Genomic DNA, 115,343 nt, shown 5'->3' on the forward strand with positions numbered 1-115,343 from the left:
ACCATCGAACCGGTCACGGTGAAGTCGTTCCGGTCGGAATCCGTCACCGAAGGCAAGATCGCCGTTGATGAAGATCGTTCGACGCCGATCTTCTCGCCTTATGCAGGCCGCGTGACAAAATTGCTCGCCAAGCCGGGCGACCATGTGGTGCAGGGGCAGCCGCTGTTCGTCGTCGAAGCCGCCGACACGGTCGGTGCGCAGAATGATTTCGTCGCCGCTGTCACTGCCGCCAACAAGGCGAAGTCGCAGCTCGATCTCGCCACCATCCAGGACAAGCGCGCCAAGGACCTGTTCGAGGGCAAGGCCGTGCCGCTGAAGGACTATCAGCAGGCCCAGGCCACGCTGCTGCAGGCGCAGAACGATCTGCGCACCGCCGAGACCGCGCTCGAAGCCGCGCGCAACCGCCTGCGCATTCTCGGCCTCACGGAAGAGGCGATCACGGCCTTCCAGGAGAAGGGACGCATCAATCCGGAAACCACCGTGTTCTCGCCGCTCGCCGGCACCGTGGTCCAGCGCAAGGTCGGTCCCGGCCAGTTCATCAGCGCCGGCGCCAGCGATCCGGTGTTTGTGATTGGCGATCTCTCCACGGTCTGGCTCACCGCGTTCGTGCGCGAGACCGAAGCGGCCTCGGTTCAGGTCGGTCAGGAAATGACCTTCACCGCGCTCGCGCTGCCGGGCCGGGTGATGACCGGCCGCATCGATTATGTGGCCACTGCCCTCGATCCCAATACGCGCCGCCTGATGGTGCGCGCGACGCTGAACAACAGCAACGGCCTGCTTAAGCCGGAAATGTTCACCACCGTGACGATCTATGCGCCGGGCGAACAGCCGACTGTGGGTGTGCCGAAGACCGCGCTGATCTATGAAGGCGATCAGGTCCGCGTCTGGGTCGCCAACGACGACAAGAGCATCGAGCTGCGCACCATCAAGACCGGCATGACCAATGCGGGCCTCGTGGAGGTGTTCGGCAATCTGCGGCCGGGTGAGAAGATCGTGACCCGCGGCAGCCTGTTCATCGATCGCGTGGCGTCTGCCAGCTAAGCTCCAGTTCGGCTCGTCTGAAAGGTCCGATCTGGATGGATCGTCTCGTCTCTATCGCCGTCGACCGTCGCTTCCTGATGGTTGGCATGTTCCTCGCCGTCTTCATCGGCGGCATGTTCGCTTTCCAGCAGCTGAACATCGAGGCCTATCCCGATCCGACGCCACCGATGGTGGATATCGTGACGCAGAGCCCCGGTCTCTCGGCTGAGGAAATCGAGCGTTACATCACCATCCCGATCGAGACACAGGTCGCCGGTATCAAGAACGTCAAGACGATCCGCACGATCTCGCTTTACGGTCTGTCCGACGTCAAGCTTCAGTTCTCGTTCGACTACACCTATGAGGAGGCGCTTCAGCAGGTGCTGAACCGCCTCGCGCAGCTCGGCCCGCTGCCGAACAATGCGCAGCCGACCATCTCGCCGCTGTCGCCGGTCGGCGAAATCTTCCGTTATCGTCTCGTCGGCCCGCCCAATTACAGCGTGCTCGACCTCAAGACCTTGCAGGATTGGGTGCTGCAGCGCCGTTTCCGCGCGGTGCCCGGCGTGATCGATGTGATCGGTTGGGGCGGCAAGACCAAGACCTATGAAATCCAGGTCGATTTCAACAAGCTGGTCGCTTATGGCCTGACCTTGCCGCAGATGCTGACGGCCGTGGGCAATGCCAACATCAATGTCGGCGGCAACACCGTGAATATCGGGCCGCAATCGGCGGTCGTGCGCGGCGTCGGTCTGATCCGCTCGATCGACGATCTGTCGAATACGATGATCTCGCAGACATCGGGCAATCCGGTTCTGATCCGCGACGTCGCCACGGTCACGGTCGGCGAACGACCGCGCCTCGGCATCGCCGGTATCAATCAGGACGACGACATCGTCCAGGGCATCGTGATGATGCGGCGTGGCGAGAAGAGTTCGCCGACCATCGCCAATGTGGAAAAGGCGGTACGCGCGATCAACAGCGGCAATGTGCTGCCGCCCGGTGTGCGCATCGAGCGCATCTACGACCGCAAGGATCTGATCGATCTCACCACGCACACGGTGCTGCACAATATGGTGGTCGGCATTCTGCTGATCGTGCTGCTGCAGTGGATCTTCCTCGGCAATATGCGCAGCGCGTTGATCGTCGGCGCCACGATTCCGTTTGCGCTGTTCTTTGCCGTCATCATTCTCGTCTTGCGCGGGGAATCCGCGAATCTGCTGTCGGTCGGCGCCATCGACTTCGGCCTGATCGTGGACGGCACCGTCATCATGGTGGAGGCGATCTTCCGGCGATTGACCCAGACGACGTCGCTGTCGGATGCCGAGAAGAGCCACATATCTCCCGAAACCATCATGGGGATGAAGAAACATGGCATCCTCAGTGCCTCGGCGGATGTCTCGCGCTCGATCTTCTTCGCCGCGGCGATCATCATCGCGGCCTTCCTGCCGCTGTTCACGCTGTCGGGCGTCGAGGGCAACATCTTCGGGCCGATGGCGCGCACCTATGCCTATGCGCTGGCCGGCGGTCTGATCGCCACCTTCACCATCACGCCGGCGCTGAGCGCGCTCATCCTTCCGGCGCACGTGCAGGAGACCGAGACCTGGATCGTCCGCAAGCTGCATCACCTCTACGTGCCGGTGCTGAACTGGGCGGTGAAGACACGCACCGTGGTGGTCGGCATCGCTGTCGCGCTGCTGGTGGTCACGGCCGTCATGATCCGTCTGCTCGGCCTCGAATTCCTGCCAAAGCTGGAAGAGGGCAATCTCTGGATTCGCGCCACGCTGCCGCCGACCATCTCGCTGCAGGAGGGCAACACTTACGTCAACGAGATGCGCCGCTTCATTCGCGAGCAGCCCGAGGTCGAGTCGGTGGTGTCGCAGCATGGACGTCCCGATGACGGCACCGACGCTGCCGGCCTGTTCAATGCCGAATTCTTCGCGCCGCTGAAGCCGTCGTCGCAATGGCCGGCGCCGCAGGACAAGGACGTGCTCACCGCGCGCCTGCTCAAGGACCTGCAAACCAAGTTCCCGGGCGTCGAGTTCAACTTCTCGCAATATCTGCAGGACAACGTTTCCGAAGCTGTATCCGGCGTGAAGGGCGAGAACTCGATCAAGCTTTATGGCAACGATCTGCAGATGCTGACCAAGACGGCGAACGAGATCAAGGAGGTGCTGTCCACCGTGCAGGGCGTCACCGATCTTGCGGTGTTCACCTCGCTCGGACAGCCGACCATCCAGATCGACATCGATCGCGCCAAGGCGGCGCGCTATGGCCTGTCGCCGGGCGATATCAACGCCACCATCAAGGTGGCGATCGGCGGCGACAGCGCGGGCGATCTCTATGAGTCCGGCAGCGACCGCCACTTCCCGATCGTGGTTCGCCTGGCGCCGGAATTCCGCCGCAGCGCCGAGGCAATCCAGAATCTGCGTATCGGCACGCCCGGTCCGAATGGCAGCATCACGCAGATTCCGCTCAGCGAAGTCGCGTCGATCAATCTGATCTCCGGCGCCGCCTATATCTATCGCGAGAACCAGGAACGCTATCTACCGATCAAGTTCTCCGTGCGTGAGCGCGATCTCGGCAGCGCGATCCAGGAAGCGCAGGAGAAGGTCAATGCGCTGGTGAAGCTGCCGCCGGGGTCGCGCACGGAATGGGTCGGCGAATTCGGTAATCTGCAGGACGCCATCGCGCGTCTGTCCGTCGTCGTGCCCATCAGCCTGCTGCTGATCGCCGTGCTGCTCTGGTTCAATTTCGGTTCCATGGCCGACACGCTGCTGGCCATGAGCGTGATTCCGATGGCGATCTTCGGCGGCGTGCTCGGCCTGTTCCTCACCGGGATTCCGTTCAGCGTTTCGGCCGCCATCGGCTTCATCGCGCTGTTCGGCATCGCCGTCATGGACGGCATCCTGATCATCTCGCAATACAATCAGCTCATCGATGAGGGCATGGAGCGTATCAAGGCGGTGATCAGGACCGGTGAGCTGCAGCTTCGACCGGTGCTCATGACCTGTATCGTTGCAGGCATCGGCCTGTTGCCGGCAGCGTTATCCGAAGGAATCGGCTCACAGGTGCAGAAGCCGCTGGCAGTGGTGGTCGTCACGGGTATGATGCTGGCGCCCCTTGTCATCCTCATCACGCTACCGGTGCTGATGACCTTCTTCGCCAGACGTTCGAAACAGACCTGAGGGCGCCTAAAAAGCTGGCATGAGGCTGGATCGAAATGCCAGTTCATCCGTTATCTCTGTCATGCATGAGCGAACCCTGGGACCATCTTCCCGATGGTGTCGGGGTTTGAGCGTTTGTCGGTCGAAGTCCTGGGACGTGGTATGCTCCGATCCATGGCTTGCGGGATACGGCTTGCGCGATACGCCGTTTCAGAGAGTTTTGATGCCCACCACGTCCGCTCCCGTCGATCTCACCAATTGCGACCGCGAGCCGATTCATATTCCCGGCAGCATCCAGCCCTATGGCTGCCTGCTGGCCTGCGATGGCTCGGTGGGTATGGTGCGGCGGCACTCGGCGAATGCGGGCGCCATGCTTGGTATCACCGGCGAGATCAACGATTGTCGCCTTGATGATCTCATCGGCGAAAAGCCGGCGCATGACATTCGCAATGCCATCGCCAAGTGGGGCAGCCAGCAGCGCGCCGGCCTGCTCGCCAATTTCAAGGTCGCTCATACGGAGACGTCCTTCAACGTCGCGGTCCACCGGCATCACGGCGTCAACATCGTCGAGTTCGAACCGGTCGATCCTGTCGAGGCTACGCCTCCGCTGGAGTTGTCACGCCTTCTGATCGGGCGCATCGGCCAGTGCAACGATCTCGATGTGCTATTCGACAATGCCGCGCGGCTCCTGCGCGGTGCGCTTGGTTACGACCGGGTGATGGTCTATCAATTCGCCCATGACGGCTCCGGCCGTGTCATCAGCGAGGCCAGGCGCGGCGATCTCGAGAGCTTTCTCGGCCAGCACTTTCCTGCCGGCGATATCCCGCAGCAGGCGCGCATTCTCTATATGCAGAACACAGTGCGTGTGGTTTCGGATTCGTCGGGCGCTCGCGTGGCGATCCTGCCGGAGCGCGACGCATCGGGTGAGCCGCTCGACCTGTCCTTTGCGCATTTGCGCAGCGTATCGCCGGTCCATTGCGAATATCTGCGCAACATGGGGGTCGGCGCCTCGATGTCGATCTCGATCGTTCTCGATGGCGCGTTGTGGGGCCTGATCGCCTGCCATCATTATGCACCCCGCGCGCTGTCGATGGACAAGCGCGTCGCCGCCGAAATGTTCGGCGAGTTCTTTTCCATGCAGCTCGCGTCGCTGATTCAAAAGCGCAAGCTCGCGGCGAGCGAGCGTGTGCGCCGCTATCTCGATGAGCTCCTCCGCAAAGTCTCGCATCATGACAATGTCGAGGATCTGCTCAAGAGCAATATCCGCGACTTCCGCGAATTGATCCCGTGCGACGGGGTTGGTCTCTATTTTAACAATGTCTGGACGGGGTTCGGCAAAGTACCGCCGCCCAATGCCGTTCCCCCGCTCATGGCGCTGGTGAATTCGGCCGCCGAGGGGCGCGTCTGGGCCAACAGCGCGTTGTCGGACCTGCTGCCCGAGGCAGAGGGCTATAGCGACATGGTGGCTGGTGTGCTGGCCGTTCCGCTGTCGCAATTGCCGCGCGACTATCTGCTGTTCTTCCGCAGCGAGGTCGCGCAGACGGTGAACTGGGCCGGTGATCCCAGCAAGACCTACGAGACCGGGCCGCTCGGCGATCGTCTGACCCCGCGCAAGAGTTTCCAGATCTGGAAGGAAACCGTCCGGCTGCAATCGGAGCCGTGGCTGCAGAACGAGCGCGATACGGCAGAAGCCACGCGTGCGGCGCTGGTGGAAGTCGTGCTGCGCCACAACGAGCTGTTGGCCGAGGAGCGTCACAAGGCCGATCTGCGCCAGAGGATGCTCAACGAAGAGCTCAGCCACCGCGTCAAGAACATCCTCGCGCTGATCAAGTCACTGGTCTCGCATCCGGTGGAAGAGGGGCACAGCATCGAGGATTATGCGGCCTCGCTGAAGGGCCGCATCCAGGCGCTGTCGCTGGCTCATGATCAGGTGATCCGCGGTGCGGGCGGCGGCGGGCTGAAAAGCCTGATCGACGCGGAGCTGTCGCCTTATCGCGAGGCGGTGACGGAAGTCGAGGTCGAAGGTCCCGAGGCGATGCTGGACGCCCGTGCCTATTCGGTGCTGGCGCTGGTGCTGCATGAGCTTGCTACCAATGCCGCGAAATACGGCGCGCTGTCCGTCGGCCCCGGCCGCCTGTCGCTGACCTGGCGGCGTGTCGATGGCGGTGACTGCGAAATCCGCTGGCAGGAGCGCGATGGCCCGATCGTGAAGCCGCCGTTGAAACGGGGCTTCGGCTCCATGCTGATCGGTCGCAGCGTTCCTTACGATCTCGGCGGCGAAAGCGATGTCGACTACGACCCCGCCGGCACGCGTGTGCGCCTCTTGATCCCCGCGCGCTTCGTCACCTGGCCGGCTCCGATCGCGGCGCGGATGCGTCGTAGCAAGCGGAGCGACGACAGGCCGGTGGTCGCGTTGCGCGGCCTCGATGTGCTGATGGTCGAGGATCAGTTGCTGATCGCGATGGATGTGGAGACCATGCTGGCGGGGGAGGGAGTCGCACGCGTCGAGATTGCCGCCACTGCGAAGGAAGCGCTGACTTTGCTCGCGAGCTTTCGGCCGGACGTGGCGATCCTCGACGTCAATCTCGGTAGCGGCAGTTCGATGCCGGTGGCGCATATGCTGGCTGAACTCGGTGTGCCTTTTGTGTTTGCCACCGGCTATGGCGAGACCGACCGCATTCCAGCGCCGCTCGATGCTGTACCGGTGATCCGCAAGCCGTATGATCTCGTCTCACTCGTCACCGCGCTCGGCGCTGCGATGGCGCGCAAATCGTAGGGCGATGAGTAGGGCGGATTAGGCGAAGCCGTAATCCGCCGGCCGAGTTCATGGCAGAGACTCCGCGGCGGATTACGCCTTCGGCTCATCCGCCCTACGGTTCGGTGTTTACTTCCCGTCCGGCGTGCGCAGCCCGTGCCAGGCGTCGCGCACCTGGTGATAATGCACCTCCGGCAGATAGTCCGGCGTCTTCAGGCCGAGAGTCCTGACGTCGAGACGGCCGACGGCACTGAGCAGCGCATAGGACGCGATCACGCGGTCGCGCTGCGCGCCGATCAGACGGGCCTTGGCCTGGATCAGATCCTGTTGCGCGTTCAGCACTTCCACGGTGGTGCGCTGACCACCTGCGGCTTCGCGCTGTACGCCCTGCAAAGCGACGGCCGCGCCGCGCACTTCAGCCTCGGCGGCGGTGACGGCCGTCTTGGCGCCCTCGTTCGAAACCCATGCGCCGATGGCCGCGGTGCGCGCTTGGTTGCGCACCATTTCCAGCACCAGCCGGCTCTGGGTCGAGAGTTCCTTGGCCTGACGCGTCTGCGCCGCGCCGAGACCGCCGTCATAGATCGGCGCGTTCAATTGGCCGATAATGGAAGCCTGGTCGGTGCCGTAGGTGCCGAGCGTCGAGTCCGACTGGCTCGATTTGCTGGCGCTGCCCTGCAAGGTGAGCGTCGGCAACAGGCTGCTCTCGGCGACCTTGATGCTGGTGGTCGCCACATCGACGTCGAAGCCGGCGGCGAGCACGGCGGGATGGCCCTTGAAGGCCTGCGCAATCGCATCTTCGCGTCCGCGCGGCAGCAGCCGGTCGACCGGCTCGGCCGGGCTCAGGCGGTTCGGCAATGAGCCGACGATCTGCGCATAGGTGGCCTGGCTGATCGACAGCGCGACTTCTGCGGCATTGAGATCGGCCTGGCCGCGGGCCAGGCGGGCTTCCGCCTGGGCCGTGTCGGTCGGCGTCACGTCGCCGGCATTGAGGCGCTTCCTGGCGATGTCGAGCGTCTCGCGCAGCGCGGTGACGTTGGAACGCTGCGCTTCTACCAGCGACTGGTTGGCGAGCACGTTCATGTAGACGGTCACGGCGTCGAGCAGCACGCCCTGGCCGACATTGCGCAGCGCCTCGCGGCCGGACTGCACCTGGAACTCGGCGATGCGAACGCTGTTGGCTGTCTTGTTGCCGTTATAAAGCGTCTGCGTGACGGTGACGCCGATGGTCCACGGCTTCAGCGTCGCGCCCTGAATCGTGTTGTCGACCTGCAGGTTCCGCACCGCCTGAAGTCCGGCGCTGAGCGTTGCCACCACCTGCGGCCGATAGCCGGCCATCGCCTGCGGCACGTTTTCGTCGGTGGCGCGCTGGCGCGCGCGCTCGCTGTTGAGCTGCGGATTGGTTTGGTAGGCCTTGACGAGAGCATCGGAGACGGTTTCAGCGCGTGTATCGGTCGCTGCAAGAAGGCTGCAGGCGATCACCCCCAAGGCCGTTCCCGCCCGGAGCACGTTCCGTGCGGCGCGGCCCATTCTCACGCAATGACTGGTCATTTTGTCCCAAAGCGATCTTCGGATATCCGCCCCCGCTGACATCCACAGGTATGTTTAGAGGGCGTTGCCGGGAGTGGCAAACCTTCCGACGAAGAACCTCCGAGCTTTCGCGCGTTCCCCACAGGGCATTTCGAGGCCCTGATCTTCTCGATTGATCAATACCCTAGCGGCGCCGGTCAGGTGATGGAATGCGACAACGAGCCCGCTCAATTTGCGCACGCCTGTTGCATCATGGGCACATTCACGCTTACTCGCGAAGCGGTAGCCATGTCCGGTCCACGCTGTTCAATCGGAAACGTCATGCCGAAGATATTCTCCGATCCCGATGCCATCGCCGAGGACATCGTCCGCGATGTCGGCACCACGCTGGTGGTCGGACTGCCGCTGGGTCTCGGCAAGGCCAATCACATCGTCAATGCGCTCTATCGGCGTGCGGTTGCCGATCGCAGCATCCATTTGACGTTCTTCACGGCGCTGACGCTGGAAAAGCCGCGGCCGTCGAACGAACTGGAAAAGCGTTTCATCGGCCCGGTGATCGATCGCCTGTTCGGCGGCTATCCCGATCTCGATTATGCGACGGCGCTGCGCAAGCGCGAGCTGCCTCCGAATATCCAGGTCAACGAGTTCTTCTTTCTCGCCGGCAAATGGCTTGGTGTCGCCGACGCGCAGCAGCACTACATTTCCGCGAACTACACTCACGCCGCGTCCTATCTGCTGGCACGCGGGCTCAATGTGATCACGCAGCTCGTCGCCAAGCGCGTCGTCGACGGCGCCGCGCGCTACAGCCTGAGCTGCAACACCGACACGACGCTCGACATGATGCGCGCCCGCGCGGAAGGCCGCGCGTCGTTCAGACTGATCGGTCAAGTGAATTCGGACCTGCCATACATGCCGGGGCAGGGCGATCTTCCCGGCGACGAATTCCATGCGGTGCTGGAGAGTCCGGACACCGAATTTCCGCTGTTCGCGCCGCCGTCCGAGCCGGTCAGCGACACCAAATACGCGATCGGCCTGCATGCCGCCGGCCTGATCCGCGACGGCGGAACCTTGCAGATCGGCATCGGCCAGATCGGCGATGCGCTGGCGCAGGGCTTGATTGTTCGGCATCGCGACAGTGCGGCGTTCAAGGACGTCATGCAGCGCCTGTCGCCTGCGGCGCATGTGCAGACCGCGCCGTTCGCGCAGGGCCTCTACGGCGTCAGCGAGATGCTGTTCGAAGCGTTTCTCGGTCTGATCGAGGCGGGCATCCTGAAGCGTGATGTCGATGGCGTAATTTTGCACGCGGCATTTTTCCTCGGGCCGCAGGCCTTCTACGCAAAATTGCACGACATGCCGCCGGAGCAACTGGCGAAAATCCGGATGATGCCGGTGTCTTTCACGAACGAACTCTATGGCGATGAAGGGGCCAAGCGGCGCGCGCGCGTGAATGCGCATTTCGTCAATAACACCATGATGGCGACCCTGACGGGGGCTGCGATTTCCGATGGTCTTGACGACGGACAGGTGATCAGCGGCGTTGGCGGCCAGTATAATTTCGTCGCACAGGCCTTTGCGCTCGAAGGCGCGCGCTCGATCCTGACCCTCGAAGCGACGCGCGCGGGAAAAACTCCGTCATCGAATATCCGCTGGTCCTATGGTCATCAAACCATCCCGCGCCATCTGCGCGATATCTTCGTGACCGAATATGGCGTCGCCGATCTGCGCGGCAAATCCGATGCGGACACCATTGCGGCGATGCTGTCCGTCGCGGACTCGCGCTTTCAGCAAGAGCTGATGCGGCAGGCGAAGGATGCCGGAAAGCTGCCGAAGACTTTCCAGATCGCAGCGGCGCATCGCGACAACATGCCGGATCGGATCGCTACCGCCTTGAAGCCGGCGCGCGATGCGGGTCTGCTGCCGATGTTTCCGTTCGGCAGCGATTTCACGGATGTCGAGCAACGTCTGATCCCGGCGCTGCAGATACTGAGTGCGGCGGTGAAGGTGCCTTCGAAACTGGCGACTTTGTTATGGGAGGGGCTTATGTCCTCGCCGAACGCGATTGAAGAGGCTTGCCTTGCACGCCTGAAGCTCGACAAACCCGCGACGATCCAAGAGCGAGCCTATCGCTGGCTGGTGTCCGGCGCGCTGAAGAGCAGTCGTTCTTAAATATTTTGTCCCGGGCGCGATGCGGCGCTCTTCGCGCTGCTTCGCAGAACCGGGACCGTCACGAACTCCGGCATCTGGAACGGTCCCGGCTCTGCGAAGCAGCACTGCGTGCTGCATCGTGTCCGGGACACGCTACGTTACCTGTTCTTGTTGACCGGCTTCCGCTTCTCGATGAAGGCGGCCATGCCTTCGCTACGGTCTTCTAGCGCAAACGTCGCGTGAAAGAGGTCGCGCTCGACCTTGAGGCCTTCGGCGAGCGAGGTTTCCAGCGAACGGTTGACGGCGCTCTTCGCCATCGCGGCAACAGGGCGCGACATGCCGGCGATCTTCTCGGCCATCGCGATCGCCTCTTCCATCAGCTTGTCGGCGGCGACGACACGGCTGACGAGGCCGGAGCGCTCGGCTTCCGCCGCATCCATCATGCGGCCGGTGAGGCAGAGATCCATCGCCTTCGACTTGCCGATGGCGCGGGTGAGGCGCTGTGTTCCGCCGATGCCGGGAATGGTGCCGAGGGTGATTTCGGGCTGGCCGAATTTTGCGGTGTCCGAGCAGATCATGATGTCGCACATCATCGCCAGTTCGCAGCCGCCGCCGAGCGCATAGCCGGACACAGCGGCGATGGTCGGTTTGGTGCAGGTGGCAACGCGGTCGCCGCCGATCTGGGTGAAGTCCTTGGAGAACATGTCGATGAAGCCCTTCGGCTGCATCTCCTTGATGTCGGCGCCGGCGGCAAAGGCCTTTTCGCTGCCGGTGATGACGATGCAGCCGATGGCATCGTCCGCTTCGAGATCATCGATGGCGCGTTTGATCTCGCTGAAGACGCCGAACGACAGTGCATTGAGCATCTTCGGGCGGTTCAGGGTCACGATGCCGACGGCGCCTTTGCGCTCGACGAGAATGTGTTCGAAGCTGCTCATGTTTCATCCCGCGGTCTGTTGCTTGCGGCCGCCGGAGCCGGCGACCGCGCGCAATCTGCCCGCTCACAGGATGAGGTTCAAGCCATAAACATCCGCGCCGCGGAGGCCATGGTCAGCAGTCCGCCGAGTGCGATGAAAATCTTGCCGATCATCGAGGTTTGCTCCCACGGCCCGTTGTTCTCGGCCGTTGCAGCGGCGGGCGGCGTGTCGATGGTGGCGCTGGCGAGAGTCAGGGGCGGCTTTTCTTCGGCGGCGCGGTCGAGATCGTTCAGTTGATCGGCGGCCACCACGTCTTCGGTGCTCGCGCTGGCTGTGGCGGCAGCGCCCGTGCCCGGCGCTGGCTGCGCGTCCATCTGGCTCAGCACATTTCCGGCCTGGGCAGACATGTTGTAGGTGTCGGTCGGTTTCGCATCGGTGGGCCATTGCGCGTTGGCATTGGCGACGGCGGGGGTGATGTTGCCGTCCTGTTCGGGCTTCGCTGCGTCTGCCTTGGCGGCCTGGTCCTCGGCGGCTTTCTTCGCCTTGGTCTGGCGCTCGGCCTTGTGGGACCTGCTGGCGGTCTTCTTCGCATGGCTGCGGGCTGGCTTGACCGCCTCTGTCGAGGTATCGGCGGCCGTGCCGACGGATGTCGGCTGTTCAGGCGTCTGGGCGGCTGTCTGCGCCGTGGCCTCGGCGGCAGGGAACAGGGCTGCGGCACATATCCACAATCCCGCCGCGACGATCCATGCGGCATGCCCGGTGGTGTTCAATTTCATCTGAGTCTCCCCAAGATACCCGCCCCACCGGCGCCACAGGAAACTGCGCGCGTGACCACACCGCGGCAAAAAAGGGGAATCTTCGCGCCTTGATGGGCATTCGCTGGCACAGCCGGGATGCCCGCCGCGCCGCAATGGTGCTATGAGCGGTATTGCAGGGCTGGGATCGCTGCGTGAGGTCACGCTTCCGTGATTTTTCGGGAGCGGATGTAACGTTCGGGCCCGGCCGCCGAAATGCCTTCAGGAGCGCGCGTGCGCGGACGTGACGACGAATGGACTGGTCTGATGCGGTCGGCCAATGCCGGTGACAGCGCAGCCTATCACCGCCTGCTCAAGTCGGTTGCGCCGGTGTTGCGTGCGGGGGCGCGGCAAGGCTTGTCACGCGCCGGTCAGCCGCCGGATCAGGCCGAGGATATCGTGCAGGACATTCTACTCGCGGTGCATCTGAAGCGGCACACCTGGGACGCCGATGCGCCTTTTGCGCCGTGGCTGTTCGCCATCGCCCGCAACAAGCTGATCGATGCGCTGCGCAAGCGCGGCCGCCGGGTCTTCGTCGATATCGACGATTTCGCGGAAACGCTGCCGAGTGAGCCACCGGCGGAGCCGTTGCCGTCGGTGGATATCGCCGCTCATCTCGGCGATCTGCCGCAGCGCCAGCGCGACGTGCTGCAGTCCATCGCGGTGGAGCAGGCATCGATCCGGCAGACCGCCGAGAAACTGTCGATGACCGAAGGCAATGTGCGCGTCGCCTTGCATCGCGGGCTTGCGAGCCTTGCGGCGAAATTGCGGGAGGATTGAGCGTGGATACCGATCGATTGATGCTGGCGCTCGCCGCCGACAACGATCACAGGCCGCAGCCGGTGCGTATGCAACTTGCCATGGCTCTGCTTGTTACCCTGCCGGCGGCTACAGCGATGATGCTCGTCACCATCGGGATGCGGCCGGATTTCATGGCGGCGATGCGTAACCCGTTTTTCGATCTGAAATTCGTGATCGCGCTCGCGCTCGCCATCCCGGCCATCGTCATCAGCGTGCATCTGTCGCGGCCCGAGGCGTCGCTTGGCCGCTGGGTGTGGATGCTGCTGCTGTCGCCCTTCATCCTGATCGCCGCCATCATCGCCGAAATGATGGTGCCGCAACGCACGCCGATGATGATGCGCATCATGGGCAAAAACGCGGGCGTGTGCACGATGTTGATCTCGCTGCTGTCGCTGCCGATCCTCGGCGCCGCCTTGCTGGCGCTGCGGCATGGTGCGCCGTCGCGTCCCGCATGTGCCGGCGCATTGGCCGGGCTGATGTCGTCAGGGCTCGCGGCTGCGATCTATGCCGCGCATTGCGTGGATGACTCGCCGTTATTCGTTGCGGTCTGGTACACGATCGCAACCGCCGCGGTCACCGCGCTCGGTGCTGTCGTGGGCGCACGCGTGTTGCGTTATTGAGGTCGCTGCATTCTGCGGCGCGCTGAGGCTTCACGCCGCAGGCGTCTGTACTTTCGACGCGCTGCCAAGATGGCGCTGATAGCTCATGATGATCTCGTCGAATGTCTTGTCGGCGACCACGCCGACCGACGGCGCACGAGTCGAAATGAACCCCTTCGGCCAGCCATCGACGATCTTTTTCAGTTCGGGGTCGGGCTCGAAGGTCACGCGCGGCACGACGTCCGTCACGATGTTGAGCGCGGCGACGACATCTTCCATGCTGACGGTCAGCGCCGGCTGGTTGAGCACGCGTTTGCCGCGCAACGCCGTGGTGTCGGCATCGTGCAGCGTGATCAGGTTGCGCACCACCGTATCCACCGAAATCACAGGCACCCTGGTATCCGGCCGCAGCGGACAGACCGTTGGCCTGCCGGCAACGCTGTCGCGCACCATGCCAGCGATGCGGTCCGACACCGAAAAGGTCGGCGGTCCCGGATGCACCAGCACGATCGGCAGCCGCAGCGCACGCGCATCGACCACGCCATGGCGTGTTGCGTCCGCCAGCATCAGTTCGGCGATGGCCTTGTGCGTGCCATAGGACGTCTGTGGTTTCTGCAGGTGATCGTCGTCGACATTGTCAGGCAGCAATCCACCGAATACGGCGATGGAGCTTGGAAAGATCAGACGCGGCGGCGCCGTCTTGTTGCCGACGGCGTCGATGAGCCCAGCGAGCGACGAGACGTTGACGACGAGCGCAGCCGCAGGATCGTCCTCGGCGGCCGTGGTGAGTACGGCAGCGAGATGGAAGACGCTATGCGGTTTCCACGCGGCGATCGCCGCACGCGTCTCACGATCGGACATATCGGCCTGCATGCGTGTGATGCGCGGATCGGATGTGGGCGGCAGATACGTGTCGAGCAGCAACACGCCGTCAATCGTTTCGCTCTCGCCCTTCGCGTTTTTCAGAACACCGCCTTGCAGCAGCGCTGCGGTGAGCGTCGTGCCGATGAAGCCACCGGCGCCTGTAATCAAGACACGCATGGATTTTGCCCTGTCTTCGCCCCGCTCACGGCGTCGATCGCCGCGACGTCGCATCACTATCAACGCCTGCGCAGACAAGTCGATGCGTGCTGGGCGAATGGCAGGTCAGCGCAATTGGCGTTGCAGCGGCAGCGTCCGGTGGCACACACTGCCGCACAGGTGTCGATCAGGCGGCGAGCGATCAGGCGACGGACGTGTCCGCCGTCGCCTGCTGCATGCGATGGAAGCGCAGCACCTGCTGTGCGGTCGAAGGACGCAGCCGTTCATAAGTGCCGCGATCGGACGTGTTCTCGGATAGCGGCTGGTTCGCCAGCTTCTGTCGCATATCGATGATCGCCTTGACGGTCGGCCACGAAAAACCGGCGACTTTCGATATGATGAGAACGCCTTCGTTGCTCGCTTCGATCATCATTGCCTCGACCACCGACACCGGTACATGTGCGAGGCATGCGACGGCGGCATTGGTCTCGTCGAATTTCTCATTGATGGCGAACTTCATCACCTCGTTCTCGTCGAGGCGGCCGTCCTTGTGGAGCAGGCGCACCAGCTCGTGCGAGATCACCGCTTCGTCGCTCATGGTGGCAGGTGCCGAGCGGGCCTGGCGCGTGGCCTTCTGGACCGCGGAAGCGATTTCCTCGGCGAGTTTCGGGTTGGCTGACGCCATCCGTCCACGCACCGATGCCGAGGCCTGGCTGATCAGTTTCAGGAGGTGATGGCGTGGCACCGACGGGCGGACGGCGACACACGCGGCGATGCCGCCGCTGGTCCCGGCACGCTGCACCAGCCGGTCGTAACCGCGCTCGGAGAACGAAGCGCCCTGGTTGTTGACGGTGCTCATCACCACGGAGTCATCGCCGCGCTCGACCAGGACCTCGGTGACGGCGCCGCTCAATGTCTTGCGCGTCGAGATGGCGAGCAGGTGGCCCTGACTTTTGGTGCGCGCATTCTCGATCAGCGTGGGGTCGTCGAGTTGGCTGGATTGCGACAGAATAGGCGCCGCGATCTCGATGCGGTCGTCGAAGGCGAGATTGCGCAAGACGCGCGGCGGCGCGCTGCTGGCAGCGCCGAGACGTTCGGCGAGCAGGGCCTTCGTATGGGCTTCGAGATGTTCGATCAGGCATTCGAACACATCGTCGAACACGGCGATCTGCGCGGCGGAATAATCGGGCGCATGATCGATGAACAGATCGGTGACCTTGCGCAGCATATCAACGCGGCGCGCGACATTGCCATGCGCAAGCGCGGCCTGGAGGTCGTCGAGAATATTGGCCGACAGCGGCGATTTGAAAACCATGACTCTATCCTGGAGTATTCAAAAAACAGGCTTCCGTTCTCGGTCGCCCTGGGTGGTCAAAAATAATCAGGCGGTGGCAATACGATTTCGCCCGCGTTCCTTTGCTGCGTATAGGGCAAGATCGGCGCGGGCAAGCAGGGATTCGGATGTTTCGTTCTCGCGCAGGGTTGTGACGCCGACCGAGATCGTGACAGTGAGGCCTTCCGAAAAGGCGCTCCAGTCGAGCGTTGCAATGATGGCACGCAGCCGGTCCAGCATGCGCGCGGCGCTGTCATGGGGCGTGTCCGGCAGCACCAGCAGAAATTCCTCGCCGCCGAACCTGCCGAACCTGTCGGCGTCGCGGATATTGGCGAAAATGCTGATGGCGAAGGTGCGCAGGACCTCGTCGCCGGTGAGGTGGCCGAATTTGTCGTTGATCTGCTTGAACAGGTCGAGGTCGATCAGGGCCACGCTGCAGGCGACGCCGTTCTGCCGGCAGCGGGAGACCTCGTGATCGAGCTGCTGCATGATGCTGCGGCGATTGAGCGCGCCGGTGAGTTCATCGACTTCGGCCAGCTCCTCGATGCGCTTATAGGCGGTTTCGAGCGCGGCGCTGCGGCGATACAGGTTGTCGCGCAGCCGGCTCGCGAAGATGTTGATGAACATGATGCGCGCCAGCGTCGCCGCGAAGGTCAGCAGCGTTGCGATGCGTTCGAGCGGTGTGCTCGCCGGCAGCACGATCGGCAGATCCGTTATCAGATAGAGTGCGGCGACGCTGCCGGCCATGATCGTGCAGGCAATGGCGCCGCGCTGTGGCCCGGCGCGGAAGGCGATCACATTGACGATAATGAAGAACGTGCAGAGAAAGACGACGGCGACCGTGGGGGCGGCGTAGATGAACGCCAGCATCAGCGCGCAGGTCGCCGCGGTATAGGGACCGGTCAGGAAGTGATCCTTCCAGCGGTCGCTCAGGCCACTCTCGGAAATTGCCGCGAATATCGCGACCTTGCAGGTTGCGCAGATGGCAAAGGCGGCGATCAAGGTGCCGGAGATGGTTCCGGCTGCGGCGAACAGGGCGAGCAGGCCGATATTGATGACATGGCTGGCGGCAGCCAAAACCATGGTCTGGCGCCGCCGCCTCAGCCGCCGCGCGAGCGCAATCGGCAACGGCTCGCCATCGACGGCTTCGAAGTCGCCGTTGACGGGATCGTAAAAGGAACCGGCGGCTGCTGTCATCGATCCAGGATGTCGGATTTCAATAACCGAACAGTAGGTTCCAAGCCTTTAAGTTTGGTATCTATGGGCGTGCGGGGATGCCCCGTTTTTAACTATGTCACTCAACCGTCAGGATAATTTCCGTATTCCGGTAGGGTGGTCCCGGTCTGTCGCAGCGATTTCCCGGTTTTGCCGGCCGGCCTGGATCGCTCGCTGTCGACTTCGCAGGCCTGTTGGGAGAATGATGCAGACAAACTCGGAAACGAACGAGCATTATGCTACCCATCCCCCTGCGGTTCCCGGCCGCAATATCCCGCCGGCGCCCTGCCGGCAGCCTGTGGTCTATTCTGCTCGATTTTGAGAAGATTTCGCCTTGCCAGTCGAACCTCTTGTGATTTCAACCCGACCAACCCTGCGAGACGGACAGTGAGCGCGAGCCAGGCGACATCAGATGAAGCCCTGATCGGCCGTATCGCGCAGGGCGACCGTCTCGCGATGCAGGTGCTTTACGGGCGCCATCACGTCCGGGTGTTTCGCTTCGGCCTGCGGCTGGTGCGCAACGAACAGATTGCGGAGGACCTTATCAGCGAGGTGTTCCTGGATGTATGGCGCCAGGCCGGCAAGTTCGAGGGGCGTTCGGCCGTCTCGACCTGGCTGCTGGCCATTACGCGTTTCAAGGCGCTCTCCGCATTACGGAAGCGCAAGGATGCCGAGCTGGACGACGAGACGGCCAATGCGATCGAGGATACGTCCGACGATCCGGAGGTCACGGTTCAGAAGAAGGATAAGGGTGACGCCCTGCGACGTTGTCTGTCGTCGCTTTCGGCGGAGCACCGCGAAATTGTCGATCTCGTCTACTACCACGAAAAATCCGTGGAGGAGGTGGCCGAGCTGGTTGGAATTCCAGAGAACACCGTGAAAACGCGTCTGTTCTATGCGCGCAAGAAATTGGCCGAACTGCTGAAGGCAGCCGGCATTGAACGAGGCTGGCCATGATGGCGATGAGCAACAAGATGCCGGAGCAGGAGCCGGGCGAGATCGAGGCATTGCTGCCTTGGCATGCCGCCGGCACGCTCGGTGCGCGCGATGCGCGCCGCGTCGAGGACGCGCTCGCCCGCGATCCCGATCTGGCTCGCCAATACGAGGTGATCCGCGAGGAATATGCCGAGACCATCGCGCTCAACGAGAGCCTGGGTGCGCCGACCGTGCGCGCCATGCAAAAGCTGTTCGCGGCGATCGATGCCGAGCCGCTTCGCAAGGATACGTCCAGGTCGGTGAGCTTCGGCGCGCGCCTCACCCGTTTCTTCGGCGGCCTGTCGCCGCGCACGCTGATGGCCGGCACTGCCGTCGGCTGTCTCGCGATCATGCTGCAGGCCGGCGTGATCGGCAGCATCGTCATGCAACGCGAGCAGGGCGGCTTCCCAGCGCCCGCGCGGGAAGCTGCGCCGCAGGCTGCGCCGGCTCCATCGGCCCCGGCGCCCCGGAGCGCCGCTCCGGCCGTCACCACGCGCTCGATGACTTCGTCGCCGACCTCGCAACCTGCTGCGGCGGCCGACGGCCCGACCCGGCTGTTCGTCCGTTTCGCGCCGACAGCACGGGTGTCGGACATCACCGCGCTGCTCGAGGCCTATCAGGGCACGATTGTCGGCAACGACAAGGACGGTCTGTTCCGCCTGCAGTTTGGCAGTCAGGTCATGACCAGGGATCAGGTCGCCGGCCTGATCCGCCGTCTCGAGAACGAGAAGATCGTCAGCATGGCGGTCCCGGCGCAATAATCGCGGTGCCGGGGCTGGCATCGTCCAGCCGTGGAAATCATCCGATTTCGTTGAACGTTTTCCGGCCTGCGCGGACTCATGAATGCGGGAGCGGCTTGCCCTCCCCAGCGAGACCGTTCCCCGGCGCAAGCGCCCAACCTGCGCCAAGAGGTATCGCTCGACCCGTCCGGTTGTCCCCCCGGGCGGGTCTTTTTATGGGCGCATGAACCGGCGACGGGGCCGGGGAAAACGGAGCCGGATGGCGAAGAGTGCCCTAACGCGCTCTGTAATATTTGTTCCAATCTTCTGTGACATACAGCCATTCATCGACTCGGCTTGACAGAAGAAGTGCAGATTCCACGGAGCTTTCCCGAAGCTTGCGTCTGGAAACTGTCAAATTGCAGACACATTTCGCTAGACTGCGGGCGTTTTTCCACAGATTGTAGCTAAGTACCAGTCAGTGATTCTGTTGCGTTGATTCCGTTCTTCTCTTTTGCGGACATGCACATGTCACTGCATCCCTTGTTTGCTCGATCTGCCGCACCGCATTTCAGCGATCCCAAGACCCGCAAGATCGTGGAGCGTTGGGCTGCATTGGCCGAGCAGCGTCTCGATTATCTCACCGAACTGTTCGACAGCGGCCGCTGGCGCCGCTTTCACGGCGAGGCCGAATTCCTCGACAACATCGCGGAAGCGAAGGACGCCGTGGCGCGCTGGCAGGCGATGGCGAATGGCGAGTTCGTTGCCCCGGTGATCCGCGCTGCGCCGCCGCTGCAGCCGGTCCTTGCTGCGATCGAAGCCGCCATTGTCGCCCCGGTCGAGCAGCAGCAGGCCGAGGTGCTGTCCTTCGAGGACCATGCCGCCCAGCGCGACACTGCACGCAGGCCGCATTTCGTTGCGATGAGCGACGTGATCGTGAACCACGCCGAAGCGGAAGGCGTGGTTGAGACGGATGAGGCGGAGTCGCCGGTGCACGCCGTCTCGCCGCTCGATCTGTTCGATCACGACGCCATCGTCGCCCGCTATCCGATGCTGCGCGCGGCGATGTAAGCTACTGATCTTGTCCCGGCTCTGCGAAGCGGCACTTCGCGCCGCATCGCGTCCAGGACACGACGTCAGCAGGTCGCAATTCCATCTAGCGCACCGTATTTCCCGACAGCGCGATCTGCGCAAAACTCTGCGCACCCTTCGCCGTCAGGTCGGGCGTCGTCGGTTTGGCGTGGTCGAGGCCGACCACGGCACCGCGCGCCGCTCCTGAAATCATGTTGTTGCTGACCAGCGCCGTGCCCGCTCCGGGCATCACCGACACGCCGATGCCGACGAAGGCATTGCGCACCACATTGCCGGATATGGCGACATCGCGCAGATAACGGCCCCAGCCTGCGATGATGCCGAAAGCCGGCGCATTCTCCACCACATTGCCGCTCACCGTGGCATCCGCTTCCACATAGATGCCGACGCCGGCATCGTCATCCGGTGCCGTGCCGATCGGCCGTTTCGGAATCAGGTTACGAATGATGTTGCCCTGCACGACGGCGATGCGGCCGCCTTCGTTGAAATTGCACACAGAGACGCCGAACGCCGCGCCGTCCACCGTGTTGTTGGCGATGACTGCGCCCTCGAAGGCGAATTCCGAATACAGCGCGACCTCGCGCACCTGCGAGACGCTGTTGCCGGTGATGTGGATGTTGGAGGCCGAATTGCCGCGCACCGCCGAGTAGTCGCAATTTCTGATGCGATTGCCGGATACAATGACATTGCCGGCACGAAATGCGTTGATGGCATTGCCATACTGGCCGGAGCCGCCGGGGCCGGCCTTGATGTCCTCGATGCGGTTGTCGATCACCTGCGTGCCGTCGTCACCAAGGGCGCTGCGCAGGATTTCGATGCCGTTGCTGCGGGTGTTGCCGATTGTGTTCTGGGTGACGAGCAGGCCATTGCCATCGAACGAGACGATGGCGGTGGTGGCGATATCGCTGAAAGCGTTGCCGCGCAGCGCGCCGGCGCAACGTTCGAGCCAGATGCCGGCATTGCCGCTTTTGAGGATCGTGCAATCGTCGATGCGGATGTCATTACTCGTGGTGACCTGCACGAGGCCGGTGCGCGGCGGCAACGCCGCGTAATTGCCGTCCAGGGTCAATCCGTTCAGACTCACGTAATCGGCGCCATCGCCCGCCAGCAACGGTCCGCCGCCGAGGGAGGTGAGGGTGGTGGCGCCGCGAATGCCGACCAGCTGCGTGCCGCGTGCGAGCTTCAGCGTCGAGGTGCGATAGTTGCCAGGCGGCAGCACCAGCGGCGCCTGCAGCCGCGTGGCGTCGTCGATGGCGCGTTGCAATGCTCGGGTCTGATCGTCCTGGGTATTGGAGCGCACGCCATATTGCGTGGCATCGCGCCCGAGTGCCGAGGGCAGCGGCGCCGCTTCGGCGCGCGAGGCGACGAGCACGCCGGCCGCGCCGAGCGCGGAGACATTCAACAAGTGGCGGCGGTCGGTGATCATGGCGCGCATCCCGTGGCGGAAGATGTCGCTCACCATACGCCATTGGCGCAAAGCGGCAGGTTAATGTCGCGCCCGTAGGGCGGATGCGCCGAAGGCGTCATCCGCCGGCGGAATACATGGCTGAAACGCCGCGGCGGATGACGCTCCGCTCATCGGCCCTGCCGCTCGTGTAAAATATTCCTATTTTGTTCTTGACTGAATTCCGTAAAGGACTATGTTCCGCGTTGTCCGGCCCCGGTGAGAGGGGCGAGCGCGATCGTCACGTTCGCGGGGCTGGATGCGGTGGACGCCAAGGCTTGGGCGTCGCGCGGTGCCTTGAAGACGTTCGCCTGCGGGCGGGACGGACCCGTGCCAGACCTGCCACTGGCGTGGAGATGTCTCACCTTCGGATGGACCGATTTGGGGTCACGCACGACGGACGACCCTCGCGGCGGCGTCCGGCCAAAGCGCTCTGTCCCGGCCCATCGCCTTGGGCGGAACGGGTCAAGACGGGTCGACGACCCCGGCGACACGAGCAAGCCGAACACCGCGTGCGGAACGTCGAGCTTGCTCGATCATTCCGAAAGTCCTGATGCATACCCTTGCGGAGTACCGCATCGGCATCAGGCACCAAGGGTGCATCGGGCACCCGGCGTTCCGCACGCCCTCTTTCGAGGGGGGAGGTGGGAATGAAAGACGACGGCGCCCCCGCGCCGCAAACAACAGGGGCGACGACGCATGTCTGAGGTGCGGTCACAGGCCGAAGCAGGGCTGACGCCGCTCCCGACTTTCAGCTAGACTCATTCCAAACAAGAGGCCCAACAAAAGCGCGCGCAAGGAAATCCCCATGGCTCTGTCTACGGCTCTGTCTACGGCTCCGTCTCCCGTCATCCGTCTGCATCCCGACGACGCCGTGCTGATCGCGCGCACCATGCTGCTGCCGGGTGTCGAAGTCGCCAAAGGCGTCACCACCAGCGAGCGTATTCCCGCCGGCCACAAGGTGGCGATCCGGCCGATCGCCGTGAACGAGCCGATCTATCGCTACGGCCAGATCATCGGCTTCGCCACTCAGCCGATTGCGCCGGGCCAGCATGTCCACACCCAGAATTGCGGCATGGGCGATTTCGACCGCGACTATGCTTACGGCGTCGACGTGAAGCCGACGCCGAATGTCGAGTTGCCCGCGACCTTCATGGGCATCAGGCGCAGCGACGGCCGCGTCGCCACGCGCAACTATATCGGCCTGCTGACATCGGTGAATTGCAGCGCCCATGTCGCCAGCCTCGTTGCCGATGTGTTCAAGCGCAATCCCTTCAGCGGCCACGATCCGCTTGCCGATTATCCGAATGTGGACGGTGTCGTCGCGCTGACGCACAAGACCGGTTGCGGCATGACGCAGGACGAGCCGCTGACGCTGCTCCGCCGCACCCTCGGCGGTTATGCGCGGCATGTGAATTTCTCGCATGTGGTCGTGCTCGGCCTCGGCTGTGAGATCAACCAGATCGGCGGCCTGATGCAGGAGCAGAAGCTCGCCGGCCGCTTGCGAGAGATGCAGATCCAGGAGATCGGCGGCACACGCAAGACGACGGAAGCCGGCATTGCCTTCGTCAAGGAAGCGCTCGCCGATTCCAACAAGGTGACGCGCGAAGAAGTCTCGGCGAGCGAACTCACCGTCGCGCTCCAATGCGGCGGCTCCGACGGCTATTCGGGCATCTCGGCCAATCCCGCGCTCGGCGCGGCCAGCGATCTGCTCGTGCGTCATGGCGGCACGGTGGTGCTGTCCGAAACGCCCGAGACCTATGGCGCCGAACATCTTTTGACGCGCCGCGCCGTCTCGCGCGAAGTCGGGGAAAAGCTGGTCGGCCTGATGCGCTGGTGGGAGCAATATTGCGAACGGGAAGGCGCCGAGATGAACGCCAATCCCTCGCCGGGCAACAAGGCCGGCGGCCTCACGACCATCCTCGAAAAATCGCTTGGCGCCATGGCCAAGGCGGGCTCGACCAATCTCGTCGATGTCCTCAACTATGCCGAGGCCATTACCCGGAAGGGTTTCGTCTTCATGGACACGCCCGGTTACGATCCGGTCGCCGCGACGGGGCAGGTGGCCGGCGGCGCCAATATGGTTTGCTTCACCACCGGCCGCGGCAGCGTGTTCGGCTGCAAGCCCGCGCCGTCCATCAAGCTCGCCACCAACACGCCGATGTTCAAGCGTATGGAAGACGACATGGACATCAATTGCGGCACGGTGCTCGATGGCGACGAGACCGTGCAGGAATGCGGCCAGCGCATTTTCGACCTGATGCTGAAGACCGCGTCAGGTCAGCGCACCAAGAGCGAAAGCTTCGATTTCGGCGGCGCCGAATTCGCGCCGTGGGTGCTTGGCGCGACCATGTAGCGCATTCGCCGGTGGACAGGGCGGTGGGCACGACCAAGAATAGCGGCATGACCTATCGCCACACCATCGATAGCACGACCTATACCTTTGCCGGGCTGCGCGATCTGCTCGCCAAGGCCACACCCCCGCGCTCCGGCGATCGGCTTGCGGGGATTGCGGCGGAGACCGCCGAGCAGATGATCGCCGCGCGGATGGCGCTGGCGGATCTGCCGCTCGTGCAATTCCTGAACGAAACCGTCATCCCTTATGAGAGCGACGAGGTAACCCGCCTCATCGTCGATACGCACGCCGCCGCGGCCTTCGCGCCGATCGCATCGCTCACCGTTGGCGGGTTTCGCGACTGGCTGCTGTCGGATGCTGCAACGCCTGAAGCGATGACACGGCTGGCGCCCGGCGTGACTCCGGAAATGGCGGCTGCTGTCTCCAAGCTGATGCGCAATCAGGATCTGATCCTGGCGGCCAAGAAGTGCGAGGTCGTCACCCGTTTCCGCAACACCATCGGCCTGCGCGGCCGCATGAGCGTGCGTCTGCAGCCCAATCATCCGTTCGACGACATCAGGGGCATAGCCGCCTCGACGCTGGATGGCCTGTTGCTCGGCGCCGGCGACGCCTGTATCGGCATCAATCCGGCCAGCGACGATCCGGCGGTGCTCGGCCGGCTGGTGCGGATGCTCGACGACGTGATCGTCCGGCTCGGTATTCCCACGCAGAGCTGCGTGCTGACCCATGTGACCACCTCCATCGATCTGATCGCGCAGGGCGCTCCGGTCGATCTGGTGTTTCAGTCCATCGCCGGCACCGAAGCGGCGAACAGGAGCTTCGGCATCGACCTCGCCCTGTTGAAGGAAGCGCGCGAGGCCGGCCTGTCGTTGAAGCGCGGCACAATCGGCGACAATGTGATGTATTTCGAAACCGGGCAGGGCTCCGCCTTGTCCGCCAATGCCCATCACGGTGTCGATCAGCAGACCCTGGAAGCCCGCGCCTATGCGGTGGCGCGGGCCTTCTCGCCGCTGCTGGTGAACAGCGTGGTCGGCTTCATCGGTCCCGAATATCTCTATGACGGCAAGGAGATCATCCGCGCCGGGCTGGAGGATCATTTCTGCGGAAAATTGCTTGGCCTGCCGCTCGGCGTGGACGTCTGTTACACCAACCATGCCGAGGCCGATCAGGACGATATGGACAACCTCATGACGCTGCTGGCCGCTGCCGGCGTCAATTTCATCATGGGCGTGCCGGGCGCCGATGACGTCATGCTGAACTATCAGTCGACATCCTTTCACGATGCGCTCTACTTGCGCGATCTGTTCGGTCTGAAGCGGGCTCCGGAATTCGATGCCTGGCTGTTGCAGGCGGGAATTGTCGATGGCGATCTGCGCATTCGCGACCAGGGCGGCGTGTTGCCGGATTTCGCGGCGCGGCTCATCGCCTGACGTGGAGCTGACCACGTCGCGTCGGCCGCGCGGTCCCGTCACAATGTTGAAGGAATTCTGGCCCAGATTCGCCGCTTGTAACTGGATTTGGCTGGAGCGTTCGAACGGAGTGGAACGGTTTCATCTCAGCGGCGTTGTTATGGGTTTAGCGAGGGGCCGCTGATGCATCCGCAGAGGTTTTTGAATGAGAGCTGAGGGCAGGCAGACGGCGCGGCGCATCCTGTGCGTCTTTCCGCGATATACTTCTTCATTCGGCACGTTCGAGTATTCATATCCCCTGACCGATGGCGTTCAGGCCTTCATGCCTCCCCAGGGGCTTCTCCTGATCGCGGCCTATATGCCGGAGAACTGGGAGGTTCGTTTCGTCGACGAAAACATCCAGACCGCCACGCCCAACGATTTTCTCTGGGCCGAGGCGGTGCTGGTCAGCGGCATGCACATCCAGCGCGCGCAGATGAACGACATCTGCCATCGCGCACATGCCTATGATCTCCCCGTCGCCATCGGCGGCCCGTCGGTGTCGTCCTGCCCCGATTACTACCCGGCCTTCGATTATCTTCATCTCGGCGAACTCGGCGATGCGACCGACCGGCTGATCGATATCCTGGAGAAAGATACAAAGCGTCCGCCGCGTCAGATCGTGCTGAAGACCGCCGACCGGCTCGACATGCATGACTTCCCGATTCCGGCCTATGAGCTGGCAGATATCCCGCGCTATTTTCTCGGCAGCATCCAGTACTCGTCCGGCTGTCCGTATCAGTGCGAATTCTGCGACATTCCCGGCCTCTATGGCCGTAATCCGCGCATCAAGACGCCGCAGCAGATCACCGCCGAGCTCGACAAGCTGCTGGCCTGCGGCATCAATGGCTCCGTCTATTTCGTCGATGACAATTTCATCGGCAATCGCAAGGCTGCTCTCGATCTCCTGCCGCATCTCGTCGAGTGGCAGAAGAAGACAGGCTATGTACTGCGGTTGTCCTGCGAGGCGACGCTCAACATCGCCAAGCGGCCGGAGATCCTCGCGCTGATGCGCGATGCCTGGTTCGGCACGATCTTCTGCGGCATCGAGACCCCGGATCCAGCGGCGCTGAAGGCGATGAAGAAGGATCACAACATGATGGTCCCCATCATGGAGGCGATCCACACGCTGAACAGCTTTGGCATGGAGGTGGTGTCCGGCATCATTCTCGGCCTCGACACCGACAAGCCGGAGACCGGCGAACATCTGCTCGAATTCGTCGAGACCTCGCAAATCCCGCTGCTGACCATCAATCTGCTGCAGGCGTTGCCGCAGACCCCGCTCTGGGACCGCCTGAAGAAGGAAGGTCGCCTGATCGAGGACGAAGGCCGCGATTCCAACGTGGATTTCCTGCTGCCCTATGACGACGTGGTGCGCAGCTGGCGCCGCGCCATGGGATCGGCCTATGTGCCCGAGAAGCTGCTGCAGCGCTTCGAGTACCAGATCACGAACACCTATCCGCACCGCATCAAGCCGCCGGCTGGCGCCATGCTGACGGCGAAGAACATCCGCCTGGGTCTTGTGATGCTGCGAAATATTTTCTGGAAGGTCGGCGTACTCGGCGACTACAAGCGCGCGTTCTGGAAATTCGCCGTCCGGCGTCTGGCCCGCGGCGAGATCGAATATCTGATCTCGTCCATCATGGTCGCGCATCACCTCATCAACTTCGCCCGCGACGCCTCCGGCGGCGTGACCAACGCATCCTATTACTCGATGAAACTGCAGGATGCAGCGGCCGCGCCTGCGGTGCCGGCGGAGTAGTGCTCCTCCTTCATTCTGAGAGCCTGACCGGAAATGTGGCCCGTAATTGGCGCTGCTGGCCGCCCAGGCGGAACGCAACAGCTCTGTCTCTCATGGTGAGGAGGCGCGCAGCGCCGTCTCGAACCATGAGATGGCTTGGCTCGGAACCTTTTCGGCCATCCTTCGAGACGCCGCTGCGCGGCTCCTCAGGATGAGGGGTGGAGAATCTAGATTCTGAGCTGAACGGGCATTGTTCCGAGCAAAAGCAGTCGAAAACCACCTCGACCGCTTTTTGAGTCAGACACGGAGGAACCGCGCCGCGGCGTCTCGTATGATAGCCGCAGACGCAGGAGGCCAAGCCATCTCACGGTTCGAGACGGCGCGTTGCGCCTCCTCACCATGAGGGTGGAGTTTCTTGGCGGGGTTGGGCAAAGTGCCTTCATGATCGAACGCGACACGCCAATAGCGGGCCCTTCAACTCCGTCGCTTGCCGATTTGCGACGGCTGACGCCAGCGCGTGTCGGCCTTGGCCGCGCGGGCGCAAGCCTCACGACGCCGGCGCTGCTTGATTTTACTCTCGACCATGCACGTGCCCGCGATGCCGTGCATGCGCCGTTCGCGGCTGCCGTCATGGCTACAGCTCTCGCCGACCGAGGTTGGCGGGCGCTGACCGTATCGAGCCTTGTGGCCGACCGCGCGGATTACCTGAAGCGTCCCGATCTCGGCCGCAAGCTCGCCCCCGAATCGCGCGCCTTGCTCGACGAGCGAAATGGTGACGGCTGCGACGTTGCGCTTGTGATTGCGGACGGGCTTTCGCCGGCGGCGGTCAATGCGCACGGGATCGGCCTGGTCACGGTGTTGCTGCCGAAGCTCGAGGGTCTGTCCCTCGGGCCGATGGTCGTTGCCAGTGGTGCGCGCGTGGCCCTCGGCGACGAGATTGGCGCGCTGCTTAATGCGCGCATGACCGTCATGCTGATCGGCGAGCGGCCTGGGCTATCCGCGCCACAGAGTCTCGGTGCCTATATCACTGTCGCGCCCCGGCCGGGCCGGAGCGATGCCGAACGCAATTGTGTCTCCAATATCCAGTCCGCAGGACTGAGCTTCGACGAGGCTGCGATCAAGATTGCGTGGCTGGCTCGCGAGGGCCTGCGACGTGGCGTCACCGGTATCGCTTTGAAGGAAGAAAGCGGAATGCATCTGGCCGCACCGGCAGGTTGACGCACTCCACACCGTAATTTGTTGTCCCGGTGATTGCCCTGCACCAGCGTCGCCTTGCGAAAAGTCACACAGAACTGCTACACCCGGCCGGCGAATTTACCACGTAATTTCAAAGGCTAGAGCACGATCCTGAAAAGTGGTCACCGGTTTTCGGGGAAGATCGTGCTTAATCGAGATAAACGTTTACAGGACACGGCATGGACCAGATGAGCTCCCACGACGCCGACATCAAGAAACTGGGGCGTGGTCCATCCAGCATCGCCTTCGGCCTTGAGCGCATGGGCCTAATCGCCGTTCGTGCCCCTGTGCTCTCCTGCATCATTCTGCTGGCGCTGGTGATCGGCGCCGTGTTCGGCATCCAGCGCATCAAGATCGACGATTCGCTGAGCCAGCTGTTCCGCTCCGACAGCAAGGAATACAAACAGTATGAGGAAGTGACGAAGCGTTTCCCCTCGACCGAATTCGATGTGCTCGTGGTGCTCGAAGGCAAGACGCTGCTCGCCCGCGACAATCTGGAAAAGATGCGCGACCTCGTTACCGATCTGCAACTGGTCGATGGCGTACGCGGCCTGATCTCGATCTTCTCGGCACGGCAGACGCCAGCGCCGGGTAAATTGCCGGCGGCGCTGTTTCCCAGCGAATTGCCGGAAGGCGCGGCCTATGACCAGTTCATCGAGACGGTGAAGCAGAACGAGTTGATCCGCGGCAAGCTGCTGTCGGAAGACGGCACTCTCGCGCTCGTGGTGCTGTCGCTCGATCCAGAAGTCGTGAGCAACAACAAGCTGTCCGGCGTCATCGCAAATATCCGCAAGACCATGAATGAAGATCTGGCGGATAGCGGCCTGACCAAGGAATTGTCCGGCGTGCCGGTGATGCAGCTCGAAATCCGCAATGCGGTCGAGCGCGACGGCCTGATGTATAATGTCATCGGCATTCTCGCCGGCTGCATCATCGCCATCATCTTCTTCCGCAAGATCTCTTTCATGATCGTGGCGGCGTTTCCGCCGCTGCTGGCGATCCTGCTGGCGCTGGGTGCGCTCGGTTGGGCCGGCTTCAGCCTCAACATGTTCCTCAATGTGATGACGCCGCTGATCATGGTGATCAGTTTTGCCGACTCCATGCAACTGACCTTCGCCGCGCGTGACCGCCTGATCGCCGGTGAGGACAAATACTCGGCCTTCACCAACGCGGTGCGCGTTGTCGGTCCGGCCTGCGTGTTGACCCATGGCACCGCAGGCATTTCGTTCCTCGCTCTGCAGTTCTCGGACTCCGATCTGATCCGCGCTTTCGGTGAGGCGGGTCTGACCGCCACCATCATCGCGCTGGTCGCGGTGCTGTCGCTGGTGCCGGTGTTCGGCGTGCTGCTGGTGCGCAACGAAAAGATCTTCGCGCAGAAGTTCCAGGCAGCCGATGCGGGCGTGCAGGCGCTGCGCGCTTTCTGTTACTGGATTGCGGTGCGCATGGTCGGGCGTCCCGGCCTGTTCAGCCTGATTTCACTGCTGGTCGTGGTCGGCCTCGGCACCGTCTATGCCAGTCTCGAGCCACGCTATCGTCTGGCTGATCAGGTGCCGGACAAGGAACAGGCGGTGGCGGCCAGCGGCCGTCTCGACGCCAAGCTTACCGGCGCCAATCCCATCGACGTGCTGATCGAATTCCCGAAGGGACAGGACTTGTATTCGCCTGAAACGCTCAAGACCATCGCCGATGTCCATGCGATGGTCGAGAAGACATCCGGTGTCGGCAATGTCTGGTCGCTGGAAACGCTGCGCCGCTGGCTGGCGGAGAAGGCGGGCTCGACCGATGTCGCAACGCTGAAGGAATATGTCGACGTTATTCCCGAGCATCTCGTGCGCCGCTTCATCTCGGCCGACAAGACCGCGGTCGTGGTGTCAGGCCGCGTGCCCGACAGTGACGCCAGTCAGATCCTGCCGGTGGTGGACAAACTCGATACGGCGCTGAACACCGTCCGCAGCGCGCATCCCGGCTATGAGATTGCGGTGACGGGCCTCTCTGCGATCGCGGCGCGCAACAGCGCCAGCATGATCGAAAAGCTCAATCACGGCTTGACCATCGAGTTCGGTCTGGTCGCGGTCTTCATCGGTCTGGCCTTCCGCTCCTGGGTGGTGATGCTGGCCTGCATCCTGCCGGGCATCTTTCCGGTGGTGTTGTCGGGATTCGTGTTGTGGCTGCTCGGGGAGGGGCTGCAATTCGCCAGCGTCGTCGCGCTCACGGTCTCCTTCGGTCTCGGCTTGTCCGCGACCATCCACTTTCTCAACCGTCTGCGGCTTGAAGATACGCCAGGCACCGATCCGGCCGTCGCTGTCGAGCGCGCGACCGTGCTGGTCGGCCCGGCGCTCATTCTCACGACGGTGGTGCTGGCCTGCGGCCTCGTGGTGACGGTGTTTTCGGATTTGCCATCGCTACGGCTGTTCGGCTGGCTTAGCGCCTTCTCGATGGTGGCTGCGCTGGTCGCCGACCTCTTCATCCTGCGTCCGACATCGATGTGGCTGATCCAGATGCAGCAGAAGCTGACGGGCAAATCGACGTTGGCGAAGGGGATGGAATGAGCGTGCGCTGACGCCACCTATCGTCGCCCGGCTTGACCGGGCGGTCCAGCAGACATCGGCCTTTGAGAACGTGTCCGGAGTCGGTGTGTGCTGTCATCACCCGCTTTCGCGGGTGATGACAGCAAGCGTGAGTTTAACCCCTGGTCATGCTGATGCTGACGCCGCGAATCTCGCCCTTCGACGAGATCGAGACGTTCTGCTTGTTGCCTCTGGTCGTCAGCGTGATGTTCGCCGCGAAACCCGCGGCTTCGACGAAGACCTCGATCTGGCCGCCGCCGGCTTTTCCATTCAGATTGCCATAGACGTTGCGGCTGGCTTCGCTCCAGCTGCCGGACACGTTGTTGCCCGAGCTGATGACATTGCTCGAAAGATCGAATTTATAGCTGTCGCTGGCGCAGCGCAGGCTCTGTTCGAGCGCCGTGCCGCTGCTGCCCACCTTGTAGGTCGCACGGCAACGAATCTTCTCGGACGAGCCGTCCGAAAGGGTGACGGTGCCGTTGCCGCTCCAGCTGCCGTCGAAGCCTGCAAAGGGAGCGGACTGGGCGTAGCTCGCCGAGACCGACAGTATCAGAAGCGCGCCGGCGCCGGCGGCCTTGAGGGCATGGCCGAGCAGGCCGGCAGAATGAATCGTCATGTTGGTATCCCCGAAAAGATTGGCACCGCGCCGGCAATATGGTGCCGCGACGCTTCGGACGTGAGTGTTGCAGCGGTTGGGACAGGTTCAATCGGCCATGAGGAGCGATCACGAAACCGTATGGACATCCGTCTCGGTTCCGCGTGGGGCCCCCGAAGCATTGTCGATTGAGCATTGGCAGGTTCCAGTCTTGGTCGCGATGGCTGGCGCCGGGCTGATCGGTCGGGCTGGAGCAGGTCCCCGTCGGTGAGCGCGGGACCGGCAGGCACCCTGCGGTCGCATTTTGCGGGTTAGTGCGTTTGCGGCCTGTGTCTCCCATGCATCCCTCGCGATGAATGTGCGCGGAGGGCCGCTGTTCGGGATCGGTCGACAGGTGCGATTGTTACGGTTTGTGCTATGGAGCCCTTCGGGCTGACTCTCGCTTGCTGAATTGAAGGACGACAATGCGTAAAATTCTCCTGGCCTTGACCGTGATCGCCGCATCTGCCTCGACCGGCGCATTGGCCCAGCAGACCCAAGGCCGCAGCGGCACCGAAGCTGAGCAAAAGGCCTGCACCCGCGACGTGCAGAAGCTTTGCCGCAACGTCATGGATCAGGGCGATCTGGTGATTCTGTCCTGCCTCAAGGAAAATCGTCCCAAGATCAGCAAGGCCTGCAACGACGTGCTGGTCAGCCACGGCCAGTAAGGGTTCCATCTCCCGATTATCCGGGCTCACGGCGCCTGCCGCGAGCCCGCCGGCAGCTGTTCCGGCCTGGCATGCGCTGCGGCCGAGGGTGGCATATTGGCATTGGTTTCGCTGGCCGATTTGGCCTATATGAGGGCGCAGACGGCTCGTCGGCCGGTATTTTTGAACCGCGACAGCGTCCACTTCACCCCAGTTTTCATTGAACGAAGCCGAGATTGATGACCCCTGCGAGCGAGCTGCGATCCGGCAAGACCGATCGTGACGAGAACTTCCCGGTCGCGTCGAGGATCATCCATTCGCGCCACCGGGCGCTGATTCTGGCGTTCTATAATTTCGTCCGGACCGCCGACGATATTGCCGATCATGCGCTGCTCGATGCCTCGACCAAGCTCGCGATGCTGGACGAGCTGGAGACGGGGCTGCTCGGCAAGCACGATGAGCAGGCCGAAGCGAATACGCTACGCGCTGCCTTCGCCGAGCGCGGCATGCCGCCGCGCCATGCGCTCGATCTACTCACCGCCTTCCGGATGGACGTGACCAAGCTGCGCTATGCCGATTGGGACGAACTGATCCATTACTGCTCGTTCTCGGCGATGCCGGTCGGTCGTTTCATGCTCGAGGTGCATGGCGAGGACAAGGCCACCTGGCCGGCTTCGGATGCCATCTGTGCGGCGCTGCAGATCAACAACCATCTGCAGGATTGTGCCAAGGATTATCGCGATCTCGATCGCGTCTACCTGCCGCAGGATATCATGCAGCGCCATGACGTCGGCGTCGAAGCGCTCGACAAGCCAAAGTCGTCGCTGGCGCTGCTCGCATGCCTGCGCGAGATCGTGTCTCGCAACGAGGCCTTGCTGCGCGAGGGCGACAGTCTGACGGTGCACATGGCGGACACGCGGTTTGCCTGCAACATCGCCGTCATCGAGAAATTCGCTTGGGAAATCTCGAAGCTGCTGCGGGTGCGCGATCCGCTGAGCGAGAAGGTGCATCTCTCCAAGGGCAGCATGGCCGGTCATGCGCTCGCGGCCATCGCGGGGTGCCTGTGGCGCCGCGCGACCACATCCGTTCCGCTCTCGCGTCCGGCGGCGGGCAAATGAACCAGATGAATACCCAGACCGAGACCAGCGAAGCCCAGGGCGTCGCCGCGGGCAGCTCATTCTACGCGGCGATGCGTATCCTGCCGCGCGAGCAGCGCGACGCCATGTTTCAGATCTACAGCTTTTGCCGTCAGGTCGACGACATCGCGGACTCGCATGAGCCGCGCGAGCTGCGGCTCAGCCAGATGCAGCAGTGGCGCGAGGACATCGAAGCGCTTTATGCCGGCAACCCGCCGCCGCGCGTGCGCGACTATGTCGAGCCGATCAAGCGTTTCGGCATGCTCAAGGAAGACTATCTCGCCGTCATCGACGGGATGGAGATGGATATCCCCGCCGACATCCGTGCGCCGGATGAGGCAACCTTCGATCTCTATTGTGATCGCGTGGCGAGCGCGGTGGGCCGGCTGTCGGTGAAGGTGTTCGGCATGCCCGATGAGGACGGCGTGCTGCTCGCCCATCATCTCGGCCGCGCGCTGCAGATCACCAATATCCTGCGCGATATCGATGAAGATGCCGCGCTCGGTCGTCTCTATCTGCCGCGCGAACTGCTCTATCATGCCGGCATCACCTCCAGCGACCCGCAGGTGGTGATCAAGGAGAAGGCGCTTCCGAAGGTGGCTGCACCTCTCGTGCGCCGGGCTCAGGAGCATTTCAAGAAGTCTGACGAGATCATGGCCCGTAACAGGCGCCGCGCCGTGCGTGCGCCGCGGATCATGTCGAAATACTATCACGCCATCCTGGAATTGCTGGTGAAACGCGGCTTCGCTCTGCCGCGCGATCCCGTTCGTCTCGGCAAGGCCTCCAAGATAGCGATCCTGCTGCGATACGCGATCATCTGATGTCCAAAACCGCCCATATCATTGGCGCCGGCGTGTCCGGCCTTGCCGCTGCTGTCAGTCTCAGCAATGCCGGTTACCAGGTCCACGTGCATGAGGCGACCCAGCAGGCCGGTGGCCGCTGCCGCTCCTATTTCGATGCGCAGACCGGACTCACCATCGACAACGGCAATCACCTCGTCCTGTCGGGCAACAGCCATGTCCTCAACTATGCGAAGTCGATCGGCACCGAAGCTGGCCTCGTCGGCCCGGCGCGCGCCCTATTCGCCTTCGCCGATCTTACATCCGGCAAGCGCTGGCAGCTCGATCTCGGTGACGGCCGCATTCCGACCTGGCTGTTCGATGCATCGCGTCGCGTGCCCGATACGTCGGTCGGCGATTATTTCGCGCTGACGCCGCTGCTCTGGGCCGGCAATGACAAGCTCGTTGGCGACACCATCAAATGTGAAGGCGTGCTCTACGACCGCCTCGTGCAACCGCTGCTGCTCGCGGCACTGAATGTCGATCCGCCAGAAGGCTCTGCCGGTCTTGCCGGCGCCATCGTGCGCGAGACCTTGCTGGCGGGCGGGCAGGCGTGTCGCCCGTTGATTGCGCGCTCCGGCCTCAGCGACGTGCTGGTCGAACCCGCCGTCGAGATGCTGCGCAAGAAGGGTGCCGGCGTTCACTTCGGCCACGAGTTGCGCGGCTACACCATGGCCGGGGAGCGTGTCAGCGAATTGAAGTTCGGCGAGGGCGATGTGATCGCGCTCGGTGCCGAAGATGTGGTGATCATGGCCGTGCCGGCATGGTCGGCGAAGAACCTGCTTCCAGGCGTCAAGACGCCGACGGAAATGCGCGCTATCGTCAATGCGCATTTTGCCTACGTGCCGCCCCCGGGCCAGGCGCCGCTGGTCGGTGTCGTCGGCGGCATCGTCGAATGGCTGTTCGCCTTCGACAATCGTTTCTCGATCACCATCAGCAATGGCGATCGTTTCGTGAATCTGCCGCGCGAACAGTTCGCGCAGCAGATCTGGGACGAGATCTGTCAGGTCTCGAACATCAAGGCGCCGTTGCCAAAATGGCAGATCGTGCGTGAGCGCCGCGCGACCTTTGCGGCGACGCCGGCGCAGAACGCCTTGCGCGCCGGAACCCGCACCGAATTCAAGAACCTGTTCCTTGCCGGTGATTGGACCGATACCGGCCTGCCGGCGACCATTGAAGGCTCGATCCGCTCCGGCGATCGTGCCGCCGATATGGCACTGGGGAAGATCTGAACGGAAACACACTCAGTCGCCCAACGTTACGACGCGTACGGAGATCAATCGAACATCATGGCCTCGACCACTTCTGAACTCACCATCGACAGGGCGAAGCTGGAAGGCAGCATCGCATCGGCCAAGAAGAGCCTGCTGGATTTCCAGCAGAGCGATGGTCACTGGGTGTTCGAGCTCGAAGCCGATGCCACCATTCCGGCGGAATATGTGCTGATGCGGCACTTCCTTGCGGAGCCGGTCGATGCGGAACTGGAAGCCAAGATCGCGAACTATCTGCGCCGCATCCAGGGCGCGCATGGCGGCTGGCCGCTGGTGCATGACGGTCCGTTCGATATGAGCGCGACCGTGAAGGCCTATTTCGCGCTGAAGATGATCGGTGACGACATCGACGCGCCGCATATGAAGCGGGCACGCGAGGCGGCGCTGGAGCGGGGAGGCGCCATCAACGCTAATGTCTTCACGCGTTTCCTGCTGTCGATGTTCGGCGTAACTACCTGGCGCAGCGTTCCCGTGCTGCCGGTCGAGATCATGCATCTGCCGGCGTGGTTTCCGTTCCACCTCAACAAGATGTCCTATTGGGCGCGCACCACCGTCGTCACTTTGATCGTGCTGGCGGCCAAGAAGGCGCGGGCCAAGAATCCGAAGGGCGTCGGCATCGACGAACTGTTCCTGCAGGATCCGCGCACGATCGGCACGCTGGCCCGCGCGCCGCATCAGAATCGCGGCTGGTTCGCGTTCTTCACTGCTATCGACAAGCTGCTGCGTGCTGCCGAACCTTATTTTCCGAAGAAGTTTCGCCAGAGCGCCATCGATAAGGCTGTCGCCTTCTTCGAGGAGCGGCTGAACGGCGAGGATGGCATCGGCGCCATTTTCCCGCCGATGGCCAATGCCGTCATGGTCTATGACGTTCTCGGCTATCCCGAGGATTATCCGCCGCGCGCCGTCCAGCGCCGCGGTATCGACAAGCTGCTCGTCATCCACGAGCATGAAGCCTATTGCCAGCCCTGCGTTTCGCCGGTGTGGGATACCGCGCTGACGGCCCATGCGATGCTGGAGACTGGCGGCGAGGATACGTTCGCGCAGGCCAAGCGCGGCCTCGACTGGCTGGTGCCGCGGCAGGAACTCGAAGTGAAGGGGGACTGGGCGGACAAGCGTCCGGACCTCCGTCCGGGAGGCTGGGCGTTCCAGTACAACAACGCTCATTATCCCGATCTCGACGACACGGCCGTGGTCATGATGGCGATGGATCGTGCGCGCCGGCAGACCGGCACGAAGGATTACGATCAGGCGATCGATCGCGGCAAGGAGTGGATCCTTGGCATGCAGAGCAGCGACGGCGGCTTCGCGGCTTTCGACGTCGATAACCACTATCACTACCTGAACAATATTCCGTTCTCCGATCACGGCGCTCTGCTCGATCCGCCGACCGAGGATGTGACCGCGCGCTGTGTCTCCATGCTGGCGCAGCTCGGGGATACGGTCGAGAGCTCGAAGCCGCTGGCGGATGCGGTTGCCTATCTCCGCCGCACCCAGCTTGCGGAGGGCTCGTGGTACGGCCGCTGGGGGCTCAATTACATCTACGGCACCTGGTCGGTGCTGTGCGCGCTCAACATGGCCGGCGTGAACCATCAGGACCCGGCGATGCGCAAGGCTGTCGCCTGGCTCTATTCGATCCAGAACGAGGACGGCGGCTGGGGCGAGGATGCGGTCAGCTACCGTCTCGACTACAAGGGCTTCGAGGGGGCCCCGTCCACAGCCTCGCAATCGGCATGGGCTTTGCTTGCATTGATGGCGGCTGGAGAAGCCGACAATCCGGCGGTGGAACGCGGAATGCGATACTTAATGGCCACACAGAACGAAAAAGGGTTGTGGGACGAGGCCCGATACACCGCCACCGGCTTCCCGCGCGTATTTTATCTGCGATATCATGGCTACTCAAAATTCTTTCCGCTCTGGGCGTTGGCGCGGTTCCGGAATTTGCAGAGCACCAACAGCAGGACGGTCGGAGTCGGAATGTGATCTTGGGTGATGGGGGCATTTCCGCTGCGGCGACGTCGTCCGCGATGATGTCGGCCGATCCGCGGCCGGTATTGATCGTGACGGGGCTGGTCCAGGAAGCGAAGATCGCGGCCGGGCCCGGGATGACGGTCATCTGCTCGTCCAGCGATCCGGTTCAGCTCCGTAGCCTGCTCGCCGATATCGATCCCCTCAGCGTTCGAGGCGTCATCTCCTTCGGTGTCGCCGGTGGCCTCGATCCCGCCCTCACGACGGGCACCGTCGTTCTGGCCACTGAGGTGGTCGCCGCCGGTCAGGTCTGGCCGGCGTCCGAACAGCTCAGCGCCGAGCTTCTGGCAGGTTCCGGCGTTGGCAATCAGAAGGTTGTGCGCGGCGGTCTGGTCGGCGTCGAGAAGGTCGTCACCGGGCAGGCCGGCAAGGCCGCCTTGCGGTCGGAATTCGGCGCCTCGGCCGTCGATATGGAAAGCCATATCGCCGCTGAATTCGCGGCGCTGGCCGGTTTGCCCTTTGCCGCTCTGCGTGTGGTCAGCGACCCCGCGACCCGCGCGCTCCCGGAGATTGCCACCACCGCCATCAAGCCGAATGGCGATGTCGATCTGCGCAAGGTTCTGCGCGGCATCGCTCGTAATCCGCTGGTGATCCGCGCGCTGGTCTCGACCGGCCGCGACTTCAACCGTGCGCTGCGCAGCCTGAAGGATTGCCGTAGCTATTTGCTGAGCAGGATTGGTCTGGCGGCGGAAGCGTAATCTCAGTCCCTCATGGTGAGGAGGCGCACAGCGCCGTCTCGAACCATGAGATGGCTTGGCTCGGAGTTCTGCGGCCATCCTTCGAGACGCCGCTACGCGGCTCCTCAGGATGAGGGTGGAGCAGGGGCAACCCCAACAAAAAGGGCGAGATCTGAATCGCGCCCTTTTGCTGTCCGTATATGAAAAGCGCCTTATGCGGCGGTCGAAGCCGAGGCAGCTTCCGCCTTCGCGGCAGCCTTTGCAGCGGCGGCTTCGGCTTCTTCCTTGCGGATATCCGACAGGCGCTTCTGCACTTCCGACGAAAATACGTACTGCGCCGGGCGCTGCTTGCTGAGATCGATTTCCGGCGCCATCGGGCCTTCGGTCTTCACGCCGCGCAGCGCAACCCACATGGCCTTCAGCGGATTGGTGAGGGCTGCATCGGCCGCGGTCGGCTCGTAGCCGCAATGAGCCATACAGTCGGCGCACTTCTCGTACTTGCCGGTACCGTAGGTGTCCCAATCGGTGGTGTCCATCAGCTCCTTGAAGGTCTTGGTATAGCCTTCACCGAGCAGGTAGCAGGGCTTCTGCCAGCCGAAGATGTTGCGCGCGGGCATGCCCCACGGCTTGCATTCGTATTCCTGATTGCCGGCGAGGAAGTCCAGGAACAGGCCGGAATGCATGAAGTTCCACTTCTTGCCCTTGCCGAGCGCGAAGACGTCGCGGAACAGCTTCTTGGTCTTCTTGCGGTTCAGGAAGTGCTCCTGATCCGGTGCACGCTCATAGGCATAGCCGGGCGACATCGAGACGCCGACGCCGAGCTCCACGGTGAAGTCCAGGAATTTTGCGATCTCTTCGGCTGAATGGCCGTCGAAGATGGTCGCGTTGACATTGACGGTGAAGCCACGGGCCTTGGCGGCCTTGATTGCGGAGACGGCCTTGTCGAACACGCCTTCCTGCGACACGGCCTTGTCGTGGTGGTCCTTGAGACCATCGAGATGCACCGAGAAGAACAGGTAGGGCGAGGGCTCGAACAGGTCGAGCTTCTTCTCCAGCAGCAGCGCGTTGGTGCAGAGCGAGACGAACTTCTTGCGCTCGACCAGGCCGCGCACGATCTCGCCGATCTCCTTGTGGATCAGCGGCTCGCCGCCCGGGATCGCAACCATCGGTGCGCCGCATTCCTCGGCGGCTTCCCAACATTCCTGGGCCGACATGCGGCGATTCAGGATCGCATTTGGATAGTCGATCTTGCCGCAGCCGACGCAGGCCAGGTTGCAGCGGAACAGGGGTTCCAGCATCAGCACGAGCGGATAGCGCTTCCGGCCCAGCAGCTTCTGCTTCATCAGATAGCCGCCAATCTTGATTTCTTTGAAGAACGGAATTGCCATTACAGTTTTCTTTCTGGGCATCTTCACTAAAGAAGGTTGATCAAACCGCGGTCAGTTCAGCGGGTAGTCGAAATTCAATCGTCTCTTCGCGTCCTGGCAGAACCGATACCGAAACCGGCCCGATGCGCCGCAGGGTTTCAATCACGTCGTCTACAAGCACTTCTGGCGCCGAAGCGCCAGCCGTTATGCCGACAGTCCGCGCGCCCCTTAACCATTCGGGGTTCAGCTCGCTGCCATCGGCGATGAGGTAGCTCGCGACACCGACTTCCGTTCCAATCTCTCGGAGTCGGTTGGAATTGGAACTGTTGGCCGCCCCCACGACCAGGATCACGTCCACGAGCCGGCTGAGGTCTCTTACCGCAGATTGGCGGTTTTGTGTCGCATAGCAGATATCGCGGGTGTCCGGGCCCTGAATATCGCTGAATTTCGCCTGTAACGCGGAAATGATGTCCCGTGTGTCATCTACGCTCAACGTCGTTTGCGTGATGTAGGCGACCGGTTCGTCCACGGGAATCGTCAGCGCGGCCACATCGGCGATGCTCTGGACGATATGAATAGGGCCGGGAACCTGTCCTATAGTACCGTCGACTTCCGGATGCCCCGCATGGCCGATGAGAATGACCGTTCGGCCCTTGGCGACGTAGCGCTTTCCTTGGTTATGGACCTTGGCGACGAGCGGGCAGGTGGCGTCCAGAACCGGCAAGCCGCGGGCCTCGGCTTCTTCCTCGACGGTGCGGGCGACGCCGTGGGCGCTGAAGACCGTCATGGCGTGGTCAGGTACCTCTGAGAGTTCCTCGACGAAAATAGCGCCCTTCGATTTCAACGTTTCGACGACATGCCTATTGTGCACGATCTCGTGTCGCACATACACCGGCGCGCCATAGCGCTCGAGCGCTCGCTCCACGATCTCGATGGCTCGCACGACGCCTGCACAGAATCCGCGCGGCTGGGCCAAATAGATCTCCAAGGGGCGGGGGCGATCAAGCACGAGAGACAGAGTCCATCACGAATTCCGACAAACAATAATTGTGTACCATAATCAGGGACATATCCAGCCCGGCCAAGTATTTGAGCCGTTCTGTGTGACAAAAATCACTCAGTATGCAACACCCGGCGGGAACAGGGTTCCTGAACGCGGGTTAAGGCTTAAACCTTTACGATATCTCGGATTTAGGCCAAAGAATGCTGCGAAATTTCAACAGTTCGTCACTTTACCCCGCGCGTTGACCCCGATAACAGGACGTCGCAGCTCTCAATCAATTCCACCTCACGTTTTGTGCCATCGCGTCACGTTGCTGATAGCGCATCCGTTCGGCTACGAAGCCATCCTTTGCGGAACCCACCGAAGCGCGCCGCATTCATTGCGAGCCCCGTCCAGATAGAAAGATAAAGCGTGCTGACAAAAGTCGTCGTCTCGATCGTGAATTTCTGCACCCGATTCGCGCTTCCGGTGGTGATTGTCGGTGTGCTGCTCTCGATCGCGTCCGCCTGGTATTCGGCCAAGAATTTCTCGATCAACACCGACATCAATAAGCTGATCTCGCCGAATCTGGACTGGCGTCAGCGCGACATGGCCTTCGACAAGGCATTCGATCAGGAGCGCCTGATCATTGCCGTTGTCGAGGCGCCGACGCCGGAATTCGCCAATGCAGCGGCGAATGCTCTTGAGAAAAAGCTCGCTCCCAACAAGAAGAACTTCGATTCCGTTCGCCGTCTCGACGGCGGCGAGTTCTTCGAGAAGAACGGCCTGTTGTTCCTGCCCACCAAGGAAGTGCAGGGGCTGACCGGTCAGTTCGAACAGGCTGCGCCGCTGCTCGAAATCATGGCCGGCGATCCCAGCATCCGGGGCCTCACCGGCGCACTCGAAACCGGTCTCATGGGCATTCGCCGCGGCCAGCTCCAACTCGACAGCGCAGCCGGCACATTCGACACGGTCGCCGCGACGATCGAAGACGTCCTGAAGAACGGTAAGGGCACGTTCTCCTGGCGTGGCCTCGTCAGCGACAAGCCGCTGACTGATTCTGACAAGCGCGCCTTCATCGAGGCGAAGCCGGTGCTCGATTTCGCGGCGCTGGAGCCCGGCAAGGATGCAACCGACGCCATCCGTCAGGCTGCCGTCGATCTGAACATCGCGGGAGAATACGGCGCGCGGGTGCGTCTTACCGGTCCGGTTCCGATCGCCAATGAGGAATTCTCCACCGTACAGGACGGCGCGGTGCTCAATGGCGTCGTTACCGTCCTGCTGGTGCTTGGTATCCTCTGGCTGGCGCTGCATTCGGCAAAGATCATCGGTGCGGTGTTCGTCAACCTGTTCGTCGGTCTCGCCATCACCACAGCCCTTGGCCTGATGATGGTGGGCTCGCTGAACCTTTTATCGATTGCGTTCGCCGTTCTATTCGTCGGTCTCGGCGTTGATTTCGGCATTCAGTTCAGTGTCCGCTACCGCTCCGAGCGCTACAAGAAGGATGATCTCCGCGGAGCTCTAGCCAGCGCGGCCAATTATTGTGCCGTGCCGTTGTCGCTGGCCGCCTTCGCCACCGCCGCAGGCTTCCTTTCCTTTTTGCCGACCGACTACAAAGGTGTATCCGAACTCGGCAAGATCGCCGGTCTCGGCATGATGATCGCATTCATCACCAGCATCACCATGCTCCCGGCGCTGCTCGATCTTCTGAATCCCGCCGGCGAGAAAGAGCCTGTCGGTTACGCCTTCCTCGCGCCAGTCGATCGTTTCCTCGAGGAGAAGCGCTACTGGATCATTGGCGGCACGCTAGCCGTGACCCTTGCGGGCCTGCCCCTGCTGGCCCACCTGCGTTTCGATTTCAATCCAATCAATCTGCGCAATCCGCATGTCGAATCGATCGCCACGTTCCTCGATCTGCGCCGCGACCCCAACACCGGCGCGAACGCCGTGAATGTGATGGCGCCCAACGAAGCTGGTGCGAAACAGGTTGAAGAGCGTCTGTCCAAGCTGCCGGAAGTCGCGCGTACGATTTCACTCGACAGTTTCGTACCGCAAGATCAGCCGGCCAAGCTTGCCGCCATTCAGGCTGGCGCAAAGGTGCTGGAGCCTGCGCTCAATCCGGAGTCTGTCGATCAGGCGCCGACCGATGCTGAGAATGTGACCGCGCTCAAGGATTCGGCTGCAAGCCTGCGCAAGCTCGCAGGCAATCAGACCGGCCCTGGCGCGGTCGCTGCCAGACGGCTCGCGGATGCGCTTGCCAAGACCGCCGATGCCAGCGAGGCCGTGCGCAATCAGGTGCAGGCGACCTTTGTCGTGCCCCTGAAGATCGCTCTCGCGCAGCTTCGCAATCTCATGCAGGCAGCGCCGGTCACTCTCGACAATCTGCCGCCCCAACTCGTGAACTCCTGGAAGACCAAGGATGGCCAGATTCGCGTCGAGGCGCAGCCGAGCGGTGATCCCAACGACAATGATACGCTCCGCAAATTCGCCGATGCGGTGCTGAAGTCTGAGCCGCTCGCTGTCGGCGGTCCGGTCTCTATCCTCAAGTCGGGCGATACGATCGTGACCGCCTTCATTCACGCCGGTTTCTGGGCATTGATCACAATTTCGCTGCTGCTATGGCTGGCGCTGCGTCGCTTCGTCGATGTACTCCTCACCATCGTTCCGCTGTTGGTCGCGGGCGCCGTGACGCTGGAAATATGCGTGCTGATCGGGCTGCCGCTCAACTTTGCCAACATTATCGCGCTGCCGTTGCTGCTGGGTGTCGGTGTGGCGTTCAAGATCTACTATGTCGTCGCCTGGCGCGCGGGCCATAAAAACCTGCTGCAGTCGTCGCTGACGCGCGCTATCTTCTTCAGCGCGCTGGCAACGGCCACGGCCTTCGGCAGTCTCTGGCTGTCGAATCATCCGGGGACGGCGAGCATGGGCAAGCTGCTGGCGATGTCCTTCGTGGTGACGTTAGCGGCGGTGCTGCTGTTCCAGCCGGCCCTGATGGGCAAGCCGCGCGAAATCGACCGGTGACAATGAACCGGTGACAATGAAAAAAGGCGACCCGGATCGGGTCGCCTTTTTGCCTGCAACAGGCTTTGTTGACTAATGCGTCGCCTTGTTGATTTCAGGCAGCAGGCAGATGTCGCCGATATCTGCACCCGGCTGCGGCGCACCGGCCACGGGCGCTAGTGCCGGCTTCTGGCCAGCCGGTGCCTTGGCGCCGGTGGTCGGAGCGGGCGTGGTCTTGGCCATCGTATTGCTGCCCGGCGCAGGTGCCGGGGCCATCTTGCCGCCGGGAGCAGGCGCACCCTTGGCGCCGGCTGCAACGGCATTCTTCGCGGTGGCGTTCGAGGGGCTTGAGGGGATCGGCGGACCGACGCGGGTCCAGGTCTGGCCGCCGCACAGGAAGCCGAGCACACAGCCTTCGACCTCAAGCTCGTTCGTGGTGTCGCCGAGCTTGATGCTGGACTTGTAGAATTTTCCGTCCTTGGCATTGTAGATCTGGCCCGACCACTTGTCTTTCGCCGCGTTCGGCTTCATGTCGAGAATCATTGCGTGAGCAAGCGTCGGACGGGATTTCTTGGTTGCATCCGGATTATTCTTGTCCGTCATCCCCGGGGTCTTTTCCCAAGAGATGGCGCCCCACATGCTGCCGCCGCACTCAGCGATGCGCACATGCGCCACGCCGTCCTCGACCTGCCAGTCGCCGGTCGGATCGGCGGCAAATGCAGGAGCCAGCCCTGCCGAAAACAGGCCTGCTGAAAAAAGGATTCCGCAATATGTAAGGGGGCGCGTAGAAATGCGTGGGCGCTGCAACATGTTCAGACCTATGCTTAAGTAGCGTTTCTCGGCGATCTGCGGTGTCTGAGAAGTCAAATCGCCGCATTTACGGTTTTCAGTTGACGAAGCGACCATCAACCGACGTATGTAACTCATGGTATATCCGAATCTAGATGTTTCCGAGATGTTTGTCGAAAGGGAGGCGCAGCGTAGCTCCATGCATACGCGCCACCTCAACGAGCAACTCGTCCGAGTCCTCAAGACGATCGGATATGACGTCGGCTTCCAGCGAGGCTCGGGCCAATATCTATTCGACCGGGAGGGGGCCCGCTACCTCGATCTACTCAGCGGATTTGGCGTTTTTGCGATTGGCCGCAACCATCCGGTGATGCGGAATGCGCTCAAGTCGGTGCTCGATGCGGATTTGCCCAATTTGGTGCAGATGGACGTCTCGACACTCGCTGGTATTCTGTCCGAGAAGTTACTCGAAAACGTCCCCTATATGGACAAGGTGTTTTTCGCGAATTCGGGCGCGGAGACTGTCGAAGCGGCGATCAAATTTGCTCGTAACGCCACCGGCCGGAACGAAATCGTCTATTGCGATCATGCCTATCACGGCCTGACCTATGGCGCACTATCGCTGACCGATGACAGCAATTTTCGTTCCGGTTTCGGCCCTCTGCTGCAGGGCTGCTCGGTGGTGCCGTTCAACGATCTCGAAGCGCTCGAAAAGGCGCTGTCGTCGAAACAGGTTGCAGGCTTCATCGTCGAGCCGATCCAGGGCAAGGGTGTCAATCTGCCCTCGGACGAATTCCTGTCCGGCGCCCTCGCACTCTGCCGCAAATACGGCACGCTGTTCATCGCCGACGAAATCCAGACCGGCCTCGGCCGCACCGGCAAGTTTCTGGCCATCGAGCACTGGAACATCGAGCCGGACATGATCCTGCTCGCCAAGGCGCTGTCCGGCGGCCATGTTCCGGTCGGCGCGCTGCTGACGCGCAAGCCGATTTTCGACAAGATCTTCAACCGCATGGATCGCTCGTTGGTCCACGGCTCGACCTTCGGCAAGAACGACCTGGCGATGGCTGCCGGCATCGCGACGCTGGAAATCATGAAGCACGAGAAGCTGGTCGAGAACGCCGCCAAACGCGGTGCCGAACTTCGCCTGGCCCTGCAGAACATGATCCCGGAATTCGAGCTCCTCAAAGAAGTGCGCGGCAAGGGTCTCATGATCGGCGTCGAATTCGGGCCGCCGAAATCGCTGCGCCTGAAGGCGTCGTGGAATATCCTGGAATCGGCCAGCAAGGGACTGTTCTGCCAGCTGATTACGGTGCCGCTGTTCAAGGATCAGAAAATCCTGACGCAAGTGTCCGGCCACGGCAGCCACACGATTAAGCTGTTGCCGCCGTTGGTGGTGACCGAGGACGACACCAGATGGATCACGGATTCGTTCCGTACGGTGATTGCCGACAGCCATAAGGTTCCCGGCGCGATCTGGTCGCTCGGTAAGACGCTGGTCGATAATGCCGTACGGAAGTCGGCCTAAGCGTCAGCTCGTATTCACCGCATGTTCGAACTTGCTGCCGAAGTCGGCAAGTTCTTCGCTGTTCAGGTCGCTCGCTGCCCAGTAACTCAGGCCGCGCTGGCTCCAATGGCGAATATTGAAGCCTTGGACGGTTTCGAGTTTCGCCGGATATGTGTCTGTATTCGACGTCTGGGCGACGAACAGATTGATGACATGGATACGCCGCCGGTAGACAATGACACCGACAGTCCTGCCGTCGATATAGTCAAGCCGCCCGCCAATCAGCGTGAAGCCCTGCGCAGCCAGATCGATGACCGGCGGCGCGACATCCAGCCGGCCATTGAACCAGGGCTTCACTGTATGCTTGTCGGTCGAGAGAACGTCGGTCAGATGCCCTGCCTGCAGCGAGCGCAGGTGCGCCGAGACGACATCCGATAGAATGCGTTGCTCGTCTTCTTGGTGACGCACAAGTACGACGAGGCCTGTGGCGGCCAGCGCCGACAATGCCGATCCCAGCGCAAATCCTTTCAGGACCCCACGTCGGTTGGGGGCGCGTGCCGGTGGCAAGGATGTTTCGACGCGCTGACGCAGCAGTGGCGGCGTGGCAAACCGGAGATTGCTGTGAGCCATCTGGTCGCGTATCTGGCCATAGGCTTGCAGCAGCGCGGCGCAGTGCGCGCAGGCGGCCATGTGCAGTTCGACCTCCCGCGCATGACCCGCGTCGAGCTCGCCATCGAGCAGCGCGTGCAGCAGGATTTCGGCCTCGTCACAGGTCATTTGTCTCGCTCCTCTTCGGCAAGCCATGCTGCGCGCAGCATGGCGCGCGCGCGCGCAAGCCGGGACATGACGGTCCCGACCGGGACGTCCGTGATCGCAGCGATGTCGCGATAGGACAGATCTTGTATTTCACGCAGCACGATCGTTTCCCGAAATGGTTCGGGCAGCGCGCTCACGAGTCGTTGGATGGACGCTGCGTCCCGCAGCTGTAGCAGTTCGGTCTCTGGAGAAACCTGGGTTGCATGCCATAGCGGCTCGGCCGTTTGCGGGCCGTTTGCTTCCACGTCGGTCGGGGAGGCGGCGTTTGCCCGGCGGACGAATTCGGCGAAGCAGATGTTACGCAGGATGGAGAACAGCCATGGCTTCATCGCCGGGCCGCGATAGCTGTCGAAATGCTTCAGCGCCCGCAGGTAACATTCCTGGACGGCGTCCTCGGCATCGGTGGCATCGCGCAGGAGATAGCGTGCCAGCGTGTAGACGTCATTGAGATAGGGCAACGCGGCGTCGCGGAAACGCCGTGTCCTGTCCGGGTCGTTACCAGAGACGTGAGCTGGCATTGACTTGTCCGTTGCAGCGACTTGTCTATTACAGCCAATGTCCGGCCGTGGGTGGCCGGACGTTATTGTGATGCCCCGGTTTCCGTCGTTACTCAACCTTGATCATCCCTGTCATATGAGGGTGCAGGGAACAAAAATACTTGTAGTCGCCGGCTGACGAGAAGGTGAAGGAGTAGCTGTCACCCGTATCCAGGGCCTTTGACTTGAATTTTCCGGCGGATACTACGGTGTGCGGGATGTCGTCTTGGTTTTTCCAGGTCACGGTCGTGCCGACCTTCACGGTGAGTTCGCCGGGCGAGAAGGTGAAGTTGTCGATGGTCACCATCACCTCTTCGCAACGTGCCCCAGAGATCTGTAAAGCCATGGCTGCCGCGAGAGTGATGCCAAAGCCGCCTCCGCGTAAAAACAGCGATGTCATGACTGTACGCCCTCTAGCTTTGCAATGGCGTGTCGATGATCGCGAGTTTTTCGGCGCCCGGCTTGAAGACAATGCTCGCCGTACCGAGCAGGCTGCGTAGCTTGTCGTCGGTGACCTTCATCGGGCCCGGAGATGGCGCCGTCCCCGGTGCGGGCTGCGGAAACGCCGTCGAGCGGGCGGTGTGGAAGGTGACGTTCCCCTCGACCTTCTGCATCGCCTGATGGATGTGGCCGTTCAGCACGGTGACCGATCCGAAGTCCTTGAGCAGGCTCAGCGCACGCGCACCGTCCTCGGTACCCCAGCCCCATGTCGGATAGACAGACCACAATGGAATATGTGCAAACACCACGATGGGCGTCGATGTCGATCGACCCCGCAGATCGTCTTCCAGCCAGGCAAGCTGTTCCGCGCCGAGATTGCCGAGACCGCCGGCCTTCAGGTCGACGACATTGACGAGACCGATGAAATGCACGCCGCTGGCATCGAATGAATACCAGCCGGATCCCTTGGTCCCGCGCCCATAGCGTTCGCGATAGAGCTTGACCTCCTCATCGATGAAATCATGTTCGCCGGGCACGTAGTGCACATCGAGCCGTGCCTGCGAGATGATCCGGTCGGCATCGTCGAACTCAGACGCTTTGGACAGGTGGCTGATATCGCCGGTGTGGATCAAGAAGGATGGCACGGCCGGCATCGCCTTGATCCGGCCGATGGCTTCTTCGAGGGTCCCGATCGCGTTCGGATTGGCTGGCTTGTCGAAACCGATATGGCTGTCGCTGATCTGCAGGAATGTCAGCCCCGCGGGCTCTGAGGCCTGCGCCGCCCCGACGAGGCCGAGTGCGCGCGGCACGCCGCCGGCAATGGTCCAGAGCACGCCGGTTCCGGCCCATGTCATACATTCCAGCACCTTGCGGCGACTCAGGCGGGGATCGTCATCATGATGGTCGTGGTCGAATGCGTTCATGGCCAGTCTCCCTGTACCCTTGATCGGGTAACGAGGACTGGATCGGGAGAGCGCGAGGTTTATTCCCGGAATTCGGCGTTATCGCGAATCCGTGATGATCATCCCTGCGCCTTTTTCGGCGATCATCGCCGTTGGGGTGTTGGTGTTGCCCGATGTGATGGTCGGCATCACCGAGGCATCCACTACACGCAATCCGTCGATCCCGTGGAAGCGCAGACGTTCGTCGACGACGGCATTCGGATCTGATGCCGTGCCCATCTTCGCGGTGCCGACCGGATGGAAGATCGTGGTGCCGATATCGCCGGCAGCTTTCGCCAAAGCTTCCGCATCGTCCCCCACAGATGGTCCCGGCAAATACTCTTCCGGTCGATAGGCGCTCAGCGCCTTCTGCTTCATCAGTTTTCGCGTTACGCGGATCGCGTCCGCTGCGACCTGACGGTCTTCATCCGTCGAGAGATAGTGCGGAGCGATGGCCGGTGCTTCATCAGGTTTGCCCGAACGCAGTTTAATCGTGCCGCGCGAGGTCGGACGCAGATTGCAGGCACTGACGGTGATGGCGGGGAAGCGGTGAAGCGGATCGCCGAATTTGTCGAGCGACAGCGGCTGCACGTGAAACTGGATATTCGCCCTCTCGCGATGAGCGTCTGAACGCGTGAATATGCCGAGCTGCGACGGCGCCATGGTGAGCGGCCCGCGACGGCGCAGCGCATAGTCGACGCCCATCCAGCCGCGGCGGAACAGATTGTAGTAGGTCTCGTTCAGTGTGCGCACGCCGGAGACTTTGTAGATCGCGCGTTGCTGCAGATGGTCCTGCAGATTGCGGCCGACGCCGGGCTTGTCGAGCACGACATTAACTCCTGCTTCGGCAAGCCATTCGGCAGGTCCGATGCCCGAGCGCTGCAACAGATGCGGTGACCCGACGGCGCCTGCGCAGAGCACGACTTCGCCCTTCGCGCGCACTTCGATTTCCTGTCCGTTCTGCTTGAAGCGGACGCCGACGGCGCGGCCATTCTCGACGATCAGCCGATCGACCATCACATCGGTTTCGAGGCGCAGATTGGGCCGGTTCAGTACCGGCTTGAGAAAACCGCGTGCCGACGACCAGCGCCGTCCGCGTTTTTGATTGACATGAAAATAGCCGATGCCTTCATTGTCGCCGGTGTTGAAATCGTCGGTGCGGCGAATGCCCATCTCCGCGGCGGCATCCGCCACGGCATCGAGCACCGCCCATGACAGCCGCGGCGCCTCGATGCGCCAGCCGCCGCCAACGCCATGATGCTCGCTCTTGCCGAGAAAGTGATCTTCCAGCTTGAGGAAGGACGGCAGCACTTCGTCATAGCCCCAGCCGGTGAGGCCGAGCTGGCGCCAGTGATCGTAGTCGGCGGCTTGCCCGCGCATGGAGATCATCGCATTGATGGCGGACGAGCCGCCGATCACCTTGCCGCGGGGATAGGCCAGCGAGCGGCCATTGAGGCCGGGCTCGGGCTCGGTGCGAAACATCCAATCGGAGCGGGGATTGCCAATCGCGAAGAGATAGCCGACCGGGATGTGAAACCAGATCCAGTTGTCCTTTCCGCCGGCTTCCAGCAACAGCACGCGTTTGCGGGGATCGGCAGAGAGACGATTGGCGACGATGCAACCTGCGGTGCCTGCGCCAACCACGATATAGTCGAAATCACCCTCGAGCCACGTCATCGTTCCCTGCCATCATTCACGGTTCATTGCCGGATTATGACGCCTTAGCGGCCGCGCGCTGCGATGTACAGACAACCATTGCATAACCGGGGACAGCGGGCCGGCTTGGGCAGTTGGCACGTCACATGCTAGGCTGAGACGGACAGATTTCATTGCAGCGAGTTGACCTATGTCGATCATTGACCGCATCGTCGAATTGCAGCCCGAGATCACGGCCTGGCGCCGCGATCTGCATCAGCACCCGGAGCTGCTCTACGACGTGCATCGCACCGCAGCCTTCGTGGCGGAAAAGCTGAAGGCCTTCGGTTGCGACGAGGTGGTCGAGGGCATAGGGCGGACCGGTGTGGTCGGCGTCATCAAGGGCAAGAAGGGAGCGGGCGGTGTGATCGGCCTGCGTGCCGACATGGATGCCTTGCCGATCGAGGAACAGACCAACCTGTCTTACGCCTCGAAGACGCCCGGCAAGATGCATGCCTGCGGCCATGACGGCCACACCTCGATGCTGCTCGGCGCTGCGCAATATCTCGCTGAGACCCGCAATTTTGCCGGCGATGCCGTGGTGATCTTCCAGCCGGCCGAAGAGGGCGGGGCGGGCGCCGATGCGATGATCAAGGATGGCCTGATGGATCGTTTCGGCATCCAGAAGGTCTATGGGATGCACAACAATCCCGGCATGCCGATCGGCTCGTTCTCCATGCGCACCGGCCCGATCATGGCGGCAATGGATCGCATCGGCATCACCATTGAAGGCGTCGGCGGCCACGCGGCCTATCCGCACAAGACCATCGACCCGGTGATGGCAGGCTCGCAACTCATCATGGCGTTCCAGTCGATCGTCTCGCGCACGGTTAGTCCGCTGGATTCCGCCGTCATCTCGATCTGTGAATTCCACGCGGGCCATGCGAGCAATGTCATTCCGGCATCAGCCGAGCTGCGCGGCACGGTGCGCACGCTCCGCAAAGAGGTTCGCGATCTCGTCGAGAAGCGCATGAACGAGGTTTGCGCTGGCGTCGCGTTGCAGACCGGTGCGCGCATCACGCTGAACTACGACCGCGGTTATCCCGTCGTGGTCAATCATCCCGAGGAAACCAGGCTGGCCGCGAAGATCGCCGGCGAAGTCGGTGGTGCGGCAAATGTCGCCACGGATATGGAGCCGGTGATGGGGGCGGAGGACTTTGCCTATATGCTCGAAGCGCGGCCGGGCGCCTTCATTTTCATGGGCAACGGCGACAGCGCCGGTCTGCATCACCCCGCTTATAACTTCAACGATGATGCGATCGTGTACGGCTCGTCCTATTGGGTGAAGCTGGTGGAGACGTCGCTGGCGGCGTGAGCGCTGCCAAGCGGAGGGCGATGAGCGAAGCATAATCCGCCGTTCTTCGCCGCATGATGTCGGCCGGCGGATTATGCCTTCGGCTCATCCGCCCTACGAACTGCTACGGCAGCGGAGTCTTACTCCGCTGCCTGCGCATAATCTTCCATCGGCGGACACGAGCACACGAGGTTGCGGTCACCGTAGACATTGTCTACGCGGCCGACCGGGCACCAGTATTTGTCGGTGCGCGACGTGCCTGCCGGGAAGCAGCCTTCCGCACGCGTATAGGCGCGCGTCCAGTTGTCGTCCGCGATGTCATGCACCGTATGCGGCGCATGACGCAGCGGCGAGGCGTCGATCTTGAACCGACCGCCCTCGACCTCTGCGATTTCCTTGCGGATCGCGATCATCGCGTCGCAGAAGCGGTCCAGCTCGGCCTTCGATTCCGACTCCGTCGGCTCGATCATCAGCGTGCCCGCGACGGGGAAGCTCATGGTCGGCGCATGAAAACCGTAGTCGATCAGGCGCTTCGCAATATCGTCGACGGTGACGCCAGACGTCGCCTTCAGGGGGCGCGGATCGATAATGCATTCATGTGCCACGCGGCCGTTGTGGTTGCGATAGAGCACCGGGAAATGCGGATCGAGCCGCGCAGCGATGTAGTTCGCATTGAGAATCGCCACTTCAGTCGCCGTGGTGAGGCCTGTGCCGCCCATCATCAGAATGTAGATGTAGGAGATCGTCAGGATCGAGGCCGAGCCGTAGGGCGCGGCGGAGACCGGGCCGACCGGCGCATCGCCATTGGTCGCGGGATGGCCAGGCAGGTAAGGCGCCAAATGCGCTTTCACGCCGATCGGGCCCATGCCCGGGCCGCCGCCGCCATGCGGGATGCAGAAGGTCTTGTGCAGGTTGAGATGGCTGACATCGGCGCCGTATTCGCCGGGCCGGGACAGGCCGACCTGCGCATTCATGTTGGCGCCGTCGAGATATACCTGACCGCCATGGGTATGGACGATCTCGCAGATCTCGCGGATCTGTTCCTCGAACACGCCGTGGGTGGAGGGATAGGTAATCATGATCGCGGCGAGATTGGCGGTGTGCTTTTCCGCTTTGGCGCGCAGATCCTCGACGTCGACATTGCCGTCCGTGTCGCAGGCGACGACGACGACGCTCATGCCGACCATGGCGGCGGATGCCGGATTTGTGCCGTGCGCCGAGGACGGGATCAGGCAGATCGTGCGTTGATGATCGCCGCGCGCAGCATGATAGCCGCGGATCGCAAGCAGCCCAGCATATTCGCCCTGCGCGCCCGAATTCGGCTGCAGCGACACCGCATCATAGCCGGTGATGTCGCACAGCCACTTCTCCAGAGTGGTGAAAAGCTGCTGATAGCCTTTGGCCTGATCGGCCGGGACGAACGGATGCAGCGAGCCCCAGGCCGGCCAGGTCAGCGGCATCATTTCGGTGGTGGCGTTGAGCTTCATGGTGCAGGAGCCGAGCGGGATCATCGCGCGATCAAGCGCGAGATCGCGATCCGAAAGTTTGCGCATGTAGCGCAGCAGTTCGGTTTCCGAGCGATGGCTATGGAAGACCGCGTGCGTCAGGAACGGCGAGGAACGCTTCAGCGAAGCGGGCAGGCCGTCGCTGATGCCATGCTCCATATCGGCATAGCCAAGCTTGCCGCCGAAGGCGCGCCAGATGGCTTCCACGGTCTCCGGCGTCGTGGTCTCATCGAGCGCGATGCCGATGGTGCCGTTACCAATATGAAGGTTGATCTTCTCGGCCTGCGCCGCGGCGATGATACCGGCCTGCTTGTCGCCGACCTTGATCGTGATGGTGTCGAAGAACACCTCGCTCACGGGGGCGAAGCCGATCTGCTTGAGGCCCGCCGCCAGCGTCAGTGCGCGGCGATGGGTGGTGCGCGCGATATGCTTGAGGCCTTCGGGGCCGTGATAGACCGCATACATCGAGGCGATGACGGCGAGCAGCACCTGCGCGGTGCAGATGTTCGAGGTCGCCTTTTCGCGGCGGATATGTTGTTCGCGGGTTTGCAGCGCCAGCCGATAGGCGGGCTCGCCGCGCGAATCGATGGACAGGCCGACGAGGCGGCCGGGGATCGAACGCTTGATGGCGTCGCGCACCGACATGTAGCCGGCATGCGGACCGCCATAGCCCATCGGCACGCCGAAGCGCTGTGCCGAGCCGACGGCGATGTCTGCGCCGAGATCGCCGGGCGAGGCCAGCAGCGTCAGCGCCAGCAGATCGGCAGCGACGACGGCGAGGCCGCCCCTGGCTTTAAGCGCGGCAATCGCCGGTTTGAGATCGCGAACCGCGCCGCTTGTGCCCGGATATTGCAGCAGCGCGCCGAACACATCGGCCTTGTCGAGATCGGTGAGGGGATTGCCGACCTGCAGCGACCAGCCGAGCGGCTCGGCACGGGTGCGTAGCACCGCCAGCGTCTGCGGATGTACTTCTTGATCGACGAAGAAGGTCTTGGTCGGAACCTGCGATGCGCGCTCCGCCAGCGCCATCGCTTCGGCGGCTGCGGTGCCTTCATCGAGCAGCGACGCGTTCGCCACATCGAGGCCGGTGAGATCGCAGATCATGGTCTGGAAGTTGAACAAAGCTTCCAGACGGCCCTGGCTGATCTCCGGCTGATACGGCGTATAGGCCGTGTACCAGGCCGGATTCTCAAGGATATTACGCTGGATGACCGTGGGCAGCACAGTGCCGTAGTAACCTTGGCCGATCAGTGAGGTGAAGACCTGATTGCCTTTCGCCAGTTCCGTCATATGCGCCAGCGCTTCGGTTTCGCTGAGCGCGAGTCCGGTATCGAGCGGCGCCTTCTGCCGGATCGAGCCCGGCAGCGTCTCGCTCATCAGGCCCGAAAGGCTCTTGGCGCTCACCGTCTCCAGCATCGCCTGGATGTCGGAAGGAGAGGGGCCGAGATGGCGGCGAACGAAATCGGTGGCAACGTCGGCAGAGGTCTTCACGGTCATGATACGTCCTCAGGCGCTGTGCGCTTTATAGGCCTCGGCATCCATCAGGCCGTCGAGTTCGCCCTTGTCGGCGAGCTTCAGCTTGAAGAACCAGGCCTTGCTTTCGGCATCGGAGTTCACCAGCGCCGGCTCGGCGGCGAGGCCGTCATTGATTTCGACCACCTCGCCGGAGACCGGCGCGTAGACGTCGGAGGCGGCTTTCACCGATTCCACCACGGCGGCGGCTTCGGCCTTCTTCAGGGCGCGGCCGATCTTCGGCAGTTCGACGAAGACGACGTCGCCAAGCTGTGACTGCGCGAAATCGGTAATCCCGACGGTGACGATGTCGCCGTCGACCTGCAGCCATTCGTGGTCTTCGGTGTAGAGGGTGGTCATAGGTCAGTTCCTCAACGCTTGTAGTTGTTCGGGACGAAAGGCATGGGGGAGACGGTTATCGGCAAACGTTGTCCGCGCAATTCGGCGAATACGGTCATTCCGTCCTTGGCGTGTGACGTGGGCACATAGCCCATGGCGATCGGCGCCGAGATGCTGGGGCCGAAGCTGCCCGAAGTGACCTTGCCGATCGAATTGGTGGAGGTCGCATCCGCAAACAGCAGGACGCCCTCACGCACTGGTGCACGGCCTTCGGGCTTGAGTCCGACGCGCTGGCGCGATGCTCCGCCACCGAGCTGCGCGAGAATCGTATCGCTGCCGAAAAAGCCGCCGGCGCGGGCTCCGCCGCTGCGGCGGCTCTTCTGGATCGACCAGACCAGATTGCCTTCGACGGGCGTCGTCGTCGTGTCGATGTCATGGCCATAAAGGCACATGCCGGCTTCCAGCCGCAGGCTGTCGCGGGCTCCCAGGCCGATCGGCAGCACATCGGGATGATCGAGCAGGGCCGAGGTCAGCGCTTCGGCCTGATCGTTCGGGATCGAGATCTCGTACCCGTCTTCGCCGGTATAACCCGAACGCGACACGAAGCAGGCGATGCCGTTCACCCGATGCGGTCCGGCATCCATGAACTTCATGGCCGGCGCTTCCGGGCAGAATTTGGCGAGCACATCGGCGGCCTTCGGTCCCTGCAACGCGATCAGCGCACGGTCGGCCAAAGGCTCGATGATGCAGGTATCGGACAGGTGTTTGCGCAGATGCGCTTCATCCTCGGCCTTGCAGGCGGCGTTGACGACCAGGAAAAGGTGGTCGCCGAAATTCGCCACCATCAGGTCGTCGAGAATGCCGCCGGATTCATTGGTGAACTGCGCGTAGCGCTGCCGCCCGGGGGCGAGCGCCAGGATGTCCATCGGCACCAGTCTCTCCAGCGCCAGTGCGGCGTCCTCGACCTTGCCCGATTTCGCCCGCAGCACGATCTGCCCCATATGGGACACATCGAAGAGACCGGCGGCAGCACGGGTGTGGAGGTGTTCCTGCAGCACGCCAGTGGCATATTGCACCGGCATATCATAGCCGGCGAACGGCACCATCTTGCCGCCGCGCGCGACATGCAGCGCATGAAGCGGCGTTTGTTTCAAAATTGAGGTTTTGTCGCTTGAAAGCATCAATGGGAGCCCTCGCGGTTCCCCGGGCCGATTCCCGGAGATGTCGCCGAAAGCCCCATCTGTCGCTGTGCCTGAGAGTATTATCCCGTCGGCGGACGCTCACGGCCAGATCAGCCCGCAGCGCCTCTTTCCAGATGCTTAGTCCGTCACACGGTCCTTTTGCCTGAGAGTTTCCGGGGCGGTTGCTCCTTCGGCGCCGATCCCTCACAGGACCGGTCTCTCCCGACGTGACGTCGTTCAACGCCCGCAAACAACCACACGTTCCTCGCGCCTGTCAACGCAGATGCAGCATCTATCAACGGCTTGTGCTGATGCGGCAACCCCATGATTAAACTGCACAGTTTCTGGACAGGCGCGGGGGCCCCGGTCTAAAAGCTACCGGTTGTGGTTTGAGGCCGCGGGATGGACCGTGGCCGCTTTCAGGCGTGATTGGACGGGTATGAGCGGCGTTAACGAGATCAGGTCGGCATTTCTGAATTACTTCGCCAAGAACGGCCACGACATCGTGCCGTCTTCGCCGTTGGTACCGCGCAACGACCCCACGCTGATGTTCACGAACGCTGGCATGGTGCAGTTCAAGAACGTTTTTACCGGTATCGAGAAGCGATCCTATCAACGCGCTACCACCTCGCAGAAATGTGTGCGCGCCGGCGGCAAGCATAACGATTTGGACAATGTCGGCTATACCGCGCGTCACCACACCTTCTTTGAGATGCTCGGCAACTTCTCGTTCGGCGATTACTTCAAGGAACGCGCCATCGAGTTGGCCTGGAATTTGATCACCAAGGAATACGGCCTGCCGAAGGAGAAGCTCCTCGTTACCGTCTACTCGGAAGACGACGAAGCTTTCGGTCTGTGGAAAAAGGTCGCCGGTCTTTCCGAGTCCAAGATCATCCGCATCCCAACCTCGGACAATTTCTGGCAGATGGGTGACACCGGTCCCTGCGGCCCGTGCTCGGAAATCTTCTACGATCATGGCGACAAGATCCCCGGCGGCCCTCCCGGCTCGCCCGACGAAGACGGCGACCGCTTCATCGAGATCTGGAATCTCGTGTTCATGCAGTTCGAGCAGATTGCGCCGGGCAACCGGCTGTCATTGCCGAAGCCATCCATCGACACCGGCATGGGTCTCGAGCGCATCGCCGCGGTGCTGCAGGGCAAGCATGACAATTACGACATCGACCTGTTCGTTGCCCTGATCCGCGCCATCGCCGATCTGACCGGCGCCGATCCTCATGGCCCGATGAAAGCTTCGCTGCGCGTGATCGCCGATCATCTGCGCGCCTCGTCGTTCCTGATCGCCGACGGCGTGCTGCCGTCCAATGAAGGCCGCGGCTATGTGCTCCGCCGCATCATGCGCCGCGCGATGCGCCATGGCCAGTTGCTGGGCGCACGCGAGCCCATCATGTGGAAGCTCGTGCCGACGCTGGTGCGCGAGATGGGCGAGGCCTATCCCGAGCTGCAGCGCGCTCGCTCGCTGATCGAGGAGACGCTGCGCCTCGAAGAGACGCGCTTCCGCAAGACGCTGGATCGCGGCCTCGCGATCCTCGACGACAAGAGCGCCACGCTGAAGCAAGGCGACATGTTCGACGGCGAGACCGCCTTCACGCTGTACGATACATTCGGCTTCCCGCTCGATCTCACGCAGGATGCGCTGCGTAACCGCGGCATCTCCGTCGATATCGCGTCGTTCACCGATGCCATGGAGCGGCAGAAGCAGAAGGCGCGTGCCTCGTGGTCCGGCTCGGGTGAAGCCGCCACCGAGACCGTGTGGTTCGGCCTGCGCGAAAAGCTCGGCGCCACCGAATTTCTCGGCTACGAGACCGAAAGCGCCGAAGGCGCCGTCACCGCGCTGGTGAAGGATGGCAACGAAGTCGAGAGCCTGAAGGCTGGCGAGACCGGCGCCATCGTGCTGAACCAGACGCCGTTCTATGCGGAGTCCGGCGGCCAGGTCGGTGATCTCGGCGTGCTCACCGGCGAGGGCGTTAGCTTCCGCGTCACCGATACTCAGAAGCGCGCCGGCGATCTGTTCGTGCATCTCGGCACGGTCGAGTCTGGCGAACTCAAGCTCGGCACCGCGCTGGCGCTTGATGTCGATCATGCGCGCCGTTCGGCGATTCGTGCCAATCACTCGGCGACGCATCTCTTGCATGAAGCGCTGCGGCAAGTGCTCGGCGACCACATCGCGCAGAAGGGCTCGTCGGTCGACGACAAGCGCCTGCGCTTCGATTTCGTGCATCAGAAACCGATCACGCCGGAAGAACTGCGTCAGGTCGAAGACATCGCGAACAATGTCGTGCTCGAGAATGACGAAGTCACCACACGCCTGATGGCGGTGGACGACGCTCGCGAGGCTGGCGCCCGCGCGTTGTTTGGCGAGAAATATGGCGATGAGGTTCGCGTCGTCTCCATGGGCAAGATGGCCCGTGATAGCGGCAGCAACGCGCTCGGCTGGTCGGTCGAACTCTGCGGCGGCACCCACGTGAAGCGCACCGGCGATATCGGTATGATCTCGGTGACGTCGGAGAGCGCGGTGTCGTCCGGCGTGCGCCGGATCGAAGCGCTCACTGGCACCCAGGCCCGTCATCATGCCAACGACACCATCGCGCTTGCCAAGAGCGCGGCGAATGAGCTCCGCACCACGCTCGACGACATGCCGGCCCGCATCGCCGCGCTGATGGAAGAGCGCAAGAAGCTCGAGCGCGAGCTGTCGGAAGCGAAGAAGACCATCGCCATGGGCGGCGGTAGCGGCAGTGCCGCGGCCGGCGCAGGCGGCGGCGATGTCCGCGATGTCGGCGGTACCAGGCTGATGGCCAAGAACGTGTCGGGCATCGAGATGAAGGATCTCAAGAGTCTCGCCGACGCTGGCAAGAAGCAGCTCGGCTCCGGTGTTGTCGCGATCATCAATGTCGGCGAGGACGGCAAGGCCGGCGTCGTGGTGGGGGTCACTGAAGATTTGACCAAGCGCTTCAGCGCCGTCGACCTGGTGAAGATCGCCTCCGAAGCTCTCGGCGGCAAGGGCGGCGGTGGTCGCGCCGATATGGCACAGGCCGGCGGTCCCGACGGAGCCAAGGCTGGCGATGCGCTGAAGGCGATCGAGGCAGCGATTGCGGGCTGAGATTGTCATCGCGAGCTAAGGGGGAAGCCTCGGCTTCCCCTCGCACGGCGGCTCACAATGACGTTGTGAATTGGGTGCGTTAACACCGATAGCTAGGCATCCGGTCGTCTCGTCGCAACCGCTTCTCGCGATAACAATAACGTTTCAGGCTGCGACCATGAGTAGCCTCAGTTGACGCTGGCATCCCAAGCTCCCATGCGGCAAAAAGCGGCATGGAGCACAATACCCCTCTGATTTCGACCGTCGTCGTCGGCCTCGTGCTGGCTTTCATTCTCGGTGTAGTTGCGCAGCGTATACGCATATCGCCGCTGGTAGGTTATCTCCTGGCCGGTGTGTTGATGGGCCCGTTTACGCCAGGCTATGTGGCAGATCAGAAGCTCGCCAACGAGCTGGCCGAAATCGGCATCATTCTCCTGATGTTCGGTGTCGGCCTCCATTTCTCGTTGAAGGATTTGCTCTCCGTCAAAAACATCGCGATCCCCGGCGCCGTCGTGCAGATCGCGGTCGCGACCTTGCTCGGCATCGGGCTGGGTGAGGCGCTCGGCTGGGGTATCGGCGGCGGTCTGGTGTTCGGCCTTGCGCTGTCGGTCGCATCGACCGTGGTGCTGCTCCGCGCGCTGCAGGAGCGCCGACTTATCGACAGCGAGCGCGGCCGAATCGCCGTTGGCTGGTTGATTGTCGAGGATCTCGCAATGGTGCTGACGCTGGTGCTGCTGCCGGCGATCGCGCCATTGCTCAAGGGGCAGGGCGCCGGCGATCTGTCGGCTTTGGCGATGCCGGTGCTGGTCACGCTGGGCAAGGTCGCCGGCTTTGTCATCTTCATGCTGGTGGTCGGCCGCCGCATCATTCCGGCGATGCTGCACTACGTGGCGCACACCGGCTCGCGCGAGCTGTTTCGTCTCGCGGTATTCGCCATCTCGCTCGGCGTTGCCTTCGGTGCGGCCGTGGTGTTCGACGTCTCCTTCGCGCTTGGCGCATTCTTCGCGGGCATGATCCTCAGCGAGTCCGAGCTCAGCCAGCGCGCGGCCAATGAAACATTGCCGCTGCGCGATGCATTTGCGGTGCTGTTCTTTGTCTCGGTCGGCATGCTGGTCGATCCCGCCATCATCCTGCGCGATCCGCTGCCGCTTCTGGCGACGGTGTTCATCATCCTGGTCGGTAAGTCCGTTGCTGCCTTCGGTATCGTCCGTTTGTTCGGTTATCCGCAATCGACGGCCCTGACGATTTCAGCCTCGCTGGCGCAGATCGGCGAATTCTCGTTCATTCTCGTCGGTCTCGGCGTCAGCCTTGGCCTGCTGCCGGATCGAGGTCGCGATCTCGTGCTCGCCGGCGCTATCATTTCGATCATGATCAATCCGGTGTTCTTTGCGATCCTCGATCGGATGGTCGCCAAGGAAGAAGCCGAGCCGCAGCCCGTGGGCCCGCCAGATCCGGCCAAGCCGGTGGTGCGCGATCCCCCACCCGTATCCGAACTCACCAATCACGTCGTACTGGTCGGCCACGGCCGCGTCGGCAGCGTGGTTTCGACGGCGCTTCGCGCAGCGTCGATGCCATTCCTCGTCATTGAGGATACGCCCGGTGTCGTCGAGCGCTTGCGCGAGAGTCATGTGGATGTGATCACCGGCAACGCGGCGGCGCCGGACATGCTGCAGGCGGCCAATATCGGTCATGCCCGCGGTCTTCTGGTCGCGATTCCCGACGCCTTCGAGGGCGGCCAGATCGTCGCCAAGGCGAGGGCGCTCAATCCGACCCTGCCGATCATCGCTCGCGCGCATTCCGACGAAGAAGTCGCGCATCTCAAATATCACGGCGCCAATGTCGTGATCATGGGCGAGCAGGAAATCGCGAAAGCGATGCTGCTGAAGATCGGCGCGACGATGGCGGTGTGAGCCTATGCCGTCATTCCGGGGCGCGCAGTACGCGCGAACCAGGAATGACGAGTTCGATCACACCGAGCGCGTCATGCCGCCATCGACGCGGATGTTCTGGCCGGTGATATAGCCGGCGCCTGCCGAGGCGAGGAAAGCGATCGTGGCCGCGATCTCCTCACTCTTGCCATAACGCTGCATCGGCACACTCGCGCGGCGCTCTTCCGTCGCCGGCAGGCTGTCGATCCAGCCCGGCAGCACATTGTTCATGCGCACATTCGAAGCCGCAAAAGCATCCGCGAACAGTTTTGTGTAGGACGCCAGACCCGCGCGAAACACTGCAGAGGTGGGAAACATCGCCGACGGTTCGAATGCCCAGGCTGTTGAGATATTGATGATGCTGCCCGCCTTCTGCGCCTGCATGATCGGCGTGACCAGCCGGGTCGGCCGGATCACATTCATCAGGTAGACATCCATGCCGGTGTGCCATTGCTCGTCGGTCAGTTCGAGCACCGGCGCGCGCGGGCCGTGACCGGCGCTGTTCACCAGCGCATCGATACGTCCCCATTTTTTCATCGCGCCATCGACGAGGCGCTTGATGTCGTCATTCGACTGGTTCGAGCCGGTGATGCCGATGCCGCCCAGCTCCTGCGCCAGCGCTTCGCCTTTGCCCGACGACGACAGGATTGCGACGTGAAAACCATCGGCCGCAAGCCGCCGCGCTGCGGCGGCGCCCATTCCGCTTCCGCCTGCAGTGATGACGGCGACTTTTCCTGCTGACATGATGATGCTCTCTCTTCGATGCGCCGAGTTTAGCTCGCAATCGTTCGCCGCAGGAACGCATAACCCAGCGCCTGACTCTGTGCCTGCTTGCTGTTGTCCACCGCACCGGAATGGCCGCCGGCGACGGTTTCGTTGAACCAGGCCGGGCATCCCAGTTCCTGCAGTCGCGCCACCATCTTGCGGGCATGGCCGGGATGCACGCGGTCGTCGGTCCGGTTGGTGGTGATCAGGATCGGAGGATAGTTCTCGCCGCCTTTGGCGAGATGATAGGGTGAGAATTTCTGCAGATAGGCCCACTCGTCGGGAATTTCCGGATCGCCATATTCGGCGATCCAGCTCTGGCCTGCGAGCAACTTGGTGTAGCGCGCCATGTCGAGCAGCGGCACGCTGCACCAGATCGCGCCGAACAGCCGAGGATAGCGCGTCAGCATGTTGCCGACGAGCAGTCCGCCATTGCTGCCGCCGTGGCAGGCGAGTTTTGCAGCCGTCGTCACGCCCGACGCCGCGACATCGCGCGCCACTGCCGCGAAATCATCATGCGCGACATGCTTGGTGTTCTTGCGCGAGGCGAGATGCCATCCCGGCCCGAATTCACCGCCGCCGCGGATATTGGCGATGGCATAGGCATGGCCATGTTCGAGCCACAGCTTGCCGGCAATCGCCATATAGGACGGCGTCAACGACACCTCGAAGCCGCCATAGCCATAAAGGATCGTCGGTCGCGGTCCGCCCTTCAGGTTCTTGCCGATCAGGAAATACGGAATCTTCGTACCGTCCCCGGCCACGGCGTGGCGCTGCTGCACCTCGATGCCTTCCGGATCGAAATTGCGCGGTGCGCTTTTTAGCGGCGCCGGTGTGCCGTGGCCGTCCCATAGCGCGGTCGTCGTCGGCCGGTCGAAGCCGGTGACGGTCAGCAGCAGTTCAGCGCCCAAATCCGGATCGTCTTCACCGCCAAAGTTCTGCGCAGAGATCGACGCATTATCGGGGAGGCCGGGCAGGGGCGTTTCCTGCCAGCCGGCCTCGCTCCGCTGCATCAGCACGACGCGACCGCGGACATTGTCGAGCAGTTCAAGCACGATGCCATGGCGCGTCTCCGCCCATGATTGCAGCGCGCGCTCCGGTGTCGGCGAGAACGCAATCTCGAAATTGCGCGCGCCGGACAGGAAGCGATCGAGATCGATCACGGCAAGCGCGCCGGCCGGAATCGTGAGATCACCCAGCGTCCAATCCTGTTTGGGGCTGACCAGGAGATCCTCGGCTTCCGCGCCGACGCTGATTTCTTCCGGCAAATCCAGCCGAAGCCGCTTGCCCGCATGCGGGCCATGCTTGCGCTCGACGAAAATCTGCGAGCGCGTGAAGTCCAGCGCGCGCCAGAACATCAGGCCTTCATGACCCGGCCGGCGATTGACGCCGAACCAGGCCGCGACGTCCTGCTTCTCCACCTCGAACACGGTTTCTGCCGCAGCCAGCGGCGTGCTGCGCGTCCAGCGCCGCACCGCGCGGGTATAGCCGGCTTCGGTGCTGTCATCGGGCGTCTGCGCGCTGCCTACCAGCAGCGTGTCGTTGTCGATCCACGCCACCTGCGTCTTCGCCTTCGGAATCACGAAACCGTCCGGAACGAAGCTCTTCGTGGCGATATCGAATTCTCGCACTTCGATGGCGTCGGTGCCATTGAAGGACAGGCTCACCAGCGCCCGCGTTTTGTCCGGCGAGCGTGCCGCACCGGCAAACGCCCAACTCACGTTCTCGGCCTTGTTCAGCGCGTCGATGTCGAGCAGCACGTTCCAGTCCGGTTTGTCGGTCCGGTAGCTCTCCAGCGTCGTCCGTCGCCACAGGCCGCGCGGATGCTCCGCGTCCTTCCAGAAATTGTAGAGAAAGTCGCCGGACTTGCCGACGAAGGGGATGCGATCGTCGGCATCGAGGATCTTCAGCACTGCTTTGAAATCGCTGACATAGCCGTCATTGACCAGAAAGCCGTCGGTACGCTTGTTCTGCGCATCGACCCAGGCGATTGCCTCGTCGCCCTCGATCTCCTCAAGCCAGAGAAAGGGATCGTCGTGGCCGTCGGCGGGATTGGATGCTGTCATAGTCATCTTTCAGTGGCTGGCGGCGTAGGATGGGTAGAGCGGAGCGAAACCCATCCTGCCATCGCTTTGGCAACTCCGCCGATGGGTTTCGCTCCGGCGCGCAGCGCCTACGCTCTACCCATCCTACGCCTCGTTCCCCGCAAGCGAAGGAATAAAAAAATCCGGGACGCCAGCGGCGCCCCGGACTTGGTTCATGCTGCCTTTAAGAAGGGGCAGAAATCAGGCCTTGAGAGCCTTGGTCAGGTTCTCGGCGACTTTGTCCAGGAAGCCCGTGGTCGACAGCCAGCGCTGGTCGGCGCCGACGAGCAGGGCGAGGTCCTTGGTCATGTAGCCGGCTTCGACGGTGTCGACGCAGACCTTCTCGAGGGTCTTCGAGAAATTCAGCAGCGCGTCGTTGTTGTCCAGTTTGGCACGGTGGGCGAGGCCCTGAGTCCAGGCGAAGATCGACGCGATCGAGTTGGTCGAGGTCTCCTTGCCCTTCTGGTGCTCGCGATAGTGACGGGTCACCGTACCGTGGGCGGCTTCGGCTTCCACGGTCTGGCCGTCCGGCGTCATCAGCACCGAGGTCATTAGGCCGAGCGAGCCGTAGCCCTGGGCCACGGTGTCGGACTGAACGTCGCCGTCATAGTTCTTGCAGGCCCAGACATAGCCGCCCGACCACTTCAGCGCCGAGGCGACCATGTCGTCGATCAGGCGGTGCTCGTAGGTCAGGCCCTTGGCTTCGAACTGGGCCTTGAACTCGCGGTCATAGACATCCTGGAAGATGTCCTTGAAGCGGCCGTCGTAGACCTTGAGGATGGTGTTCTTGGTCGAGAGGTAGACCGGGTAGTTGCGGATCAGGCCGTAATTCAGCGATGCGCGGGCGAAGTCGGTGATCGACGCGTCCAGATTGTACATGCTCATGGCGACGCCGCCGGCGGGCGCCTGGAACACTTCCTTCTCGATCACGGTGCCGTCCTCGCCGACGAACTTCATCGACAGGGTGCCCTTGGACGGGAACTTGATGTCAGTGGCGCGGTACTGGTCGCCGAAGGCGTGGCGGCCGATGATGATCGGCTTGGTCCAGCCGGGGACGAGGCGCGGGACGTTCGAGCAGATAATCGGCTCGCGGAAGATCACACCGCCGAGGATGTTGCGGATGGTGCCGTTCGGCGACTTCCACATCGACTTGAGGCCGAACTCCTTCACGCGGGCTTCGTCCGGGGTGATGGTGGCGCACTTCACGCCCACGCCGAACTTCTTGATCGCGTTGGCCGCATCCACGGTGACCTGATCGTCGGTCTTGTCGCGGTATTCCATCCCGAGGTCGTAATAGTGCAGGTCGACGTCAAGGTAGGGCGTGATCAGCTTGTCCTTGATGTACTGCCAGATGATTCTGGTCATTTCATCGCCGTCGAGTTCGACGACCGGGTTGGCTACCTTGATTTTTGCCATGGGAAATCGGGCCTTCGCGTTGCGGGAGGGTGTTTGCAGGGGGGGCTATAGCACCGCGCCCGCTTGGGCGAAAGCCAAGGCGCTATGCAGTTTCGCCCCATTTTGAGGCTCAGAACGCAGCCTGCGTCGCTGTGCCCGCCACCACGTACCAGGTCACCAGCAGGCTGCAGATCAGCGCCCCCGGCAGGCTGGAGCCGGTGCGCCGCCAGGTGAAGGTGGCGATCACCGCCACGGTCGCCATGACAGGCACGAACTGGATCGCCACAATGGTGTTCAGGGCCATCGAGGTGATCACCGTGGGGGCCGGATCGATCAGCTGCCCGTTCAGGAACAGCGCGCCATACTGGATGCCCAGCAACAGGACGAATCCCAGCGCCAGCGCCGCCATATTGGTCAGGTAGATCGCCGGCCGGCTGGCTGACAGCGTCGAGAAGTTCCGGTGCATCACATGCAGGGCGATGACGAAGAACAGCGTGACCGGGGCGAGGTAGATCAGCGCCATGAGCGCCTGTTTGCCGCTGAGCAGCTTCAGCGCCACGATCCAGAACCGGAAATCGACGGTGAAGATCCGGTCGGCCAGCCACAGCGCCAGATACCCCGCGGCGACGGTGACCACCGCGATCGCGACCGACAGGCCGACGATGCCGCGCCGGCTGGCGCGCTTCGGCGCGAACGGCATCAGCAGCAGCGCGATGGCGGCGTTGATCAGCGCCCAGACCACGATCTGGTTGGTGATCCCCTGCGGCAGCCAGGGCTGTGCCTTGACGACGTTCCCCGCCAGCGTGAAGGCGGGATAATAAGTGAGGGCCGGGATCAGCACCGACAGCGCGAGGGCGCCGAGCCAGCGGCCGCGGTTGACCGGCGCCTCCACGGGCTGCGCGCCGTCCGCGGGTTTCGGCAGGGCCAGCCGGGAGAATATCCGGGCCTCCAGCAACCCGTCGAACATGCCGAGCAGGAAGGCGACGAAGCCGAGCAGCGCGATGCCGGTGCCGATCTCCTTGCGCAGCCAGATCTGGTCATGGGCCGGAAGCGGCGTGCCGCCGGTCAGCGTCTTGCCGAACCAGTCCAGCGCATGGCCGATCGCCTCATGGGAGAAGTGGTCGCCCGGGTGGGTGACGGCGGGCGTGTACAGCACCCGGGCGGTGCCTGCCGCGAGATCGCCATAGACCTTGCCGGGCTCGACCGCCGACGAGGTGCCGAACACGCCCCACAGCTTCGGACTGCTGACCACGTCGCGGGCCTTGGCCACGCCCCACATCAGGGGCGAAAATTCGTCATATTTGGAGAACACCAGCGCGAGGTTGCGCGGCCAGCTCGGCGAGCCGTCGGCGGCGAACGGTTTGCCGGTGGAGGAGCCTTCCAGCACCATGGCCTTGTAGTCGTTCGGCATGGCGGTGGCGGCGGCCAGAATGGTCCAGCCACCCATCGAATGGCCTTCGAGGCCGATATTGTTTTGATCGACCATCGGCAGACTGCGCAGATGCGCCAGCCCGTCCGGTCCACCAAAGCCGTTGGCGAAGGCCGGCCCGTCGCTGTAGCCGTGGCCGGTCTGGTCGATCGCCAGCACCACATAACCGCGGCGGGCGAATTCGATGGCGAAACCGTCCTGGGTTTCGCGGGAATTGATGTAGCCATGGACGGCGAGGATGCCCGGCGCGGGGGTCTGCGCCGTGGCGTTCGGCGGCGTGTAGAGCAGGGCGCTCATGGTGTTGCCCTTGGCGCCCTTGAAGCGGATGTCCTCCACCTTGATACCGCCGGAGGTCTGCGTCAGATGCGCGAGCAGGCTGCCGGCGATCATCGCCACGGCGCCAATGATCGCCAATGTCCATCTTGCGCGCATCGCATTCCTCCCATAATCCCGCAGCCGTTGTGGCCGCAGGGGTCATTCGCAGTTTCGTTTCGGGTTGGCTATCACCGCTAACCGAAAGTCGAACGAAAGCAAATGTCCTGCAGGGCGGTTCTGGCTGGTTTTAGGGGAAATCTTGCAAAACCCGGCCAAGCCCCTCGTTCCGTTCGGGAAAACAGCCGCCGCCGAGAAGTCCGTTGACGCCCGGATGAGATGTTGAATCAAAACCTTCAGGGGGTGATTCAACACCTTCAGAGATTGAATCAGAAAGTGAAGAGCGATGTCCGGTTCAGGCACCGACCACACAAAGGCCCATGTAGAGCTGACAGGCCCCGTCGTCATTCTGGTCGAGCCGCAGCTCGGCGAGAATATCGGCACCGCCGCGCGCGCCATGGGCAATTTCGGCCTGACCCGCCTGCGCCTGGTGAAGCCGCGCGACGGCTGGCCCAATGTCCACGCCCAGCGTGCGGCCTCCGGCGCCGACCACGTGCTGAACGCCGTCGAGATCTTCGACACGGTGGAGGCGGCGGTGGCCGACTGCACCCTGCTTTACGCCACCACCGCCCGCGCTCATGACCAGGCCAAGCCGGTGGTCGCCCCCGATGCCGCCGCCGCCGAGACCATCGCCCATATCAGGACGGGCGCCACCGCCGGCATCCTGTTCGGCCGCGAGCGCTATGGCCTGCAGAACGAGGAAGTGGCCCTCGCCAACCGGATCATGACCTTCCCGGTCAATCCCGGCTTCTCCTCGCTGAACCTCGCCCAGGCGGTGCTGCTCTGCGCCTATGAATGGTTCAAGCAGGCGACCGGCAACGCGCTGCCTTACGCCATGCCCGAGCGCTCCGAGCGCGCCTCGCAGCACCAGATGGGCACCTTCTTCGACAATCTGGTCGCCGAGCTCGACAAGGTCGAGTTCCTGCGCCCGCCGGAGAAGCGCGACACCATGCTGGTGAACCTGCGCAACATCTTTACCCGCATGGAGCCGTCCAAGCAGGACATGCACACGCTGCACGGCGTGGTGATGGCCATCGCCGAGGGCCGCAAGGGCCCGGCCAAGGGCGGCGTGCTCGACGGCGAACAGGCCACGCGCCTGCGCGCGCTGCTGGCCGAACACGGTCGCGGCGCCAAGGAGCACGAGAGCGGCACCGTCCGCGGCCTCGCCCGCATGCTCCGCCGCAACCCCACCGATGCCGAGCGGATTTTGTGGGAGCATCTGCGCGCCGACCGCCGCTTTGCAGGCCAGTTCAAGCGCCAGACCCCGGTGGGCCGCCACATCCCGGATTTCGTCAGTTTCCCGGAGCGCATCGCGGTGGAGCTGGTGAACCCGGACGAAACCGAGGTGATCGTGGCGGACCGCGCCTCGCGAAAAGCCTGGCTGGAGGAGCGCGGCTACCGCGTGCTGGCGATCCGTGCGGATGACGTGACGCGGGATATCGCGCCGGAGCTCGACCGGCTGGCCGCACTGCTGGACAGCGGGATGCCCGGGCAGGGGTAATTCTCTTGTCCCGGACGCGATGCGGCATGCTGATGCCGCTTCGCCGAGCCGGGACCGTGACGGGCGATGGCGTTTGATGCGGTCCCGGTTCTGCGCAGCAGCACTTGCGGCGAAGCTGCGCTTTGCCTGAGTGCTGCAGCGCGCCCGGGACAGAGTGATGACGCAAGAGCAGCGGTCATCGGAAATCGGGTGGCGGCCCTGCTGGGCAGCGGGATGCCGGGGAAGGGCTAGCTCTTGTCCCGGACGCGATGCGGCATGCTTATGCCGCTTCGCAGGGCCGGGACCGTGACGGGCGACGGCGTTTGCGACGGTCCCGGTTCTGCGCAGCAGCGTTGCACGCTGCAGCGCGCCCGGGACATAGTGGAAGCTCCATAAAAACAAAACCGGGAGACCCGCCTCATGCCCCTCTCCACCGCCGAGAAGCACGCCCGTTTCCGCAAGCTGCACGAGAGTGGCTGCTTCGTCCTCCCCAATCCCTGGGATGTCGGCTCCGCCCGCTATCTCGCCCATTGCGGCTTCAAGGCGCTGGCCTCCACCTCGGCCGGCTATGCCTGGTCCACCGGCCGCCCCGACAACAAGGTCACGGCCGACGATGTCATCGCCCACCTGAAGGACCTCTCCGCCGCCACCGACCTGCCGGTGAATGCCGATTTCGAGAACGGCTTTGCCGATGACCCCGCCGGCGTCGCCGCCCATGTCGCCCGCGCCGCGGCGAGCGGCATCTCCGGCCTGTCCATCGAGAATTCCACCGGCCGCGCGGACCAGCCGCTCTATGACGACCGGCTGGCGGTGGAGCGCATCAAGGCCGCCCGCGCCGCCATCGATGGTGTCGATCCCGCCGTCATGCTGGTGGCGCGCTGCGAAGGTTTTCTGCATGGCGAGCGCGACCTGAAGAAGACCACCGCGCGGCTCATCGCCTTTGCCGGGGCCGGCGCCGATTGCCTCTATGCGCCCGGCGTCGCCAGCGATGAGGAGATCACCACGCTGGTGACCGCGCTGGGCGGCAAGCCGCTCAATGTGCTCACCATCAAGCCGACCATGACCGTGCAGCATCTGGCCTCCCTCGGCGTGCGTCGAATCTCGGTCGGCGGCGCACTGGCGCGTGTGGCCTGGGCGGGGTTCATGCAGGCCGCGCAGGAGATCGCCGGGCAGGGGACGTTTACGAGCTTTGCGCATGGGGCGAAGGGCGGGGAGTTGAATAAGCTGTTCAGTGCGTAGCCGTAGGGCGGATGAGCCAACGGGTCGCGCGAACGCGCGCCCGATGATGAACTCCGCGTCATCCGCCGCGGAGTCTCCACCATGAATTCGGCTGACGGATTACGCCTGACGGATTACGCCTTCGGCTCATCCGCTCTACGTACCGAGTACACCTCTCACCATTGCCCCCGATCGGGCTGCGCATTGGCAGAAATGCCCATTTGCGATACGCTGTGCTCCAGCGGAACCCATGACCATGCCGACACGCCACATCCATCTGACGGACGAGCAGGACGCCTTTGTCGAGGAGGTTGTCCGCGCGGGCAGATATGAGAACGCCTCCGAGGCGATGCGCGATGCGGTGCGCGGCTTGCAGCATCGCATTCAGGCAGACGAACTGAAGCTTGATCTGCTGCGCACGCAGCTACAGGCCGGGCTCGACGCGCTGGAAAACGGACGTTTCACCGAGGTGGGTGACGCCGATCTCGATGCCACTTTGGACGACCTCGCCCCGCCGACGCGGTGAGCCATGGCGCGCTACCGCCTTTCCGAACCGGCGAAGGCGGATATTGCGGCGATCTTGCGCACCAGTGAAACCATGCACGGCGCCGACGCGCGCCTGCGCTATCGCGCATTGCTGACGGCGGCGCTGCGGCGCATTGCAGTCCGCCCGACTGTATCCGTAAGTGTCGATTGCAGCGATCTGTTTGCCGGCCTGCGCAGCTATCACATCCGCCACAGCCGCAACCACAGTCGTGAGGCTCCAGTCGGTCACCCCGTTCATGTGATTTTCTATCGCACGCAAGGCGCGGGGATCATCGAGGTCGTCCGGGTGCTGCATGAGCGAATGCTGCCGGGGCGGCATGTTGGTGGCTGAGCGTGCAGCAAATGAGGCGATGAGCCAATTGCGAAAGATAGTCGCGCCGCTATAGGCTGAAGCCCGTTTGGCCTCGGTGCTTTGCAGCAGATGGAAAAGAGAAAGAAGTTACTTTCCGAGCTCGCCCATCGCCTTGTCGTGACGTTGCCGGACCGAACGGCCCGCGTCGCCATCGATGGCGTCGACGGGGCCGGAAAAACGACATTCGCCGATGAACTGGCGAGCCTCGTCGCGGCCGAGGGACGACCGGTCATTCGCGCATCAGTCGACGGATTTCATCATCCCAGATCGGTCAGGTATCAGCGGGGACGGCATTCGCCGGAGGGCTTCTTTGCGGATTCTTACGACTACGCGGCATTGAAGCGATGTCTGTTGGATCCGCTGAGCCCCGGTGGTTCACGCCGGTATCGCCGGGCATTCTTCGATCATGTGAGCGACGCGTTCGTGCCTGCCAGCGATCAGGAGGCGGACCCATCTTCCGTCCTGCTGCTAGACGGCATCTTTCTGCATCGGCCCGAATTGCTCAGCTACTGGGACGCTTCGGTCTTCCTCCGAACCGACTTTGCCGTGTCCGTCGCGCGGTGCGCTTCGCGCGATGGTTCATCACCGGACCCTGAAGCGCCATCCAACAGGCGCTATGTTGAGGGCCAGCGGCTTTATCTCCGAAGCTGCCAACCGGAAGCGAAGGCCACGGTCGTGATTGATTACAACGACGTTTCGGCGCCTTCGATCGTCACCTGAACGGTGAGGTCGGAGATGGCTCGTTGAGTTTACGTCCTGGCCGGCCCTGCGGCTATCACTCACGGTGCCGCGTCTGGTTGTATTTTTGATGCGGATCGTCGTCTTCTGAGGCCGATGTCGATTGCCTCTGCGCCCGGCGTCGCCTCAGATGAGGAGATCACCACGCTGGTGACGGCGCTGGGCGGCAAGCCGCTCAACGTGCTCACTGTGCAGCCGACCATGACCGTGCGGCATCTGGCAAGTCTCGGCGTCCGCTGCATCAGCGTCGGCGGCTCACTGGCGCGTGTGGCCTGGGCCGGGTTCATGGGGGCGGCACAGAAGATTGCCGGGCAGGGGACGTTCACGAGTTTTGCGAATGGGGCGAAGGGCGGGGAGTTGAATAAGTTGTTTAGTGCTTAGCCAAAATTTTCACTCCAGGCGAATCTAAGTAACGTGTTCGAGAACGTTTGCCTCGATCACAATAGGGTTCGATGAGTTGCAGCGGCTTACCTGCCTTCCAGTATCAAACGGAATATTGCTTGATTACTGAGGTGAGCGAAGCATCGAGAAACGTCCACCGAATGTGCGAACTATCTGAATGAACGCGCCATTCGGTATGTCTGGTGTTCCTTGTTTTTTTGTCACCCATGCCCAAGCACTATCTCTTGTGGTAACCCAAATGCTCCCCGAGCCGTCAAAATTGTCTACCATGATCTCGCCGTTCGGAATTTGTACGGCTTGATGAAATCGTATAGCGCGATCGGTAGCTAAGTACTGACCGAAGGCAATGTGTTCTTGCTTGGCAATTAGCTTGCCATCTACTTCAACAGCTTGAACACCGGTAGACGAATTAAAGGCCGAGACTGTCAGTAGCTGAACTTCGTGCGATCGTAGCGAAATTTCCCAATCTCGATGACGTTTGTTCGCTACAACAGCTACGGTGCGAGGAACGGTAAGTAAGAAAGTTCTGATCTGACTGCGGTCTATAGAAAGAGCTTTCGAAAGAACGGAAATGCAATCAGGTTGCGGCGTCCCATATCGAAAAGTTCGGATCTGTGGAAGAACGTGTCCTTCCAGCGAATGTGAGACGAGTTCAACTTCAATAACAAACCAGTGTGAAAGGTCTTTCGCGACAAGCGCGATGTCGGGGCGGGAAACATTGTCTTCTAGTCTGAATGTTCCGCCAAATGGGAAGCAATGATGTTGCGGATAAATGCACATCAGAGCTTTGGCGACAATTAGTTCGAATTCGGTCTCTAAAGCCGCGTCTGGGTCCCAGATCTCAAATAGATTTGAGGGAGCGCATTCGCCAAAAAGTATTGTTGTCATGCGCGGCTCCAGTTGACGACGGCGACGCCTTCTAGCTCGCGTTCCTCTGAACGCAAACGAGCGATTTCTGGTTCTGTCGCAACAAGGCTATAGACAGTTGCTGCCGACTTGCCCTTGACTGGTCGCAGGACTCTTCCGAGACGCTGGATACGTTGTCGCCGCGTTGCGGTGCTCGCAGCAATGATGCCAATTTCAGTTTCGGGAACGTTGAACCCCTCGTCTAGTGCTCTGCATGTGATGAGAACATCAAGTTCGCCCTGTCGGTACGCTGAAAGTACCTCGGCTCTTTGCCGTAATTTCATCTTGGAATGATAGACGCCAGAGCGCAACTTTGCTTCGCTTAGTACCTCTTGGATCACGTTGCATGCTTCTATGTCTTCGTGAAATATAATTGTCCGGTAGCCCTTGTGCGCTAGCACTAACCGAAGCGCTAAACGAATTCTGTTTACGCTAAGGTTGAGTACGCGGGCGCGTTTCAGCAGTAGAGCGATGGTGCGCTCGTCTTCTGCGTCGCTACTGTAGGCTCTTCCTATAGCCTTCGTCAGCTTGTCGTACTCTGCTTGGCGCTCAGGTTCGAGATCGAAGATCACGTTCCTGAGTTCAAAAGGAACGATTACTTGGTCACGTAACGCGTCCTTGTAAGTATATCGAAATATTATGTTTCCTAGTTTTGGTATTAGGACTTCTTCCAGCCCTTCGTCGTAAGGTCTTTCTGGTGTGGCTGATAATCCAAGTGTTGCGATCGGTCTTCCCTCGAGCGCGGCTCTAAACTTTTTGCTGGCTGCCTTGTGGCACTCGTCGACAATCAGGAAATATGGCTGAGTTACATTTCGAAGATCTAGCTTCGACGCGCTATTGAGAACTGCGAGATTTACGGTGCCGCTGCGAATTCTTCCTGAGGAAGCCACTAGATTTATGTCATCTAATGAGATGCCAAAAAACGAGGCCGCCTCCTCCCACCATTGGTCGAGTAAGGCAACGGTCGGCACAATAACGAGCGTGGTATCTATTTTTAGATGTCGGATACAAGACAGAGCAAATATTGTTTTGCCGCCACCAGTTACGACTTCAACGATTCCACGGTTGCCTGCTCCCTCCCAAAGTGCGAGCGCCTCAATCTGCCAAGAGCGAAGTGAGAAGTTGCTCACAAATCATCCTCTGATTGACTTGTCTGCTGCTTGGGGCGTTTGCTGTGGAGCTTCCAGATTGTCGATGCGATCTGCTTCTGCTCGCAAAAGGGCGTCTTTCATGCGTCTGACGCTGTCCGGAGTGAGTTGAATCATCTGGGCGACGCGGAATTCCGCCACGGCGTCGTAGATGTATTGTCGAATGCACTCATAGATCGCTTCGACTGATGGTCTTGCCGCATAGTAAGGGTGAAGACGGTTGATGATAATATGGATAACTCCTTTATCGGCGGCGGCATAGCGCACGACGTAAGGATCGTTTTCGCTCTTATCTTGTATCCAGATGTCCACACGCAAGTCTGCAGTGACCATCCATGACGCGACCTTCTCTTCGTCGGATACGCTCTCCGCTTGTTTGGCGTTGTTGGCGAGGATCATTTCCAGCGGCGGAAGGATTGATGTGTTGATCACGTCGCGCATTTCGTCGCTGACAAACTCTGACTTCAAGTCAGCAACCATCTCTTTGAATTTTTCGCGCTTTATTGGGTCGCGATCCTGGCCTCGCCGCTTGCTCGCGAACTCTTGATAATCTTTCGTTAGATCGAAGAGATAATTTTCGAGTTCCTCTTCTTCGTTCCCCGAAAAAAGAACAGCGTCTTTTGTGTGGGAAACATTGAAGGACTGATCGAGTTCGATGATCCCCATTAGTCGCTGTGAGACGAGGTTGTTGGCTCCTTCGTCGTTTATTCCACCGAAGATGTTGCTTGGTTTCCAAGCTGTCGGAAACCCTTTGATTTGCCTTCCGTTTTGGTAGAGTGAGAAGCCTGCAAATTTCCGTCCACCAGAGCCTTGTTTTAGTACTCCTACGAAGCCTTTGACGTCTTTCCCGCCGACCTTCGTTTCGAAGGGGCGTTTCATCGGCTTGCCGTCCATATCCGAGTCGAAGTTCTCTTCGCTCGGGGCTGCTATTTCCTCATCGCGGTAGATGATCTTCAGTTTGCCTGCTTGAAGGTCGAACCGATAGATCGAGCTTAGATATGCTTTGATGGTCTCATCGGTGCGCGCCTGCAGATTTCGGTTTAGGTCGGTGATGGTGATGCGGGTGTAATGTTCGTCTTTGCTGACGACGCGCGCGACAAGCGGCACCATGGTCTCGCCGGCAGCGATCTTGTCTACGTCAATTTCAGCGGTCCACTCTTCGCCGCCTGTTAGTTCTGCCGTTTCGATTTTCCATTTGTTGCCGATCCAACATGCAGCAGTTTTCATGCCCATGCCGTACTTGGATCGTCCTTTACTGTCGCGTGTGGGAGACGCGATCTTCAGAGCAGCAACGAGATCGTCTTTTGACATGCCGATCGAGTTGTCGGTGATCGTCCATTGTCGGTTAGTGACGCTGTACTTAATGTCAACAACGAGTGGCGTGCCTTCTTTCTTCAAGGCTTCATCGACTATCTCAGGATAGTTCAAACGAGACTGCGTTGAGTTGTCGATGAATTCAGCTAGCGCAAACCACATAGTATATGGCATTCGCGCATAGTTCTTGATGGCGGCGGACCCAATCGTTACCTCGCCAAAATCACTAGGCTGCTGCATTCCTCCGACCCTTTACTGTTTTGCTTTTTGGTTTTTCTTTGTCGTCTTCGAAGCGGCCCTTTGAACCAAGAGCGTATTCCGTGCTCGCTTCAATCGCGATCCACTTGCGGTTTAGCTTTTCTGCGGCGTAGCCTGTCGTATTTGATCCGCCGAAAGGATCGAGAACCAAGTCGCCGGGTTGTGTTAGGAACTCAATAAAAAAGCTCGCGAGTCCCATCTGCATGCGGGCCGGATGTAGCGCATGACCGTTTTCTTTGCAGTATTGCCGATATTTTGAATCAGCCGAAGTGCCGGAAAACTGCAGTAAAGATTCTGGCAGTGACGCCTCGTTCTCCGCAATACTAATAACGTTAGGCGCAATTGCCCCGCCGTGATCGGTAAGGAATCCTTTTCCTGAAATAACATGACCGGAAGGTCTGGTTCCTGCGTTGTACTTCTGTGATTTCAACAGGCTCTTCATGTGGCTACTGTAGGGCAGCAGTACCCGGCGATTGTCGGCTCTTGGATGTTCCGTGCGCGACATCCACCAAACGTGGGTGAATGAATCTTTGAGCCTTTCGCGCTTAACATTTACCCATTGCGCTGGGCTGGGAAGCCTAGCTGGATTGTGGCAGATGACATGCTGACACAGGTGCAGATTTCCTGCACGCTTGAAAGCAAGCAAGGCTTCTAAACCCAAAGTCGACATAACTGGCACGCCGGGTTCCCAAGAATTCCCAATTTCAACAACGATTGAACCGTCAGGCGTCAATAAGTCGCACAATTTGGGAGACAGGCTTTCGAGCCATCGAAGATACTGCTCGCCAGTTTCGTTGCCGTAGCGCTTCTTGTGTACAAGCGGGAAGGGCGGAGAAGTGAAGACTAGATTCACTTTTCCCTGCAGCGCTCTTAATATTGGACTTTCAAGAGCGTCCTCGATGCGGCCGACGAGCATTCGTCCTTTTTGAGTGCTGTACACTTCGCTCAAGGACGCGTTCTTTGATTTTTTTGGCGCGGCCTTGGTTACTCTGGACTTTGTCATTCGGTGTATCGGCTCCCCGTGCCGCAGCGTATCGTAACAACTGAAAGTTGCTGTTTCAAGCATACAGACTGTCAAAGGATTCTCCCAGTAACAGTGGCAGAAGTTTTTGAAAGGTCTCAGCTCGCCGGCAGATAGCTCAAGAGCCTATCTCCTCCTTCTCTTCCCCCTCGGCTTCAACGCCGGATGATCCTCCAGCGGCGTGTGCGCGTCTTCCAGCAGGGCCATCGCTTCCTCAGCGATGTGCTCGATATTGACGCCGCCCCAGCGCAGGTCCTTCAGCGCTTTCGCGATGGCGGCGTTGCGGTCGAGCCAGTCCTCGCCGCTGCGCGCTTTGGGCTCGGGATGGCGGCGCGGGCGGCGGCTGCCCATGGCCATCAGGCGCGCCATCTTGAATACCTCCATGGCCTTGATCAGCCGGTCGTAGTCCACCGTGGGGCTGGCCCACAGCTCATTGACGCAGCGCTCGGCCACCTCCTGCAGCTTCACGCCCAGCATGCGCAGCTTCAGCCGGCGGCCGGCGCGGGCGGTGGGCACCGTGTCGCAGGCACGGGGCGCGAAGGGATGGCGCTGCCAGCCGAATTCGCGGGCCCAGCGGCCGGCGGTGCCGTGGCTCGCGCCGTCCTAACTGCTACGCCGCAGCCCTGTCCGCCTGTCCTTCCGCCTTCAGGCAAAACCAGGTGAGATAGCCGGCGATCAGGACGTTGGCGGTCGACAGCAGTGCGAGCACGGAGAAGGCCAGACTCGGGCCGCCGATGTCGAGCAGCAGCGCGCCGGCGGTCGGGGCTGTCGCCATGCCGATCAGGATGGGAAGGCCGAGCCGTCCCATCAGGATGGCGTAACGGCCGGGCCCGAACAGGACCAGCGGCACCGCGCCGCGCACGATCGAGCTGATGCCGTTGCCGGCGCCATAGGCGATGAGCGCCACGGCCATGAAAGGAAAGCCCGTGGCGAGCAGGGCGATGCCGGAGGCGACCAGCACCACGCCGGCCAGCATCGTCCACAGCGGATGCAGGCGGCGACCGAACGCCATCTCGACCACGCGGGCGGCGACCTGGGACGGGCCGATCAGGGCGCCGAGGCCGACAGCGGCCGCGAGATCGATGCCGCGCATCTGCAGCAGGATCAGCAGATGCGCCGAGAGCAGCGACATGGTGACCGCGCCGATGGTGAGGATGACGCCGAGCAGTATCAGCGCGGTTGTTTGCGCGGCGAGGGGGAGTTCGGCCTTCGCCGCATGGGCGGCGCCGGCGGTGGCCGCCGGGGCCGGCGGGCGTTTCGGCAGCAGCAGGGCATAGGCGGGGCCGCCGATGACGAGGTGGAGGCCGGCATAGGTGGCGCAAGTGAGCCGCCAGCCATGGTGCTCGAGCAGCCACGCTGTCAGCGGCCAGCACACGGTGCTGGCAAAGCCGCCGAACAGCGTAACGGTGGTGATCATCTGCCGGGCACTGTGGCCGAACTGCCGTCCCAGCGTCGCAAAGGCGGGATCGTAGAGGCCCGACGCCATGCCGAGACCGATGATCGCCCAGGCGGCGAAATAGACGGGCAGCTGCGTGGCCGCGGCGAGCAGGCCGAGCCCGGCCGCGAACAGCAGCGAGCTGATGGCGAGCACGGGCCTGCCGCCATGGGCCTGGATGAGATGGCCGACGCGCGGCGACACGATGCCGGCGGTGAGCAGCGCGAGCGAGATGCCGCCGACCACGGCGGCGGTGGACCAGCCGGTGTCCCGCGCAATGGCGGGCGCCAGCACGCCGAGCAGATAGAAGGACGATCCCCAGGCGAGGATCTGAAGGCCGCCCAGCGTGACGACGATGCGCCTTGCGTGCGGAGCGCTCATGGCGTCGATCGCGTGGCGCCGGTCGCGGTGACGATCTCGCCATCCTCTTTCTCGAAACGGGCGACGGGGTGGTCGAGCAGGTCGAGCACGCGTTCCGACGGACGGCACAGGCGGACGCCCTTGTCCGTGACCACGATGGGGCGGTTGATCAGGACCGGATGCGCCAGCATGATGTCGATCAGCTGATCGTCGCTCCATTTGGGATCATCGAGGCCGAGCGCCGCATAGGGTGTGCCCTTTTCGCGCAGCAGTGCGCGTGGCGTGATCTTCATGGCGGCGATGAGTGCGACCAGCGTGTCGCGTGAGGGCGGCGTCTGCAGATAGAGGACCACGGCCGGGTCTTCGCCGCTCTGCCGGATCATGGCCAGCGTGTTGCGCGACGTCCCGCAATCCGGATTGTGATAGATGGTGACAGGCATCAGGAGAGCTCCGTGTTCGCAGATCGCATCGGGCCGGCTTCGTACCAGGTACGCGTGGCCTTCACGATCCGGACCACCGAGAGCATGACGGGCACCTCGACCAGCACGCCGACCACCGTCGCCAGCGCGGCGCCGGACTCGATGCCGAAAATCGAGATGGCGGCGGCCACGGCCAGTTCGAAGAAATTGCTGGCGCCGATCAGCGCCGCGGGGGCGGCGACGCACCACGCGACGCCGAAGCGGCGGCTGAGCCAGTAGGCCAGTCCGGCATTGACATAGACCTGGATCAGGATCGGCACGGCGAGCAGCACGATGACCAGCGGCTGCGCCAGAATCCGGTCGCCCTGAAAGGCAAACAGCAGGACCAGCGTCGCCAGCAATGCGGCGAGGGAGAGCGGCTGCAGGATGGCGAGGGTTTTGCCGAGGGCCGCTCCGTCGCCCTTAACCAGCGCGCGACGCCAGAGCTGCGCGAGGACGACGGGCACCACGATGTAGAGAACCACGGACAGGATCAGCGTGTCCCAGGGGACCGTGATGGACGCGACGCCCAGCAGCAATCCGACCAGCGGCGCGAAGGCGACGACCATGATCAGGTCGTTGAGCGCGACCTGAGACAGCGTGAAATGCGGTTCGCCCTCGCACAGATTGGACCAGACGAACACCATCGCCGTGCACGGGGCGGCGGCGAGCAGGATCAGGCCGGCGATGTAGCTCGAAACCTGGCCGGCGGGCAGCAGCGGGGCGAACAGATGCCCGATGAAGAACGCGCCGAGCAGGGCCATCGAGAACGGCTTCACCGCCCAGTTGATGAACACCGTCACGGCGACGCCGCGCCAGTGCGCGCGCACCTGCCCGAGCGCGCCGAAATCGATCTTCAGCAGCATCGGGACGATCATCAGCCAGATCAGGATGGCGATAGGGATGTTCACGCGGGCGATTTCGGCGGCGGCAATCGCGCGAAAGGGGCCGGGCATCACATGGCCGGCCGCGATGCCGACAATAATGCACAGGGCCACCCAGACGGAGAGATAGCGCTCGAACCTGCTCATGACGTCTGCAGCGCCTTCTTGCGCTTCGTCGCCTTCGCGGGCGGGCAGCACGACGCGGCGAGAGCAGGGGTGCAGATCTCGGGATGGCCCGCGCAGCAGTCCTTCATGAGAAACTGGATCAGGCTGGAGAGCGTCTCGTAATTGGCCGAATAGATGATCGACCGCGCCTCCCGGCGCGAGCTGACCATGCCGGAATGTTCGAGGTCCTTCAGGTGAAACGACACGTTCGACGGCGCGACGCCGGCCTTGTCAGCGATGGCGCCGGCCGCCATGCCCACCGGCCCGGCGATCACCAGCATGCGCACGATGTTCAGGCGCGTGTCCTGCGACAGCGCGCGGAAGGCGAGGGTGGCTTGACGTTCGTCCATCGACGATCCTATATTTCAACAAATATCAAAATGAGGATAGGCGAGATGACGGCCGCTGCCAACCCCGTTTCTGTGCAGGATTCAACCAAAGAACTGTCGATGGCTTCGCTGTTCGGCGGCCTGGCGGGTCACGAGGACAAGGCGCTGGTGTTTCACTATGACGGCCGGGATGTGCGGCCCAGCTACCATGTGACCGAAGTGAAGACGGGTGCGTTCAACGCGCTCGACTGTGGCGCCAATCCCGAAAGCTGGCAGGAAACATTCATCCAGCTCTGGGACATTGTCGAAGACCATCGCGGGCATATGCCGGTCGGCAAGTTTCTCGCCATCATGGGCAAGGTGGCGCAGAGCGTGCCGTTTCCCGCCGAGGCGCGGCTGACCTTCGAAGTCAGCGATGGCGTGACGCCGATGCAGCTCTACAAGGCCGATGCGATCAGCATTGATGGCGGGATCGTCCGCGTGCCGCTCTCGGCGCGCCCGAGCAGCTGCAAGCCGCGCGATCGCTGGCTGGAGCAGCGGTCGTCCTGCTGCGGGCCGAAGGCCAGCGAGCCCTGCTGCGGATAGACTGCTCACGTCGCCGGCTTGCGGATTCGCCACTCCACGACAAGGCCGGCTTCAATCGCGAGAATCGTCAGCGCGTCGAGACTGAACTTGTCGATCCGTCCACGCTGCAGATCGTTCATTCGCGGCCGCGTCACGCCGAGGCGTTTAGCGGCTTCAGCCTGTGTCAATGGCCAACCATCCACGGCGCGACCCAGCCACGACAGCTGCGCCTCAGCTTCTATCGCCGCCTTCGCGGCCCCCGCACCCGCAGCGCCGGATGATCCCGCTCCGGCGGCGTGTGTGCGTCTTCCAGTAACGCCATCGCTTCCTCCGGAATGTGCTCGATCCTGACGCCGCCCCAGCGCATGTCCTTCAGCGCCTTCGCGATGGCGACGTCGCGGTCGATCCAGTCCTGGCCGGTGCGCGCCGGGCGATCGCGATAGCGGCGCGGGCGGCGGCTGCCCATCGCCATCAGGCGGGCCATCTTGAACACTTCCATGGCCTTGATCAGCCGGTCGAGATCGACCGCGGGGCTGTTCCACAGATCGACGACGCAGCGCTCGGCCAGCTCCTGCAGCTTGACGCCCAGCATGCGCAGCTTCAGCCGCCGGCCGGCGCGGGGTGTCGGCACCGTGTCGGTGGCGCGGGGCGCAAGGGGATGGCGCTGCCAGCCGCCCTCGCGGGCCCAGCGCCCGACGGTGCCGGCGGTGGCGCCGGTGCGCGCCGCGATCTGCTTGTAGGTCAGCGTCGTCTGCTCGATCAGCCGGCGCGTCTCGGCCACGGTGGCATTGGTGTGCATCCGCTTGCAGCCCCTGGGGCGGCCGCCGGGAACGGGCGGCGGTCCGCTGTCCGCATCATCCGTCACCCGCAGGCGCAGCACCGGCTCCGCGGATGCATCGCGGATGCGGAACCGGTTGTTGAAGAGAGGATTGAGGGGATGGGCCATGAAGGGGATTATATGCCTATTCACGCGTCGTGCAATCCCCGATTGTGTCGGTTCTGCGTGGCGGGGATCGCGAAGGTGGAGACGGCGTTGAAGTGACGTTGCCTGTGTCCCGGACGCGATGCGGCATGTTTGATGCCGCTTCGCAGGGCCGGGACCGTCGCGGGCTCGGAGTTTGATGCGGTCCCGGTTCTGCGAAGCAATGCTGCGCATTGCGTCGCGCCCGGGACAAGGGGAGCTAGCGCTGTCCGCGCGGTGCCTCGATCCCCAGCACCTTCATGCGCGAGGACAGCGTCGTCGGCTTCATGTCCAGCAATTCGGCCGCGCCGCCGGGGCCGAACACTTTTCCGGATGTCGCGCCGAGCGCGGCGAGGATGTTGCTGCGCTCGTGATCGCGCAGCTCGCCGGCTGTCATCACCGCCGGCCGCGCTTCGGTTTTCGCGCGCGGGCCGGTGGCGGCCTGCGGGCCGGCGCCGTCGGGCAGGTCGATGCGCAGGCGGCCGTTCTGCGCCAGGATGACCGCGCGCTCGATCACGTTCTGCAATTCGCGCACATTGCCCGGCCAGTCGTAACGCGACAGTTTGCGTGCGTCGCCTTCCGAGAGGCGCAGATCGGAATTCAGTTTCTCGCTGAGCAGGAAGTGCTGGGCAAGCAGCGGAATGTCCTCGCGGCGGTCGCGCAGCGGCACGGATTCCACGGGAAACACGTTGAGGCGGAAATACAGGTCCTCGCGAAACCGGCCGCGCTGCACCTCCTGCTTGAGGTTGCGATTGGTGGCGGCGATGACGCGGACATCGACCTCGCGCGTGCGCTCCTCGCCGACGCGCTCGAAATTGCCCTCCTGCAGCACGCGCAGCAGTTTGCCCTGCAGCTCCAGCGGGATTTCGCCGACCTCGTCGAGAAACAGCGTGCCGCCATCGGCGAGCTCGAAACGGCCGATGCGGTCGCGCACCGCGCCGGTGAAGGCGCCGCGCACATGGCCGAAGAATTCGCTCTCGAACAATTCGCGCGGGATGGCGGCGCAGTTGACGCGGATGAGCGGGCGGTGCGCGCGGCCGGAGGCTTCGTGGATGGCGCGGGCGATCAGCTCCTTGCCGGTGCCGCTCTCGCCGGATATCAGCACCGCGGCGGCGGTGGGCGCGACGAGCTTGACCTGCCGCAGCGTCTGCTGAATCGCGGCCGACTGCCCGATGATGCCGCGCGGATTGGTCTCGATGCGGATTTCCTCCTGCAGATAGGCGTTTTCGAGCTCCAGCCGTTCGCGCAGGCGATCGACCTCGGCGAGCGCCGCATGCAGTTTCTCGTCCGCCTCGCGGCGCTGGCTGACGTCGCGGAACACGATCACGGCGCCGACCACCATGTGGCGGTCGCGGATCGGCGTCGAGGTGTATTCGACCCAGACCGGCGAGCCGTCCTTGCGCCAGAACACCTCGTTGTCGATCTTGTGCACGGCGCCGTCGCGAAACGCGGCATAGATCGGGCAGTCGTGATCGGGGTAGTGGCTGCCATCGGCGTGGCTGTGATGCATGATGGCGTGGATCTCGCGGCCGACCAGCTCATCCGCCGTCCAGCCCAGCATCCGCTCGGCGGCGGGATTGACGAAGGTCGCCTTGCCCTCGGCATTGACGCCATAGATGCCTTCGCCGGCGGCGCGCAGGATCAGCTGGTTTTCCCGCTCGATGTCCTGAAACACGCGCTCGACACGCTGCCAAGCGGCGATCCCGCCATGCATGTAGTCTTCGGCGTCGGCATCGACGTGACGACGTCGGCGTTCTTCCAGATCGCTCATGGTGAGCGTGACGAGCATGCGCTCGCCGACTTCGAGCGCCGCGCCGGCATATTCGAGCTGCAGCGGCTGCCCCGTCGCATGGCGCGGCGTCAGCGTCCGCGTGAAGTAGCTGCCCTTGGCGAGCACGGCCTGGGTGAACACGATGAGGGCCGGGAGCTGCCCCGCATGCAGCGCGCTGATCTTGATCTCGCGCAGGGTCATGCGGTCGTAGCCGAGCAGGGCGCAGGCCGCGAGATTGCCGTCGATGATCCGGTCGCTGTGGGGATCGAGCAGCAAGGTCGGCTCGATGGCGTAGTCGAAGGCGATCAGGCGCAGATCGGGCTCACGCTGCGGCTGATCCATGATGGGCTCCGAGATTTCGTAATTGAGCTACGAAATTTCGTGTAGCACGAAATCTCGTAATGGCCAATGAAGGGCAGAAATGCCTGCGACACCTGGACTTCTCGGCACCGCCGGGGCTGGCACACTCCTTGAATACTCCTCGGGAGCATCACCGGAGGAGTCACAATGTCCACATTCGACAATCCGTTCGACCCCGATCGCCGCCTCGGCGGCTGCAGCTGCGGACAGCACGCAAGCGAGGCGATTCATGCGGCTTCCTTGCGGCTGCAGTGCGACATCCCGGAGACCGAGGATAAACGCTACGAGGGCGTGATCGCCTCGGCGGTGATGCGTGCGGTGTTCCCGCAACAGGCCACGCGCCGCGCGTTCCTGAAGTCGGTCGGTGCGTCCTCGGCGCTGGCGGCGCTGTCGCAGTTCTTCCCGATCAAGACGGCGACCGAAGTCTTCGCGCAGGGCGCGGGCAAACTGGAGAAGACCGAGCTCAAGGTCGGCTTCATTCCGATCACCTGCGCGACCCCGATCATCATGGCCGATCCGCTCGGCTTCTATGCGAAGCAGGGGCTGAAGGTCGAAGTGGTGAAGACCGCCGGCTGGGCGGTCATTCGCGACAAGACCATCAACAAGGAATACGACGCCGCGCATATGCTGGCGCCGATGCCGATCGCGATTTCGCTGGGGCTCGGCTCGCAGCCGATTCCGTTCACCGTGCCGGCGATCGAGAACATCAACGGGCAGGGCATCACCCTCGCCATGAAGCACAAGGACAAGCGCGATCCGAAGGACTGGAAGGGATTCAAGATCGCCGTCCCGTTCGACTATTCGATGCACAACTATCTGCTGCGTTACTATCTCGCCGAACACGGCATCGATCCCGATGCGGATATCCAGATCCGCTCGGTGCCGCCGCCGGAAATGGTGGCCAATCTGCGCGCCGACAATATCGATGGCTTCCTCGCGCCGGATAACATCTGCCAGCGTGCGATCTATGACGGCGTCGGCTTCATGCACATCCTGTCGAAGGAAATTTGGGACGGGCATCCCTGTTGCTCGTTTGCGGCCTCGAAGGAGTTCATCACCACGGCGCCGAATTCCTTCGCCGCGCTGACGCGCGCCATTGTGGACGCCACCGCCTATGCGTCGAAGGCGGAGAACCGCAAGTCGATCGCGGAAGCGATTGCGCCTGCCGCCTATCTCAACGCGCCGCCGGTGGTGCTGGAGCAGGTGCTGACCGGGACCTATGCGGACGGGCTCGGCGGCATCAAGACCGATCCGAAGCGCGTCGATTTCGACCCGTTCCCCTGGCAGAGCTTTGCGGTGTGGATGATGACCCAGATGAAGCGCTGGGGGCAGATCAAGGGCGATGTGGATTACAAGGCCGTGGCCGAACAGATCTATCTCGCTACCGACACCGGCAAGGTAATGAAGGAGATGGGCCTGAGCCCGCCGGCGACCGCCTACAAGTCGTTCGCGGTGATGGGCAAGACCTTCGATCCGACCAAGCCGGACGACTATGTGGCGAGCTTCAAGATCAAGAAGGCGTCGTGACGTAATGACATCGGCATTTGTTTTCACCTCCCCCTGCAGGGGGGAGGTCGACGATACGCAGTATCGTCGGGTGGGGGTGGCCGAGAGCGCGTCACCCCACCCCGGCTGCTGCGCAGCCGACCCTCCCCCTGCAGGGGAGGGTGGAGACCTGCGATGACAAAATCCCTTCGCTTCCGCGCCGCCGTCGTATCGCTAGCGCTGTTCCTCGCTTTCCTCGGCGCCTGGCATCTCGCCACGCGCCAGAGCGCGAGCACCACCACCATGTCTCCGGAATATGCGCGGCTGATGGGCATCACCGCGACCCAGGGCAAATCCGCCATGCCCGGTCCACTCGATGTCGGCGCAAAACTCTGGGAGCATTTGAAGCGGCCGTTCTACGATAACGGGCCGAACGACAAGGGCCTCGGCATCCAGCTCGCTTATTCCATCGCGCGCGTCGGCACCGGCTATCTGATCGCCGTGCTGGTGGCGATCCCGCTCGGCTTTCTCATCGGCATGTCGCCGCTGATGAACAAGGCGCTCGATCCCTTCATCCAGGTGCTGAAGCCGATCTCGCCGCTGGCCTGGATGCCACTCGCGCTCTACACGATCAAGGACTCCTCGCTGTCGGCCATCTTCGTCATCTTCATCTGCTCGGTGTGGCCGATGCTGCTCAACACCGCCTTCGGCGTCGCCTCGGTGCGCAAGGAATGGGTGAATGTGGCGCGCACCCTCGAAGTCGGTACCTTCCGCCGCGCCTTCACGGTGATCCTGCCGGCCGCCGCGCCCACCATTCTCACCGGCATGCGCATTTCCATTGGCATCGCCTGGCTGGTCATCGTCGCCGCCGAGATGCTCGTGGGCGGCACCGGCATCGGTTACTTCGTCTGGAACGAGTGGAACAACCTGTCGATCACCAATGTGATCATCGCGATCCTGATGATCGGTCTCGTCGGCATGCTGCTCGACCAGATCCTCGCGCGCTTCACCCGCATGGTCACGTTTCCGGAGTGAAGGCGATGGAGCAGCTTACTCAAGTTTCTTGTCCCGGGCGCAAAGCGGCGCGTAGCGCTGCTTTGCAGAACCGGGACCGCACAAAACTCCGGCGTCTGGGGCGGTCCCGGCTCAGCGGAGCGGCACTGCGTGCCGCACCGCGTCCGGGACACGGAAAGAGCGCGTCATGAGCAGCACAAAGTTCATCTCCATCGAAGGCATCGCAAAACGCTATCCGCAGCCGTCGGGCGGCGCGACCACGATCTTCGAGAATCTCTGGCTGTCGCTGGCGCCCGGCGAATTCGGCTGCATCATCGGCCATTCCGGCTGCGGCAAGACCACGGTGCTTAACATCCTTGCCGGACTCGACGAGCCCACCGAAGGCACCGTCATCGTCGATGGCCAGGCGATCTCGGGCACCAGCCTCGACCGCGCGGTGATCTTCCAGAGCCACGCACTGCTGCCCTGGCTCACGGTCATGGGCAACATCGCCTATGCCGTCTCGTCGAAGTGGCGCAAATGGGACAAGGCAAAAATCCGCGCCCATGCGCAGACCTTCATCGACAAGGTCGGTCTCACCGGCTCCGAGCACAAGCGGCCGTCCGAACTCTCCGGCGGCATGAAGCAGCGCGTCGGCATCGCGCGGGCGCTGTCGATCACGCCAAAAATCATGCTGATGGACGAGCCATTCTCCGCGCTCGACGCACTCACCCGCGGCACGCTGCAGGACGAGGTGCGCCGCGTCACGCTGGAGACCGGCCAGACCACCTTCATGATCACCCATGATGTCGACGAGGCGATGTATCTTGCCGACAAGATTTTTCTGATGACCAACGGCCCCGGCGCCGTGCTGGCGGAAATCGTCGAGAATCCGTTGCCGAAGGACCGGGCCCGCATCGATCTGCACAAGCACCCGCATTACTACGCGCTGCGCAATCACATCATCGATTTCCTGGTGACGCGCAGCAAGACGTTTGTCGCCACCACGCCGAACCATGATCCGCGCAATGTGCCGGTGGTGCGGCCCACATTCATCGAGGCGCCAACGATGCCGTCTCTCCACAGCGCCGTGCGCTAACAACTGCAAGACCCCGAAGGAGAACTGCCATGCTGCGATCCGACCTCACCGAAAAGCTGCTCGACATCAAGCGCGAGAAGGAATGGACCTGGAAATATATCTGCGAGAAGATCGGCGGCTATTCCGACGTGCTGATTGTCGGCGCCATTCTCGGCAACATGAAGCTGACCAAGCCGCAGGCCGCCAATGCCGGTGAGCTGTTCGGGCTCTCCAAGGCCGAAACCGCGATGCTCAACGAAATTCCGATGCGCGCCGAGACCATGCAGATGCCGCCGCAGGACCCGCTGATCTATCGCTTCTATGAAATGGTGATGGTGAACGGGCCGGCCTGGAAGATGCTGATCGAAGAGGAATTCGGCGACGGCATCATGTCGGCGATCGATTTCGACTTCGATTTCGAGCGCGTCGCCAACCCGAAGGGCGACCGCGTGAAGATCACGATGTCGGGCAAGTTCCTGCCCTACAAGTATTATGGCGCGAGCGGCAACGTGCCGGAATATGGGTATAAAGAGGACTGAGGCGCGTAGCGGATGAGGCGAAGCCGTCCGCCGCTGAGTTTCAACTTCGAACTCGGCCGGCGGATGACGCTGCGCTCATCCGCCCTACGGTCTGGGCTATGGTCGGGGATATTCCGGAAACGCATCGTTTCCATGCTTGTGCTGTTCCTTCGACGAAAAGCGCCTAGATAGGTCTCAGCATACTCACCCCGAGACCTGTCGCCATGAAGAAAATCGGTTTTCTCTCCTTCGGCCACTGGACGCCGTCGGCCTCGTCGCAGACGCGCTCGGCTGGCGATGCGCTGCTGCAATCCATCGATCTCGCCGTCGCGGCCGAGGAGCTGGGCGCTGACGGTGCCTATGTCCGCGTGCATCATTTCGCACGCCAGCTCGCTGCGCCATTTCCGTTGCTCGCCGCTATCGGCGCGCGCACGAAGAAGATCGAGATCGGCACCGCCGTGATCGACATGCGTTACGAGAACCCGCTCTATATGGCGGAGGATGCCGGTGCTGCGGATCTGATCTCCGGCGGCCGGCTCCAGCTCGGCATTTCGCGCGGCTCGCCGGAGCAGGTGATCGAGGGCTACCGCTATTTCGGCTACGCGCCGGCGGAAGGCCAGACCGATGCCGACATGGCCCGCAAGCACACCGAAGTGTTTCTCGACGTGCTGAAGGGCAAGGGCTTTGCGCAGCCGAATCCGGCGCCGATGTTTCCGAACCCGCCGGGGCCGTTGCGGCTGGAACCGCATAGCGAGGGATTGCGCGAGCGCATCTGGTGGGGCGCCGCGACCAATGCGACCGCGGAATGGGCGGCCAAGATGGGCATGAACCTGCAATCTTCGACACTGAAGATCGACGAGAGCGGCAAGCCGTTCCATGTGCAGCAGGCCGAGCAGATCCGGCTCTATCGCGACGCCTGGAAGGCGGCAGGACATGCGGGCACCCCGCGCGTGTCGGTGAGCCGCAGTATCTTCGCGCTGGTGAACGATGAGGACCGCATGTATTTCGGCCGCTCGGGCGATGAGGACAAGGTGGGCATGCTGAGCGCCACTGAACGCGCCATCTTCGGCCGCAGTTTTGCGGCGGAGCCGGACAGGCTGATCGACCAGCTCAAGGGCGACGAGGCAATTGCTGAGGCCGATACGCTGCTCCTGACGGTGCCGAACCAGCTCGGCGTCGACTACAACGCCCATGTGATCGAGGCCATCCTCAAGCATGTGGCGCCCGGGATGGGATGGCGGTGAGCTTTTGACCTCTCCCCGCTTGCGGGGAGAGGTCGCCTTTCGCATGCGAAGCATGTGGAAGGCGGGTGAGGGGGACTCTCCATGGGCTCCGAATTCACGGAGAGTCCCCCTCATCCGACCCGGCGTCGCTGCGCTATGCCGGGCCACCTTCTCCCCGCATGCGGGGAGAAGGAATCACTTCGTAAACCCCGCCTTCCTGATCAGATCCACTGCCGCCTTCTGCGCGGTGGCGATCTGATCGATCGGACGGTCGTCGATGGGGAAGCTGCCGATGCCGGTGACGATGGCGGCGCGTTCACCGGTCTTCGTCACCGGATATTCGAGCTCCGCTGCGGCGAAAAGTTGTTGCGCTTCGTCGGTGACGAGGAACTCCACGAACTTCAGCGCCGCCGCCTTGTGCGGCGTGTATTTCGCGATCCCCACCGCTGTCACATTCATATGCGTGCCGCGATTGCGGAAGACGGTCGGTACGGCCTTCACCTTGTCCGCATCGGCCTTCCAGTCGGCGCCCTCGCGGCCGTCGCGGAGCTGCGCCAGCGCCACGGTGTTGGCGATACCGATTTCGCAGCGGCCCTGCGCGATCCGGCGGATCACGTCGTTGTCCTTGCCCTCGGGGAGTCCGGCGAGATTGGCCTTCAGGCCTTTCAGCCACGTCTCGGTGGCCGGGGCGCCGTTGTGGAGCAGAAAGGCGGCGACGAGCGCCACATTGTTCTGATGCAGCACCGTGCGCATGCAGAGCTTGCCGCGCCATTCGGGCCTTGCCAGATCCTCGTAGGTGATCGAGGACAGCGCGCTGTCGCTCCGTGCCACCACCACGCGCGGGCGCATGGCGATGCCGAACCACATGTTGCCGCGGTCGCGCAGCGCGGACGGGATGGCTTTTTCGAGCGCCGCTGACTTGACCGGCTGGGTGAGGCCGAGCGTTGCGAATTGCGAGGCCTTGTCGAGACCGATGGTGAGCAGCACATCGGCCGGCGAGGCCTTGCCTTCGCCGGTCACGCGTTTGCTGAGATTGTCTTCGATGAAGGTGGTGTTGACCGTAATCCCGGTCGATTTGAAGAACGCGTCGGTGACGGGCTTCACCAGCGCGGCTTCGCGCGTCGTATAGAGATTGAGTTCCTCGGCTGACACCGCCGAGGACAGAAGCGTTGCACCGATCGCAAGCAGGAGGGTGGGAAGCTTCCGGTGTCTTGCTTGCATCTTGCGCCTCAGGTCAGAATTTCACCGTCGCCGCCAGCGAGAACCTGCGCGCATCGCCGACGGCCACATTCAGGCGGTTCACCGCTGAAGGGAAGTAGACGTTATCGAACATGTTCTTGACGTTGAACTGGTAAATCACCGGCAGGCCCATCTGCTTCACTTCATATGTCGCGAACGCATCGGCCACCGTGTAGGACGGCATGAAGAACGAATTGTCGGCTTCACCCGGACGATCGCCGACATAACGCGCGCCGGCACCGATGCGCAGGCGGCCCGGCAGCAGCGTGCCGAAGTCGTAGACCATGAACAGCGACGCGGTGTTCATGGCGACGTTCTGCAGGCGCTTGCCGACCAGGGTCGGGTCCGCTGTGACGATCGCATCGGTATAGGCATAGGTCGCGATCGCGCTCAGGCTGTCGGTGAGCTTGCCGGTGACGTCGAATTCGATACCGCGCGAGCGGGCTTCGCCTGCGGTGCGCAGCACGTTCTGGCCGAGCGAGGCGTCGAACTGCGTCACTGCCGTATTCTTCTTGTTGAGATCGTAGAAGGCGAGCGAGCCCGACAGCCGCTTGTTGATGTCGAATTTCAGGCCGGCCTCGTAGGACGTGCCTTCCTCCGGCGCGAGGCTCGAGGTGATGATGCTCGCCTGCGGTGCGATGCTCCAGTTCGGTTTCAGCGATTCCGTGTAGCTGGCATAGAGCGAGAGCTGCTCGTTGACCTTCACGATCACGCCGCCGATGGGCAGTACCTTGTCGCCGGCGAGATTGGTGTTGGCGGTGAACGGCCGCCCGCGTCCGGCGATCTGCTCATATTCCATCCAGCGTGCGCCGCCGACCAGCAGCAGCCAGTTGGTGACATGCAGCGTATCCTGCACGAACATCGAGCGCTGGCCGAGCTTGTCGGTCTGGTCGCTGTCGCTGGCTGAGACGGTGGTGCCCGGTCCCTGCAGGCCGTAGACGGGATTGAAGATGTTCAGCGTCGGCACGGCCTGGCGGATCAGATCCTTGCGATAGATCACGCGATACTCGGCGTCGCCGCCGAACACGATCTCGTTCCTGAAGCCGCCGAGCCAGACGGTGCCCTGCATGTAGGAGGTGCCGTAGCTGACCTGGGTCAGCGCGCCCGATGTGCCGTCATTGCTGCGGGTAAGCGCGCCGGTGACCGGATTGACCGCGGTAACGCGCAGCTGGTTCGCCGTATAGGTTTCCTCGTTGTAGCTGTAGCTCGCATAGAGCTTCCAGTTCTCGTTGATGCGGTGATCGATCGAGGCCTGCATCAGGTCGGACTGGCCCCACATCTGGTTGTAGGGCTCGTCGAAGCGGCGGGTGATCGGCACGCCGGCCAGCGGCTTGAAGGTGCGCGGGTCGAGCGCAATGCCGCGGTCGAACGGATAGGAGAAGCTGCGACGCTCGTAGTTCAGGTGCACCGTGGTGTCTTCGCCGTACCATGACAGCGACGGCGCGATCAGCGAATCGCGGCGGGTGCCGAAATTGCGCCAATAGTCCTCGCTCTGGCCATCGGCGATGAAGCGATAGGCGAGGCCATCGGTGCCGATCGGGCCGGTGATGTCGACGGTGCCGTTGATTCCGCTGTTGCCGTTGTCGAAGGTGGAACCGAGGAGGGTGACCGAGCCGTGCTGATAGAGATCCGGCCGCTTGCTGATGGTGTTGATGATGCCGCCGGGATCCATGATGCCATAGAGCAGCGAGGCAGGACCCTTCAGCACCTCGACGCTTTCGACCGCGGCATTGAGCGAACGGCCCTGATTGATCGGCATGCCGTTGCGCATGATGGAGCCGTCGCGGTTGTCGCCGAAGCCGCGGCGCATGACGGCATCCTGGGTGCCGGCCAGCGTGTTGGCCTGAGTGATGCCGGAGACGTTGATCAGCGCGTCGTCGAGATTGCGCGGGCGCTGGTCGCTCAGCACCTGCTGCGGCACGACATTGACGACCTGTGAGGTGTTGAGCGGCGAGGTGGCGCCCCTCAGCGTGGTGGCGCTCGGCATCGCGCGATAGCCGAGAATCTGCTCGTATCTGGCCGCGGCTTCCGCGATGGCCCGTTCGGTGATGGTCGGCGGTGCAGGCGGCGGCGTGGTGTTGCGACGCGCGGCGACGGTGCGTGCACGGCTGGGCGTTGCCGTTGCCGCGCGGACAGGACGGCGGGCCGGCGCCGACGATTCGACGGTCACGGCCGGCAGCGATGTCTGGGCGCGGGCAGGCGAGGTCGCGGCGGTCACGTCGCCGAGCAGGAATGCCGCTCCGATCAGCCAATACGCCCGGCGCAGGCCGGCTGCGTTGCCCGGGCTTCGCTGAAAGCCGCAAAAATGTGTTGTCGTCACGTCGCCCGCCACTTCTCGAATTGAGGTCAGAAAGTGGCGCTGTATCAGGCGGTCACGCCGAACAGAACAACTGGCGGGATTGAATAGCTCTAAGTGGACCTTCGAGCACCGAAGTGCCGCCGCGGCGGGCGAAAGATGCTTTCCGATTGGGCGGCAAGCTTTTCTGCAAAGCTATGGAGCACGCGCGGCGCGGGTCCGATCGGTGGACCGCGCCGCGCGGTTGTATGGCGGGAATCGGCGGTTACGTTCCAGCCTTCACCTGGGCGACCGCTTCGACGATCAGCGCGTCCATCTTGGTGCGCAGTTCGGCTTCGGTGATGGTCACGCCCTTGGCGGTGAGGTCAGCGAGCACCTTGCGCAGCACGTCGTCATCGCCAGCTTCCTCGAAGTCGGCGGCGACCACATCCTTGGCATAAGCAGCGGCTTCGTCGCCGCTCCGGCCCATCTTCTCGGCGGCCCACAGGCCGAGCAGCTTGTTGCGGCGGTTCATCGCCTTGAACTTCTGCTCTTCGTCGAGCGCGAATTTGCGTTCAAAATCCTGTCCGCGCTTGTCCATCGATGACATGGTCGGGTTCCATCCTGGTTGGCATGTGGGGCCGGCGACGTTGTAACCGCCAGCTTCGGGCTTAGATAAGAGGGCTGAATCGGCCGGACAACCGGCCGCAAGGTCGCAGGCCAGGACCCGCCGTGACAGCAGCGAGATCGGGTAAAACCCGCCTCTGTCCTGCCGGATCGATTGTGTCGGCGGGGGGGATCGGCTAGGTTGCCGACAGGCTCGGTTCTCGTTCTGTTTCATGTACACAGTTCTGTATTCGGAATCTGTGCACAGATTGGTTCGCAGCTCGGTTCCCGGCCTTCACGGCAGCTCCGTCGTGGGTCGATCCCGTAAACTCCGGAGCAACCCGCATCCATGGATTTCAACAACACACGGTACATCCCAATGAGCCGTCGACGTCGTATTTATGAAGGCAAGGCCAAGGTTCTGTATGAAGGCCCCGAGCCCGGCACTTTGATCCAGCACTTCAAAGACGACGCGACCGCGTTCAATGCGAAGAAGCATCAGGTGATCGAGGGCAAGGGTGTCCTCAACAACCGGATCTCGGAATACCTGTTCCAGCACCTGAACGACATCGGCGTGCCCACGCATTTCATCCGCCGGCTCAACATGCGGGAGCAGTTGATCCGCGAGGTCGAGATCGTGCCGCTCGAGGTCGTCGTGCGCAATGTCGCCGCCGGCTCGCTGTCGCAGCGTCTCGGCATCGAGGAAGGCACCCAGCTGCCGCGCTCGATCATCGAGTTCTACTACAAGAACGATCAGCTGAACGATCCGATGGTCTCGGAAGAGCACATCACCGCCTTCGGCTGGGCGACCCCGCAGGAGATCGACGACATCATGGCGCTGGCCATCCGCGTCAACGACTTCCTGACCGGCCTCTTCCTGGGCATCGGCATCCGCCTCGTCGACTTCAAGATGGAATGCGGTCGCTTGTTCGAGAACGACATGATGCGCATCATCGTCGCCGACGAGATCTCGCCGGATTCGTGCCGGCTGTGGGATATCAAGTCGAACGAGAAGCTGGACAAGGACCGTTTCCGCCGCGATCTCGGCGGCGTGCTGGAGGCCTATACCGAGGTTGCCAAGCGTCTCGGCATTCTGGCAGAGAACGAGCGCCCGATGGGAACCGGTCCGGTCTTGGTGAAGAGCTGAACCCTTTCATGGTTCGAGACGCGGGCTGCGCCCGCTCCTCACCATGAGGGACCTCATCCTGAGGAGCGGGCGCAGCCCGCGTCTCGAAGGATGAGATTGTATGATGGGAATTTCCCCAAGGGGACAAACAGGTCAAATCGACAATGAAAGCCCGCGTCACAGTCACATTGAAGAACGGCATCCTCGACCCGCAGGGCAAGGCGATCGAGGGCGCATTGAAGTCGCTCGGCGTCGACGGCATCGCCTCGGTCCGCCAGGGCAAGGTGTTCGACATCGAACTTGCAAACGGTGCCGACAAGGCGAAGGCCGAGGCCGCGCTGAAGGCGGCAGCAGACAAGCTGCTGGCGAATACCGTGATCGAGAATTACAAGGTTGAGGTGCAGGGATAGGGCTTTCGCCTGAAGCCGTCTCCACCAAGACTTCGGCTCGATCGCATCGAGCTCTGTACCGAACTTTATGAGCACCGAGCCTGACATGAAATCCGCCGTCCTCGTCTTCCCCGGAATCAATCGCGAGCGCGACATGGCGCGGGCGCTCAAGCTGGCGTCGGGCACCGAAGCCAAGATGGTGTGGCATGCCGAGACGTCGCTGCCGGCCGGCACCGATCTGGTCGTCGTGCCCGGCGGTTTCTCCTATGGCGACTATCTGCGCTGCGGCGCCATCGCGGCGCGTTCGCCCGTGATGGAGGCCGTGCGCAAATTCGCGGCCGACGGCGGCCTCGTGCTCGGCGTCTGCAACGGTTTCCAGATCCTGTGCGAGAGCGGCCTCTTGCCGGGTATCCTGATGCGCAATGCGCGGCTGAAATTCATCTGCCAGGACGTGCACCTGCGCGTCGAACGCTCCGATACGCCGTTCACCCGCGGCTACAATGCGGGGCAGGTGATCCGTGTCCCGGTCGCGCATGGCGAGGGCAACTACACGGCGGATGCCGAGACGCTGCAACGCCTCGAAGGCGATGGCCGCGTGCTGTACCGCTATTGCTCACCGACCGGGGATGTCGGCGATCTCCACAACATCAATGGCGCGGCCGCCTCGATCGCCGGTATCGTCAGCGAGAACGGCAATGTGCTGGGGATGATGCCGCATCCGGAAAATCACGTCGAAGACATCATGGGCAATACCGACGGCCGCGGCCTGTTCACCGGCCTCGCAGCCCATCTGGCGCGCGCCGCATAGCTGCACTGCGCATTCGAACCCAACGTCATCTCGCTGCGTCCATCACGGCATAGGATGGCACGTGGCCGGCCCTGCGCCGGCTCGTGCAGTTCGTTGCTTGCCTGAGGGGACGCTCATGCCGCTGGCTCTGGTCATTGTTCTGCTCGATATCATGCTGGTCTATCACGCTGCCCGCACCGGCCGGATGCAGCCCTGGGCCTATATCATCCTGATGGTTCCGGTGGCCGGCGCGGTCGCCTATGTGGTGGTCGAGCTCCTGCCGGATATCTTCGGCGGCCGTGCGGCGCAGCAGGCACGCCGCAATGTCGCCAGGCGCATCGATCCCGAAAAGACCTATCGGGGGCTGGTGGAACAGCTCGCGGCCACCGACACGATCACCAACCGCGCCGCACTGGCGGCCGAATGTCTGGAGATCGGCCGCTTCGACGAAGCCGTGCAGCATTACGAGCATATCCTCGCGCTGCCACTCGGGCATGAGGCAAAATATGCGCTCGCCAAAGCAAGGGCGCAGTTCGGCGCCAAACGTCCGCTGGATGCGATCGCAACGCTCGACGATCTGCAGAAGCGCTGGTCTGAATTCGAATCCGCGGAAGCTCATCTGCTCTATGCGCGGGCGCTGACGGAGGCGGGGCGTAACGCGGAGGCGTTGAGCGAGTATGAAGCACTGTTGGGCTATGCGCCGAGTGCCGAAGCCAGCGTCCGCTACGGCCAGCTGCTGCATGCGATGGGCCGGATACCGGAAGCGAAAGTGGTTTTGGCGGAGTTCGTGGTGCAGATGAAGCGCGCGCCGAAATTCGCCCGCAGGGCACAGGCCGAATGGTTGTCCATCGCAGAAAAATTGCTTGCGGCCTAAGAGGCGCGGCTGCAAGCTCCGTTCCCTTTTGATTGAAGCGGAGCGTGCGGCATGAGGAATGTGATTGATCGCTGGATCGCTTGGGCGATCGTCCTGCTGACCTCCATGTCGCTCGCGGCGGTCGCCCACGCGCAGGGTTACCCCTCGCGCCCGATCACCATGATCGTTCCGTTCGCCGCCGGCGGGACATCGGATGTCATCGCCCGCGTCGTTGCCGAGCAGATGGCCATCCCGCTCGGCCAGACCATCATCATCGAGAACGTCACCGGTGCCGGCGGCTCGACGGCGCTGGCCCGCGCGGCGCATGCATCGCCCGACGGGTATACGATCGCCATCGGCAATGCCGGGACCAGCGCCGCGACCTATACGATCTATCCGAAACTGACCTTCAAGCCGGACTCCTTCGTCACGATCGGCATGGTCGCGAAGACGTTCGGCATCGTCGCCCTGCGCAAGGACTTTCCGGCGGCCAATCTGAAGGAGTTCATCGCCTATGCGAAGGCCAATCCCGGCAAGATCAATCTCGGCCATGCGGGCGTCGGTTCGTCGAATTACCTGATCTGCAAGAGCTTCGTGCAGGCAGCGGGGATCGATGTCACGCTGGTCGGCTATCGCGGGGCCGCGCCGGCGCTCACCGATGCCATCGGCGGCCAGATCGATGGCGTCTGCGATTCGGCCGCATCGGTCTCGCAGGCCATCGACGACAAGCTGGTGAAGGCGATCGTGGTCGGCTCCGATGTGCGACTGGGTTCGCTGCCGGATCTGCCGACCTCGGCGGAGGCCGGGTTGCCGGAATTCGAGGCGCAGGGCTGGAACGGACTGTTCGCGCCCAAGGGCACACCGCCGGAGGTCATTGCAAAGCTGAATGCGGCTGCACGCGTTGCGGTGGAAAGCGAGCCGGTGAAGAGACGGTTTCGCGACCTTGCCACGGTGGCGCCGGGCGCCAATGAGCATGCTCCCGAAGTGCTGCAGCAACTGGTGACGCGCGACGTCGCGAAATACAACAAGCTGCTGCAGGAGAAGTGAGCGTCGCTCCAGACGGACTGAAGCGACACGTTTGTTGCGCTTTGCGCTATTTTTCCAGTGTGAACACCGTCTCGTAAAGTCCAGGCGACGCGACGCCCAGTTTGGCATTGCGCTCGAAGTAGCCGGCGTCCTTCAAGCGCATGATCACGGCGTGGGATGCATCCAGATCCGTGCATTGCGCGTAATTCACGACCTTCGTCCCATCGAGGCTGCGATGCAGGCTGGCCGATATCCAGCCCTCGGTCGTGCTCACCCAGGCGGCAGCTTCCGACAATAAATCGATCAGCGGCTGCTGCTGCCCCGGCGGCGTTGTGAAGGTGTTGATCTGGGTGATGATGCCGCGATGGGCTGAGATAACAGGCATGGTCTCTCCTTGCTGTGAGGCAAGGGCCGCCGGTCATGGGTGTCTTGTCGCCAAGCGCCGCCATCGCACACATAACCCGACAGGCCCTTGCGCGATTGCGTCAAGTGCTTGTCGAGGGTTCGCTGGTGAGGGCGACACAGGACCTCGCAGAGAGGGGCCGAGCTTACCAATGCCGGCCATGTCCTTTTTCGACATTGCCAGCGTAGTCGCCGCAGCAGCACTTCGCAAGTTGCGCTGCGCCGGACGCTCGCGCTGATGCAGTGGTCCGTGTAGCTGGCCTGATATTTGCTGAAAGGCTTATTGCAGCCCGCCGTGCGTGTCCCTGGTCGCAGGCTGCCGGAGATGACATGTCCAAGTTCAACAGCTTCGCGATCAAAACACGTCAAATCAAGACTTGCCTTGCATTCGCCTTCACCGCTGCCGCCTGCGTGCTCGCGGCGAGGCCGGCGCTGGCCGAAAGCACGCTGCGCATCGCCATGACGGCGGCGGACATCCCGACAGCCACGGGCCTGCCCAATAACGGTTTCGAGGGCATACGCTTCATGGGCTATCCGATCTTCGAAGGTCTCGTGCTGTGGGACCTAACGAAGACGGATCAGCTCGCCACGCTGCGTCCGGGTCTCGCCGAGAAATGGGAGCAGGCGCCGGGCGATACCAGGACCTGGATCTTCCATCTGCGCAAAGGCGTGAAGTTTCACGACGGCAGCGATTTCAATGCCGATGCGGTGATCTGGAATCTCGACCGCTATTTCAAGAACGACAGTCCGCAGTTCGAGGCGGCGGCATCGGGCATGTCGCGGGCGCGCGTGCCGCTGATGGGGTCCTACAAGAAGATCGACGATGCGACGGTGGCCATCACGACGACGACGCCGGCTTCCTATTTTCCCTATATGGCCGTGTATCTGCTGTTCACGTCGCCGACGTCGTTCGAGAAGGCCGGGAAGGACTGGGGCAAGGTGGCGACCTTGCCGGCTGCCGGCACCGGGCCGTTCAGGATCAGCCGGGTGGTGCCGCGCGAGCGTGTCGAGCTCCTGCGCAACGACGATTACTGGGATGCTGCGAAGAAGGCCAAGGTCGACAAGGTCGTGCTGATGCCGGTGCCGGAGGCGAATGCGCGGCTCGCCGCGCTGCGTTCGGGGCAGGTGGATTGGATCGAGGTGCCGCCGCCGGATGGTCTCGCCTCGCTGAAATCGGCGGGCTTCACCATCACGACCGGCTCCTATCCGCATGTCTGGCCGTGGTTCTACAATATCGGTGCCGCCAATTCGCCGTTCAAGGATGTCCGGGTGCGGCAGGCGCTGAACTACTGTGTCGATCGCGAAGGACTGGTAGGGCTTTTGTCGGGCACCGCCGAGCCGTCGGTGGGATGGCTGAAGGCGTCCGATCCGAATTTCGGCAGCCCGGCGAACCGCTACAAATTCGATCCCGCCAAGGGCAAGGCGATGCTCGCCGAAGCCGGCTTCACCCCGCAGAAGCCGTTGTCCTTCAAGGTGCAGATTTCCTCCTCAGGCTCCGGCCAGATGCTGCCGATGCCGATGAACGAGTTCATGCAGCAGAACCTGAAGGAAGCTTGCGGCGTCAATGTCGAATTCGATGTGGTCGAATGGACCGTGCTGCTCACGGCCGCGCGCCTGACGCCGGACAATCCGAATCTGAAGGGAGCGATGGGCCTGAACATCTCGTCGCCCTCTTCGGATGCCGGCGTCATGGCGCGCTACTTCGCGGCGGCGAATTTCTCCCCGAACGGCTTCAATTTCGAGCAGTGGAAGGACGATGTGTTCGAAGACGCGCTGAAGACGCTGGCCGAGTCCACCGATCCCAAGGTGATCGCGGATGCAACGCGCAAGGCGCATGAGCGCCTCGTGGACAATCCGCCCTGGCTCTACATCGTCCATGATCTCAATCCACGCGCCATGACCACAAATGTGAAGGGCTTCGTCTCGCCGCAGTCCTGGTTCCTGGACATGACGCTGGTCAGCATGCAGTGACGACGCGACCGGCGCTTGGGCAGGGCGGGCAACGCGCAGCTTGCCCATCCCGCAATTTATCCGCTGCCGGGTGTGACGGTGGGCCATCTTCCTCCGGCGCGCTCCGTGATATATGAGGTCATTTCACGCGTGATTTGGCGTCGGCCGCTCCGTGCGGGCGCGAATTGATAAAATCGCAATCAACATTTGCAAGGCTGGTCTCCGGCTAGAGATTCGATTTGGGGCATTGCATGAAAATTCGGTTGGTGACGGCGCATGCCACCGTGGCGACGCGGTGCCGTATGGCTTCCGTTGTCATGACGCTCGCGGCGGTGGTGACGGTGCCGGTCTCCGCGTTGGCCGCCAAGCAGGCCCGGCCGGCGAAGATCGTCGAGGCGATGGCGCCGCGTAATGCCGGCGAGCCGATCATGGCGATCGTATCGACCAGGAGCCAGCAGGTGACGTTCTACGATGCCGACGGATGGATCGCGCGCGCGCCGGTGTCGACCGGGGTGGGGGGACGCGAAACGCCGGCGGGGGTGTTCGCGATCCTCGAGAAGAACAGGGATCACCGCTCCAACATGTATGATGACGCGGCGATGCCGCACATGCAGCGTATCACCTGGAACGGTGTCGCGCTGCACGGCGGACCTCTGCCGGGCTACGCCGCCTCCCATGGCTGCGTGCGCATGCCCTATGGCTTTGCCGAAAGGATGTTCGAAAAAACGAGGATCGGCATGCGCGTCATCGTCTCGCCGATCGATGCGGCGCCGGTCGATATTTCGCATCCGGCGCTGCTGGTGCCGAAGCCCGAGGTGATCGCAGCTGCGCCGGCGCGTGCCGAGGCTGCGACGCGCGAAGCGGCCGAGGCCGCCGCCGCTGCTGCCGAGGCGAAGAAGCTGGCGACGGTGACCGCACGTGACGCAAAGCCGCTGCCGGCGGCGCTGCGCAAGCTCGAGGCTGCCAAGACCCGCGCCGACGCCCAGCTTGCATCCGCCGACAAGGCGCTGGCCGCTGCAGCGACCGATCAGGCGAAGGCGCGCGCCGAGGAGTTGCAGCAGAAGGCGGCGGCGAAGGCTGCAGAACTCGCCGCGCAGTTCGAGACGACCAAGGCCGATACGGCGGCCAAACGCGATGCGGCCACCGCAGCCAAGGATGCGTCCAAGGTTGCAGACGCCAGGAAGGTTGCCACCGCCGCCGCGGCCAACGACGCCAAGCTCGCCGCCGAACCGGTCTCGGTCTATATCAGCCGCGAGACGCAGAAACTGTATGTTCGCCGCAACACGCATAAGCCGGCGCCGGATGGCGGCGGCGAGGTGTTCGACGCCAGCATCGAAGTGCCGGTCGCCATCCGCGACGCCGGCAGACCGATCGGGACGCATGTGTTCACGGCGATGGCGCAGGACGGCGCAGGCCTGCGCTGGAGCGCCGTGACCATCGACGATGGCGACAGTGCCAAGAGCGCGCTCGATCGCATCACCATTCCGCAGGAGGTGCTCGACCGGATCGGACCGACGGCGCTGCCGCGCTCCTCGATCGTGATCTCCGACGAGCCGCTGAGCGCCGAAACCAACTATCGCACCGAGTTCGTCACCGTACTCAACAATCATCCGCAGGGTGGTTTCATTACCCGCAAGCCGACGCCTCCGCCAATGACGGCCGTTGCGAGCGGCGACGACAGCTACGATGACGGCTTCAGCATGTTCTTCCCGCGCGAGCGCGCTCCGCAAAATAACGCGATGCGCCGCCGCAGCGGCCAGAATGAACGGCCGGTGTATCAGCGTAACTGGTGGGAATAGCCTGCCACTCATTGCAGGCCTGACGTGCTGGCAAAGCCAGTTCGTTTGGACGAAGCCATCCAGACAAACGAGAGCTGGATTGCTTCGTGGCAAGCGCTCCTCGTCATGACGATCGACTGGCGTTAACCTTCCGGTAACCGCATTTATTCAGATCTTAATCAAAGCATGAACATTTCGTTTCATGCTCGGATTATTGCTCCGGCAACATCGGATTTGAATCATGAGATTGCGGTTCACCCTACTGGTCGTCGCTCTGGCGGCGCATGCATCGACGGCTCTTGCGCAAGCGCCTGCGCCGGCCAAGGCGCCAAACGCCAATGCGATCATTGACACGAAGGACATGACGCCGGAGCAGCGCTCCGCAGCGATCCTCGCGCAATATGGCGAGCCGGTGCTCGATCCGCAGTCCGCGCAGCGCACCGAAGAGGCCATCAAGCGCTACAAGACCATCGCCGCCAAGGGCGGCTGGCCGCTGGTTCCGGCGGAAGCCAAATACGCGGTGGGCGCAGAAGGGCCGGATGTCGAATTGCTGCGGCGTCGGCTCGTGGTCACCGGCGATCTGTTCACCGTGGAAAGCTCCGGCCCCTACAACGATGAGCTCATCGGCGGCGTGAAACGTTTCCAGCTTCGCAACGGGTTGCTCGCCACCGGTCTCGTCGGCCCGCGCACGCTGGCGGCGCTGAACGTGCCGGTGGAAAAGCGTATCCAGCAGCTCGAGGCGTCGTTGCAGCGGATGCAGGCGATCGACTTCAAATTCGGCGAACGTTATGTGGTGGTGAACATCCCGGCCGCTTATGCCGAAGCGGTCGAAGGCGACAAGGTGGTGCGGCGCTATCGGGTCGTGGTCGGCAAGAGCGAGAAGCCGTCGCCGACCGTCACCTCCCAGATCAACAACGTCAACCTCAACCCGACCTGGACGGTGCCGTCCTCGATCACCCAGCACGAGATTTCCGCGCGCATGCGCAAGGATCCCGGCTATCTCGCGCGCATGCACATGCAGGTATTGGATGGCCGCGGCAATGCGCTGGATCCCGCCAGCATCGACTGGAACGAAGGCAAGGTGCCGGATGTCACGGTGCGTCAGGACCCCGGCGAGTGGAATGCGCTTGGCCGGGTGCGCATCGACATGCCGAATTCCTACGCCGTCTATATGCACGACACCAATCAACGCAATCTGTTCGCGAACGATTATCGCTTCGACTCCCATGGCTGCGTGCGCGTCGACAACGTGCGGGATCTCGCGGCATGGCTGCTGAAGGATACGGCGAATTGGGATCGCACCCAGATCGATCTCGGTATCGCGACGGGATTGCGCCAGGATATTAGGCTGAGCAAGAGCGTGCCGGTGGCGTGGGTCTATCTCACGGCGTGGATGGCGCGTGACGGTATCGTGCAGTTCCGCAACGACGTGTACGATCAGGATGCGCAGCTCAACGAAGCTGCCGCCGACATCAAGGCGTTCTTGAAGCCGACGAATGAGCCGGTGACGCGATAGAACTCGTTCGTAGGGCGGATGAGGCGAAGCCGTAATCCGCCGCGGCGTTTCAACAATGACCTAAGCCGGCGGATTACGCTTCGCTCATCCGCCCTACGGCAGAGCTTGCGCATAGGCTCCATGCGCCGGCACGCCGCTGGTTTACAGCGTCGTCACCGACGTCTTACCCTTCGTTCCAACAATCACTTTGTTGAACGGATGCACGACATGACTTTGGCGATGGGTTGGGACGAGTGGGCGAGGCATGACGCGATCGCGCTGGCTGAGCGCGTGCGCAAGCGCGAACTCACGCCGGTCGAACTGGCGGCACAGGCAGCGGCCGGCATCGCCAGAACCAATCCCGCGCTCAGCGCTGTCGTTGAAGTGTTCGACGATGTGGTGGCGGATCCGCTGAAGGACGGGATGAATTCCGACGGCGTGTTCGGCGGCGTGCCGTATCTGATGAAAGACCTCGGGCCGACGCTGAAGGGGCGGTTGCAGGAATTCGGCTCCATGATCATGCAGGGCCATCGCCCTGCGCAGGACAGCTTCCTCACCGGAAAAATCCGTAAGGCCGGACTCAATATCATCGGTCGCAGCACCACGCCGGAATTCGGCGTGTGCAGCTCCGCCGAGAACAAGCTCTATGTCACGCGTAATCCCTGGAACGTGGATTATACCAGCTGCGGTTCCTCGGCCGGCTCCTCGGCGATGGTCGGCGCCGGTGTGCTGCCGATCGCGCACGCCACCGATGGCGGCGGATCGATCCGCATTCCTGCCGGCGTGTGCGGCACCATCGGCCTGAAAGTATCGCGCGGTGTCTATTCGCTGGCGCCGGCCTTGTCCGATCTCTCCGGACTGGTGTCGATCCAGGGCTGCACCAGCCGCAGCGTACGCGACACCGCCGCTTTCGTGGACAATTGCCGCGGCGGTGCGCCTGGCGAATTCATGCCGTTCTGGTCGCCTCCTGAGCCCTATAGCGAATTGATCAAGCGCGATCCGGGCAAGCTGCGCATCGCTCTCTCGCATGAATGGGGCGATTACAAATCGCCGCCGCATTTCGTGGCCGAGCTGGAACGTGTCGGCAAGCTGCTCGAAGGACTCGGGCACCACGTGGAATGGGCGGCGCCCGAGGTCGATTTCCGCGCCGCCTTCGCAGCGCAGACGACCTGCTACATCAGCAATTTCGCGCAGGTGATCGCCGGCCATCTGGCGCGGCTCGGTCTGAAAGAGCCGACCACCGAGCTGCTGGAGCCGATCAACATCAAGATCTGGGAAACCGGCTTGAACACGTCCTACACCGAACGTGCGGCGATGCAGGCGATGTTCAACACCACGTCGCGCGCCTTCGGCAATTTCTTCGAACGCTACGATATCATCCTGACGCCGATCACGGCGAAGCCGACACCGAAGATTGGCACTACGGAATATCTCACCATGAGTGACAATCCGTCAGTGCATGACTGGTTCGCCAATCTCTGGCAGTTCTTCGCCTATACGCCGCTTGCCAATCTATGCGGCATTCCCGGCATCTCGCTGCCGCTGGCGAGCCAGGAGAACGGCCTGCCGCTCGGCATCCAGGCGCAGGCGAAGCAGGCCAATGACGGCCTGCTGTTGCAGCTCGCGGCGCAGATTGAGCGCGCGATCGACGGCAAGTGGAATGCCGGCAAGGTGCCGGCGGTGCATGTAAGCCGGTCCTGAAAGGAGAGTGGGCAAAGGCGCGGAGCGCCTTGCCCATCGATGCTTCAGCTCAGATCCGCGAGCGCATCGAACAGCGCAAGATTGAGAGCCTTCAACGCATTGTTGACGGGCGCGGGCTGCGACGAGAACTTTGCCACGACCATTTCGGCTGCGGGATCGACATAGAGCCACTGTCCGTGAATGCCGAGGGCGAAGTATGCGCCGCTGGGCTTGCCGGTCTGATACCACTTGTTGCGATAGCGGCCGGTGGGCAACCAACCGGCAGCTGGTTCTGCTTGCCACGCCTCGACCGAGCCATTCATGATCGTATCCTCGACCCAGGCCTGCGGGACGATGCGACGGTCGTTTGCGACGCCGCCCAGCCGCATCATCTCGCCGATTCGCGCGAGGTCGCGCGGCGTCATGCAGAAGCCGCCGCCGGTCCGCGCGATGCCCGTGGCATCGACGGTGATATAGCCATCCTCCCGCGCAGCGAGCGGTTGCCACAGTCGCTCGGTTACGACATCCACGAAGCGCTGCTTGGTCGCACGTTCGACGACGAGCCCGAGGACATCCGAGTTTGGCGAGCAGTAGTGAAATGGCCCGCCGTGATCGTTCGCAGCTTTTTGCAGCGAGGCGAGGAACGCGATCAGCGGTTCTGCTACGCCCCCAGTCATCGGCGGCTCGAGCAATCCGGCGCGGCGGTATCTTGCGAAATCGCCTCTCGGGTCCTGATAGGTCTCCGAGAAATCGAGGCTCACGCGCATGTCGAGGACATCGCGAATGCGCGCATCCGCAAAGGCCGAGGATGCAAGCTCGGGAATGTAGTGCGCGACGGTGTGCTCCAGATCGATGAGGCCGTCGCCGTGCACGATTCCGGCGACGATGGCGGTGACCGACTTGCTGGCGGAGAACAGGATGTGCCGGGATTGCAGGGTAAAATTCGGCGCGTGCCAGTCTGTAACAATGCGGCCGGATTTCATCACCACAAGCGCGTCGGTGGACGTCAGGCGCAAGGCGTCTGCGAGCGTCATTCGTTGCCCGAAGGGAAATGTCTCGCCGACGAGATCAGAGGCATCGACGAGTGGGGGCTCCGTCAGTCCTGGCGTCGCCGCGATGCGTGCCGTCGGAATGAGTTCGGACACATGGCGAAAGGCCCACACATTCCACGGGGCCTGACGCCAGTTGCCGAGATGAACGTCGGTTCTCGGAAAGCCATAGTCGCCTTCGAAAGCGGACGGGTGCACCGATGTCGTCATCATGCGATCTTCTCGCATTCGGTGCGCTCAACGGCGCCGCCGAGCCAGCAGCCATTCGGTGCCGTGCCGTCGAAGCTGAAGCGGACATGGATGGCGGACGGGCGCAGCATCGCGCGGCCCTGACGGATGGTGATGAGGCGTTCCGATGCTTCGACGATCCCGTTCGCCAGCAGGCCGAATGAGAGGGCGGATGCTGCGATGCCCGTTGCGGCATCTTCCGGATATCCGGATGAACTCGGAAACTGGCGGGCATCGATGATCTGGGCGTCCGGGTCGACGACGGCATAGGGATAGAGCCCGGTCGAGTCGATGCGGTTGCACAGTTGCTCGATCTTCGCGAAGTCGGGTTTCAGGCTGTCGAGGATGGCGGCGTTTTTCAGCGGTATGAGCGTCTTGGTCCGGCTGGTGCGGGCGTTCTGGATCGGAAAGGGCGCGAGGCTGTCCCTGTCGATGCCGAGCACGTCCAGAATTTCAGCTTCGCTTCGCGCAGCGTCGGGCAGGGGCTCGACGACGCCGGCAGGTTGGGAGACTTCCACGGAAATATCCCGGTCGGCCGATACGCTGATGCGCGCATGCACGCGGCCGCTTCTGGTCAGGATGGACAGGCGATCCTTGTACAGCTTGCCGAGTTCATGGAGCAGCCAAACCGTCCCGACGGTGGCATGCCCACACATGGACATTTCGTGATTGGGTACCCAGAAGCGAAATTCGAAATCATCATCCGAGCCTGCCGGAGGCGGCAGCACGAAGCCGCTTTCATGACCGTAGGTCCGGGCAACCTTCTGCATCTCTGTATCGGTCATGCCCGCAGCATCGATGACGATGGGCGCTGGATTGCCGCCATTGGGACCGGCACCGAAGACACTGACGAATTGCACATCCGGCTCGCGATTCATCGTTGTCATGTCGTCTATCCCTCGGTCGGTTTCACGCGCGCCTGTGGCGCGAAATCGCGCACGGGCCGGCCCAGCCCGGGCAAATCCCAGGTTGCTTGCAATGCATCGGCTGAAGTTAGGTGGGAGGCCGCTTTTGCGCGCGTTCGCGCGGGCCTTATGTCTTGGCCGATCGGGCCATGCGTTTGCGCATGTCGGTCGGCGACAGGCCGTCGGTCCGGCGCATCGCCCGCGCCAGCGCCGCTCCGCTCTCGAAGCCGACACGATGCGCGATTTCGCCGACCGGAAGATCGGTTCCGGTCAGCAGTTCGCCCGCATTGGTCAGGCGAACGCGCTGCTGGAAATCACCGATGGAAACGCCAGTACCGGCGCGGAACAGCCGCGTGATGTGACGTCGCGATATGCCGAAGCGCTCTTCCAATGCATCGAGCGGGACATCGCGGTCAGCATTGATGGTGAGATAGTCCTTCAGTTTCTCGACGACGACCATGCCGTGTTCACGATGGGATGCGCTCGATGCGGCTTCGCCGGCCAGGGTCTCGGCGATGCACTGAATGAGAAAGGCGGACGACAGCGCCCGCCGCATATCGGCATTGCCATATGCCCGCGCGTCGCTGCGAACCAGGAGATCATGCAGAGCGCACAGCGCCGGTGTTCGGTGAAACAATGTAGTCTTCGAGGTCTTTCGCCGAAATTCGGTCAGAGATCCGTTCTGTCGTTCAACCCTGTCGAGCACGGCGCCTGTTGCGTAGATCGCAAGATGACTGTGCGGACCGATGCCCGCATGGGTCTCGTGAGCCTGGTTGGCGGGAACGACCGCGAACCGATCCTTCGACAACCAGGTCCCTTCGCGCCGGGCTTCGTGCTTGAGTTCAATGGCCCCCCGGCTCGGCAGGATGAACATCATGCAATCGTGCCAGTGCCACGGCATGGCGTAGTCACCGCTGCCGGCGATGCTTGCATGTTCGTCGTCAGCAGCGATCAGAATGTCCGGATTCGCCGGATGGCGTAGCCGTTCGAATGAACTCAGCATGTCCATGCCCAATTTGTTGCGGGGAAGCTACCAGCACGCACCCGCACCCGGCAATTGGTGCGGGGCTACTCCGCGGCGACCGCCGCCGGCTTGGTGCGCTTTTTTACCCGCTTGATGGTGCCGGAGAAGGTGAACAGCTTTCGCCCGCCGGTATGCAGCACGCCCCGCAAAAAGATCAGCGAGCCGCCGATACGAGTCATCTCGCCGTCGCATTCGATAAGGTCTCCCACCTTGCCGGCATCGAGGAATTCACAGGCGAAGGAGACGGTGATGCCGGGGCCGGCGAGCTCGCGCGAGGAAAGGGCGAACAGGCAGTAGTCGGCAAAGGTCATGAAGCAACCGCCATGGACGTTCTTCATGCCGTTGAGGTGCCGCGGCTCGACCCGGAAGGCGCAGCGGACCCGGCCATCGGCCTCGACCTTGTGCCAGAACGGGCCGGACAGCGATTCGAAGGAATCCCGTTTCCAAGTGCTCCAGCCGGCGAATTCTCCCTCGGTTTCGGTATAGACATCGGAACTGAACGGGATGACGGCGTCGGCGGGCACATTCACAGCGCGGAACTCCTTGGATTGTCGGCGAAAAGTGTTAAATCCGATCCGTCCGGCGGGCGCAATCCGCACCTGCCGCAGAGCGTTATGCAGGCCGATTTCCGGCCCAAACGGGTATTTTCGGGCAAAGCTTGGGACATGCAGGGAACGGGTCTGAAAAGGGCCTTTTCCGGCTGGTCCGATCTTTCTATGAAGGTGCCTTCCCAGATCCGCGAGACCCCATGACCGAGCCAAAGATCACTCCCGAACTCGTCGCCTCCCACGGCCTCAAGCCCGACGAGTATGAGCGCATCCTGAAGCTGATCGGGCGCGAGCCGACTTTTACCGAGCTCGGCATTTTCTCGGCCATGTGGAACGAGCACTGCTCGTACAAATCCTCGCGCATCCATCTGAAGGGCTTGCCGACCAAGGCGCCGTGGGTGCTGCAGGGGCCGGGCGAAAACGCTGGCGTCATCGATATCGGGGACAACCAGGCCATCGTGTTCAAGATGGAGAGCCACAACCACCCCAGCTACATCGAGCCGTATCAGGGGGCGACCACGGGCGTCGGCGGCATCCTGCGCGACGTGTTCACTATGGGCGCACGGCCGATCGCGTGCCTGAATGCGATCTCGTTCGGTGCGCCGGAACATCCGAAGACGCGGCATCTGGTGTCGGGTGTCGTCGCCGGCATCGGCGGCTACGGCAATTCCTTCGGCGTGCCGACCGTGGGCGGCCAGACGCGTTTCCACACGCGCTATGACGGCAACAACCTCGTCAACGCGATGGCCGTCGGCCTTGCGGACGCGGACAAGATCTTCCTCGCCGCCGCCTCGGGCGTGAACATGCCGATCGTCTATCTCGGCTCCAAGACCGGCCGTGACGGCATCCATGGCGCCTCCATGGCTTCGGCCGAATTCGACGATGCGTCGGAAGAGAAGCGCCCCACCGTGCAGGTCGGCGATCCCTTCGCCGAGAAGCTGCTGCTGGAAGCCTGCCTCGAAATCATGGCCGCCGACTGCGTCATCGCGATCCAGGACATGGGCGCGGCGGGTCTCACCTGTTCGGCCGTCGAAATGGGCGCCAAGGGCGATCTCGGTGTCGAACTCAATCTCGATGCGGTGCCGACGCGTGAGGAGGGCATGACCGCCTACGAGATGATGCTTTCGGAAAGCCAGGAGCGCATGCTCATGGTGCTGAAGCCTGAGAAGGAAAAGGAAGCCGAGGCGATCTTCAAAAAGTGGGGCCTCGATTTCGCCATCGTCGGTTACACCACCCCGACCAAGCGGTTCGTCGTCAAGCATGGCGGCAAGACCATGGCCGACCTGCCGATCAAGGAGCTGGGCGACGAGGCGCCGCTCTATGACCGCTCGCATGTGGCCTCGAAGGCGCTGCCGGTGATCCATGCGCGCGAGGTGAAGGCTCCGGCCTCGCTCACCGATGCGCTGGTGAAGCTGATCGGCTCGCCGGATCTCTGCTCGAAGCGCTGGGTGTGGGAGCAGTACGACCACGTTATCGGCGGCAACACCGTGCAGCGCCCGGGCGGCGATGCCGCGGTGGTGCGCATCGAGAACGGCCCCAAGGGCATTGCCATGTCGGTGGACGTGACGCCGCGCTATTGCGAGGCCGATCCTTTCGAGGGCGGCAAGCAGGCCGTCGCCGAAGCCTGGCGCAACATCACCGCCGTCGGCGGCAAGCCGCTGGCGATCACCGACAACCTCAATTTCGGCAATCCCGAGCGGCCGGAAATCATGGGCCAGTTCGTCGGCTGCCTGAAGGGCATCGCGGAAGCCTGCCGCACCCTCGATTTCCCGGTCGTGTCCGGCAATGTCTCGCTCTATAACGAGACCAACGGCCGCGGCATTCTCCCGACCCCGTCCATCGGCGGCGTCGGCGTGCTCGACGATTTCACCAAGTCGGCGACGCTGGCCTTCAAGAAAGAGGGCGAGGCCATCCTCCTGATCGGCGCCACCGAAGGCTGGCTCGGCCAGTCCGTCTATCTGCGCGATGTCTGCGGCAAGGAAGAGGGCGCCCCGCCACCGGTCGATCTCGCCACCGAGAAGCGCAATGGCGATGTGGTGCGCGGCATGATCCACGCCGGCACCGCGACCGCCGTGCATGACGTGGCCGACGGCGGCCTGCTGGTGGCGATCGCCGAGATGGCGATGGCCTCGGGTATCGGCGCCAAGCTCGATGCGGCGCCGTCGTCGATCGTGCCGCATGCGTTCTGGTTCGGCGAGGATCAGGCGCGCTATGTCGTCACCGTGGCGGAAGATCAGTTGCTCACCGTGCTGTCGAAGCTGAAGGCGGTGGATGTGCCCTGCATGCAAATCGGCAAGACCGGCGGCCATGCGGTTGCCATCGATGGCGAGAAGGCGCTCGATATCAAGGCGCTCGTGCACGCGCATGAGAGCTGGCTGCCGAACTATATGAGCGGCAAGGTGGCGTAAGCTGCGTACTTTCTGCATGTCGTCACCCGGCTTGACCGGGTGACCGAGTAGCCACCGACGATTGTGTGATGCACTGGCCGCAATGTTTACTGGATCGCCCGGTCAAGCTGGGCGATGGCAAGTGAGCTTCAATAACTCAGCGCCCTATTCACCACATGCAGCAGTGGCTGCCCGCTCTCCGCGCGCGCTACATTCTCCGCAATCTTCTCCGCTGCCGTCGAAGCCCGCGTGGCGGCTGCGATATGCGGCGAGATCGTCACGCCCGGATGCGACCAGAACGGATGATCCTGCGGCACCGGCTCGGTGCGGAACACATCCAGCGTCGCCCGCGCGATCTGCCCGCTGTCGAGCGCCGCGATCAGCGCCGCATCGACGATCAGCGTGCCGCGTCCGGCGTTGACGACGAAGCTGCCCCTGGGCAGCAGCGCCAGCCGCTCGGCATTCAGCAGATCGATGGTCTCCGGCGTCTGCGGCAGTAGCCCGACCAGAATCTCCGCCGCGGCCAATGCCTGCGGCAGGCTGTCCGGTCCGGCGAGGCAGCGAATGCCCGCGACCTCGCGCGGACTTCGGCTCCAGCCGGTGACGCGGAAGCCGAGTTGCGCGAGCGCTTTCGCTGCAGCCGCTCCCAGTTCGCCGAGACCGAGCACCGTGACCGAGCGATCGCCGGCCAGTGGCGGGACATGCTGCTCCCATGTGCGCGGCTTCTCGCAGACATAGCGGTCCATGCCGAGATGGGCGCGCAAGACATGGCCGACCACCCACTCGACCATGCCCTGGCGCAGGCCGTCATCGACCATCCGGCACAGCGGCTGCGTCAGCGTGGTGTTGCCGACGATCTTCTCCACGCCAGCCCACAGGCTCAACACGGCGCGGGCATTGGTGAAGGGCGCGAAGTCGGCGATGGGGCCGCCGGTCGCATGGATGATGTAATCCGCATCCTCCGGCGCAATCTCGCCGAGGAGGCCAGCGCCGGCGTCGATGCTTCGGCGCGCGAGCGCAGCCAGAATGGGATCGCGATATTCTTCGAGCACGGACGGCGTGACGTTGAAGAGCAAGTTGATCTTGTTGCCGTTGCGCGCGCGCATGCTGTCTCCTTGAAGATCGTCGGTCATGTTTGAGTGGGGAACGGGTGCTACAGCACGCGCGTCGCGCCGGGGATCTCCCGCAGCACTCGCGTCGCCGCCCAGCTGATCGCCAGCGTTCCGGCAAACGCGATCAGCGCCTTGGGCTGCGCGCCCCAGGGCATTTTCAGCATCGCCCATTGCAGCCACAGCATCGGCAGATAGTGGATGACGAATATGCCATAGGCATCGGCGCGCAGGGGATCGAAGATGCTCTTCTCGCGCTGGCCGAAGCGCAGGAACAGCGCGAGCACGGCGAGACAGATCAGCGTGCAGGCGACCGCATAGATCACGCCATAGCTCGATTGCCACCAGAATGGCGGTGCTCCGGTGAGATTGGTGAGCTTCATGCGGCGGAAATTGATGAGATAGGCCAGCGAACCGAACGATAACGCGGCGGCGAGGGTCCACCAGAGCCATTGCCGTGCCAGGGCGCCGGTGCGGGCGAGCAAGCCCTGATCGAGGTTGGCGGCGCCGATGCCCATGCCGGCGAAGAAGAACACGCCATAGATGGCCATACGGCTGAACTGCACCTGCAGCGGGCCGAGGCTGAACCAGCGCACCGCGCCGACGGTGAACAGGAACGGCACATAGGAGATCACGGCCACGGCCGCGAGGGCGACGACAAACAGCCACGGCCGCTCGAAGGCGCGGATCGACAGCCGGTTGATGGCGTCGACGAGCCGCGGCGCAAACAGAAAGACCGGGATCGCCACGAGATCGAGAAACAGCAGGTACCAGATGAACCAGCCGGGACCGGCGAACCACTGACCTTGCTTGAAATTGTTGACGTAAAATTCGAGGAAGCCGGTCTTGTGGGTCGAGAGGCTGAACGACGCATAATAGGCGACCGGCATCAGCACGAAGATCATCGCCAGGAACGGCAGGCCGAGCCGCAACGCGCGATCGCGCAGGAAATGGCCGATGCTTTTGCGCTTCAGGCTGGGCCACACGAACAGGCCCGACAGCATGAACATCAGGCACATGAAAAAGGTGTCGTTGAACAGCGTCAGGACATTGAAGCCGAACCAGCGCTGGTCATCCACGATGGGCGCTGTCGACCACAGATAGTGGTTGGGGTAATAGCGGCCGAAGGCGGTGTAGGCGACCACCGCATGGTTCGCGAGCACCAGCAGGGTGACGAAGGTACGGGCGCGGTCGAGCGCGGCGTTACGGTCTGACATGGTGGTAGGCGGGCCCCCGCTATGCCGCGCCGGTGGCGCGGCCATCGCATCATCGATCGGCTGCCATGATAGGGGGCGAAGGCCGCGCGGGCAATTCGTCGGGATCGCCCGCGCCGGATCAGGCGGGGAGGATCTCGATCTTCACCTTGTCCGGATAGAAAGCGAGATGGTCCTTGATTTCCGCCATGGCCGGGAACGGCGTCTCATAGGTCCAGATCGCGTTATCCAGGACCTTGTCCGAGGTCTTGATGCTGTAATAATTCGCATCGCCTTTATAGGGGCAATGCGTCACGCGTTCGGTGCGCGTCACGGCATCCATATTCGCGTCGGCGCGCGGGATATAGAACACCTCGGGATAGGTGGCTTCCTTGAGCGTCACCGCCCTGGTGGTATCGGCGATCACAACGTCGCCCGCGGTGACGCGGATGTGCTTGCCCGAGGGCGTGATAGAGATCGGATGGTCTGGACCGGGGATTTTCATGGGCATCCTCGTGACGATCGATGGTGCCGTAACAGATGTGACCTCCTGCCTGCCTTTAAAAGGGGCGGATGACGGATTATCATGATGGGAATGCCGCGCTGCACGCGATAGGCTTGAGCTTCCTGCAGGCCTGATCAGGCCGCGATTCGAGACCTCTGGAGACCCGATTAATGCCGATGGACGCCCGCGATATCGAGACCATGATCAAGGCCGCGATTCCCGACGCGCAGGTGACGATCCGCGATCTCGCCGGCGACGGTGACCATTATGCGGCCACGGTCATTTCGGAGAGCTTTCGCGGCAAGTCCCGCGTGGCGCAGCATCAGATCGTCTATCAGTCGCTGAAAGGCCAGATGGGCGGCGTTTTGCATGCGCTGGCGCTGCAGACGGGCGTGCCGGAGAGCTAACACCTGCCCTCATGGTGAGGAGGCGCGTGTAGCGCCGTCTCGAACCATGAGATAATCGGGCTCGGAGCCTTGCCGCCATCCTTCGAGACGCCGCGCAAGGGCGCGGCTCCTCAGGATGAGGGAGTGAGTGTGGCGGACCTTTACTCCACCGCCACCAGCGCGTGCACCGAGAACTGATCCTCCGCATCGGTCCATGACGATTTCGGTTCCCAGCCCGAACCGCGTGCAAGTGCGCCGAAGCGCTCGATGCTATATTTGTAGCTGCTCTCGGTGTGGATGCTCTCACCGGCGCGGAAATTGAAGCTTTGGCCGAGCAGATGCACCGTCTGCGGTTTCTTGGCGATCAGGTGCATCTCGATGCGGTGGCGCTCCTTGTTGTAGATCGCGCGATGTACGAAGGCCCCGAGGTCGAAGTCGCCACCGAGTTCGCGATTGATCCGCACCAGCACGTTCTTGTTGAATTCGCCGGTGACGCCGGCGGCATCATTATAGGCAGCCTGCAAAATGCGCTCGTCCTTTTCGAGGTCGATGCCGATCAGCATCAGGGCGCCCTTGCCGAGGATCGCGCGTGCCGAACGCAGGAACGCGCATGCTTCGTGCGGATCGAAATTGCCGAGCGTCGAGCCCGGGAAGAATCCGACCTTCGGCATCGCCGCCACCTCGTCCGGCAGCGAGAAGGTCGTGGTGAAGTCTGCATTCACCGGCAGCACGCTCAGCGCCGGGAAATCCTTGCGCAATTCTTCCGCCTGACCGGCGAGGAAGTCGCCGGAAATGTCCACCGGCACATAGGCGCCGAATGAGCACTGTTCGAGCAGCAGCCGCACCTTGGTGGTGGCGCCGGCGCCGAATTCGACCAGTGCCGCGTCCTCCGGGATGATCGAGCAGATATCCTTGCCGCGAGCTCGCAGAATGCCCAGTTCGGTGCGCGTCGGATAATATTCGGGAAGCTTTGTAATTCGCTCGAACAATCGAGAGCCCGCTTCGTCGTAGAAATATTTGGGCGAGAGTTTCTTCGGTTGCTGCGACAGGGCTGCGGTGACGTCGGCAGCGAAACTGGACGTGGCCGGGTCGACTTCCACGGCAGCCAGAGGGGCGTGAACGTTCATGACTCTCTCCTCAACGCGGTCGCATCCAATGCGATGGTGATGAAATCAGTTGCCGTAATCTGCGAGACGCAGGCCGGTGAACTGCCAGCGATGGTGGGGATAGAAGAAGTTGCGATAGGTGACGCGGCTGTGACCCTCGGGCGTCGCCAGCGACGAGCCGCGCAGCACATACTGGTT

The 115,343-nt window shown here is 62.7% G+C and carries 96 protein-coding genes and 1 riboswitch (2 of these 97 only partly in view); of the genes, 48 read left to right on the forward strand and 48 right to left on the reverse strand.

Annotated elements, in window-relative coordinates; genetic code table 11:
- The 3 genes from E0H22_RS09790 to E0H22_RS09800 form a co-directional block, all read left to right on the forward strand.
- Positions 1-1,041: the 3' portion of an efflux RND transporter periplasmic adaptor subunit gene (locus E0H22_RS09790; RefSeq protein WP_233025458.1), read on the forward strand. It extends 219 nt beyond the left edge of the window; the window shows 1,041 of its 1,260 coding nt (coding positions 220-1,260); its start codon lies beyond the left edge, outside the window; it ends in the stop codon at positions 1,039-1,041.
- Between the two features lie 35 nt (positions 1,042-1,076).
- A complete protein-coding gene (locus tag E0H22_RS09795; RefSeq protein WP_233025459.1) occupies positions 1,077-4,205 on the forward strand; it encodes an efflux RND transporter permease subunit in 3,129 nt (1,042 codons plus the stop codon).
- Positions 4,206-4,407: 202 nt separating this feature from the next.
- Positions 4,408-6,960 carry an HWE histidine kinase domain-containing protein gene (locus tag E0H22_RS09800; protein ID WP_233025460.1) on the forward strand — a complete coding sequence of 851 codons (2,553 nt, stop codon included), beginning with the start codon at positions 4,408-4,410 and terminating at the stop codon, positions 6,958-6,960.
- A gap of 108 nt (positions 6,961-7,068) precedes the next feature.
- On the opposite strand, the gene E0H22_RS09805 is transcribed toward E0H22_RS09800, so the two are convergent.
- On the reverse strand, positions 7,069-8,466 hold the full coding sequence (locus E0H22_RS09805) for a TolC family outer membrane protein (RefSeq protein WP_233026253.1): 1,398 nt from the start codon (positions 8,464-8,466) through the stop codon (positions 7,069-7,071).
- A gap of 321 nt (positions 8,467-8,787) precedes the next feature.
- Between E0H22_RS09805 and E0H22_RS09810 the strand changes: the two genes are divergently transcribed.
- Positions 8,788-10,632, forward strand: a complete 1,845-nt coding sequence (locus tag E0H22_RS09810) for an acetyl-CoA hydrolase/transferase C-terminal domain-containing protein (RefSeq protein ID WP_233025461.1) — start codon at positions 8,788-8,790, stop codon at positions 10,630-10,632.
- A 137-nt stretch (positions 10,633-10,769) separates the two neighbouring features.
- Here E0H22_RS09810 and E0H22_RS09815 read toward each other — a convergent pair whose 3' ends face one another.
- Both E0H22_RS09815 and E0H22_RS09820 read right to left on the reverse strand, forming a co-directional pair.
- Positions 10,770-11,549: an enoyl-CoA hydratase gene (locus tag E0H22_RS09815; protein WP_233025462.1), complete on the reverse strand. Its 780-nt coding sequence runs from the start codon at positions 11,547-11,549 to the stop codon at positions 10,770-10,772.
- Positions 11,550-11,626: 77 nt separating this feature from the next.
- The gene (locus E0H22_RS09820; RefSeq protein ID WP_233025463.1) at positions 11,627-12,304 is read right to left on the reverse strand and encodes a hypothetical protein; all 678 of its coding nucleotides are present in this window, start codon (positions 12,302-12,304) and stop codon (positions 11,627-11,629) included.
- Between the two features lie 252 nt (positions 12,305-12,556).
- On the opposite strand from E0H22_RS09820, the gene E0H22_RS09825 reads away from it, so the two are divergent.
- Both E0H22_RS09825 and E0H22_RS09830 read left to right on the forward strand, forming a co-directional pair.
- The gene (locus tag E0H22_RS09825; protein WP_233025464.1) at positions 12,557-13,102 is read left to right on the forward strand and encodes a sigma-70 family RNA polymerase sigma factor; all 546 of its coding nucleotides are present in this window, start codon (positions 12,557-12,559) and stop codon (positions 13,100-13,102) included.
- A gap of 2 nt (positions 13,103-13,104) precedes the next feature.
- Positions 13,105-13,743, forward strand: coding sequence for an NrsF family protein (locus tag E0H22_RS09830; RefSeq protein WP_233025465.1), 639 nt, complete (start codon positions 13,105-13,107; stop codon positions 13,741-13,743).
- Between the two features lie 30 nt (positions 13,744-13,773).
- Here the strand turns inward: E0H22_RS09830 and E0H22_RS09835 are convergent, their stop codons facing one another.
- The 3 genes from E0H22_RS09835 to E0H22_RS09845 all read right to left on the reverse strand — a co-directional run bounded on the left by E0H22_RS09835 (position 13,774) and on the right by E0H22_RS09845 (position 17,272).
- A complete protein-coding gene (locus E0H22_RS09835) occupies positions 13,774-14,763 on the reverse strand; it encodes an NAD-dependent epimerase/dehydratase family protein (protein WP_233025466.1) in 990 nt (329 codons plus the stop codon).
- A 181-nt stretch (positions 14,764-14,944) separates the two neighbouring features.
- Complete coding sequence (locus E0H22_RS09840; protein ID WP_233025467.1) at positions 14,945-16,057, reverse strand: DUF2336 domain-containing protein; 1,113 nt, start codon at positions 16,055-16,057, stop codon at positions 14,945-14,947.
- A gap of 66 nt (positions 16,058-16,123) precedes the next feature.
- Positions 16,124-17,272 (reverse strand): GGDEF domain-containing protein, encoded by a 1,149-nt coding sequence (locus E0H22_RS09845; protein ID WP_233025468.1) that lies wholly within the window; start codon positions 17,270-17,272, stop codon positions 16,124-16,126.
- Positions 17,273-17,677: 405 nt separating this feature from the next.
- Here E0H22_RS09845 and E0H22_RS09850 point away from each other — a divergent pair, with 405 nt between their 5' ends.
- The 3 genes from E0H22_RS09850 to E0H22_RS09860 all read left to right on the forward strand — a co-directional run bounded on the left by E0H22_RS09850 (position 17,678) and on the right by E0H22_RS09860 (position 20,055).
- The gene (locus tag E0H22_RS09850) at positions 17,678-18,247 is read left to right on the forward strand and encodes a sigma-70 family RNA polymerase sigma factor (protein ID WP_233026256.1); all 570 of its coding nucleotides are present in this window, start codon (positions 17,678-17,680) and stop codon (positions 18,245-18,247) included.
- Positions 18,244-19,026, forward strand: a complete 783-nt coding sequence (locus E0H22_RS09855) for a hypothetical protein (RefSeq protein WP_233025469.1) — start codon at positions 18,244-18,246, stop codon at positions 19,024-19,026. The genes E0H22_RS09850 and E0H22_RS09855 overlap by 4 nt, the downstream gene beginning before the upstream one ends.
- A 486-nt stretch (positions 19,027-19,512) precedes the next feature.
- Positions 19,513-20,055 (forward strand): TIGR03809 family protein, encoded by a 543-nt coding sequence (locus E0H22_RS09860; RefSeq protein ID WP_233025470.1) that lies wholly within the window; start codon positions 19,513-19,515, stop codon positions 20,053-20,055.
- A gap of 85 nt (positions 20,056-20,140) precedes the next feature.
- Here the strand turns inward: E0H22_RS09860 and E0H22_RS09865 are convergent, their stop codons facing one another.
- Positions 20,141-21,502, reverse strand: a complete 1,362-nt coding sequence (locus E0H22_RS09865; protein ID WP_233025471.1) for a TIGR03808 family TAT-translocated repetitive protein — start codon at positions 21,500-21,502, stop codon at positions 20,141-20,143.
- An 826-nt stretch (positions 21,503-22,328) separates the two neighbouring features.
- Here E0H22_RS09865 and E0H22_RS09870 point away from each other — a divergent pair.
- The 5 genes from E0H22_RS09870 (at position 22,329) to E0H22_RS09890 (ending at position 30,850) form a co-directional block, all read left to right on the forward strand.
- Positions 22,329-23,876: a UxaA family hydrolase gene (locus E0H22_RS09870; RefSeq protein ID WP_233025472.1), complete on the forward strand. Its 1,548-nt coding sequence runs from the start codon at positions 22,329-22,331 to the stop codon at positions 23,874-23,876.
- 47 nt (positions 23,877-23,923) lie between these two features.
- On the forward strand, positions 23,924-25,306 hold the full coding sequence (locus tag E0H22_RS09875) for an ethanolamine ammonia-lyase subunit EutB (protein WP_233026258.1): 1,383 nt from the start codon (positions 23,924-23,926) through the stop codon (positions 25,304-25,306).
- 184 nt (positions 25,307-25,490) lie between these two features.
- Positions 25,491-27,086 carry a B12-binding domain-containing radical SAM protein gene (locus tag E0H22_RS09880; protein WP_233025473.1) on the forward strand — a complete coding sequence of 532 codons (1,596 nt, stop codon included), beginning with the start codon at positions 25,491-25,493 and terminating at the stop codon, positions 27,084-27,086.
- A 441-nt stretch (positions 27,087-27,527) separates the two neighbouring features.
- On the forward strand, positions 27,528-28,283 hold the full coding sequence (gene eutC / locus E0H22_RS09885) for an ethanolamine ammonia-lyase subunit EutC (RefSeq protein ID WP_233026260.1): 756 nt from the start codon (positions 27,528-27,530) through the stop codon (positions 28,281-28,283).
- Between the two features lie 197 nt (positions 28,284-28,480).
- The gene (locus E0H22_RS09890; RefSeq protein WP_233025474.1) at positions 28,481-30,850 is read left to right on the forward strand and encodes an efflux RND transporter permease subunit; all 2,370 of its coding nucleotides are present in this window, start codon (positions 28,481-28,483) and stop codon (positions 30,848-30,850) included.
- Between the two features lie 133 nt (positions 30,851-30,983).
- Here E0H22_RS09890 and E0H22_RS09895 read toward each other — a convergent pair whose 3' ends face one another.
- Positions 30,984-31,484, reverse strand: coding sequence for a hypothetical protein (locus E0H22_RS09895; RefSeq protein ID WP_233025475.1), 501 nt, complete (start codon positions 31,482-31,484; stop codon positions 30,984-30,986).
- Between the two features lie 443 nt (positions 31,485-31,927).
- On the opposite strand from E0H22_RS09895, the gene E0H22_RS09900 reads away from it, so the two are divergent.
- From E0H22_RS09900 to E0H22_RS09925, 6 genes are all read left to right on the forward strand, one after another.
- The gene (locus E0H22_RS09900) at positions 31,928-32,170 is read left to right on the forward strand and encodes a cysteine rich repeat-containing protein (protein ID WP_233025476.1); all 243 of its coding nucleotides are present in this window, start codon (positions 31,928-31,930) and stop codon (positions 32,168-32,170) included.
- A 218-nt stretch (positions 32,171-32,388) separates the two neighbouring features.
- Positions 32,389-33,267, forward strand: a complete 879-nt coding sequence (hpnC, locus tag E0H22_RS09905) for a squalene synthase HpnC (RefSeq protein ID WP_233025477.1) — start codon at positions 32,389-32,391, stop codon at positions 33,265-33,267.
- Positions 33,264-34,106 (forward strand): presqualene diphosphate synthase HpnD, encoded by an 843-nt coding sequence (gene hpnD, locus E0H22_RS09910; protein ID WP_233025478.1) that lies wholly within the window; start codon positions 33,264-33,266, stop codon positions 34,104-34,106. The genes hpnC and hpnD overlap by 4 nt, the downstream gene beginning before the upstream one ends.
- Positions 34,106-35,356 (forward strand): hydroxysqualene dehydroxylase HpnE, encoded by a 1,251-nt coding sequence (gene hpnE, locus E0H22_RS09915; RefSeq protein WP_233025479.1) that lies wholly within the window; start codon positions 34,106-34,108, stop codon positions 35,354-35,356. The genes hpnD and hpnE overlap by 1 nt, the downstream gene beginning before the upstream one ends.
- Before the next feature lie 57 nt (positions 35,357-35,413).
- Positions 35,414-37,375 (forward strand): squalene--hopene cyclase, encoded by a 1,962-nt coding sequence (shc, locus tag E0H22_RS09920; protein WP_233025480.1) that lies wholly within the window; start codon positions 35,414-35,416, stop codon positions 37,373-37,375.
- Between the two features lie 44 nt (positions 37,376-37,419).
- Entirely contained in the window at positions 37,420-38,118 is a 699-nt protein-coding gene (locus E0H22_RS09925) for a phosphorylase (RefSeq protein WP_233026262.1), read from the forward strand.
- A gap of 191 nt (positions 38,119-38,309) precedes the next feature.
- On the opposite strand, the gene hpnH is transcribed toward E0H22_RS09925, so the two are convergent.
- On the reverse strand, positions 38,310-39,485 hold the full coding sequence (gene hpnH, locus E0H22_RS09930) for an adenosyl-hopene transferase HpnH (RefSeq protein ID WP_233025481.1): 1,176 nt from the start codon (positions 39,483-39,485) through the stop codon (positions 38,310-38,312).
- A 40-nt stretch (positions 39,486-39,525) separates the two neighbouring features.
- Positions 39,526-40,452 carry a 4-hydroxy-3-methylbut-2-enyl diphosphate reductase gene (gene ispH, locus E0H22_RS09935; protein ID WP_233025482.1) on the reverse strand — a complete coding sequence of 309 codons (927 nt, stop codon included), beginning with the start codon at positions 40,450-40,452 and terminating at the stop codon, positions 39,526-39,528.
- A 426-nt stretch (positions 40,453-40,878) separates the two neighbouring features.
- On the opposite strand from ispH, the gene hpnN reads away from it, so the two are divergent.
- Positions 40,879-43,467, forward strand: coding sequence for a hopanoid transporter HpnN (gene hpnN / locus E0H22_RS09940; RefSeq protein WP_233025483.1), 2,589 nt, complete (start codon positions 40,879-40,881; stop codon positions 43,465-43,467).
- Positions 43,468-43,539: 72 nt separating this feature from the next.
- Here the strand turns inward: hpnN and E0H22_RS09945 are convergent, their stop codons facing one another.
- Positions 43,540-44,436: a DUF2147 domain-containing protein gene (locus E0H22_RS09945; protein WP_430715239.1), complete on the reverse strand. Its 897-nt coding sequence runs from the start codon at positions 44,434-44,436 to the stop codon at positions 43,540-43,542.
- Between E0H22_RS09945 and hpnO the strand changes: the two genes are divergently transcribed.
- Positions 44,372-45,763 (forward strand): aminobacteriohopanetriol synthase HpnO, encoded by a 1,392-nt coding sequence (gene hpnO / locus E0H22_RS09950; protein WP_233025485.1) that lies wholly within the window; start codon positions 44,372-44,374, stop codon positions 45,761-45,763. The genes E0H22_RS09945 and hpnO overlap by 65 nt on opposite strands.
- Positions 45,764-45,766: 3 nt before the next feature.
- On the opposite strand, the gene E0H22_RS09955 is transcribed toward hpnO, so the two are convergent.
- From E0H22_RS09955 to E0H22_RS09975, 5 genes are all read right to left on the reverse strand, one after another.
- Positions 45,767-46,519 (reverse strand): anti-sigma factor family protein, encoded by a 753-nt coding sequence (locus tag E0H22_RS09955; protein WP_233025486.1) that lies wholly within the window; start codon positions 46,517-46,519, stop codon positions 45,767-45,769.
- Positions 46,516-47,076, reverse strand: a complete 561-nt coding sequence (locus tag E0H22_RS09960) for a sigma-70 family RNA polymerase sigma factor (protein ID WP_233025487.1) — start codon at positions 47,074-47,076, stop codon at positions 46,516-46,518. The genes E0H22_RS09955 and E0H22_RS09960 overlap by 4 nt, the downstream gene beginning before the upstream one ends.
- An 88-nt stretch (positions 47,077-47,164) precedes the next feature.
- Positions 47,165-47,494 (reverse strand): cupredoxin domain-containing protein, encoded by a 330-nt coding sequence (locus E0H22_RS09965; RefSeq protein WP_233025488.1) that lies wholly within the window; start codon positions 47,492-47,494, stop codon positions 47,165-47,167.
- A gap of 13 nt (positions 47,495-47,507) precedes the next feature.
- Positions 47,508-48,458: a metallophosphoesterase family protein gene (locus E0H22_RS09970; RefSeq protein ID WP_233025489.1), complete on the reverse strand. Its 951-nt coding sequence runs from the start codon at positions 48,456-48,458 to the stop codon at positions 47,508-47,510.
- Between the two features lie 78 nt (positions 48,459-48,536).
- Entirely contained in the window at positions 48,537-50,153 is a 1,617-nt protein-coding gene (locus E0H22_RS09975) for a GMC family oxidoreductase (RefSeq protein ID WP_233025490.1), read from the reverse strand.
- Between the two features lie 169 nt (positions 50,154-50,322).
- Here E0H22_RS09975 and E0H22_RS09980 point away from each other — a divergent pair, with 169 nt between their 5' ends.
- The gene (locus tag E0H22_RS09980) at positions 50,323-51,486 is read left to right on the forward strand and encodes a M20 aminoacylase family protein (protein WP_233025491.1); all 1,164 of its coding nucleotides are present in this window, start codon (positions 50,323-50,325) and stop codon (positions 51,484-51,486) included.
- A gap of 119 nt (positions 51,487-51,605) precedes the next feature.
- Here the strand turns inward: E0H22_RS09980 and gcvP are convergent, their stop codons facing one another.
- Genes gcvP through gcvT form a run of 3 tightly spaced genes read right to left on the reverse strand, consistent with a single transcriptional unit; the run spans position 51,606 to position 56,002 of the window.
- A complete protein-coding gene (gene gcvP, locus E0H22_RS09985) occupies positions 51,606-54,467 on the reverse strand; it encodes an aminomethyl-transferring glycine dehydrogenase (protein WP_233025492.1) in 2,862 nt (953 codons plus the stop codon).
- 9 nt (positions 54,468-54,476) lie between these two features.
- A complete protein-coding gene (gene gcvH / locus E0H22_RS09990) occupies positions 54,477-54,842 on the reverse strand; it encodes a glycine cleavage system protein GcvH (protein WP_233025493.1) in 366 nt (121 codons plus the stop codon).
- A gap of 11 nt (positions 54,843-54,853) precedes the next feature.
- Entirely contained in the window at positions 54,854-56,002 is a 1,149-nt protein-coding gene (gene gcvT, locus E0H22_RS09995) for a glycine cleavage system aminomethyltransferase GcvT (RefSeq protein ID WP_233025494.1), read from the reverse strand.
- 141 nt (positions 56,003-56,143) lie between these two features.
- A riboswitch (glycine riboswitch) is annotated at positions 56,144-56,238 on the reverse strand.
- 203 nt (positions 56,239-56,441) lie between these two features.
- On the opposite strand from gcvT, the gene alaS reads away from it, so the two are divergent.
- Together alaS and ybaL are read left to right on the forward strand one after the other, a co-directional pair.
- Positions 56,442-59,120 (forward strand): alanine--tRNA ligase, encoded by a 2,679-nt coding sequence (gene alaS, locus E0H22_RS10000; RefSeq protein WP_233025495.1) that lies wholly within the window; start codon positions 56,442-56,444, stop codon positions 59,118-59,120.
- A 212-nt stretch (positions 59,121-59,332) separates the two neighbouring features.
- Positions 59,333-61,009 (forward strand): YbaL family putative K(+) efflux transporter, encoded by a 1,677-nt coding sequence (gene ybaL / locus E0H22_RS10005; protein WP_233025496.1) that lies wholly within the window; start codon positions 59,333-59,335, stop codon positions 61,007-61,009.
- 57 nt (positions 61,010-61,066) lie between these two features.
- On the opposite strand, the gene E0H22_RS10010 is transcribed toward ybaL, so the two are convergent.
- The 4 genes from E0H22_RS10010 to E0H22_RS10025 form a co-directional block, all read right to left on the reverse strand.
- Positions 61,067-61,771 carry an SDR family oxidoreductase gene (locus E0H22_RS10010; protein WP_233025497.1) on the reverse strand — a complete coding sequence of 235 codons (705 nt, stop codon included), beginning with the start codon at positions 61,769-61,771 and terminating at the stop codon, positions 61,067-61,069.
- A gap of 29 nt (positions 61,772-61,800) precedes the next feature.
- On the reverse strand, positions 61,801-63,858 hold the full coding sequence (locus E0H22_RS10015; protein WP_233025498.1) for a prolyl oligopeptidase family serine peptidase: 2,058 nt from the start codon (positions 63,856-63,858) through the stop codon (positions 61,801-61,803).
- A gap of 219 nt (positions 63,859-64,077) precedes the next feature.
- Positions 64,078-65,292 carry an NADP-dependent isocitrate dehydrogenase gene (locus E0H22_RS10020; protein ID WP_233025499.1) on the reverse strand — a complete coding sequence of 405 codons (1,215 nt, stop codon included), beginning with the start codon at positions 65,290-65,292 and terminating at the stop codon, positions 64,078-64,080.
- A gap of 109 nt (positions 65,293-65,401) precedes the next feature.
- Positions 65,402-67,132 (reverse strand): alpha/beta hydrolase family protein, encoded by a 1,731-nt coding sequence (locus E0H22_RS10025; protein ID WP_233025500.1) that lies wholly within the window; start codon positions 67,130-67,132, stop codon positions 65,402-65,404.
- A 286-nt stretch (positions 67,133-67,418) separates the two neighbouring features.
- On the opposite strand from E0H22_RS10025, the gene E0H22_RS10030 reads away from it, so the two are divergent.
- The 6 genes from E0H22_RS10030 to E0H22_RS10055 all read left to right on the forward strand — a co-directional run bounded on the left by E0H22_RS10030 (position 67,419) and on the right by E0H22_RS10055 (position 71,847).
- The gene (locus tag E0H22_RS10030) at positions 67,419-68,633 is read left to right on the forward strand and encodes a TrmJ/YjtD family RNA methyltransferase (RefSeq protein ID WP_233025501.1); all 1,215 of its coding nucleotides are present in this window, start codon (positions 67,419-67,421) and stop codon (positions 68,631-68,633) included.
- 399 nt (positions 68,634-69,032) lie between these two features.
- The gene (locus E0H22_RS10035) at positions 69,033-69,851 is read left to right on the forward strand and encodes an isocitrate lyase/PEP mutase family protein (RefSeq protein ID WP_233025502.1); all 819 of its coding nucleotides are present in this window, start codon (positions 69,033-69,035) and stop codon (positions 69,849-69,851) included.
- 229 nt (positions 69,852-70,080) lie between these two features.
- Positions 70,081-70,356 carry a type II toxin-antitoxin system ParD family antitoxin gene (locus tag E0H22_RS10040; protein WP_233025503.1) on the forward strand — a complete coding sequence of 92 codons (276 nt, stop codon included), beginning with the start codon at positions 70,081-70,083 and terminating at the stop codon, positions 70,354-70,356.
- 3 nt (positions 70,357-70,359) lie between these two features.
- A complete protein-coding gene (locus tag E0H22_RS10045) occupies positions 70,360-70,707 on the forward strand; it encodes a type II toxin-antitoxin system RelE/ParE family toxin (RefSeq protein ID WP_233025504.1) in 348 nt (115 codons plus the stop codon).
- 90 nt (positions 70,708-70,797) lie between these two features.
- Positions 70,798-71,448, forward strand: a complete 651-nt coding sequence (locus E0H22_RS10050) for a nucleoside/nucleotide kinase family protein (protein ID WP_233026263.1) — start codon at positions 70,798-70,800, stop codon at positions 71,446-71,448.
- A gap of 114 nt (positions 71,449-71,562) precedes the next feature.
- Positions 71,563-71,847 (forward strand): isocitrate lyase/phosphoenolpyruvate mutase family protein, encoded by a 285-nt coding sequence (locus tag E0H22_RS10055; RefSeq protein ID WP_233025505.1) that lies wholly within the window; start codon positions 71,563-71,565, stop codon positions 71,845-71,847.
- A 123-nt stretch (positions 71,848-71,970) separates the two neighbouring features.
- On the opposite strand, the gene E0H22_RS10060 is transcribed toward E0H22_RS10055, so the two are convergent.
- The 9 genes from E0H22_RS10060 to E0H22_RS10100 form a co-directional block, all read right to left on the reverse strand.
- Entirely contained in the window at positions 71,971-72,756 is a 786-nt protein-coding gene (locus E0H22_RS10060; protein WP_233025506.1) for a hypothetical protein, read from the reverse strand.
- Positions 72,753-73,904, reverse strand: a complete 1,152-nt coding sequence (locus tag E0H22_RS10065; protein ID WP_233025507.1) for a DEAD/DEAH box helicase — start codon at positions 73,902-73,904, stop codon at positions 72,753-72,755. The genes E0H22_RS10060 and E0H22_RS10065 overlap by 4 nt, the downstream gene beginning before the upstream one ends.
- A 3-nt stretch (positions 73,905-73,907) precedes the next feature.
- Complete coding sequence (locus tag E0H22_RS10070; protein ID WP_233025508.1) at positions 73,908-75,476, reverse strand: ATP-binding protein; 1,569 nt, start codon at positions 75,474-75,476, stop codon at positions 73,908-73,910.
- Positions 75,463-76,497, reverse strand: a complete 1,035-nt coding sequence (locus E0H22_RS10075; RefSeq protein WP_283818808.1) for a DNA-methyltransferase — start codon at positions 76,495-76,497, stop codon at positions 75,463-75,465. The genes E0H22_RS10070 and E0H22_RS10075 overlap by 14 nt, the downstream gene beginning before the upstream one ends.
- 144 nt (positions 76,498-76,641) lie before the next feature.
- The gene (locus tag E0H22_RS10080; protein ID WP_233025509.1) at positions 76,642-76,992 is read right to left on the reverse strand and encodes a hypothetical protein; all 351 of its coding nucleotides are present in this window, start codon (positions 76,990-76,992) and stop codon (positions 76,642-76,644) included.
- 133 nt (positions 76,993-77,125) lie between these two features.
- Positions 77,126-78,331: an MFS transporter gene (locus E0H22_RS10085; protein WP_233025510.1), complete on the reverse strand. Its 1,206-nt coding sequence runs from the start codon at positions 78,329-78,331 to the stop codon at positions 77,126-77,128.
- Positions 78,328-78,750, reverse strand: coding sequence for an arsenate reductase (glutaredoxin) (gene arsC, locus E0H22_RS10090; protein WP_233025511.1), 423 nt, complete (start codon positions 78,748-78,750; stop codon positions 78,328-78,330). The genes E0H22_RS10085 and arsC overlap by 4 nt, the downstream gene beginning before the upstream one ends.
- Entirely contained in the window at positions 78,750-79,799 is a 1,050-nt protein-coding gene (gene arsB, locus E0H22_RS10095; protein ID WP_233025512.1) for an ACR3 family arsenite efflux transporter, read from the reverse strand. Before arsB ends, arsC begins: the two co-directional genes overlap by 1 nt.
- Positions 79,796-80,167: an ArsR/SmtB family transcription factor gene (locus E0H22_RS10100; RefSeq protein ID WP_233025513.1), complete on the reverse strand. Its 372-nt coding sequence runs from the start codon at positions 80,165-80,167 to the stop codon at positions 79,796-79,798. The genes arsB and E0H22_RS10100 overlap by 4 nt, the downstream gene beginning before the upstream one ends.
- 45 nt (positions 80,168-80,212) lie before the next feature.
- On the opposite strand from E0H22_RS10100, the gene E0H22_RS10105 reads away from it, so the two are divergent.
- Complete coding sequence (locus E0H22_RS10105; RefSeq protein ID WP_233025514.1) at positions 80,213-80,731, forward strand: DUF6428 family protein; 519 nt, start codon at positions 80,213-80,215, stop codon at positions 80,729-80,731.
- 5 nt (positions 80,732-80,736) lie between these two features.
- Here the strand turns inward: E0H22_RS10105 and E0H22_RS10110 are convergent, their stop codons facing one another.
- The 3 genes from E0H22_RS10110 to E0H22_RS10120 form a co-directional block, all read right to left on the reverse strand.
- Complete coding sequence (locus tag E0H22_RS10110) at positions 80,737-80,913, reverse strand: helix-turn-helix domain-containing protein (RefSeq protein WP_233025515.1); 177 nt, start codon at positions 80,911-80,913, stop codon at positions 80,737-80,739.
- A 35-nt stretch (positions 80,914-80,948) separates the two neighbouring features.
- Positions 80,949-81,656, reverse strand: a complete 708-nt coding sequence (locus E0H22_RS10115; protein ID WP_233025516.1) for a hypothetical protein — start codon at positions 81,654-81,656, stop codon at positions 80,949-80,951.
- Between the two features lie 235 nt (positions 81,657-81,891).
- Positions 81,892-83,784: a sigma 54-interacting transcriptional regulator gene (locus E0H22_RS10120; protein WP_233025517.1), complete on the reverse strand. Its 1,893-nt coding sequence runs from the start codon at positions 83,782-83,784 to the stop codon at positions 81,892-81,894.
- Between the two features lie 165 nt (positions 83,785-83,949).
- On the opposite strand from E0H22_RS10120, the gene E0H22_RS10125 reads away from it, so the two are divergent.
- From E0H22_RS10125 to E0H22_RS10145, 5 genes are all read left to right on the forward strand, one after another.
- Entirely contained in the window at positions 83,950-85,329 is a 1,380-nt protein-coding gene (locus E0H22_RS10125; protein WP_233025518.1) for a CmpA/NrtA family ABC transporter substrate-binding protein, read from the forward strand.
- Between the two features lie 153 nt (positions 85,330-85,482).
- A complete protein-coding gene (gene ntrB, locus E0H22_RS10130; protein ID WP_233025519.1) occupies positions 85,483-86,322 on the forward strand; it encodes a nitrate ABC transporter permease in 840 nt (279 codons plus the stop codon).
- Between the two features lie 166 nt (positions 86,323-86,488).
- A complete protein-coding gene (locus tag E0H22_RS10135; RefSeq protein WP_233025520.1) occupies positions 86,489-87,379 on the forward strand; it encodes an ABC transporter ATP-binding protein in 891 nt (296 codons plus the stop codon).
- Between the two features lie 29 nt (positions 87,380-87,408).
- A complete protein-coding gene (gene cynS, locus E0H22_RS10140; protein WP_233025521.1) occupies positions 87,409-87,897 on the forward strand; it encodes a cyanase in 489 nt (162 codons plus the stop codon).
- A gap of 203 nt (positions 87,898-88,100) precedes the next feature.
- The gene (locus E0H22_RS10145) at positions 88,101-89,120 is read left to right on the forward strand and encodes an LLM class flavin-dependent oxidoreductase (protein ID WP_233025522.1); all 1,020 of its coding nucleotides are present in this window, start codon (positions 88,101-88,103) and stop codon (positions 89,118-89,120) included.
- A gap of 174 nt (positions 89,121-89,294) precedes the next feature.
- Here E0H22_RS10145 and E0H22_RS10150 read toward each other — a convergent pair whose 3' ends face one another.
- The 3 genes from E0H22_RS10150 to E0H22_RS10160 all read right to left on the reverse strand — a co-directional run bounded on the left by E0H22_RS10150 (position 89,295) and on the right by E0H22_RS10160 (position 93,223).
- The gene (locus tag E0H22_RS10150; RefSeq protein ID WP_233025523.1) at positions 89,295-90,320 is read right to left on the reverse strand and encodes an extracellular solute-binding protein; all 1,026 of its coding nucleotides are present in this window, start codon (positions 90,318-90,320) and stop codon (positions 89,295-89,297) included.
- Positions 90,321-90,333: 13 nt separating this feature from the next.
- A complete protein-coding gene (locus E0H22_RS10155) occupies positions 90,334-92,658 on the reverse strand; it encodes a TonB-dependent siderophore receptor (protein ID WP_233025524.1) in 2,325 nt (774 codons plus the stop codon).
- 241 nt (positions 92,659-92,899) lie between these two features.
- Positions 92,900-93,223, reverse strand: coding sequence for a DUF1476 domain-containing protein (locus tag E0H22_RS10160; protein WP_233025525.1), 324 nt, complete (start codon positions 93,221-93,223; stop codon positions 92,900-92,902).
- A 375-nt stretch (positions 93,224-93,598) separates the two neighbouring features.
- Between E0H22_RS10160 and purC the strand changes: the two genes are divergently transcribed.
- From purC to E0H22_RS10185, 5 genes are all read left to right on the forward strand, one after another.
- On the forward strand, positions 93,599-94,366 hold the full coding sequence (purC, locus tag E0H22_RS10165) for a phosphoribosylaminoimidazolesuccinocarboxamide synthase (protein ID WP_211909433.1): 768 nt from the start codon (positions 93,599-93,601) through the stop codon (positions 94,364-94,366).
- Between the two features lie 143 nt (positions 94,367-94,509).
- On the forward strand, positions 94,510-94,755 hold the full coding sequence (purS, locus tag E0H22_RS10170; RefSeq protein WP_233025526.1) for a phosphoribosylformylglycinamidine synthase subunit PurS: 246 nt from the start codon (positions 94,510-94,512) through the stop codon (positions 94,753-94,755).
- Positions 94,756-94,840: 85 nt separating this feature from the next.
- Positions 94,841-95,542 carry a phosphoribosylformylglycinamidine synthase subunit PurQ gene (purQ, locus tag E0H22_RS10175; RefSeq protein ID WP_233025527.1) on the forward strand — a complete coding sequence of 234 codons (702 nt, stop codon included), beginning with the start codon at positions 94,841-94,843 and terminating at the stop codon, positions 95,540-95,542.
- Between the two features lie 115 nt (positions 95,543-95,657).
- Positions 95,658-96,395 carry a tetratricopeptide repeat protein gene (locus E0H22_RS10180; RefSeq protein WP_233025528.1) on the forward strand — a complete coding sequence of 246 codons (738 nt, stop codon included), beginning with the start codon at positions 95,658-95,660 and terminating at the stop codon, positions 96,393-96,395.
- 105 nt (positions 96,396-96,500) lie between these two features.
- The gene (locus E0H22_RS10185) at positions 96,501-97,421 is read left to right on the forward strand and encodes a tripartite tricarboxylate transporter substrate-binding protein (protein ID WP_233026266.1); all 921 of its coding nucleotides are present in this window, start codon (positions 96,501-96,503) and stop codon (positions 97,419-97,421) included.
- Between the two features lie 46 nt (positions 97,422-97,467).
- Here E0H22_RS10185 and E0H22_RS10190 read toward each other — a convergent pair whose 3' ends face one another.
- Positions 97,468-97,785, reverse strand: a complete 318-nt coding sequence (locus tag E0H22_RS10190; protein ID WP_233025529.1) for an antibiotic biosynthesis monooxygenase family protein — start codon at positions 97,783-97,785, stop codon at positions 97,468-97,470.
- 347 nt (positions 97,786-98,132) lie between these two features.
- Here E0H22_RS10190 and E0H22_RS10195 point away from each other — a divergent pair, with 347 nt between their 5' ends.
- From E0H22_RS10195 to E0H22_RS10210, 4 genes are all read left to right on the forward strand, one after another.
- Positions 98,133-99,773, forward strand: coding sequence for an ABC transporter substrate-binding protein (locus tag E0H22_RS10195; protein ID WP_233025530.1), 1,641 nt, complete (start codon positions 98,133-98,135; stop codon positions 99,771-99,773).
- 230 nt (positions 99,774-100,003) lie between these two features.
- On the forward strand, positions 100,004-101,551 hold the full coding sequence (locus E0H22_RS10200) for a L,D-transpeptidase (RefSeq protein WP_233025531.1): 1,548 nt from the start codon (positions 100,004-100,006) through the stop codon (positions 101,549-101,551).
- 220 nt (positions 101,552-101,771) lie between these two features.
- Complete coding sequence (locus tag E0H22_RS10205) at positions 101,772-103,046, forward strand: L,D-transpeptidase family protein (protein ID WP_233025532.1); 1,275 nt, start codon at positions 101,772-101,774, stop codon at positions 103,044-103,046.
- Between the two features lie 207 nt (positions 103,047-103,253).
- Complete coding sequence (locus E0H22_RS10210; RefSeq protein ID WP_233025533.1) at positions 103,254-104,726, forward strand: amidase; 1,473 nt, start codon at positions 103,254-103,256, stop codon at positions 104,724-104,726.
- A gap of 44 nt (positions 104,727-104,770) precedes the next feature.
- Here E0H22_RS10210 and E0H22_RS10215 read toward each other — a convergent pair whose 3' ends face one another.
- The 4 genes from E0H22_RS10215 to E0H22_RS10230 all read right to left on the reverse strand — a co-directional run bounded on the left by E0H22_RS10215 (position 104,771) and on the right by E0H22_RS10230 (position 108,441).
- Complete coding sequence (locus E0H22_RS10215) at positions 104,771-105,967, reverse strand: serine hydrolase domain-containing protein (protein ID WP_233025534.1); 1,197 nt, start codon at positions 105,965-105,967, stop codon at positions 104,771-104,773.
- Positions 105,964-106,869 (reverse strand): PhzF family phenazine biosynthesis protein, encoded by a 906-nt coding sequence (locus E0H22_RS10220; protein ID WP_233025535.1) that lies wholly within the window; start codon positions 106,867-106,869, stop codon positions 105,964-105,966. Before E0H22_RS10220 ends, E0H22_RS10215 begins: the two co-directional genes overlap by 4 nt.
- Positions 106,870-107,014: 145 nt before the next feature.
- Positions 107,015-107,890 (reverse strand): AraC family transcriptional regulator, encoded by an 876-nt coding sequence (locus E0H22_RS10225; protein WP_233025536.1) that lies wholly within the window; start codon positions 107,888-107,890, stop codon positions 107,015-107,017.
- Between the two features lie 65 nt (positions 107,891-107,955).
- Complete coding sequence (locus E0H22_RS10230) at positions 107,956-108,441, reverse strand: PaaI family thioesterase (protein WP_233026268.1); 486 nt, start codon at positions 108,439-108,441, stop codon at positions 107,956-107,958.
- Positions 108,442-108,659: 218 nt separating this feature from the next.
- Between E0H22_RS10230 and purL the strand changes: the two genes are divergently transcribed.
- Positions 108,660-110,867: a phosphoribosylformylglycinamidine synthase subunit PurL gene (gene purL / locus E0H22_RS10235; RefSeq protein ID WP_233025537.1), complete on the forward strand. Its 2,208-nt coding sequence runs from the start codon at positions 108,660-108,662 to the stop codon at positions 110,865-110,867.
- A gap of 128 nt (positions 110,868-110,995) precedes the next feature.
- Here the strand turns inward: purL and E0H22_RS10240 are convergent, their stop codons facing one another.
- The 3 genes from E0H22_RS10240 to E0H22_RS10250 all read right to left on the reverse strand — a co-directional run bounded on the left by E0H22_RS10240 (position 110,996) and on the right by E0H22_RS10250 (position 113,653).
- Complete coding sequence (locus tag E0H22_RS10240; protein WP_233025538.1) at positions 110,996-111,952, reverse strand: NAD(P)-dependent oxidoreductase; 957 nt, start codon at positions 111,950-111,952, stop codon at positions 110,996-110,998.
- A 47-nt stretch (positions 111,953-111,999) separates the two neighbouring features.
- The gene (locus E0H22_RS10245; RefSeq protein WP_233025539.1) at positions 112,000-113,172 is read right to left on the reverse strand and encodes an acyltransferase family protein; all 1,173 of its coding nucleotides are present in this window, start codon (positions 113,170-113,172) and stop codon (positions 112,000-112,002) included.
- Positions 113,173-113,290: 118 nt separating this feature from the next.
- On the reverse strand, positions 113,291-113,653 hold the full coding sequence (locus tag E0H22_RS10250; protein WP_233025540.1) for a DUF427 domain-containing protein: 363 nt from the start codon (positions 113,651-113,653) through the stop codon (positions 113,291-113,293).
- Between the two features lie 170 nt (positions 113,654-113,823).
- Between E0H22_RS10250 and E0H22_RS10255 the strand changes: the two genes are divergently transcribed.
- Entirely contained in the window at positions 113,824-114,060 is a 237-nt protein-coding gene (locus E0H22_RS10255) for a BolA family protein (protein WP_233025541.1), read from the forward strand.
- A gap of 140 nt (positions 114,061-114,200) precedes the next feature.
- Here E0H22_RS10255 and egtD read toward each other — a convergent pair whose 3' ends face one another.
- Together egtD and egtB are read right to left on the reverse strand one after the other, a co-directional pair.
- On the reverse strand, positions 114,201-115,166 hold the full coding sequence (gene egtD / locus E0H22_RS10260; protein WP_233025542.1) for an L-histidine N(alpha)-methyltransferase: 966 nt from the start codon (positions 115,164-115,166) through the stop codon (positions 114,201-114,203).
- A gap of 45 nt (positions 115,167-115,211) precedes the next feature.
- A protein-coding gene (gene egtB, locus E0H22_RS10265) for an ergothioneine biosynthesis protein EgtB (protein ID WP_430715240.1) crosses the window boundary here: on the reverse strand, positions 115,212-115,343 show its 3' end. Its footprint extends 1,107 nt past the window's final position; only the last 132 of its 1,239 coding nucleotides appear in the window; the start codon falls outside the window, past its right edge; its stop codon occupies positions 115,212-115,214.

Source organism: Rhodopseudomonas boonkerdii (genome assembly GCF_021184025.1).
Lineage (GTDB): Bacteria > Pseudomonadota > Alphaproteobacteria > Rhizobiales > Xanthobacteraceae > Tardiphaga > Tardiphaga boonkerdii.

What these genes read in the sequence shown, in the direction of transcription:
- E0H22_RS09810 (WP_233025461.1), top strand. Translation starts at nt 8,788, where the DNA reads ATGCCGAAGATATTCTCCGATCCCGATGCCATCGCCGAGGACATCGTC.
- E0H22_RS10145 (WP_233025522.1), top strand. Translation starts at nt 88,101, where the DNA reads ATGAAGAAAATCGGTTTTCTCTCCTTCGGCCACTGGACGCCGTCGGCC.
- E0H22_RS10060 (WP_233025506.1), bottom strand. Translation starts at nt 72,756, where the DNA reads ATGACAACAATACTTTTTGGCGAATGCGCTCCCTCAAATCTATTTGAG.
- E0H22_RS10160 (WP_233025525.1), bottom strand. Translation starts at nt 93,223, where the DNA reads ATGTCATCGATGGACAAGCGCGGACAGGATTTTGAACGCAAATTCGCG.
- hpnO (WP_233025485.1), top strand. Translation starts at nt 44,372, where the DNA reads ATGGTATATCCGAATCTAGATGTTTCCGAGATGTTTGTCGAAAGGGAG.
- E0H22_RS09890 (WP_233025474.1), top strand. Translation starts at nt 28,481, where the DNA reads ATGGACCAGATGAGCTCCCACGACGCCGACATCAAGAAACTGGGGCGT.
- E0H22_RS09900 (WP_233025476.1), top strand. Translation starts at nt 31,928, where the DNA reads ATGCGTAAAATTCTCCTGGCCTTGACCGTGATCGCCGCATCTGCCTCG.
- E0H22_RS09870 (WP_233025472.1), top strand. Translation starts at nt 22,329, where the DNA reads ATGGCTCTGTCTACGGCTCTGTCTACGGCTCCGTCTCCCGTCATCCGT.
- purC (WP_211909433.1), top strand. Translation starts at nt 93,599, where the DNA reads ATGAGCCGTCGACGTCGTATTTATGAAGGCAAGGCCAAGGTTCTGTAT.
- E0H22_RS09970 (WP_233025489.1), bottom strand. Translation starts at nt 48,458, where the DNA reads ATGAACGCATTCGACCACGACCATCATGATGACGATCCCCGCCTGAGT.
- E0H22_RS10025 (WP_233025500.1), bottom strand. Translation starts at nt 67,132, where the DNA reads ATGCGCGCAAGATGGACATTGGCGATCATTGGCGCCGTGGCGATGATC.
- gcvP (WP_233025492.1), bottom strand. Translation starts at nt 54,467, where the DNA reads ATGACCGTGAAGACCTCTGCCGACGTTGCCACCGATTTCGTTCGCCGC.
- E0H22_RS10120 (WP_233025517.1), bottom strand. Translation starts at nt 83,784, where the DNA reads ATGGATCAGCCGCAGCGTGAGCCCGATCTGCGCCTGATCGCCTTCGAC.
- E0H22_RS09845 (WP_233025468.1), bottom strand. Translation starts at nt 17,272, where the DNA reads ATGACAGCAGCCGCCGGTTCCTTTTACGATCCCGTCAACGGCGACTTC.
- E0H22_RS10185 (WP_233026266.1), top strand. Translation starts at nt 96,501, where the DNA reads ATGTCGCTCGCGGCGGTCGCCCACGCGCAGGGTTACCCCTCGCGCCCG.
- egtD (WP_233025542.1), bottom strand. Translation starts at nt 115,166, where the DNA reads ATGAACGTTCACGCCCCTCTGGCTGCCGTGGAAGTCGACCCGGCCACG.
- E0H22_RS10075 (WP_283818808.1), bottom strand. Translation starts at nt 76,497, where the DNA reads ATGACAAAGTCCAGAGTAACCAAGGCCGCGCCAAAAAAATCAAAGAAC.
- E0H22_RS10180 (WP_233025528.1), top strand. Translation starts at nt 95,658, where the DNA reads ATGCCGCTGGCTCTGGTCATTGTTCTGCTCGATATCATGCTGGTCTAT.
- E0H22_RS10190 (WP_233025529.1), bottom strand. Translation starts at nt 97,785, where the DNA reads ATGCCTGTTATCTCAGCCCATCGCGGCATCATCACCCAGATCAACACC.
- E0H22_RS09965 (WP_233025488.1), bottom strand. Translation starts at nt 47,494, where the DNA reads ATGACATCGCTGTTTTTACGCGGAGGCGGCTTTGGCATCACTCTCGCG.
- E0H22_RS09805 (WP_233026253.1), bottom strand. Translation starts at nt 8,466, where the DNA reads ATGGGCCGCGCCGCACGGAACGTGCTCCGGGCGGGAACGGCCTTGGGG.
- E0H22_RS10050 (WP_233026263.1), top strand. Translation starts at nt 70,798, where the DNA reads ATGGAAAAGAGAAAGAAGTTACTTTCCGAGCTCGCCCATCGCCTTGTC.
- E0H22_RS09840 (WP_233025467.1), bottom strand. Translation starts at nt 16,057, where the DNA reads ATGGTTTTCAAATCGCCGCTGTCGGCCAATATTCTCGACGACCTCCAG.
- E0H22_RS10125 (WP_233025518.1), top strand. Translation starts at nt 83,950, where the DNA reads ATGTCCACATTCGACAATCCGTTCGACCCCGATCGCCGCCTCGGCGGC.
- cynS (WP_233025521.1), top strand. Translation starts at nt 87,409, where the DNA reads ATGCTGCGATCCGACCTCACCGAAAAGCTGCTCGACATCAAGCGCGAG.
- E0H22_RS10115 (WP_233025516.1), bottom strand. Translation starts at nt 81,656, where the DNA reads ATGGCCCATCCCCTCAATCCTCTCTTCAACAACCGGTTCCGCATCCGC.
- E0H22_RS09955 (WP_233025486.1), bottom strand. Translation starts at nt 46,519, where the DNA reads ATGACCTGTGACGAGGCCGAAATCCTGCTGCACGCGCTGCTCGATGGC.
- E0H22_RS09855 (WP_233025469.1), top strand. Translation starts at nt 18,244, where the DNA reads ATGATGGCGATGAGCAACAAGATGCCGGAGCAGGAGCCGGGCGAGATC.
- E0H22_RS09875 (WP_233026258.1), top strand. Translation starts at nt 23,924, where the DNA reads ATGACCTATCGCCACACCATCGATAGCACGACCTATACCTTTGCCGGG.
- purQ (WP_233025527.1), top strand. Translation starts at nt 94,841, where the DNA reads ATGAAATCCGCCGTCCTCGTCTTCCCCGGAATCAATCGCGAGCGCGAC.
- E0H22_RS10240 (WP_233025538.1), bottom strand. Translation starts at nt 111,952, where the DNA reads ATGCGCGCGCGCAACGGCAACAAGATCAACTTGCTCTTCAACGTCACG.
- E0H22_RS09945 (WP_430715239.1), bottom strand. Translation starts at nt 44,436, where the DNA reads ATGGAGCTACGCTGCGCCTCCCTTTCGACAAACATCTCGGAAACATCT.
- E0H22_RS10195 (WP_233025530.1), top strand. Translation starts at nt 98,133, where the DNA reads ATGTCCAAGTTCAACAGCTTCGCGATCAAAACACGTCAAATCAAGACT.
- E0H22_RS10030 (WP_233025501.1), top strand. Translation starts at nt 67,419, where the DNA reads ATGTCCGGTTCAGGCACCGACCACACAAAGGCCCATGTAGAGCTGACA.
- E0H22_RS10200 (WP_233025531.1), top strand. Translation starts at nt 100,004, where the DNA reads ATGAAAATTCGGTTGGTGACGGCGCATGCCACCGTGGCGACGCGGTGC.
- E0H22_RS10100 (WP_233025513.1), bottom strand. Translation starts at nt 80,167, where the DNA reads ATGGACGAACGTCAAGCCACCCTCGCCTTCCGCGCGCTGTCGCAGGAC.
- hpnE (WP_233025479.1), top strand. Translation starts at nt 34,106, where the DNA reads ATGTCCAAAACCGCCCATATCATTGGCGCCGGCGTGTCCGGCCTTGCC.
- E0H22_RS10205 (WP_233025532.1), top strand. Translation starts at nt 101,772, where the DNA reads ATGAGATTGCGGTTCACCCTACTGGTCGTCGCTCTGGCGGCGCATGCA.
- E0H22_RS10010 (WP_233025497.1), bottom strand. Translation starts at nt 61,771, where the DNA reads ATGTCAGCAGGAAAAGTCGCCGTCATCACTGCAGGCGGAAGCGGAATG.
- hpnD (WP_233025478.1), top strand. Translation starts at nt 33,264, where the DNA reads ATGAACCAGATGAATACCCAGACCGAGACCAGCGAAGCCCAGGGCGTC.
- ybaL (WP_233025496.1), top strand. Translation starts at nt 59,333, where the DNA reads ATGGAGCACAATACCCCTCTGATTTCGACCGTCGTCGTCGGCCTCGTG.
- E0H22_RS10070 (WP_233025508.1), bottom strand. Translation starts at nt 75,476, where the DNA reads ATGCAGCAGCCTAGTGATTTTGGCGAGGTAACGATTGGGTCCGCCGCC.
- E0H22_RS10020 (WP_233025499.1), bottom strand. Translation starts at nt 65,292, where the DNA reads ATGGCAAAAATCAAGGTAGCCAACCCGGTCGTCGAACTCGACGGCGAT.
- E0H22_RS10220 (WP_233025535.1), bottom strand. Translation starts at nt 106,869, where the DNA reads ATGACAACGATGAATCGCGAGCCGGATGTGCAATTCGTCAGTGTCTTC.
- E0H22_RS10250 (WP_233025540.1), bottom strand. Translation starts at nt 113,653, where the DNA reads ATGAAAATCCCCGGTCCAGACCATCCGATCTCTATCACGCCCTCGGGC.
- arsB (WP_233025512.1), bottom strand. Translation starts at nt 79,799, where the DNA reads ATGAGCAGGTTCGAGCGCTATCTCTCCGTCTGGGTGGCCCTGTGCATT.
- ntrB (WP_233025519.1), top strand. Translation starts at nt 85,483, where the DNA reads ATGACAAAATCCCTTCGCTTCCGCGCCGCCGTCGTATCGCTAGCGCTG.
- E0H22_RS09815 (WP_233025462.1), bottom strand. Translation starts at nt 11,549, where the DNA reads ATGAGCAGCTTCGAACACATTCTCGTCGAGCGCAAAGGCGCCGTCGGC.
- E0H22_RS09960 (WP_233025487.1), bottom strand. Translation starts at nt 47,076, where the DNA reads ATGCCAGCTCACGTCTCTGGTAACGACCCGGACAGGACACGGCGTTTC.
- E0H22_RS09880 (WP_233025473.1), top strand. Translation starts at nt 25,491, where the DNA reads ATGAGAGCTGAGGGCAGGCAGACGGCGCGGCGCATCCTGTGCGTCTTT.
- hpnC (WP_233025477.1), top strand. Translation starts at nt 32,389, where the DNA reads ATGACCCCTGCGAGCGAGCTGCGATCCGGCAAGACCGATCGTGACGAG.
- E0H22_RS10040 (WP_233025503.1), top strand. Translation starts at nt 70,081, where the DNA reads ATGACCATGCCGACACGCCACATCCATCTGACGGACGAGCAGGACGCC.
- E0H22_RS09895 (WP_233025475.1), bottom strand. Translation starts at nt 31,484, where the DNA reads ATGACGATTCATTCTGCCGGCCTGCTCGGCCATGCCCTCAAGGCCGCC.
- E0H22_RS10210 (WP_233025533.1), top strand. Translation starts at nt 103,254, where the DNA reads ATGACTTTGGCGATGGGTTGGGACGAGTGGGCGAGGCATGACGCGATC.
- E0H22_RS10080 (WP_233025509.1), bottom strand. Translation starts at nt 76,992, where the DNA reads ATGCTGGGCGTGAAGCTGCAGGAGGTGGCCGAGCGCTGCGTCAATGAG.
- hpnH (WP_233025481.1), bottom strand. Translation starts at nt 39,485, where the DNA reads ATGGCAATTCCGTTCTTCAAAGAAATCAAGATTGGCGGCTATCTGATG.
- E0H22_RS09860 (WP_233025470.1), top strand. Translation starts at nt 19,513, where the DNA reads ATGTCACTGCATCCCTTGTTTGCTCGATCTGCCGCACCGCATTTCAGC.
- E0H22_RS10055 (WP_233025505.1), top strand. Translation starts at nt 71,563, where the DNA reads ATGTCGATTGCCTCTGCGCCCGGCGTCGCCTCAGATGAGGAGATCACC.
- arsC (WP_233025511.1), bottom strand. Translation starts at nt 78,750, where the DNA reads ATGCCTGTCACCATCTATCACAATCCGGATTGCGGGACGTCGCGCAAC.
- E0H22_RS10015 (WP_233025498.1), bottom strand. Translation starts at nt 63,858, where the DNA reads ATGACAGCATCCAATCCCGCCGACGGCCACGACGATCCCTTTCTCTGG.
- E0H22_RS10045 (WP_233025504.1), top strand. Translation starts at nt 70,360, where the DNA reads ATGGCGCGCTACCGCCTTTCCGAACCGGCGAAGGCGGATATTGCGGCG.
- E0H22_RS09795 (WP_233025459.1), top strand. Translation starts at nt 1,077, where the DNA reads ATGGATCGTCTCGTCTCTATCGCCGTCGACCGTCGCTTCCTGATGGTT.
- E0H22_RS09865 (WP_233025471.1), bottom strand. Translation starts at nt 21,502, where the DNA reads ATGATCACCGACCGCCGCCACTTGTTGAATGTCTCCGCGCTCGGCGCG.
- E0H22_RS10135 (WP_233025520.1), top strand. Translation starts at nt 86,489, where the DNA reads ATGAGCAGCACAAAGTTCATCTCCATCGAAGGCATCGCAAAACGCTAT.
- alaS (WP_233025495.1), top strand. Translation starts at nt 56,442, where the DNA reads ATGAGCGGCGTTAACGAGATCAGGTCGGCATTTCTGAATTACTTCGCC.
- E0H22_RS10105 (WP_233025514.1), top strand. Translation starts at nt 80,213, where the DNA reads ATGACGGCCGCTGCCAACCCCGTTTCTGTGCAGGATTCAACCAAAGAA.
- E0H22_RS10035 (WP_233025502.1), top strand. Translation starts at nt 69,033, where the DNA reads ATGCCCCTCTCCACCGCCGAGAAGCACGCCCGTTTCCGCAAGCTGCAC.
- E0H22_RS10150 (WP_233025523.1), bottom strand. Translation starts at nt 90,320, where the DNA reads ATGCAAGCAAGACACCGGAAGCTTCCCACCCTCCTGCTTGCGATCGGT.
- E0H22_RS09980 (WP_233025491.1), top strand. Translation starts at nt 50,323, where the DNA reads ATGTCGATCATTGACCGCATCGTCGAATTGCAGCCCGAGATCACGGCC.
- shc (WP_233025480.1), top strand. Translation starts at nt 35,414, where the DNA reads ATGGCCTCGACCACTTCTGAACTCACCATCGACAGGGCGAAGCTGGAA.
- purS (WP_233025526.1), top strand. Translation starts at nt 94,510, where the DNA reads ATGAAAGCCCGCGTCACAGTCACATTGAAGAACGGCATCCTCGACCCG.
- E0H22_RS10215 (WP_233025534.1), bottom strand. Translation starts at nt 105,967, where the DNA reads ATGATGACGACATCGGTGCACCCGTCCGCTTTCGAAGGCGACTATGGC.
- gcvH (WP_233025493.1), bottom strand. Translation starts at nt 54,842, where the DNA reads ATGACCACCCTCTACACCGAAGACCACGAATGGCTGCAGGTCGACGGC.
- E0H22_RS09975 (WP_233025490.1), bottom strand. Translation starts at nt 50,153, where the DNA reads ATGACGTGGCTCGAGGGTGATTTCGACTATATCGTGGTTGGCGCAGGC.
- E0H22_RS09925 (WP_233026262.1), top strand. Translation starts at nt 37,420, where the DNA reads ATGATGTCGGCCGATCCGCGGCCGGTATTGATCGTGACGGGGCTGGTC.
- E0H22_RS10255 (WP_233025541.1), top strand. Translation starts at nt 113,824, where the DNA reads ATGCCGATGGACGCCCGCGATATCGAGACCATGATCAAGGCCGCGATT.
- purL (WP_233025537.1), top strand. Translation starts at nt 108,660, where the DNA reads ATGACCGAGCCAAAGATCACTCCCGAACTCGTCGCCTCCCACGGCCTC.
- gcvT (WP_233025494.1), bottom strand. Translation starts at nt 56,002, where the DNA reads ATGCTTTCAAGCGACAAAACCTCAATTTTGAAACAAACGCCGCTTCAT.
- E0H22_RS10085 (WP_233025510.1), bottom strand. Translation starts at nt 78,331, where the DNA reads ATGAGCGCTCCGCACGCAAGGCGCATCGTCGTCACGCTGGGCGGCCTT.
- E0H22_RS10225 (WP_233025536.1), bottom strand. Translation starts at nt 107,890, where the DNA reads ATGCTGAGTTCATTCGAACGGCTACGCCATCCGGCGAATCCGGACATT.
- E0H22_RS09820 (WP_233025463.1), bottom strand. Translation starts at nt 12,304, where the DNA reads ATGAAATTGAACACCACCGGGCATGCCGCATGGATCGTCGCGGCGGGA.
- E0H22_RS09835 (WP_233025466.1), bottom strand. Translation starts at nt 14,763, where the DNA reads ATGCGTGTCTTGATTACAGGCGCCGGTGGCTTCATCGGCACGACGCTC.
- E0H22_RS09800 (WP_233025460.1), top strand. Translation starts at nt 4,408, where the DNA reads ATGCCCACCACGTCCGCTCCCGTCGATCTCACCAATTGCGACCGCGAG.
- E0H22_RS10245 (WP_233025539.1), bottom strand. Translation starts at nt 113,172, where the DNA reads ATGTCAGACCGTAACGCCGCGCTCGACCGCGCCCGTACCTTCGTCACC.